Annotated in this window: 110 protein-coding genes and 1 tRNA gene (2 of these 111 only partly in view); 67 read left to right on the top strand and 44 right to left on the bottom strand. The window is 68.9% G+C overall.

What is annotated here, in order from left to right:
- Both EIZ45_RS05155 and EIZ45_RS05150 read right to left on the bottom strand, forming a co-directional pair.
- Positions 1–861: the 5' portion of a metallophosphoesterase gene (locus EIZ45_RS05155; RefSeq protein WP_051728629.1), read on the bottom strand. Its footprint begins 120 nt before the window's first position; 861 of the gene's 981 nt are visible here — the first part of the coding sequence; its start codon is at positions 859–861; its stop codon lies off the left edge, out of view.
- Positions 862–1,088: 227 nt separating this feature from the next.
- Positions 1,089–3,239, bottom strand: coding sequence for a transglycosylase domain-containing protein (locus tag EIZ45_RS05150; protein WP_134662050.1), 2,151 nt, complete (start codon positions 3,237–3,239; stop codon positions 1,089–1,091).
- A gap of 336 nt (positions 3,240–3,575) precedes the next feature.
- On the opposite strand from EIZ45_RS05150, the gene EIZ45_RS05145 reads away from it, so the two are divergent.
- Positions 3,576–3,869 carry a WhiB family transcriptional regulator gene (locus EIZ45_RS05145; RefSeq protein ID WP_020664154.1) on the top strand — a complete coding sequence of 98 codons (294 nt, stop codon included), beginning with the start codon at positions 3,576–3,578 and terminating at the stop codon, positions 3,867–3,869.
- A 37-nt stretch (positions 3,870–3,906) separates the two neighbouring features.
- On the opposite strand, the gene EIZ45_RS05140 is transcribed toward EIZ45_RS05145, so the two are convergent.
- From EIZ45_RS05140 to EIZ45_RS05130, 3 genes are read right to left on the bottom strand one after another with little or no spacing between them, the layout of a single operon-like run.
- Positions 3,907–5,025, bottom strand: a complete 1,119-nt coding sequence (locus EIZ45_RS05140; RefSeq protein ID WP_037808406.1) for an ArsA family ATPase — start codon at positions 5,023–5,025, stop codon at positions 3,907–3,909.
- Positions 5,025–6,029, bottom strand: coding sequence for an ArsA-related P-loop ATPase (locus EIZ45_RS05135; RefSeq protein WP_037808405.1), 1,005 nt, complete (start codon positions 6,027–6,029; stop codon positions 5,025–5,027). The genes EIZ45_RS05140 and EIZ45_RS05135 overlap by 1 nt, the downstream gene beginning before the upstream one ends.
- 22 nt (positions 6,030–6,051) lie before the next feature.
- A complete protein-coding gene (locus EIZ45_RS05130; RefSeq protein ID WP_134662049.1) occupies positions 6,052–6,300 on the bottom strand; it encodes a hypothetical protein in 249 nt (82 codons plus the stop codon).
- A gap of 140 nt (positions 6,301–6,440) precedes the next feature.
- Here EIZ45_RS05130 and EIZ45_RS05125 point away from each other — a divergent pair, with 140 nt between their 5' ends.
- From EIZ45_RS05125 to EIZ45_RS05095, 7 genes are all read left to right on the top strand, one after another.
- Entirely contained in the window at positions 6,441–6,602 is a 162-nt protein-coding gene (locus tag EIZ45_RS05125; RefSeq protein WP_020664158.1) for a DUF4177 domain-containing protein, read from the top strand.
- Positions 6,603–6,612: 10 nt separating this feature from the next.
- The gene (locus EIZ45_RS05120) at positions 6,613–7,068 is read left to right on the top strand and encodes a RidA family protein (RefSeq protein WP_037808400.1); all 456 of its coding nucleotides are present in this window, start codon (positions 6,613–6,615) and stop codon (positions 7,066–7,068) included.
- Positions 7,068–7,697: a hypothetical protein gene (locus tag EIZ45_RS05115; RefSeq protein ID WP_037808399.1), complete on the top strand. Its 630-nt coding sequence runs from the start codon at positions 7,068–7,070 to the stop codon at positions 7,695–7,697. The genes EIZ45_RS05120 and EIZ45_RS05115 overlap by 1 nt, the downstream gene beginning before the upstream one ends.
- A 38-nt stretch (positions 7,698–7,735) precedes the next feature.
- Positions 7,736–8,923: a hypothetical protein gene (locus tag EIZ45_RS05110; protein WP_037808398.1), complete on the top strand. Its 1,188-nt coding sequence runs from the start codon at positions 7,736–7,738 to the stop codon at positions 8,921–8,923.
- Between the two features lie 221 nt (positions 8,924–9,144).
- Positions 9,145–9,969, top strand: coding sequence for an NUDIX domain-containing protein (locus tag EIZ45_RS05105; RefSeq protein WP_134662048.1), 825 nt, complete (start codon positions 9,145–9,147; stop codon positions 9,967–9,969).
- Positions 9,970–10,746, top strand: coding sequence for an MBL fold metallo-hydrolase (locus EIZ45_RS05100; RefSeq protein WP_134662047.1), 777 nt, complete (start codon positions 9,970–9,972; stop codon positions 10,744–10,746).
- On the top strand, positions 10,743–10,997 hold the full coding sequence (locus EIZ45_RS05095; RefSeq protein WP_043827085.1) for a glutaredoxin domain-containing protein: 255 nt from the start codon (positions 10,743–10,745) through the stop codon (positions 10,995–10,997). Before EIZ45_RS05100 ends, EIZ45_RS05095 begins: the two co-directional genes overlap by 4 nt.
- Positions 10,998–11,172: 175 nt before the next feature.
- Here EIZ45_RS05095 and dnaN read toward each other — a convergent pair whose 3' ends face one another.
- Both dnaN and EIZ45_RS05085 read right to left on the bottom strand, forming a co-directional pair.
- Entirely contained in the window at positions 11,173–12,246 is a 1,074-nt protein-coding gene (gene dnaN, locus EIZ45_RS05090) for a DNA polymerase III subunit beta (protein WP_043827086.1), read from the bottom strand.
- Positions 12,247–12,349: 103 nt separating this feature from the next.
- Positions 12,350–13,609 (bottom strand): MFS transporter, encoded by a 1,260-nt coding sequence (locus tag EIZ45_RS05085; RefSeq protein WP_134662046.1) that lies wholly within the window; start codon positions 13,607–13,609, stop codon positions 12,350–12,352.
- Positions 13,610–13,701: 92 nt separating this feature from the next.
- On the opposite strand from EIZ45_RS05085, the gene EIZ45_RS05080 reads away from it, so the two are divergent.
- Complete coding sequence (locus tag EIZ45_RS05080) at positions 13,702–14,859, top strand: glycosyltransferase (protein WP_134662045.1); 1,158 nt, start codon at positions 13,702–13,704, stop codon at positions 14,857–14,859.
- A gap of 421 nt (positions 14,860–15,280) precedes the next feature.
- Here EIZ45_RS05080 and EIZ45_RS05075 read toward each other — a convergent pair whose 3' ends face one another.
- Both EIZ45_RS05075 and EIZ45_RS05070 read right to left on the bottom strand, forming a co-directional pair.
- Positions 15,281–15,955 carry a Crp/Fnr family transcriptional regulator gene (locus tag EIZ45_RS05075; RefSeq protein WP_009084463.1) on the bottom strand — a complete coding sequence of 225 codons (675 nt, stop codon included), beginning with the start codon at positions 15,953–15,955 and terminating at the stop codon, positions 15,281–15,283.
- A gap of 159 nt (positions 15,956–16,114) precedes the next feature.
- Positions 16,115–16,366: a hypothetical protein gene (locus EIZ45_RS05070; protein WP_037369289.1), complete on the bottom strand. Its 252-nt coding sequence runs from the start codon at positions 16,364–16,366 to the stop codon at positions 16,115–16,117.
- 237 nt (positions 16,367–16,603) lie between these two features.
- On the opposite strand from EIZ45_RS05070, the gene nth reads away from it, so the two are divergent.
- The 4 genes from nth to EIZ45_RS05050 are packed head-to-tail and all read left to right on the top strand — an operon-like array spanning position 16,604 to position 19,791.
- Positions 16,604–17,287, top strand: a complete 684-nt coding sequence (gene nth / locus EIZ45_RS05065; RefSeq protein WP_134662173.1) for an endonuclease III — start codon at positions 16,604–16,606, stop codon at positions 17,285–17,287.
- Entirely contained in the window at positions 17,284–17,886 is a 603-nt protein-coding gene (locus tag EIZ45_RS05060) for a TlpA disulfide reductase family protein (RefSeq protein WP_037808386.1), read from the top strand. The genes nth and EIZ45_RS05060 overlap by 4 nt, the downstream gene beginning before the upstream one ends.
- Positions 17,883–18,599 carry a CoA pyrophosphatase gene (locus EIZ45_RS05055; RefSeq protein ID WP_037808385.1) on the top strand — a complete coding sequence of 239 codons (717 nt, stop codon included), beginning with the start codon at positions 17,883–17,885 and terminating at the stop codon, positions 18,597–18,599. The genes EIZ45_RS05060 and EIZ45_RS05055 overlap by 4 nt, the downstream gene beginning before the upstream one ends.
- A 7-nt stretch (positions 18,600–18,606) precedes the next feature.
- Positions 18,607–19,791 (top strand): MarP family serine protease, encoded by a 1,185-nt coding sequence (locus EIZ45_RS05050; protein ID WP_037808384.1) that lies wholly within the window; start codon positions 18,607–18,609, stop codon positions 19,789–19,791.
- 380 nt (positions 19,792–20,171) lie between these two features.
- Here the strand turns inward: EIZ45_RS05050 and EIZ45_RS05045 are convergent, their stop codons facing one another.
- From EIZ45_RS05045 to nhaA, 3 genes are read right to left on the bottom strand one after another with little or no spacing between them, the layout of a single operon-like run.
- Positions 20,172–21,095, bottom strand: a complete 924-nt coding sequence (locus tag EIZ45_RS05045) for an alpha/beta fold hydrolase (protein ID WP_134662172.1) — start codon at positions 21,093–21,095, stop codon at positions 20,172–20,174.
- Positions 21,096–21,115: 20 nt separating this feature from the next.
- On the bottom strand, positions 21,116–21,613 hold the full coding sequence (locus EIZ45_RS05040; RefSeq protein WP_134662044.1) for a phage holin family protein: 498 nt from the start codon (positions 21,611–21,613) through the stop codon (positions 21,116–21,118).
- 59 nt (positions 21,614–21,672) lie between these two features.
- Entirely contained in the window at positions 21,673–22,857 is a 1,185-nt protein-coding gene (nhaA, locus tag EIZ45_RS05035; protein ID WP_134662043.1) for a Na+/H+ antiporter NhaA, read from the bottom strand.
- Positions 22,858–23,145: 288 nt separating this feature from the next.
- Here nhaA and EIZ45_RS05030 point away from each other — a divergent pair, with 288 nt between their 5' ends.
- Positions 23,146–24,603, top strand: a complete 1,458-nt coding sequence (locus tag EIZ45_RS05030; protein WP_043827093.1) for a peptide MFS transporter — start codon at positions 23,146–23,148, stop codon at positions 24,601–24,603.
- Here EIZ45_RS05030 and EIZ45_RS05025 read toward each other — a convergent pair.
- Entirely contained in the window at positions 24,600–25,322 is a 723-nt protein-coding gene (locus tag EIZ45_RS05025) for a VIT family protein (protein WP_037808379.1), read from the bottom strand. The genes EIZ45_RS05030 and EIZ45_RS05025 overlap by 4 nt on opposite strands.
- A 121-nt stretch (positions 25,323–25,443) precedes the next feature.
- Between EIZ45_RS05025 and EIZ45_RS05020 the strand changes: the two genes are divergently transcribed.
- Positions 25,444–25,782, top strand: coding sequence for a cupin domain-containing protein (locus tag EIZ45_RS05020; protein ID WP_134662042.1), 339 nt, complete (start codon positions 25,444–25,446; stop codon positions 25,780–25,782).
- A 63-nt stretch (positions 25,783–25,845) separates the two neighbouring features.
- On the opposite strand, the gene EIZ45_RS05015 is transcribed toward EIZ45_RS05020, so the two are convergent.
- The 3 genes from EIZ45_RS05015 to EIZ45_RS05005 all read right to left on the bottom strand — a co-directional run bounded on the left by EIZ45_RS05015 (position 25,846) and on the right by EIZ45_RS05005 (position 29,175).
- Positions 25,846–26,361, bottom strand: coding sequence for a DUF6319 family protein (locus EIZ45_RS05015; protein ID WP_043827095.1), 516 nt, complete (start codon positions 26,359–26,361; stop codon positions 25,846–25,848).
- Between the two features lie 137 nt (positions 26,362–26,498).
- Complete coding sequence (gene acs / locus EIZ45_RS05010) at positions 26,499–28,478, bottom strand: acetate--CoA ligase (protein ID WP_037808375.1); 1,980 nt, start codon at positions 28,476–28,478, stop codon at positions 26,499–26,501.
- A gap of 118 nt (positions 28,479–28,596) precedes the next feature.
- Positions 28,597–29,175, bottom strand: a complete 579-nt coding sequence (locus EIZ45_RS05005; protein ID WP_037808374.1) for a GNAT family N-acetyltransferase — start codon at positions 29,173–29,175, stop codon at positions 28,597–28,599.
- Between the two features lie 113 nt (positions 29,176–29,288).
- Between EIZ45_RS05005 and EIZ45_RS05000 the strand changes: the two genes are divergently transcribed.
- The 6 genes from EIZ45_RS05000 to EIZ45_RS04975 all read left to right on the top strand — a co-directional run bounded on the left by EIZ45_RS05000 (position 29,289) and on the right by EIZ45_RS04975 (position 34,764).
- On the top strand, positions 29,289–29,786 hold the full coding sequence (locus tag EIZ45_RS05000; protein ID WP_037808373.1) for a phosphoribosyltransferase: 498 nt from the start codon (positions 29,289–29,291) through the stop codon (positions 29,784–29,786).
- Positions 29,783–30,505 (top strand): oxidoreductase, encoded by a 723-nt coding sequence (locus EIZ45_RS04995; protein ID WP_134662041.1) that lies wholly within the window; start codon positions 29,783–29,785, stop codon positions 30,503–30,505. Before EIZ45_RS05000 ends, EIZ45_RS04995 begins: the two co-directional genes overlap by 4 nt.
- A gap of 29 nt (positions 30,506–30,534) precedes the next feature.
- Positions 30,535–30,762 (top strand): hypothetical protein, encoded by a 228-nt coding sequence (locus EIZ45_RS04990; RefSeq protein WP_134662040.1) that lies wholly within the window; start codon positions 30,535–30,537, stop codon positions 30,760–30,762.
- A 93-nt stretch (positions 30,763–30,855) separates the two neighbouring features.
- On the top strand, positions 30,856–31,605 hold the full coding sequence (locus EIZ45_RS04985) for a 3-hydroxybutyrate dehydrogenase (RefSeq protein WP_134662039.1): 750 nt from the start codon (positions 30,856–30,858) through the stop codon (positions 31,603–31,605).
- Positions 31,606–31,639: 34 nt separating this feature from the next.
- A complete protein-coding gene (locus tag EIZ45_RS04980; RefSeq protein WP_134662038.1) occupies positions 31,640–32,947 on the top strand; it encodes an MFS transporter in 1,308 nt (435 codons plus the stop codon).
- Entirely contained in the window at positions 32,944–34,764 is a 1,821-nt protein-coding gene (locus tag EIZ45_RS04975) for a GAF domain-containing protein (protein ID WP_134662037.1), read from the top strand. Before EIZ45_RS04980 ends, EIZ45_RS04975 begins: the two co-directional genes overlap by 4 nt.
- Here EIZ45_RS04975 and EIZ45_RS04970 read toward each other — a convergent pair.
- The gene (locus EIZ45_RS04970; protein WP_134662036.1) at positions 34,749–35,318 is read right to left on the bottom strand and encodes a TetR/AcrR family transcriptional regulator; all 570 of its coding nucleotides are present in this window, start codon (positions 35,316–35,318) and stop codon (positions 34,749–34,751) included. The two genes, EIZ45_RS04975 and EIZ45_RS04970, sit on opposite strands and share 16 nt — an antisense overlap.
- An 88-nt stretch (positions 35,319–35,406) precedes the next feature.
- Between EIZ45_RS04970 and EIZ45_RS04965 the strand changes: the two genes are divergently transcribed.
- On the top strand, positions 35,407–36,282 hold the full coding sequence (locus tag EIZ45_RS04965) for an aldo/keto reductase (RefSeq protein WP_205669815.1): 876 nt from the start codon (positions 35,407–35,409) through the stop codon (positions 36,280–36,282).
- 2 nt (positions 36,283–36,284) lie between these two features.
- Here the strand turns inward: EIZ45_RS04965 and EIZ45_RS04960 are convergent, their stop codons facing one another.
- Positions 36,285–37,163: a sigma-70 family RNA polymerase sigma factor gene (locus tag EIZ45_RS04960; RefSeq protein ID WP_134662034.1), complete on the bottom strand. Its 879-nt coding sequence runs from the start codon at positions 37,161–37,163 to the stop codon at positions 36,285–36,287.
- Between the two features lie 83 nt (positions 37,164–37,246).
- Between EIZ45_RS04960 and EIZ45_RS04955 the strand changes: the two genes are divergently transcribed.
- Positions 37,247–37,687, top strand: coding sequence for a carboxymuconolactone decarboxylase family protein (locus tag EIZ45_RS04955; protein WP_238603934.1), 441 nt, complete (start codon positions 37,247–37,249; stop codon positions 37,685–37,687).
- A 69-nt stretch (positions 37,688–37,756) separates the two neighbouring features.
- Here the strand turns inward: EIZ45_RS04955 and EIZ45_RS04950 are convergent, their stop codons facing one another.
- The 8 genes from EIZ45_RS04950 to EIZ45_RS04915 all read right to left on the bottom strand — a co-directional run bounded on the left by EIZ45_RS04950 (position 37,757) and on the right by EIZ45_RS04915 (position 48,079).
- Positions 37,757–38,335: a hypothetical protein gene (locus EIZ45_RS04950; RefSeq protein WP_134662033.1), complete on the bottom strand. Its 579-nt coding sequence runs from the start codon at positions 38,333–38,335 to the stop codon at positions 37,757–37,759.
- Positions 38,336–38,351: 16 nt separating this feature from the next.
- A complete protein-coding gene (locus EIZ45_RS04945) occupies positions 38,352–39,428 on the bottom strand; it encodes a HoxN/HupN/NixA family nickel/cobalt transporter (RefSeq protein WP_134662032.1) in 1,077 nt (358 codons plus the stop codon).
- Between the two features lie 91 nt (positions 39,429–39,519).
- A complete protein-coding gene (locus EIZ45_RS04940; RefSeq protein ID WP_106961109.1) occupies positions 39,520–40,449 on the bottom strand; it encodes an N-acetylmuramic acid 6-phosphate etherase in 930 nt (309 codons plus the stop codon).
- A 16-nt stretch (positions 40,450–40,465) separates the two neighbouring features.
- On the bottom strand, positions 40,466–41,467 hold the full coding sequence (locus tag EIZ45_RS04935; protein ID WP_037808359.1) for a MurR/RpiR family transcriptional regulator: 1,002 nt from the start codon (positions 41,465–41,467) through the stop codon (positions 40,466–40,468).
- Between the two features lie 211 nt (positions 41,468–41,678).
- Positions 41,679–43,433, bottom strand: a complete 1,755-nt coding sequence (locus EIZ45_RS04930; RefSeq protein WP_134662031.1) for a serine hydrolase domain-containing protein — start codon at positions 43,431–43,433, stop codon at positions 41,679–41,681.
- Positions 43,434–43,444: 11 nt separating this feature from the next.
- Entirely contained in the window at positions 43,445–44,725 is a 1,281-nt protein-coding gene (locus EIZ45_RS04925) for an exo-beta-N-acetylmuramidase NamZ domain-containing protein (protein WP_134662030.1), read from the bottom strand.
- Positions 44,722–46,524, bottom strand: coding sequence for a glycoside hydrolase family 3 protein (locus tag EIZ45_RS04920; protein ID WP_167756356.1), 1,803 nt, complete (start codon positions 46,522–46,524; stop codon positions 44,722–44,724). The genes EIZ45_RS04925 and EIZ45_RS04920 overlap by 4 nt, the downstream gene beginning before the upstream one ends.
- 733 nt (positions 46,525–47,257) lie before the next feature.
- Entirely contained in the window at positions 47,258–48,079 is an 822-nt protein-coding gene (locus tag EIZ45_RS04915; protein WP_134662029.1) for an HAD family phosphatase, read from the bottom strand.
- 692 nt (positions 48,080–48,771) lie between these two features.
- Here EIZ45_RS04915 and ssd point away from each other — a divergent pair.
- From ssd to EIZ45_RS04875, 8 genes are all read left to right on the top strand, one after another.
- On the top strand, positions 48,772–49,830 hold the full coding sequence (ssd, locus tag EIZ45_RS04910) for a septum site-determining protein Ssd (protein WP_134662028.1): 1,059 nt from the start codon (positions 48,772–48,774) through the stop codon (positions 49,828–49,830).
- Positions 49,831–50,982, top strand: coding sequence for a TadA family conjugal transfer-associated ATPase (locus tag EIZ45_RS04905; protein ID WP_043827109.1), 1,152 nt, complete (start codon positions 49,831–49,833; stop codon positions 50,980–50,982).
- 31 nt (positions 50,983–51,013) lie between these two features.
- On the top strand, positions 51,014–51,766 hold the full coding sequence (locus EIZ45_RS04900) for a type II secretion system F family protein (RefSeq protein WP_134662027.1): 753 nt from the start codon (positions 51,014–51,016) through the stop codon (positions 51,764–51,766).
- Positions 51,763–52,458, top strand: a complete 696-nt coding sequence (locus tag EIZ45_RS04895) for a type II secretion system F family protein (protein ID WP_134662026.1) — start codon at positions 51,763–51,765, stop codon at positions 52,456–52,458. The genes EIZ45_RS04900 and EIZ45_RS04895 overlap by 4 nt, the downstream gene beginning before the upstream one ends.
- Positions 52,459–52,488: 30 nt before the next feature.
- Positions 52,489–52,653 carry a DUF4244 domain-containing protein gene (locus tag EIZ45_RS04890; protein WP_078561018.1) on the top strand — a complete coding sequence of 55 codons (165 nt, stop codon included), beginning with the start codon at positions 52,489–52,491 and terminating at the stop codon, positions 52,651–52,653.
- The gene (locus tag EIZ45_RS04885; RefSeq protein WP_134662025.1) at positions 52,653–52,991 is read left to right on the top strand and encodes a TadE family type IV pilus minor pilin; all 339 of its coding nucleotides are present in this window, start codon (positions 52,653–52,655) and stop codon (positions 52,989–52,991) included. The genes EIZ45_RS04890 and EIZ45_RS04885 overlap by 1 nt, the downstream gene beginning before the upstream one ends.
- Positions 52,988–53,350 (top strand): Rv3654c family TadE-like protein, encoded by a 363-nt coding sequence (locus EIZ45_RS04880; protein ID WP_134662024.1) that lies wholly within the window; start codon positions 52,988–52,990, stop codon positions 53,348–53,350. Before EIZ45_RS04885 ends, EIZ45_RS04880 begins: the two co-directional genes overlap by 4 nt.
- Positions 53,351–54,395: 1,045 nt before the next feature.
- Positions 54,396–55,016: a bifunctional DNA primase/polymerase gene (locus tag EIZ45_RS04875; protein ID WP_037808345.1), complete on the top strand. Its 621-nt coding sequence runs from the start codon at positions 54,396–54,398 to the stop codon at positions 55,014–55,016.
- A 48-nt stretch (positions 55,017–55,064) separates the two neighbouring features.
- Here the strand turns inward: EIZ45_RS04875 and EIZ45_RS04870 are convergent, their stop codons facing one another.
- Positions 55,065–58,004 (bottom strand): DEAD/DEAH box helicase, encoded by a 2,940-nt coding sequence (locus tag EIZ45_RS04870; RefSeq protein WP_167756345.1) that lies wholly within the window; start codon positions 58,002–58,004, stop codon positions 55,065–55,067.
- Positions 58,005–58,280: 276 nt separating this feature from the next.
- Between EIZ45_RS04870 and EIZ45_RS04865 the strand changes: the two genes are divergently transcribed.
- Both EIZ45_RS04865 and EIZ45_RS04860 read left to right on the top strand, forming a co-directional pair.
- Positions 58,281–60,566: a sodium-translocating pyrophosphatase gene (locus EIZ45_RS04865; protein ID WP_037808341.1), complete on the top strand. Its 2,286-nt coding sequence runs from the start codon at positions 58,281–58,283 to the stop codon at positions 60,564–60,566.
- Between the two features lie 137 nt (positions 60,567–60,703).
- A complete protein-coding gene (locus EIZ45_RS04860) occupies positions 60,704–61,291 on the top strand; it encodes a hypothetical protein (RefSeq protein ID WP_037808339.1) in 588 nt (195 codons plus the stop codon).
- Here EIZ45_RS04860 and EIZ45_RS04855 read toward each other — a convergent pair.
- On the bottom strand, positions 61,258–62,037 hold the full coding sequence (locus EIZ45_RS04855; protein ID WP_240690556.1) for a nucleotidyltransferase domain-containing protein: 780 nt from the start codon (positions 62,035–62,037) through the stop codon (positions 61,258–61,260). The two genes, EIZ45_RS04860 and EIZ45_RS04855, sit on opposite strands and share 34 nt — an antisense overlap.
- A gap of 93 nt (positions 62,038–62,130) precedes the next feature.
- Here EIZ45_RS04855 and EIZ45_RS04850 point away from each other — a divergent pair, with 93 nt between their 5' ends.
- Complete coding sequence (locus EIZ45_RS04850; protein WP_134662022.1) at positions 62,131–62,832, top strand: hypothetical protein; 702 nt, start codon at positions 62,131–62,133, stop codon at positions 62,830–62,832.
- A gap of 65 nt (positions 62,833–62,897) precedes the next feature.
- Here EIZ45_RS04850 and EIZ45_RS04845 read toward each other — a convergent pair whose 3' ends face one another.
- Entirely contained in the window at positions 62,898–63,713 is an 816-nt protein-coding gene (locus tag EIZ45_RS04845; protein ID WP_037808335.1) for a serine protease, read from the bottom strand.
- 306 nt (positions 63,714–64,019) lie between these two features.
- Between EIZ45_RS04845 and topA the strand changes: the two genes are divergently transcribed.
- From topA to EIZ45_RS04815, 6 genes are all read left to right on the top strand, one after another.
- Positions 64,020–66,896, top strand: coding sequence for a type I DNA topoisomerase (gene topA / locus EIZ45_RS04840; protein WP_205669814.1), 2,877 nt, complete (start codon positions 64,020–64,022; stop codon positions 66,894–66,896).
- A gap of 61 nt (positions 66,897–66,957) precedes the next feature.
- Positions 66,958–68,106 carry an MFS transporter gene (locus EIZ45_RS04835; RefSeq protein WP_167756344.1) on the top strand — a complete coding sequence of 383 codons (1,149 nt, stop codon included), beginning with the start codon at positions 66,958–66,960 and terminating at the stop codon, positions 68,104–68,106.
- A 63-nt stretch (positions 68,107–68,169) separates the two neighbouring features.
- Positions 68,170–69,024 carry an ESX secretion-associated protein EspG gene (locus tag EIZ45_RS04830; RefSeq protein ID WP_043827118.1) on the top strand — a complete coding sequence of 285 codons (855 nt, stop codon included), beginning with the start codon at positions 68,170–68,172 and terminating at the stop codon, positions 69,022–69,024.
- Between the two features lie 494 nt (positions 69,025–69,518).
- Positions 69,519–70,109, top strand: a complete 591-nt coding sequence (locus tag EIZ45_RS04825) for a hypothetical protein (protein ID WP_235146556.1) — start codon at positions 69,519–69,521, stop codon at positions 70,107–70,109.
- Positions 70,110–70,257: 148 nt separating this feature from the next.
- Entirely contained in the window at positions 70,258–72,396 is a 2,139-nt protein-coding gene (locus EIZ45_RS04820) for a dTMP kinase (protein WP_134662019.1), read from the top strand.
- The gene (locus EIZ45_RS04815; RefSeq protein ID WP_043827121.1) at positions 72,393–73,592 is read left to right on the top strand and encodes a DNA polymerase III subunit delta'; all 1,200 of its coding nucleotides are present in this window, start codon (positions 72,393–72,395) and stop codon (positions 73,590–73,592) included. The genes EIZ45_RS04820 and EIZ45_RS04815 overlap by 4 nt, the downstream gene beginning before the upstream one ends.
- Positions 73,593–73,660: 68 nt before the next feature.
- Here the strand turns inward: EIZ45_RS04815 and EIZ45_RS04810 are convergent, their stop codons facing one another.
- Positions 73,661–75,349 carry a hypothetical protein gene (locus tag EIZ45_RS04810; protein ID WP_051728625.1) on the bottom strand — a complete coding sequence of 563 codons (1,689 nt, stop codon included), beginning with the start codon at positions 75,347–75,349 and terminating at the stop codon, positions 73,661–73,663.
- A 127-nt stretch (positions 75,350–75,476) separates the two neighbouring features.
- On the opposite strand from EIZ45_RS04810, the gene EIZ45_RS04805 reads away from it, so the two are divergent.
- Together EIZ45_RS04805 and EIZ45_RS04800 are read left to right on the top strand one after the other, a co-directional pair.
- A tRNA-Thr gene (locus tag EIZ45_RS04805) sits at positions 75,477–75,553 on the top strand.
- 92 nt (positions 75,554–75,645) lie between these two features.
- Positions 75,646–77,217, top strand: coding sequence for a tyrosine-type recombinase/integrase (locus tag EIZ45_RS04800; RefSeq protein WP_240690555.1), 1,572 nt, complete (start codon positions 75,646–75,648; stop codon positions 77,215–77,217).
- Between the two features lie 541 nt (positions 77,218–77,758).
- On the opposite strand, the gene EIZ45_RS46425 is transcribed toward EIZ45_RS04800, so the two are convergent.
- Positions 77,759–78,451: an NUDIX domain-containing protein gene (locus EIZ45_RS46425; RefSeq protein WP_205669813.1), complete on the bottom strand. Its 693-nt coding sequence runs from the start codon at positions 78,449–78,451 to the stop codon at positions 77,759–77,761.
- Between the two features lie 539 nt (positions 78,452–78,990).
- Here EIZ45_RS46425 and EIZ45_RS04790 point away from each other — a divergent pair.
- Positions 78,991–79,839: a helix-turn-helix transcriptional regulator gene (locus EIZ45_RS04790; protein WP_205669812.1), complete on the top strand. Its 849-nt coding sequence runs from the start codon at positions 78,991–78,993 to the stop codon at positions 79,837–79,839.
- Positions 79,840–79,842: 3 nt separating this feature from the next.
- On the top strand, positions 79,843–80,073 hold the full coding sequence (locus tag EIZ45_RS04785) for a hypothetical protein (protein WP_134662018.1): 231 nt from the start codon (positions 79,843–79,845) through the stop codon (positions 80,071–80,073).
- A 135-nt stretch (positions 80,074–80,208) separates the two neighbouring features.
- Here the strand turns inward: EIZ45_RS04785 and EIZ45_RS04780 are convergent, their stop codons facing one another.
- The 4 genes from EIZ45_RS04780 to EIZ45_RS04765 form a co-directional block, all read right to left on the bottom strand.
- Positions 80,209–82,323 carry an FtsK/SpoIIIE domain-containing protein gene (locus tag EIZ45_RS04780; RefSeq protein WP_240690554.1) on the bottom strand — a complete coding sequence of 705 codons (2,115 nt, stop codon included), beginning with the start codon at positions 82,321–82,323 and terminating at the stop codon, positions 80,209–80,211.
- 203 nt (positions 82,324–82,526) lie between these two features.
- A complete protein-coding gene (locus tag EIZ45_RS04775; protein WP_134662017.1) occupies positions 82,527–82,859 on the bottom strand; it encodes a hypothetical protein in 333 nt (110 codons plus the stop codon).
- Positions 82,856–83,200 (bottom strand): WhiB family transcriptional regulator, encoded by a 345-nt coding sequence (locus EIZ45_RS04770; RefSeq protein WP_134662016.1) that lies wholly within the window; start codon positions 83,198–83,200, stop codon positions 82,856–82,858. The genes EIZ45_RS04775 and EIZ45_RS04770 overlap by 4 nt, the downstream gene beginning before the upstream one ends.
- Positions 83,197–83,472, bottom strand: coding sequence for a helix-turn-helix domain-containing protein (locus tag EIZ45_RS04765; protein ID WP_134662015.1), 276 nt, complete (start codon positions 83,470–83,472; stop codon positions 83,197–83,199). Before EIZ45_RS04765 ends, EIZ45_RS04770 begins: the two co-directional genes overlap by 4 nt.
- Positions 83,473–83,637: 165 nt before the next feature.
- Here EIZ45_RS04765 and EIZ45_RS04760 point away from each other — a divergent pair, with 165 nt between their 5' ends.
- From EIZ45_RS04760 to EIZ45_RS04750, 3 genes are all read left to right on the top strand, one after another.
- Positions 83,638–84,066 (top strand): transcriptional regulator, encoded by a 429-nt coding sequence (locus EIZ45_RS04760; protein WP_167756343.1) that lies wholly within the window; start codon positions 83,638–83,640, stop codon positions 84,064–84,066.
- 194 nt (positions 84,067–84,260) lie between these two features.
- Positions 84,261–84,869 carry an NUDIX hydrolase gene (locus EIZ45_RS04755; protein ID WP_205669811.1) on the top strand — a complete coding sequence of 203 codons (609 nt, stop codon included), beginning with the start codon at positions 84,261–84,263 and terminating at the stop codon, positions 84,867–84,869.
- Positions 84,866–85,282 (top strand): NUDIX hydrolase, encoded by a 417-nt coding sequence (locus tag EIZ45_RS04750; protein ID WP_134662013.1) that lies wholly within the window; start codon positions 84,866–84,868, stop codon positions 85,280–85,282. Before EIZ45_RS04755 ends, EIZ45_RS04750 begins: the two co-directional genes overlap by 4 nt.
- Positions 85,283–85,347: 65 nt before the next feature.
- On the opposite strand, the gene EIZ45_RS04745 is transcribed toward EIZ45_RS04750, so the two are convergent.
- Both EIZ45_RS04745 and EIZ45_RS04740 read right to left on the bottom strand, forming a co-directional pair.
- Positions 85,348–85,668 (bottom strand): hypothetical protein, encoded by a 321-nt coding sequence (locus EIZ45_RS04745; protein WP_134662012.1) that lies wholly within the window; start codon positions 85,666–85,668, stop codon positions 85,348–85,350.
- 16 nt (positions 85,669–85,684) lie between these two features.
- Positions 85,685–86,194, bottom strand: coding sequence for a nucleoside-diphosphate kinase (locus tag EIZ45_RS04740; RefSeq protein WP_134662011.1), 510 nt, complete (start codon positions 86,192–86,194; stop codon positions 85,685–85,687).
- Between the two features lie 137 nt (positions 86,195–86,331).
- Between EIZ45_RS04740 and EIZ45_RS04735 the strand changes: the two genes are divergently transcribed.
- Positions 86,332–86,946 (top strand): hypothetical protein, encoded by a 615-nt coding sequence (locus EIZ45_RS04735; RefSeq protein WP_134662010.1) that lies wholly within the window; start codon positions 86,332–86,334, stop codon positions 86,944–86,946.
- A gap of 349 nt (positions 86,947–87,295) precedes the next feature.
- Here the strand turns inward: EIZ45_RS04735 and EIZ45_RS04725 are convergent, their stop codons facing one another.
- The gene (locus EIZ45_RS04725; RefSeq protein WP_134662009.1) at positions 87,296–88,159 is read right to left on the bottom strand and encodes a hypothetical protein; all 864 of its coding nucleotides are present in this window, start codon (positions 88,157–88,159) and stop codon (positions 87,296–87,298) included.
- A 37-nt stretch (positions 88,160–88,196) separates the two neighbouring features.
- Positions 88,197–88,781, bottom strand: coding sequence for a TetR/AcrR family transcriptional regulator (locus EIZ45_RS04720; protein WP_167756342.1), 585 nt, complete (start codon positions 88,779–88,781; stop codon positions 88,197–88,199).
- 87 nt (positions 88,782–88,868) lie between these two features.
- Between EIZ45_RS04720 and EIZ45_RS04715 the strand changes: the two genes are divergently transcribed.
- Positions 88,869–89,570, top strand: a complete 702-nt coding sequence (locus EIZ45_RS04715; protein ID WP_134662007.1) for an SDR family oxidoreductase — start codon at positions 88,869–88,871, stop codon at positions 89,568–89,570.
- Here the strand turns inward: EIZ45_RS04715 and EIZ45_RS04710 are convergent.
- Positions 89,567–90,025 carry an SRPBCC domain-containing protein gene (locus EIZ45_RS04710; protein ID WP_134662006.1) on the bottom strand — a complete coding sequence of 153 codons (459 nt, stop codon included), beginning with the start codon at positions 90,023–90,025 and terminating at the stop codon, positions 89,567–89,569. The genes EIZ45_RS04715 and EIZ45_RS04710 overlap by 4 nt on opposite strands.
- Before the next feature lie 110 nt (positions 90,026–90,135).
- Here EIZ45_RS04710 and EIZ45_RS04705 point away from each other — a divergent pair, with 110 nt between their 5' ends.
- From EIZ45_RS04705 to EIZ45_RS04695, 3 genes are all read left to right on the top strand, one after another.
- Positions 90,136–90,567, top strand: a complete 432-nt coding sequence (locus tag EIZ45_RS04705) for an SRPBCC domain-containing protein (RefSeq protein WP_134662005.1) — start codon at positions 90,136–90,138, stop codon at positions 90,565–90,567.
- The gene (locus EIZ45_RS04700; protein ID WP_134662004.1) at positions 90,557–90,892 is read left to right on the top strand and encodes a helix-turn-helix transcriptional regulator; all 336 of its coding nucleotides are present in this window, start codon (positions 90,557–90,559) and stop codon (positions 90,890–90,892) included. The genes EIZ45_RS04705 and EIZ45_RS04700 overlap by 11 nt, the downstream gene beginning before the upstream one ends.
- 103 nt (positions 90,893–90,995) lie before the next feature.
- Positions 90,996–91,442 (top strand): hypothetical protein, encoded by a 447-nt coding sequence (locus EIZ45_RS04695; protein ID WP_037808308.1) that lies wholly within the window; start codon positions 90,996–90,998, stop codon positions 91,440–91,442.
- A 47-nt stretch (positions 91,443–91,489) separates the two neighbouring features.
- Here EIZ45_RS04695 and EIZ45_RS04690 read toward each other — a convergent pair whose 3' ends face one another.
- A complete protein-coding gene (locus EIZ45_RS04690; RefSeq protein ID WP_037808306.1) occupies positions 91,490–91,948 on the bottom strand; it encodes a GreA/GreB family elongation factor in 459 nt (152 codons plus the stop codon).
- Positions 91,949–92,070: 122 nt separating this feature from the next.
- On the opposite strand from EIZ45_RS04690, the gene EIZ45_RS04685 reads away from it, so the two are divergent.
- The 3 genes from EIZ45_RS04685 (at position 92,071) to glyA (ending at position 94,632) form a co-directional block, all read left to right on the top strand.
- On the top strand, positions 92,071–92,658 hold the full coding sequence (locus EIZ45_RS04685) for a TetR/AcrR family transcriptional regulator (protein WP_037808304.1): 588 nt from the start codon (positions 92,071–92,073) through the stop codon (positions 92,656–92,658).
- Positions 92,659–92,677: 19 nt separating this feature from the next.
- Positions 92,678–93,196: a gamma carbonic anhydrase family protein gene (locus EIZ45_RS04680; RefSeq protein ID WP_043827126.1), complete on the top strand. Its 519-nt coding sequence runs from the start codon at positions 92,678–92,680 to the stop codon at positions 93,194–93,196.
- A 167-nt stretch (positions 93,197–93,363) separates the two neighbouring features.
- Positions 93,364–94,632, top strand: coding sequence for a serine hydroxymethyltransferase (gene glyA / locus EIZ45_RS04675; protein ID WP_134662003.1), 1,269 nt, complete (start codon positions 93,364–93,366; stop codon positions 94,630–94,632).
- A 40-nt stretch (positions 94,633–94,672) separates the two neighbouring features.
- On the opposite strand, the gene EIZ45_RS04670 is transcribed toward glyA, so the two are convergent.
- Both EIZ45_RS04670 and EIZ45_RS04665 read right to left on the bottom strand, forming a co-directional pair.
- Positions 94,673–95,809: an RNA polymerase sigma factor gene (locus EIZ45_RS04670; RefSeq protein WP_134662002.1), complete on the bottom strand. Its 1,137-nt coding sequence runs from the start codon at positions 95,807–95,809 to the stop codon at positions 94,673–94,675.
- Complete coding sequence (locus EIZ45_RS04665; protein ID WP_134662001.1) at positions 95,806–96,213, bottom strand: YciI family protein; 408 nt, start codon at positions 96,211–96,213, stop codon at positions 95,806–95,808. The genes EIZ45_RS04670 and EIZ45_RS04665 overlap by 4 nt, the downstream gene beginning before the upstream one ends.
- Before the next feature lie 205 nt (positions 96,214–96,418).
- On the opposite strand from EIZ45_RS04665, the gene EIZ45_RS04660 reads away from it, so the two are divergent.
- Positions 96,419–98,068 carry an MDR family MFS transporter gene (locus tag EIZ45_RS04660; protein WP_037808290.1) on the top strand — a complete coding sequence of 550 codons (1,650 nt, stop codon included), beginning with the start codon at positions 96,419–96,421 and terminating at the stop codon, positions 98,066–98,068.
- A 57-nt stretch (positions 98,069–98,125) separates the two neighbouring features.
- Here the strand turns inward: EIZ45_RS04660 and EIZ45_RS04655 are convergent, their stop codons facing one another.
- Positions 98,126–98,644 (bottom strand): inorganic diphosphatase, encoded by a 519-nt coding sequence (locus EIZ45_RS04655; protein WP_037369183.1) that lies wholly within the window; start codon positions 98,642–98,644, stop codon positions 98,126–98,128.
- A 172-nt stretch (positions 98,645–98,816) separates the two neighbouring features.
- Here EIZ45_RS04655 and dacB point away from each other — a divergent pair, with 172 nt between their 5' ends.
- The 11 genes from dacB to folE all read left to right on the top strand — a co-directional run.
- Positions 98,817–101,996 carry a D-alanyl-D-alanine carboxypeptidase/D-alanyl-D-alanine-endopeptidase gene (gene dacB, locus EIZ45_RS46420; RefSeq protein ID WP_240692026.1) on the top strand — a complete coding sequence of 1,060 codons (3,180 nt, stop codon included), beginning with the start codon at positions 98,817–98,819 and terminating at the stop codon, positions 101,994–101,996.
- A gap of 109 nt (positions 101,997–102,105) precedes the next feature.
- On the top strand, positions 102,106–103,122 hold the full coding sequence (locus EIZ45_RS04645) for a zinc-dependent metalloprotease (protein WP_037808288.1): 1,017 nt from the start codon (positions 102,106–102,108) through the stop codon (positions 103,120–103,122).
- Positions 103,119–104,090 (top strand): tRNA lysidine(34) synthetase TilS, encoded by a 972-nt coding sequence (gene tilS, locus EIZ45_RS04640; protein WP_134662000.1) that lies wholly within the window; start codon positions 103,119–103,121, stop codon positions 104,088–104,090. Before EIZ45_RS04645 ends, tilS begins: the two co-directional genes overlap by 4 nt.
- A gap of 3 nt (positions 104,091–104,093) precedes the next feature.
- Entirely contained in the window at positions 104,094–104,648 is a 555-nt protein-coding gene (gene hpt / locus EIZ45_RS04635; protein WP_037369179.1) for a hypoxanthine phosphoribosyltransferase, read from the top strand.
- Positions 104,649–104,809: 161 nt separating this feature from the next.
- A complete protein-coding gene (locus EIZ45_RS04630; RefSeq protein WP_043827134.1) occupies positions 104,810–105,178 on the top strand; it encodes a hypothetical protein in 369 nt (122 codons plus the stop codon).
- 140 nt (positions 105,179–105,318) lie between these two features.
- Entirely contained in the window at positions 105,319–106,629 is a 1,311-nt protein-coding gene (locus tag EIZ45_RS04625; RefSeq protein WP_134662163.1) for a hypothetical protein, read from the top strand.
- Between the two features lie 79 nt (positions 106,630–106,708).
- On the top strand, positions 106,709–107,512 hold the full coding sequence (locus EIZ45_RS04620; protein WP_043827135.1) for an ESX secretion-associated protein EspG: 804 nt from the start codon (positions 106,709–106,711) through the stop codon (positions 107,510–107,512).
- A 68-nt stretch (positions 107,513–107,580) separates the two neighbouring features.
- Complete coding sequence (locus EIZ45_RS45965; RefSeq protein WP_167756341.1) at positions 107,581–108,534, top strand: hypothetical protein; 954 nt, start codon at positions 107,581–107,583, stop codon at positions 108,532–108,534.
- Positions 108,535–108,555: 21 nt separating this feature from the next.
- Positions 108,556–109,377 (top strand): ESX secretion-associated protein EspG, encoded by an 822-nt coding sequence (locus tag EIZ45_RS04610; protein ID WP_134661998.1) that lies wholly within the window; start codon positions 108,556–108,558, stop codon positions 109,375–109,377.
- A 206-nt stretch (positions 109,378–109,583) separates the two neighbouring features.
- Positions 109,584–111,995 (top strand): ATP-dependent zinc metalloprotease FtsH, encoded by a 2,412-nt coding sequence (gene ftsH / locus EIZ45_RS04605; protein WP_037808281.1) that lies wholly within the window; start codon positions 109,584–109,586, stop codon positions 111,993–111,995.
- Positions 111,967–112,465 carry the 5' portion of a GTP cyclohydrolase I FolE gene (gene folE / locus EIZ45_RS04600; protein ID WP_037808279.1) on the top strand. 116 nt of this gene lie beyond the right edge of the window, so the window shows 499 of its 615 coding nt (coding positions 1–499); the start codon lies at positions 111,967–111,969; the stop codon falls past the right edge of the window. Before ftsH ends, folE begins: the two co-directional genes overlap by 29 nt.

The raw sequence follows: 112,465 nt of genomic DNA, 5'->3' as shown, positions 1-112,465 counted from the left end.
GTAGGGGGAGGTACCGAGTCCGGCGGAGACGTGCAGCCACATCCGGGCGCCCCAGCGGGAGGCGCCGCGGGCGCGGCTGCGGTCGAGTTCGCAGTTGGTGATGATCGCGCCGTAGCCGGGGATGCGGAGTTGCCCGCCGTGGGTGTGGCCGGCGAGGACGAGGTCGTAGCCGTCGGTGGCGAAGGTGTCGAGGACGCGCGGCTCCGGGGAGTGCGTGACGCCGATGCGGACGGCCGCGGTGGTGTCGGCGGGTCCGGCGATGTCGGAGTACCGGTCGCGGTGGAGGTGCGGGTCGTCGACGCCGGCGGCGAAGACGGCGCGGCCGCCGACGTCGACCGTACGGCGGACGTGCGTGAGGTCGACCCAGCCGTGTTCGACGAAGGCGGCGCGGAGGTCGCGCCAGGGCAGCTGGGTGCCGTGAATGCGCTTCTTTTTGCCGCGCGGCATGAGGTAGCGCGCGGGGTTCTTGGGCTTGGGCGCGTAGTAGTCGTTGCTGCCGAAGACGAACAGCCCCGGCCGGTCCAGCAGCGGGCCGAGCGCGCGGAGCACGGAGGGGACCGCGGTGCGGTGGGAGAGGTTGTCACCGGTGTTGACGACGAGGTCCGGTTCGAGCTCGTCGAGCGCGGCGACCCAGCGTTGCTTGGCCTGGTGACCGGGGAGCATGTGCAGGTCGGAGACGTGCAGGATGGTGAACGGCGGCGTACCGGGCGCGAGCACGGGCAACTCGGCGGTCCGCAGGGTGTAGCGACGGCGTTCGATGCCGACGGCGTAACCGAGAGTGGCGGCCCCGAGGGCGATGGTCCCTACGGCAAACCGCTTCGCGGTGCCCCCGGGCGGACTGGCGTTACCGAGCGTGCTCACATGTTCGAGGATACGTGTTCGGCCATCCGGAGGGGTGGCCCCGGCTCCGTCGTTGAGCTTGACCTCCCGTTTCACCTGGCGCCGCCGTCCGGGATGAGTTCGTCGACGGGAACGGCAACCGGGCGTCGTGGGCTCGAGATGGACTGGACCAGTCGGGCGACGACGGTTAAGCCCGGACAAGCGAAACGGGGCGGGAGATCGCGTCTCCCGCCCCGTTTTCACCGGATTCAGTTGGTATACGCCGGATCCTCCGGCGGCAACGGCACGACCGGCTGGCCCTCCATGATGTTCTTCATCGCGCCGAACCACGTCTGCGCGGGCGTCTTGCCACCGAACATGTTGCCCGTGCCGCAAGTGCTCACGTTGCCGACGCCGTTGTAGCAAAGGCCGCCGCTGCCGCCTTCCGGACGGAACACCATCGCCGCACCGGCCATCTGCGGCGTGCCCGCCACGAAGGTCGCCGAGCCGTTGTTCTGGGTCGTCCCCGTCTTGCCGACCAGCGGCCGGTTCCAGCCGACGCCCTCGGCCGCCTTGGCGGACGTGCCACCGGGTTGGTCGTCCTTGCTCATCCCGACCGCCATGGTGTTCGCGAGGCCTTCGGGCACGACCTGCTCGCACGGAGCTTCCTTGATCGGCACCGGCTTGCCGTCGCGGTCGGTCACCGCCGCCAGCGGGGTCGGCGGGCACCATTTGCCGCCGCTCAGGATGGTCGCGGCGACGTTCGCCAGTTCCAGGCCGCTCGTGGGGCTGAAGCCGAGCGTGAACGCACCCGTGCCCGGATAGTTCGGCTTGGGGCCGTAAGCCTGGGCCTGGCTCTGGTTCTTGCCCGAGTCGTTCGACTTCGGGTCGACCTTTCCACCGCCGGGGTTGCTCGCCATCGTCTCGCGCATGCCCAGCTTGACCGCCATGTCGATGCCCGGTCCGGTGCTGCCGATCTTGTCCTCCAGCGCCACGAACGCGGTGTTCGGCGAGGTCGCCAGCGCGTTCTGCAGCGAGGTCGACTCGCCGTAGTTGCCGGCGTTGCCCACGCAGTACCAGCGCGAGTTCAGCGGCGGACCGGTCGCCGGGCAGTGGTTGCCGCCACCGGTGAAGACGTGCGAGACGTAGCTGTTGCCGACCGGGATGTTGCTGTAGATCCCCGCGATGTGCTGGTTCAGCACGGCCGCGGTGGTGAAGATCTTGTAGCTCGACCCCGCGCCGCCGGTGTTGAACACGCCGGACGGGAGCGCGTAGGTGGTCTGCCCTTGATCCGCGTCGATCCCGTAGTCCCGGTTCGCCGCGAGCGCCACCACTTCGTGCCGGTCCTTGCCGGGCCGGATCAGCGAAAGCGTGTTCGCGACGTTCTTCTGGGTTTTGCTCACCTGGGTTTCGGCCGAGACCTTCGCCTCGTGATTGGCCTTCTCGTCCAGCGTGGTCTTGATCGTGTACCCGCCGGTGTACAGCTGGTCCTCGGTCATCCCGGACTTGAGCAGGTAGTCCTGGACGTACTGGCAGAAGAACCCGTTCTCCGGACCGGCTCCGGTGCAGTTCGACGCGGGCTTCTGCGGGGTGTCCGGCACGATGCCGAGCGGTTCCGCCTTGAACTTGTCCGCGTCCGCCTTCGCCAGTTTCTGGTTGCTGACCATCCGGTCCAGCACCAGGTTGCGCCGCTTGGTCGCCTTGTCCGGGTGGTTCCACGGGTCGAGGACGATCGGGTTGTTCACGATGCCCGCGAGCAGCGCGGCCTGCGGGACGGTCAGGTTCTCCGGCGTGGTGTTGAAGTAGGCGTGCGCTGCCGCTCCGATGCCGTAGATCTGCCGGGAGAACTCGACGATGTTGAGGTAACCCGCGAGGATCTGGTCCTTCGAGAGCTTGGTCTCGAGGTTGATCGCGATCCGGGCTTCCTTGAGCTTGCGCGAGAGCGACTGTTCCTGCGCCTTCGCCTGCCCGTTCTTGTCGCCGCGGTAGACGACGTTGATCAGGTAGTTCTTGACGTACTGCTGCGTGATCGTCGAGGCGCCCTGCGTGTCCCCGCCCGCGGTGTTGGAGACGGCGGCGCGCAGCGTCCGTCCCCAGTTCACCCCGTGGTGCTCGTAGAACGCCTTGTCCTCGGCCGACAGCAGCGCCCACTTCAGCGCCGGGTTGATCTGGTCCGGGCGGACCGGGATCCGGTACTGCTTGTACAGCGTCGCGATCGGCTTGCCGCCGGAGTCGGTGATAGTCGTCACCAGCGGCGGCGGGATGTCGGCGAGGTCGGACGACGTCTTGTCGACCGTTTCGCTCGCCTGGTTGGACACGACCCCCGCGGCGCCCACCACCGGGAACATGATCCCGGCGACCAGCACCCCTGCCAGCAGGCACAGGCCGAGGAGCTTGAAAAGACCATCCGTTTTGCGCACGAAAGCCAGGGTACTGAAGCCCCGTGTCGCCTTCGTGACCTCACGCCCGCGCGCCCCGCGAGCGATCATTAACGGGCCCCCGTGTCGTGACCTTTGGTAACGGAATGCATGCTAGGTCTCGACGGAGGGAACCGAGGGACCCTACAGTCCGTCAACGTCTCACGTAGATGCCGACAGACGGAGCAGCCCGGGTGGGAGCCTGGCTGGTCCGGACGGCGGCAGCGGCACCGGGGAGGTGCCGTCACCGACGTGCGGCGCAGTGGGAAACGCTCGCGGGGGTGGGAGCGGGAGCTTCGCCTTCGCTGGTGCCATACACCAGATGAGGGAGCTGGGGGTATGCAAACCAATCAGGTTGGCTGGCGGGTCGATGCCTCGTGCCGGGACGCTGATCCCGACGGGTTGTTCGTGCGAGGCGCCGAACAGAACAGGGCGAAAGCCGTGTGCATGGGGTGCCCGGTCCGCACCGAATGCCTCGCCGAGGCACTCGACGGCCGGATCAATTTCGGGGTCTGGGGCGGGATGACGGAACGGGAGCGGCGCGCCCTGCTGCGCCGTCGTCCGGACGTGACCAGCTGGACCGACCTGCTCGAAGCGGCCAAGCGGGACGCGCTGGCCGCCGCGGCGGGCTGAACCTGCTCGTGAGCGGCTGTGTTTCGCGCACAGCCGCTCACGACGTCAGCTTTGCTCCGATGTCGCGCAGGCCCTCGAGGTCGTGCACGTCACCGGCGAGCGCGGGCACCCGGGTCAGCGGCACTTCCGGATGCGCGCGGGTGAAGCGCGCCAGCAGCCGGTTCTCGCGTTCGGCCAGCGCGACGCGGTCGGCGTGCAGCCGCAGCACGGCCTCGGCGAGCGGTGCGTTCTGCACCGACTCCGCGGCGGTCAGCGCTTCGGTCGCGGACAGCGGCGCGAGCACCGGATGCGTGCGGTTGGCGACCAACCCGGCTAGCGGCATCGATTCGCCGGCGAGCCGCTCCACGAAGTAGGACGCCTCGCGCAGCGCGTCCGGCTCCGGCGCGGCCACCACGAGGAACGACGTGCCCGAGGACCGCAGCAGTTCGGCGGTCTTGCGCGCGCGTTCGCGGAATCCGCCGAACATGCTGTCGAAGGCCTGCATGAACGCCGACGCGTCGGCGAGCAGCTGGCCGCCGATGATCGTCGACACGGCCTTCGCGAACATCGAGAACCCGGCGCTGACGACCTTGCGCAGACCCCAGCCGCCCGCCTTCGCCGGACCGGTGAGCAGCCGGATCATCCGGCCGTCGAGCGCGGTGGACAGGCGGGTCGGCGCGTCGAGGAAGTCGAGCGCGGACCGGCTCGGCGGCGTGTCGACGATGATCAGATCCCATTCGTCGGTCGCCGCCAGCTGGCCGAGCTTCTCCATCGCCATGTACTCCTGCGTGCCGGAGAACGACGTGGAAATGGTCTGGTAGAAGGGGTTCTGCAGCAGCTGCTCGGCCCGCTCGGGCCCGGCGTGCACGCGCACCATGTCGTCGAACGTGCGGCGCATGTCGAGCATCATCGCCCACAGTTCGCCCTTGGGCTCGAAGCCCTCGACGCGCACCTGCTTCGGGTGATTGCCCAGTTCGCGCAGCCCGAGCGCCTGCGCGAGCCTGCGTGCCGGGTCGATCGTGAGCACCACGGTCTGCCTGCCGCGTTCGGCGGCCCGCAGCGCGAGCGCCGCCGCGGTGGTGGTCTTGCCGACGCCGCCGGAACCGCAGCACACGATCACGCGGCTGTCCGGGTCGTCGAGGAGGGCGTCCACGTCGAGCGTCGGGTCGGCGGGCATCAGCGCACCCCCTGTTCCTGCAGCGTTTCGGCGAGTTCGTAGAGCGCGGCGACGTCGACGCCGTCGGTGAGGTCCGGCAGCTCCAGCGTCGGCAGATCGGCCTCGGCGAGCTGTTCGCGGGCCCGTTGCTCGGCGGCGACCCGGACGGCGTGCTCCACGGTTTCCTCCACGAGCGCGTCGAGCGTCGCCTCCGGCAGGTTCAGCCCGGCCGAGGCGAGGCCGGAGCGCACCCGGTCGGCGTCCACCCGGCCGTCGGCGGCCGCGGTCACCGAACGCGCGGGCAGCCGCGGCGGACGGACCCGGTTCACGAGCACGGCGCCCGGCCGCAGATCGGCCCCGTCGAGCTCGGCCACCGCTTCGACGGTCTCGCGCACCGGCATCTCCTCCAGCAGCGTGGTGAGGTGCACGGCGGTCTCGCCGGAATGCAGCAGCCGGACGACGCCGTCGGCCTGGCCGCGGATCGGGCCGGTCTTGGCGAGGTCGGTGAGGGCCTTGGTGACGTCGAGGAACTTCACCACGCGCCCGGTCGGCGGCGCGTCGACCACGACCGCGTCGTAGGTGTGGCGCCCGTCGGATTCGGTGCGCCCGACGCATTCCTTGATCTTCCCGGTGAGCAGGACGTCGCGAAGGCCCGGCGCGAGCGTGGTGGCGAACTCGATCGCCCCCATCCGGCGCAGCGTCCGCCCGGCGAAACCGAGGTTGTAGAACATCTCGAAGTACTCGAGCAGCGCCGCTTCGACGTCGATGTGCAGCGCGCGCAGTTCGCCGCCGCCCGGGACCGACGCGATCCGCTGTTCCGCGTACGGCAGCGGTTCGGTGTCGAAAAGCTGTGCGATGCCTTGCCGTCCCTCGACCTCGATCAAGAGCACCCGGCGGCCATTGCGGGCGAGTGCGAGACCCAGCGCCGCGGCGAGCGTGGTCTTGCCGGTTCCGCCCTTGCCGGTGACGAAGTGCAGCCGGGCCCTGGCGAGCTCGTCGGTCCAGCCGGCGGAGGGTGTGGTCACATCCTCAACACTAAACCGGTGCTCAGCTGGCCAGCATCATGACGCTGACCGCAGCGGCGACCGCCGCGACGACGATCCAGGTCACCACGCCGGGCAGCACGGTCAGCGTGAGCACTGCCACCACGATCAGCCCGGTGAGGGTGACCGCCCCGGCGATCGCCACCTGGCCCGAATCGTTCACCCGGTCCCGCGTTTTGGCCATCACGGCCAGCGCGAGCGGCACCCCGGCCACGGCGAGCAGCACGGTCGCGACGATCCGCCAGGTCTCCACGCGCCCACGCTAGCGAGCGACGTTCGGATGTGAACTGACCCACACTCACCCGGCCTACCAGGCGCTCCCCTGGACGGGTGACGGGCTTTCGGCGGCGGCGGTCCGGAGGGGCCTTGCCCGCTTGGTTACGCTCCCGAGTCATGAGTGCGACCAAATGGGAGTACGCCACCGTCCCGCTGCTGATCCACGCTACGAAGCAGATCCTCGACCAGTGGGGCGAGGACGGCTGGGAGCTGGTGACCGTGCTGCCCAACCCGAGCGGCGAACAGCACGTCGCGTACCTGAAGCGGCCGAAGAGCTGAGGGGGCGGCGTTGACCTGGAGCGACCGGCTCGCCGAGCTCGGCATCGAACTGCCCGGAGTCGCCGCACCGCTGGCCGCGTATGTGCCGGCCGTGCGCTCCGGCTCGCACGTCTACACCTCCGGCCAGCTGCCCTTCGTCGACGGCGCGCTCGCCGCGACCGGGAAGGTCGGCGGCGAGGTCAGCCCGGAGGAAGCCAAGGGCCACGCCCGCACGGCGACGCTGAACGCGCTCGCCGCGGTGCACGCCCTCGTCGGCATCGACTCTGTTGTCCGGATTGTCAAGGTGGTCGGTTTCGTCGCCTCCGCGGAAGGCTTCACCGGCCAGCCCGCGGTCGTGAACGGCGCGTCCGAACTGCTCGGCGAGATCTTCGGCGACGCCGGGGTGCACGCTCGTTCGGCCGTCGGCGTCGCGGAGCTTCCGATCGCGTCGCCGGTGGAAGTCGAACTGATCGTGGAGGTGAAGTGATGGATCCTGACATCGAACAGTCCCTGCACGAACTGCTGCTGCGGCTCGCCGGCCGCACGCCGGACCAGCTGTTGTGGCGGTTCCGCGACTGGCTCGGCGAAGGCGCGATGGGGACGCTCGCGCGGACCCTGCCGAGGTCTTTGCTCAAGCACAGGATCGATTTGGACCAGGCGGAGTACCGCCTGCTCGTGGCCGGTCTGATCCCGCACGGCGCCGACTGGCACCAGGTGAGTTCCACCCTGGGGGTAGACGACGTCACCGAGACCAGGTACACATTCACGCAGAGTGCGCCCGAATGGGTGAACTCCGTCGACTCTGTGTCCGTCTTGCTCCACGCGACGTTGCGTGGACGCGCGGATGTGGGGGAAGTACGGCAGAGCTGGCGGCGCCTCGGCGCTTCCGGCGAGGGCGGGGCGAAGCGAGTCCTGCTGGTGACGGCGACCGCGGGTCAGCCCCGGCTCACCGGTGAACTGCAGCGGGTGCTGCGGGTCATGGGGGACGAGGAACCGAGTGTCGAGGTCATCCCGCCGCGCTTCGACCTTCCCGGGTACCACCGGGCCGCGCTCGCCGAGTCCGAGCTGGTCTGCGTAGGCGCCGCGGGCGCCGGTCATCGACTTGTCGCCGCTTAACGCTCGTTGCCGCCAGGCGAGCTGGGAGGAGCAGAGCCATGGTGGAGGTTCACGACGGCCCGATGGACGGGTTCTCGGTGCCCCTGCGCCTGCATAACTTGTTGCTGGCCCTGGCGGGCCGCATCGACGACAGCGCGCTCACCGAAGCGCGGGAACTGATCGCCCGTGCCCACATCGACGAGGCGGTGGAACTCACCACCGGCACGTTGATCGCGGGCCGGATCGCGGTGAGCGAGGCCGAACAGCGCGAGCTGGCGCTGGTGCTCGAGATGAGCCGGTCGGACGCGACGCTCGCGAACGACCTGCTGGTCACCGACCACGAGCCGATGCACACGCACCGGTTCACGGGCGACAACCAGCCGGAGTTCGGTCTCGCCGAGGCGCTCGACCGGACCTTGCAGGTGCTGCCCGACGTGCGTTCCGTGCACGCGGTGTGGCGCAACACGCCGGCGGGCAGCGTGCCGGGCGCGCTGCCGCAGCGGGTCGTGCTGGTCGAACTCGGCCCCGAGGGCAACCCGCCCGCGGTCGCGTTCCGGGTCGACACCGCGCTGCGCCGGGCTGGCATCCGCTCGGTCGTGGAGGTGAGCGGTCCGGGGATCCCGCAGTCGGATTACCACCAGGCCGCGGGTGCCGTCGCGAGCCCGGTGTGGGTCACCGGCAGCACGCATTCGGCCCCGGACTACCGGCCGGAACCGACGCCGCAGCGCAGCGCCCCGGCGCCCGCTTCGGCTCCGGTCCCCGAACCGGTCTCGGAAGCGCCGAGCCGGCACGGGCACCGTCAGCCCGAACCGGAACCGGTAGCCGCCGCCGAGCCGGTGGTGCCGGTCGCGCCGGTGGTGCCGATCGTGCAGGCCGTGCCCGCACAGCCGGTTTCGATGCCGGAGCCGGCGGCCGAGCCCGCCGCGTCTTCGGAGCGGCCGAGGACGGCCGGGTCGGAGACGCGTGCCGAGCGCACGTCGGACCTGACTCCGTCCGAGGTGGCGCAGCTGCGGCGCGCGCTGGCCGAGGACCCGGAGAAGGGCCGCGAGATCGCCGCGGGCAAGCCGAGCATGCACGAGGTGGTCGAGCTGCCCGCGCTGGATCTGGACGATCCGAGCCTGTCCGAACGCGACCGCGCGCTGCTGCGCGAGCTGCACGAGGAACTGGCTGAGCGCGAGCGTGCCGAGGCTGCCCGATTGCGGCTCAACGGCGCGTCCCGTTCCGGCGGGGACCAGCACTGGTCCTGAGCCCCTTGTTGTTCCGTGAAGGGCTCCTTGAGGGAAGCAGATTCCCGCAAGGAGCCCTTCACGGCTTTCGGCCGACCGGACGCGCGCGACGGCGGTTCTGGGCTGGCTCGGGTTGCGGTTCGGGAAGTCCGCCCTGAGCGACTCCGAGTCCGTGCGGGTTCCTGCCGCGAGGTGACACAAGTAATCCGCGACGCGTACGGATTGCGAGGTATGTTGCCCGGGTGGAACGGCCGCGTGAATTCGTTTTCGACATCCCCGCCCGTCCCGGCATCGCGATCCGGGACAACGCGGATGGCCCGCCGGCGACCCCGAAGGACGCCGCCACGGTGATCCTGCTGCGGGACGTTTCGGACGGCGTGGAGGTCTTCCTCCAGCACCGCGTCATGGGCATGGCGTTCGCCGGCGGGATGACGGTGTTCCCTGGCGGCGGGGTCGATCCGCGCGACGCCGACGCCTCCGTGGCGTGGGCCGGGCCGCCGCCGTCGTGGTGGGCCGAGCAGTTCACCTGCGACGAAAGCCTCGCCCGCGCTCTCGTTTGTGCCGCGGTTCGGGAGACGTTCGAGGAGTCCGGCGTGCTGCTGGCCGGGACCGAGGACGCGGTCGTCGCCGACGTCACGCCGTACCACGAAGCGCGGAAAGCGTTGGAATCACGGGAAATCTCGCTCGCCGGTTTCCTCGCCGACGCCGGTCTCACGTTGCGCGCGGACCTGCTGCACCCGTACGCGCACTGGGTCACGCCGCCGCAAGAACAGCGTAGATACGACACCCGCTTCTTCGTCGCGAAGCTGCCTGAAGGCCAGCGCGCGGACGGCGCGACCTCGGAAGCCGCTGCCGCCGGCTGGCAACCGCCCGCCGAGGCAGTCGCGGACGCGCGCGAAGGCCGTCGCGCGTTGATGCCGCCGACGTGGCTGACGCTCGTCGAACTCGCCGAGTTCTCGCAGGCCGATGCGGTGCTCGCCGAGCCGCGCGAGATCGTGAAGACTGTGCCGACCCTGGTCCGGGACGGCGAGAACATCCGCGTTGTCCTCGATACTTCGGAGTCCTGAGTGACCGCTCCCGCTTATGGCGTGCTGCGCCGTGTTTCCGAAACCGCGTCGGTGCTGCTGGAAAACAATCCTTCGACGATGACCCTGGAGGGCACCAACACGTGGGTGCTGCGCGGTGGCGACGCCGCGGCCGCCGTGGTCGTCGACCCCGGCTACCACGATCTGGAGCACCTGGAGAAGCTTGCCGCCGTCGGTCCGGTCGAGCTGATCCTGCTGACCCACCATCACCCGGATCACGCCGAAGGAGCCCCCTGGTTCGCTTCGAAAACCGGCGCGCCGGTGCGTTCCTTCGACGCTTCCCTCTGCATCGGCGCACCCGCGTTCGCCGACGGCGACTCCTTCTCGGCGGGCGGCCTTGACTTCACCGTCCTGCACACCCCCGGCCACACCGACGATTCGGTGTCGCTGCTGGTCGGAGGCCAGATCCTGACCGGAGACACGATCCTCGGCCGAGGCACGACGGTCCTGCACGACCTCGGCGATTACCTCCGCTCGCTGCGCAAACTGATCGCACTCCCGGCCGGCACCCCAGGCCTGCCCGGCCACGGCCCGGAGCTGCCGGATCTGCCCGCCACCGCGCGGGAGTATTTGGAGCACCGGGAACAGCGCCTGGATCAGGTGCGTTCCGCCTTGCGAACGCTCGGCGAAGACGCAACGCCGCGGCAAGTGGTCGAGGTGGTCTACGCAGACGTCGACCGCGCGCTGTGGGCACCAGCCGAGGCGAGCGTGCGCGCACAACTGGAGTATCTACGGGCGTCTTCGGAGGACGGACAATGAGCAACGTCGAGGTCGAGTTCTACTGGCGCCCAGGCTGCGGCTTCTGCTCAGCGCTGCGCCGCCCCCTGCTGGAAAGCGGTTTGCCGGTAAGGGAAATCAACATCTGGGAAGAACCGGGCGCGGCTGAACGAGTGCGCGAGGTAGCGAACGGCAACGAGACGGTGCCCACGGTGATCGTAGGGTCGACCGCGCTGGTGAACCCGACTTTCGACGAGGTCAAGGCCGCGGTGGCCGCCGAGACGGCTGCCTGAGGGCGGTTCCCGGACGTTCCACGGGCTCGCTTCTCCGGGCTTGTTCGTCCGGGCCGTGCTGCGGGCGCACCGCACCGGCTCCCGGTGGATCCGCGGGGCACGAGGTCTGCGGGTAGCTCGTTGCCGCTTGCTGCCGTTCCGGCCGCAGCCAGAACCGCCGCGACCGAGAACGCGGTTATCGACGCAGCATCGGCATCAAGTAGTACCTCAAGCTCACCTCCCGTCCCTCTGTATCCGCCGGAGTCAGGACGCACGCTCGCAGCCCAGGCTGGATGGCCAGGCGTATTCGTTCTCCGGAGAACGGGGCGAGTGCGTCCAGGAGGTACCGGGCTTGGAAGGACGGCGACGTTCGGCCGCCGCAAACGTTTGCCTTCAGGAGTTCCTCTGCCTCGCCGGTGTCTTGCCGTGCGCTGGACAGGCGGAGGTGGGCGTCGCCGACTTCCAGGGTCAGGACTCGGCGGTCCTCGGAGTAGACGCCGACTCGGCGGATGGCTGCGGCCAGTTCGTCGGCGCCTACCTCGACTTCCGTGTCGACCGCGTCGGACGGGATCGAGTCTGCGGACAGGAAGCCCGCGTCAAGCACCGCCGTCGTGACAGTGCCGCCTGGCCAGCTCAGCGCGAAGTGACCGTGGTCGGCGTGCAGGCCCATCGCGCCGGTGCTGTGGCGGGCGGCTTCGGTCAGCAAAGCGGCTGGGACGAGGACGTCGATGGGCTCGCGAACCTCCCGCAGCGGCAAGCGGGCCACGGCCATTCGGTAGCGGTCGCACGCCGTTAGGCATAGTTCGCCGTCCATCGACTGCACGCGTACGCCGGTGAATACCGGGAGCGGATCGTCCTTCGCGGCGGTGCCGGCGACGGTGCGCAGAGCTTCGCCGAGGGCTGTTCCGTCTACTTTGGACAGTAAGGGCGGCGGTGCTGGTTCGGGGAGCAGGTCGCGGTCCAGCAGGGGCAGGGCGAAGCGGGCCTGGTCCGTTCGGATCGCGAGCCGGGTTCCTTCGACGGCCAGCCGAACCTGGTCGACGTCCAGCATCCGGACCGTTTCGGCGAACGGCGCGGCTGGCACTACGACCTCGCCGTCCACATGCGTGGTCGCCGGGCAGGACAGCTGGACGGCCAGGTCGCGGTCGTTGCCGGACACGACTAACCCGTCTGCGCTCGCTCGCAAGCGCAAGCGGGCTTGCCTCGACAGGAGCCGGGCCGCTGCGGTGACGGCCGCTGCCAGCGGCCGTACGAAGGAGGTGAGATCCATGCCACGCAAAGTAGCGGCGACCACCGACAATAACCGCGACCAAGGCCGTTGAGCTGCGGAAACGCGCTACTGTCGAGAGAACACGGACAGTGCTGAAAGACGGCTAGTGCGCTGCCCCGACCAGCTCTCCATCCGCCACCGAAGGCGAAGCAGCCCGCACAGTCCCGCGCAGCAGCCACACCACCACGGCCAGTGCGACACCCGCCACGCCAGCCGCTAGGAAAGCCGCAGCCGTCCCGGAATGTTCGACCAGGTAGCCGCTCACTGACTGGCCTGCCGCTAGTCCCAGCGTCACCGCCGTGAGGACCCAGCCGAATGCCTCTGCCGCGGTGCCGCGCGGGGCGACGACCTCGATGGCCGCGGAGTGGGTCGTCGACTGGGGAGTGATCATCGCGCCGGCCAGCAGCATCAGCAGAGCCAGGGCCCACAGGCTCGACGGAAGCGCAAGCAGGGCAACGAAAGCACCGAAGCCGCCCAGCAGGATCGGCAGGCGCAGGCCCAGGCGGCGCGGCCACGGGTGCAGGCTGTAGGCCACGCCGAACGCCACCGAACTCAACGACCACGCGGACAGCAGCAAACCGCTGAGCGAGGGGTGCCCGGATTCCGTCGCGGCGGCGGGCACGGCGACCTCCACGAACCCGATCACCATGCCGAAACCGAGCGCGGCCAGCGCGAGCGTCCGCATTCCGGGGCTGGCCAGCGCGCCGAGCAGCGGCGTCTTCGCCTTCGGGGCCGGACCCCACGCGCGCACGGTCGGGTTCAGCGCGAACAGCACCGCGCCGGTGACCATGGTGATCGCGCCGACGACCATGCCGGTGCCCGCCCACGGCGCGGTGATCAGCAGGCCCGCGATGCCGGGGCCGAGGATGAAGAAGACCTCCATGCTGATCGCCTCATAGGACAGCGCGGCGTTGCGCGCCGGTCCCTCCGGCAGGATTTTTGTCCACAGCGCCCGCGACGCCGAGCCGACCATCGGCTCCGAAAGCCCGGTCGCGGCGGCCAGCGGGATCAGCACGAACGTCGGCAGGTGCGCCTCGATCGCGATCGCGAGCGACGCCATCGACAGCGCGAACACCGCGGCGACGACCAGCAGCGGACGGCTCGGCCCGAACCGGTCGATCAGCCTGCCCTGCACCACCGCGCCCACCGAGACCCCGGCGAGCGAGCTCGCGGAGACCAGCCCGGCGGCGGCGAACGAACCGGTTTCGCGCTGCACGTACAGCAGCGCGGAAATGCCGATCATCGCGATCGGGAGCCGGGCGAGGATCGACGCGATCACCGGGCCGCGCGAGCCAGGGGCGGTCAGCGCGGCGCGGTAGTCGGCGAGCGTGGTGCGGCCTTCGGAGCGGGCAGACTGGGACACGCGTACTAGTATGGCGAAATTGGTACGGAGGTACCAGTAATTTCCCGGTCATCTTGGTCACGCCCGATCGGGTAAGTCAGTACGCTCGCGCGATGCGGCTGATGTTCTCCTCCGGAGCTGGGTACAGCCATCTCGCGCCGATGCTTCCGCTCGCCAAGGCGGCCCGCGCCGCTGGGGACGAGGTCGCGTTCGTGACCGGTCCGGAAGCCGTTCAGTACTTGGAAAACACCGGCCTGCAGGCGGTGTCGGTGGGGCAGCCGAGCGACCCCGCCGCCGCGGCTTCGATGTGGCAGCGGGCTCGCGAGGAGATGGCCGGGATGACCGCCGACGAGCGGCTGTCCCACCTGGTCGCCGAATACATGGTCGGGCTCGGCGCGGCTGCGCGGCTCGACGCCATGGTCGAGTTCGTCCGCGACTGGCGGCCGGATCTCGTCATCGCCAACCTCGCCGAACGCGCGGCTGTGATGGCTGCGTGCCTGTCCGGCGTGCCGTACGCGATGCACGCGATCGGGCCGCCGAAGTCCGCCGCGACGATGGAGCGGGCCTGGGAAGTCGCGAACGGTCTGGTCCGCGAACGCGGGCTCGACCAGCTGCCGCCGCGCGACGCCGTGCCGTACCTGGACTTCTGGCCGACGGGATTGATCCCGCCTGACGTCGCCTGGGAGTACCCGACGCGCTGGCCGCTCCAGCCCGCTGGCGTGACGCCGACGCCCGGTCCGCGCCCGGCAGTCCTCGACGGGCTGCCCTACGACCGGACCGTCTACGTCACCCTCGGCACCACCCACAACGCGCGACCCGGCGTACTGGAGGGAATGGTGGCCGCGCTGCGCGACGAGCCGGTGAACGTCGTGGCGACGATCGGCCGGGACGGCGACGTCGGCCGGTTCGGACAGCAGCCGGACCACGTGCGGATCGAGCAGTTCGTGCCGCAGACGCAGCTCCTGCCCGCTGTCGACGCGGTGGTCTGCCACGGCGGCTCGGCGACCGTCCTAGGCGCGCTCGCGCACGGCGTGCCGCTGGTGGTCCTGCCGTTGGCGACTGATCATTTCGAGGTCGCCGCGCAGATCCAGGCCGCGGAAGCCGGAATCGCGGTCGACTCCGGCGACGGAATCCTCGATGCGGTCCAGACGGTGCTCGCGGGTCCGGCCTACCGGGCGTCCGCGGCGGCGCTGGCCGCCCAGATCGCTGAGCAGCCCGCTCCGGCGGCGGTGGCAGCCCGGTTGCGTGACCTAAAGGTCTCGATCCGATAACACCAGCTGGATTCTTCGTGAACTCGTGCAACGAAGACGCGGTCTTGGCGTCCTTGAGGGTGAATGGCCTTGAATTCGTGAGTTTTGGCCGTGATGGTTGAACGACAGCCCATTACGGGCTGGACAGCACTGCAGCACCCAGCTCCCTCCGGCATATGGGTCGGGGCCTGGTCCGGAGGGCGGGGAGCGCGGGTCGTCGGGGGATGATCCGTGCGCAGGCGAGGAGCCGGTGCGCCACGTCGGGGGTGGCGCCCGGCTCCTTGTCATTTTCCCGGCCGGACCGGCCGAAGCCGGCGGCGACACGGGACCGGAGCGGAATGCCGCTCTTGTGGGGGATAGTCCGGTACGCACGCACGAAGGCCACCCCCAGTAGGAGGTGGCCTTCGAAAAACCCGTGCGGATTAACCCACTCGGGGGAAGATCAGCGGGCGCGGCGAGCGAGCCGCTCCGGGTCGAGGATCAGCACGCTCTTGCCCTCGAGCCGCAGCCAGCCGCGGTGCGCGAAGTCGGCGAGCGCCTTGTTGACGGTCTCGCGGGACGCGCCGACGTACTGGGCGATCTCTTCCTGCGTCAGGTCGTGCGTGACCCGCAGCAGGCCCGCCTCCTGGCTGCCGAAGCGCTGCGCCAGCTGCAGCAGCGCACGGGCCACGCGGCCGGGGACGTCGGTGAAGATCAGCTCCGCGACCATGTTGTTCGTGCGGCGCAGGCGGCGCGCGACGACGCGCAGCAGCTGCTCGGCGATCTCCGGGCGGGTGGCGATCCACTGCCGCAGCGCCGGGCGGTCCATGGTGACCGCGCGGACCTCGGTGACCGTCGTGGCGCCGGACGTGCGCGGGCCGGGGTCGAAGATGGACAGTTCGCCGAACATGTCGGACGGACCGGCGATCCACAGCAGGTTCTCGCGGCCGTCCGGGGACTTGCGGCCGATCTTCACCTTGCCGGACTGGATGATGTACAGCCGGTCGCCCGGCTCGCCCTCGTTGAAGATGACATGGCCGCGGGGGAACTCCACGGATTCCAAGGTCTGGGCCAGCGCCTCCGCCGCTGCCGGCTCCACACCCTGGAAAATGCCCGCACGGGCCAGGGTTTCGTCCACCTCGGGTGCCTCCTCGTCGAGAAACGATCACTTCCTTCGCAGGTCGAAGGCAGTGTCGCCGATCACTTTCGCGTCAGTCTAGGGCGTGTCGGGCAGATCGCTCGTCAGCTCGCCGCGCCCGGCGCGGCTGCCTGGAACGATCACGTCCGACTGAGCAGCCTAACTCCGCACCTTGCGCGCGCGTAGCCTGGCTGCCCGTCCGCCGAGCCTGCGGAGCCGGAACAGCTCGAGCGCGCGGCCGATCCCGTGCCCGTACAGGGCCCTGACCTCGTTGGGCTGGGCCTGCTCCAGGAACTCCTCGACCTCGTTCTCCTGAACCGCGACGTGCTTGAGCCTGCTCTCGACCCGCTCCATGAACAACGCGAAGAACATGATCACCAGCGGGACCAAGATCACGAACCACACGGTCATGCCACAGCTCCGCTGTTTTCGGTGACGCACTCGGTCATGGATCTCCAGATCCTCGCTCAGGGCGGACGCGCGGCCCGCAGAGGTGGTGCTCTGGCGGTTCGGCCGTCCACCGGCGGATGCTCCCGACCGGCTCGTCCGACTCGCCCGTAGGCTATCGGGGTGCCCCCTGTTGTCCCGAACGGGCCCCGCGCGGACCGCGAAGAAAGCCGGCTCGCTCTCGTGAGACGCGCCCGGCGGATGAAACGTTGCCTCGACGAGGTTTATCCGGACGCGAAGGCCGAGCTGGACTTCACGAATCCGCTGGAACTGCTGGTCGCGGTCGTGTTGTCGGCGCAGACCACGGACGTGCGGGTGAACCTGGTCACGCCCGCGTTGTTCGCGAAGTACCGCACCGCGGCCGATTACGCCGGGGCCGAGCGTTCCGAACTCGAGGAATACCTGCGCACGACCGGGTTTTTCCGGGCGAAGGCGAATTCGCTGATGGGTCTCGGCGCGGCGCTCGTGGAGCGCTACGACGGCGAGGTGCCGAAGAAACTGGACGAGCTCGTCACGCTGCCCGGCGTCGGCCGCAAGACCGCGAATGTCGTGCTCGGCAACGCTTTCGACGTGCCGGGAATCACAGTGGACACTCACTTCGGCCGCCTCGTGCGGCGTTGGGGCTGGACCGCTGAAGAGGATCCGGTCAAGGTCGAACACGCGGTCGGCGAGCTGATCCCGCGGAAAGAGTGGACGATGCTGTCCCACCGCGTGATTTTCCACGGCCGCCGCGTGTGCCACGCACGGAAACCGGCCTGCGGCGCGTGCCCGCTGCGCAAGGACTGCCCGTCGTTCGGCACCGGGCCCACCGAGTTCGAGGTGGCCGCGAAACTGGTCAAGGGCCCGGAGAGGGACCACATTCTCGAGCTGGCGGCGCGCGGGTGACTGCAGTCACCAAATGGGCGCTCGGGGTCGCGGTGCTGGCGGTGGCCGCGTTGGTCGCCGTCCTGACGCTGCGCGGCGGCGATTCGACGGCCGCGCCGCCCGCGTCCGGCGACCTCACCGCGGCGCGCGCGGCGGCGAAGCTCCAGGCTTGTCCGCCCGCCGCGGCGAAGGCGGTCGGCCAGCTGTCCGGGATCGAGGCGGACTGCCTCGGCGACGGGTCCAGGGTGGACGTCGGCAAGGTCCTCGGCGGCGGTCCGGTGCTGGTCAACGTGTGGGCGTCGTGGTGCCAGCCGTGCCGCACCGAACTGCCGGTGCTGCAGCGGTACGCCGCCGAGCCGGGTGCGGTGCGCGTGGTCGGCGTGCAGGTCGCGAGCCCGGCTTCGGACGGGCTCGGCCTGTTCCAGCGACTCGGCGTGCACCTGCCGTCGCTCTACGACGGCGACGGCCAGACCGGTCCCATCCGCACCGCGCTCAAGGTGCCCTCGTCGCTGCCCGCGTCGTACCTGGTCACCGCGGACGGCCAGGTCCGGTTCATCGCGAACCCGCGGGTGTTCGACAACACTGACCAGGTGCGCGCTGCTGTGAAGGACTACTCATGACCACCGGACCGCTCGTCGAACCCGAAGCCGTGCCGGAATGGCTGCGGCCGCTGGTGAAGGTGTCCGGCGAGGTCGACAGCCGCACGTTCACCCGGTTCAGCCCGCCGGAAGACCTGCTCACCCGCGCCGCCGCGGTGCTCATTCTCTTCGGCGAACGGCCCGGCGGAGACGGTCCGGACGTCCTGTTGCAGCGGCGGGCGGACACGCTCGGCTCGCACGCCGGGCAGGTTTCGTTCCCCGGCGGCGGCGCGGAGGACGGCGACGACGGCCCGGTCGGCACGGCGCTGCGCGAGGCCGAGGAGGAGACCGGCGTCGACCCGTCGGGGATCCTGCCGGTCGCGGTGCTGCCAGAGCTGTTCGTGCCGGTGTCGAGGTTCGCGGTGACGCCGGTGCTGGCGCATTGGCACACCCCGTCGCCGGTGCGCGCGGTCGATCCGGCCGAGACGGCGGCGGTCGCGCGGGTGTCGCTGGCCGACCTCGCCGACCCGGCCAACCGGTTCACCGTGCGCCGCGGCGACGCGTCGTGGCGAGGTCCGGCGTTCACCGTCGACGGCCTGTTCGTCTGGGGTTTCACCGCCGGTCTGCTGTCCGTGCTGCTCTCGCTCGGCGGCTGGGAACGGGAGTGGGACACCGGCGATGTGCGCGAGCTTGACGTAGCGTGGGCCGAACATCAGGGCCGGTCGGCGGCCCGGGACGGTTCTATCGAGGAGTGACGGCGCGGTGAACTGGGTCGATGTCGTCGTCCTGCTGCTCGCGGTCATGGCCGCGGTTTCCGGTGCGTTCCAGGGCGTGATCGTCGCGCTGCCCGCGCTCGTGGGCGTCGCGCTGGGCGCGGTGGCCGGGGTGAAGCTGGCGCCGTTCGTGATCAGCCTTTTCGACAGTCCGGTCGCCAAGGTGGCTTTCGCGTTCGCGGTGGTCGTGTTCCTGATCGTGCTCGGCGAGACGCTCGGCGTGTGGGTCGGGCGGAAGCTGCGGCAGAAGATCAATCCGGACAAGCTTTCCGGCATCGACAAGACGCTCGGTGCGATCTTGCAGGCGGCCGCGGTGTTCGTGGTCGCTTGGCTGGTCGCTAATCCGTTGACTACGGTGTCGGCGATTCCCGGGTTGGCTAAGTCGATCAACTCGTCGGTCGTGCTGGGTGAGGTCAACGACCTGATGCCTGCTGAGGCGCAGGGGCTTCCCAGTGATCTGCGGAAGTTGCTTGACGCGTCTGGGTTTCCGTCTGCGTTGTCGCCGTTTGAGAAGGCGCCTTCGGCGGATACGCCGCCGCCGGATACTTCGCTCAATGTGTCCGCTGTGGCTAAGCGGGTGCATCCCAGTGTGGTGAAGATTCGGGGGAACGCGCCTTCTTGTTCTCGGGCGCTTGAGGGCAGTGGGTTTGTGGTTGCGCCGCAGCGGGTTATGACCAATGCGCATGTGGTGGCGGGGACTGACGAGGTCGGGATTGAGTCGACTTCGGGGGATTATCGGGCTCGGGTTGTTTACTTCAATCCGGAGGTTGATATTGCGGTGTTGGCGGTGCCTGGGTTGAAGGCGCCGGTGTTGCCGTTTGCGCCGCAGACTGCTCGGGCTGGGGATAATGCTGTGGTGTTGGGGTATCCGTTGGATGGGCCCTATACGGCTACTCCGGCTCGGGTTCGGGGGCGGATTAACTTGCGTGGGCCGGATATTTATGACTCTCGTACTGTGCAGCGGGATGTGTTTACGGTTCGGGGGACGGTGCGGAGTGGGAACTCTGGCGGGCCGATGATTACGCCTGATGGGGACGTTATTGGCGTGGTTTTCGGGGCTGCGGTGGAGGATCCGGATACCGGGTTTACGTTGACCGCGGATCAGGTTCGCAGTGAGGTTGATGCTGCTTCGTCGCAGACTGCTCGGGTGGGGACTGGGGCTTGCGCTAGTTGACACTGCCTCGGCTCGTCGCCTGGCGGCGACATTGCCTTGAGGGGTTGCGTGGGGCACCCCGAAGCTTGATTGTGCTGACGGTCGGTGGGTGCTTGTCAAGGCGGGAAAGATGCCTTGACAAGCACCCACCGACCGCAGATGAGCTTCGTATCGGGGTGCGGGGGAGGTGTGGGTGCCTCGCTCGTTGGGTGCACCGGTTGCGGCTGGACCGCTCGTAGCGGGTGCGCTGGCTGCGGTTTGCGGGTGGGGCATCGCTGGAGGCAGCGGGGTGGTCCGTGAAGGGCTCCTTGAGGGAATCCAAGTCCGTGAAGGGGCCCCTCACGGACCGTCGTGGGCCGTGAGGGGAACCCTGAGGGAATCTGGTTACGTGAGGGTTCCCTTCACGTACCTTGGATGAAGTCCACAACGGACTTTGTTACTCGGTCTGGGTCTTCTAGCTGGGGGAAGTGGCCGATGCCTGGCCAGAGTTTTGGTTCGCTGTGGGGGCCTGCCCAGTGGACTGACGCCAGTGCGGTTTCCGGGAGGATGCAGGTGTCGTCCGCGCCGTGCAACTGCAGTACGGGGGCGGTGATGCGGGCGTTGACTGCGTCGGTGAAGCGTCGGCCTTCGCCTCGGAACTGGGCGCGGAAGGCCCAGCGGTAGTACTCCAGTGCGGAGTGGGCGACGCCTGGGACCAGCATGGCTTGGCGGAACGGCGGCATCGTCTCGGCGAAGTCCGAAGAGGACCGCCAGGTCTCGCCGGACCACTTGGCGAACAATTCTTCCACTGCCGCCGCGTTGTCGCGGACCAGCCATTTTTCCGGGGCCATCGGGACCTGGAAGCGAAAAAGGTGGCCTGCCGCGCGGATCTGGCTGCTGGCGCGCTTCACCGCGGACTTGAACGCGAGCGGGTGTGCGGCGCCGATCGCGGTCACGGACGACACGAGGCGCGGGTGCAGGGCGGCGACTGTCCAGGCGAGCATGCCGCCCCAGGCGTGGCCGACCAGGTGTGCCCGGCGGGCGCCCAGGGTCTTGATCAGGCCGCCTACGTCGCCTGCCAGGGTCCACGCGTCATAGCCGCGCGGGGGTTTGTCCGAGTCGCCGTAGCCGCGCAGATCTACCGCTACCGCGCGGAAACCGGCGTCGGCCAGTGCGGGCAGCTGGTGTCGCCAGGTCCACCAGAAACCCGCGAACCCGTGCAGGAGCAGCACTAACGGGCCCTCGCCGCATTCGGCTACGTGCAGGCGGATGCCGTTGGCCGAGACGTCGCGATGCGTCCACGGCCCGTCGACCCGCACGCTCGACGGGTCCGGCGTCAGCTCCACCACCGGCGCGCGGGCTGGCGTCAGCCCTGCGTCGAGGGCAGGTCGTCGTCTTCGACCGGCTTGCGCTTGAACGCATCGGCCGTCTCCTTGACGCTGCTGATCGTGCGTTCCGGCGCGCGCAGCTTCTTCACCTTGCGCCAGCCGAGGAACGCGGTCGCGCCCACGGTGACCAGCATCAGGCCGAACACCGTCGCGAACGCGGGCCAGCGGATGCCCCACCAGTCCGACAGACCCTCGGCGATCAGCAGGAACAGGAAGAAGGTGCTGTACAGAAAGACGGTGAGGGCGATCAGGAAGAAGACCGTCCCCTTGAGCGCCTTCTTCGCTTCCTGCGCCAGCTCGGCTTTCGCCAGCTCGATTTCGGCGCGGACCAGCGTCGACAGGTGCTGGGTGGCGTCGCCGACGAGCTTGCCGATGGACTGCTCGCTCGCCGCGGCTTCCTCGTCGCTGGACAGGGGCAGGTACGGCACGGCCCCCACGCCGTCGGGGCTGGTGCGCTCGTGTTTGGGGCTGCTCACTGGGTCATCGTGCCACGTGACCGTATTCGAGGCGCGACGGACCGGCGGGAGTGTCGGGATCAACCCGCCTTCGCGTGTACCCGGCTGCGCCGCAGGAGCAGCACGGCCGCCGCCAGCGAGGCGATCGCCGAGGCGATCAAGACCGCCGCTTTGGCCACTTCAGCCGCTTCGGCGGGCAGGGCGAGTTCGGCGATCAGCAGGCTGACGGTGAACCCGACGCCGCCGAGAACGGACAGCGCGGCCACGTCTCGCCAGCTCATCCCGCTGGGCTTTTCCGCGACGTGCAGCTTCACCGCCAGCAGGCTCGCCCCGAAGATGCCGACGAACTTCCCGACGACCAGTCCGATGAGGACAGCCAGCGGCAACGCGGTGGTGAAAACCGTCGACAGCGCGTCGCCGTTCACCGAAATCCCCGCGGCGAACAAGGCGAACACCGGCACCGCGACCGCCGCTGACCACGGCTGCAAGCGGTGCTCGAGCCGGACCGCGGGTGCTTCCTCCTCGCCCTCGTCCTCGCGGACGCGAGTGAGCAGCCCGAGCGCGACGCCGGCGATCGTCGCGTGGATGCCCGCCGAATGCACCGCGACCCAGGTGATCAGCGCGATCGGCACGTACAGCCACGGCGTCCGGACGCGCTTGTGCTGCAGGAAGGCGTAAAGCCCGAGCGCGACCACCGCGACCGCCGCCGCGATCAGGTTGAAACTGCTGGTGAAGAGGATCGCGATGACGAGGATCGCGCCGAGGTCGTCCACCACGGCAAGGGAAAGCAGGAAGACCCGCGCGCTGCTCGGCAGGTTCGAGGCGGTCAGCGCGAGCACGCCGAGCGCGAACGCGATGTCCGTGGCCACCGGGATCGCCCACGCCCGGTCGACGCCGGGCGTGCCCCAGGCGATGGAGAGTGCGAGCACCGCGGGCACGACCATCCCGCCGACCGCGGCGATCACCGGAAGCACCGCCTGCCGCCACCGGGACAGCTCGCCGACCACCAGTTCTCGTTTGAGCTCAAGTCCCGCGACGAAGAAGAACAGCGCGAGCAGGCCGTCCTTCGCCCAGTCGCCGAGGGTGAGGTTGAGGTGCAGGAATTCCGGGCCGAGCCGGAAGTCGCGCAATGCCTCGTAAGCGGGCGCGAGCGGCGAGTTGGCCCAGACCAGGGCGACCGCGGTGGCGGCGAGCAGGATCAGCCCGCCAGTGGTTTCCGTGCGCAGGAAACGGGCGAATTCGGCGACGGCGCGGGCTGGGGTCACGAAAAACTCCTTGGGGGGACGGCGGCTCTCCCGCCGACCAGACTTCCCGGCACACCGATGTTCAGTTTACCGTCCGCAGTCGCCGATTACCGCCCGTTGTGACGAACGGCAAACCCAGGACTGCCCGATGACGCTCGCATCTGGCCGAGTCGCACGCAAACGCAGGTCCGCCCATCGCCGCGGCCAAGTTGTCTAGTCCATACTGACGCCGGTTTTTCGTTCACCTGTTCGCCTTCTAGCATGCGAGGAGAGAACGACAACGATGTTGAATACAGGGACGAGGCAGTAGTGAGCACCCCTATCGACGCCCAGGCCGACACCAGATTTTTCGGGCACCCGAGGGGGTTGGCGAACCTCTTCGGCGTGGAGATGTGGGAGCGCTTCTCCTTCTACGGGATGCAGGGCATCCTCGCCATCTACCTCTACTACCAGGCAGACAAGGGCGGCCTCGGGATCGACCAGAGCGCCGCGCTCGGCATCGTCGGCGCGTACGGCGGCACGGTCTACCTCGCCACGGTCGTCGGCGCGTGGATCGCCGACCGGCTGCTCGGCTCCGAACGCACGCTGTTCTACAGCGCCATCGTGGTGATGATCGGGCACATCGCGCTGGCCGTGCTGCCCGGCCTGACCGGCGTCGGCGTCGGTCTCGCGTGCGTCGCGCTCGGGTCCGGCGGGCTCAAGGGCAACGCGACCTCGGTGGTCGGCACGCTGTACGCCGAAGGCGACGAGCGGCGCGACGCCGGATTCACGATCTTCTACATGGGTGTCAACATCGGCGGGTTCATCGGCCCGCTGCTGACCGGGCTCGCCCAGCAGAACGGCGGCTTCCACCTCGGCTTCGGGCTCGCCGCGATCGGCATGGCGCTCGGGCTGATCCAGTACACGATCGGGCGGAAGAACCTCGGCGCGAAGGCGTCCGAGGTGCCGAACCCGCTGCCGTCCTCGCAGCGCGTGCTCGTGATCGGCGTGGCCGTGGTGATCGTCGCCGCGGTCGTCGCGCTGATCATGTCCGGCGTGGTCACCCCGGACAACCTCGCCGACGTCGTGGTCTACGTGGTCGTCGCGATCTCGGTGGTCTACTTCGTCGCGATCCTGTCCAGCAAGAAGATCACCTCGGACGAGCGCAGCCGGGTGCTGTCGTTCATCCCGATGTACATCGCGAGCGCCGCGTTCTTCTCGCTGTACCAGCAGCAGTCGACGGTCGTCTCGGTCTACAGCGACCAGCGGCTCGACCGCGACCTGTTCGGCTGGACGATGCCGGTGTCCTGGGTCAACTCGATCAACCCGGTGTTCATCATCGTGTTCGCCCCGATCATCGCGGCGGTCTGGACGAAGCTCGGCCCGAAGCAGCCGTCGACGCCGATGAAGTTCGTGCTCGGCACGGTGCTCATGGGCGTGGCGTTCCTGCTGTTCCTGCCGATGGCGCACACCGGGCAGAACGGCAGCCCGCTGCTCGCGCTGGCCGGCATCCTGCTGGTGTTCACGATCGCCGAGCTGATGCTGTCGCCGGTCGGGCTTTCGCTGTCGACGAAGCTCGCGCCGGAGGCGTTCCGGACGCAGATGGTGGCGCTGAACTTCCTGTCGGTTTCGCTGGGCACGGCGATGTCGGGCAAGCTCGCGCAGTCCTACGACCCGCACGACGAGGTGCCGTACTTCAGCATCATCGGCGGCGTCGCGATCGTGGTCGGCGTGGTGTTGCTCGCGCTGATCCCCTTCATCCGCAAGTTGATGCGCGGGGTTCACTAACCCACGGTGGTGCCGAAAAGCACTCCGACGAAGTAAGTGACGAGCATGGTGAGGGCGCCGACGCCGACGTTTCGGACGATCGCGCGCCCCGCCTGCGCGTTGCCGAGCCTCGCGCTCACGAACCCGGTGAGCGTGAGGCCGACGACCACCGCCAGCGCGCACGCCCAGACGCGGACGCTGACCGACGTCCAGGCGATCGCCAGCAACGGCAGCAGCGCGCCGACGGAGAACGCCAGCAGCGACGCCCACGCCGCCTGCCACGGGCTGGTGAGGTTGTCCGGGTCGATGCCGAGTTCGGCCTCCGCGTGCGCCTGCAGCGGATCCTTGTCGGTCAGCTCGCGCGCGACCTGCTTCGCCAGCTCCGGCGAGAGGCCCTTGTCCTCGTAGATCTGCGCGAGTTCGCGTTCCTCGGCCTCCGGCATCGTTTTCAGTTCGTGCTTCTCGAGCCGCAGCAGCGCGCGTTCGGTGTCGCGCTGGGTGCTCACGCTCACGTATTCCCCGCCCGCCATGGAAAACGCGCCCGCGACGAGCCCGGCAATTCCGGCGGTGAGGATCGTGGTGCTGTCGGTGGTGGCTCCCGCGACGCCGACGACGATGCCCGCGACGGACACGATCCCGTCGTTCGCGCCGAGAACCCCGGCACGCAGCCAGTTCAGCTTGCCGCCGAGGTCCTCGTGCGGTTCGTGCGCGTGCACCGCGTCGCCCATCGTTTCGGTCACGGCTTCAGTGAATCACGGAAATTGTTTCCGCGCGACATTTTCCCGGATTGCAGGAATTCGGTTAAGAAAGGCAATCCTCAATGAATTGTGCCTTGCCTGACCGGGCGAATAGGCTGCCGGGATGGAGCGGGAGTGGCGGACGTTGTCGGTGGTGGAGGGCGTGGCGTTGCGCGGCGGCACCGGGCTGATCCGGGAACGGGCGCGCGCGGAACACGGTCTGGCGTACGAAATCCGCTATCCGGCGGGCGTCGCGTCGGCCGAGCACAGCCACGACCACGACAGCATCGTGCACGTGCTGGAAGGGCGGCTGCGCGGCACGGTCGACGGCGTGTGGTCCGAACTCGGGCCGGGAGACGTCGTGGTGCATCCGCGCGGCGTGCGCCACCACGTCGAAGCGCTGACCGACAGCCGGTGGATCGAGTTCAAAGCCCCGCTGCCGGGGCGGCCGCCGGTGGGCTGAAACGACGAACGCCCGGGTCCGGAGCCACGAGTGGACACCGGACCCGGGCGAACCGGGTCTGACTCAGTTGTCGAGCTCGGCCAGCGCCGCCTTCGCGGCTTCCAGCTCGGCCTCGAGCTGCGCGACCTTCGCGGCCTGCGCCTCGCGGGCGGCGTTGATGACCTCGTCGATCGGGCCGGACAGGTCGTCGTGCAGTTCCTTCGCCGCGCGCGAAACCGCCGCGGCCGGAACGGCAAGGCCCTTCGCGACCCACTTGGCGCCGTTCTTCAGCTCGGCTTGCCACTCGCCGTCCGCCGTGCCGGTGACGGTGAGCGTGAGCTCCACGGTGCGGGTCTTCTTCGCCGTCGACGCCGCGGCCTTCGGGCGGCCGCGCTTCGGCTTCGGCGATTCGACCGCCGGGGTCTCCTCAGCCTGCGAAGACTCCGGCTTCGGGGCGTCCGCCGGGGCGCTCGAAGCTTCGGGAGCGGCGGTGGGCTCGGCGACTTCCGGGGCCTCCGGGGTGCCGGCGGCCTGCGGCGATGACTCCGCCGCCGGCCCGGCCGCAGTGTCCTCGTCGTGCGTCAAGGCTTCCACGGACATTCGTGTCGTCTCCTTGCCCGGATCTGGGTTGGGTACGCGGGCATCTTAGAACATGCGTTCGATGCCCGCACTTTCAGGGGATCAATGCAGGAAGGGACCCTCCCAGCCGGGAGGGTCCCTTCCTGACGGTGAAGAACTTACTCCTCCTTGCCGGAGTTCAGCCCGGAGGAGATGAGGTCCATGACCGACGAGTCGGCGAGCGTGGTGACGTCGCCGATCTGGCGGTTCTCCGCGACGTCGCGCAGCAGCCGGCGCATGATCTTGCCGGAGCGGGTCTTCGGCAGCTCGGCCACGACCATGATCTGCCGCGGCTTCGCGATCGGCCCGATCTCCTTCGCGACGTGGTTGCGCAGCTCCTGCACCGCGTCATCCCCGCCGTCGACCGCGTTGCCGCGCAGGATCACGAACGCGACGATGCCCTGTCCGGTGGTCGGGTCGGTCGCGCCGACGACGGCGGCCTCGGCGACCGTCGGGTGCGACACGAGCGCGGACTCGACCTCGGTGGTGGAGATCCGGTGCCCGGACACGTTCATGACGTCGTCCACACGGCCGAGCAGCCAGATGTCGCCGTCCTCGTCGTACTTCGCGCCGTCGCCCGCGAAGTAGTAGCCCTGCTCGGAGAAACGGGACCAGTAGGTGTCGCGGAAGCGCTCGTCGTCGCCCCATACGCCGCGCAGCATCGACGGCCACGGCTTGTCCAGCACCAGGTATCCGCCGCCGCCGTGCGGGACCTCGGTGCCGGTGTCGTCCACGACCTTCGCCGAGATGCCCGGCAGCGCGCGCTGCGCGGAACCCGGCTTGGCGGCAGTGACGCCGGGCAGCGGCGAGATCATGATCGCGCCGGTTTCGGTCTGCCACCACGTGTCGACGACCGGCGTCTTGTTCGCGCCGATCTTGTCGCGGTACCAGATCCAGGCCTCGGGGTTGATCGGCTCGCCCACGCTGCCGAGGACCCGCAGCGAGGACAGGTCGTACTTCGCCGGGATGTCCTCGCCCCACTTCATGAAGGTGCGGATCAGCGTCGGCGCGGTGTAGTAGATCGAGACCTTGTACTTCTGGATGATTTCCCAGTGCCTGCCCTCGTGCGGGGTGTTCGGCGTGCCTTCGTAGACGACCTGGGTCACGCGGTTCGCCAGCGGCCCGTACACGATGTAGGAGTGTCCGGTGATCCAGCCGATGTCGGCGGTGCACCAATAGACGTCTTCGCCCGGCTTGTGGTCGAACACGACATTGTGGGTGTACGCGGTCTGGGTCAGGTAGCCGCCCGAAGTGTGCAGAATGCCCTTCGGCTTACCGGTGGTGCCCGAGGTGTAGAGGATGAACAGCGGGTGCTCGGAATCGAAGGCTTCTGGCTTGTGCTCGGTGGACTGCCCGTCGACCAGTTCGTGCCACCACAGGTCGCGGCCCTCGGTCCACGGCGTCTCGCCCTCGAGGTCGCTGCCGGTGCGCCGCACGACGATGACCTTCTGCACGGTTTCCGCGCCCTGCAAGGCTTCGTCGACGTTTGCCTTCATCGGCGCGGCCTTGCCGCGGCGGTACTGGCCGTCCGACGTGATCACGATCTTCGCCGCCGCGTCGTCCACCCGCGCGCGCAGCGCCGTCGGCGAGAAACCGCCGAACACCACGCTGTGCAGGGCTCCGATGCGCGCGCACGCCAGCATCGCGAAAATCGCCTCGGGCACCATCTGCAGCTGGATCGCCACGACGTCCCCGGCGACGACGCCCAGCGACGACAGCGCGTTCGCGGCCTTCGAGACCTCGTCCTTCAGCTGCGCGTAGGTGATGTCGCGCGTGTCGCCCGGTTCGCCGACCCAGTGGATCGCGACCTGGTCCCCGTGGCCGGACTCGACGTGCCGGTCCACGCAGTTGTACGCGACGTTCAGTTTCCCTCCCACGAACCACTTCGCGAACGGAGCATTGGTCCAGTCCAATACCTGGGACCACTTCGTGTCCCACGACAGCCGCTCCGCCTGCCCGGCCCAGAACTGCTCCCGGTCAGCGTCCGCCGTCGCATACATATCGGCCTTCGCGTTCGCCTGACCAGCGAACTCGTCGCTGGGAGGAAACGTGCGGCTCTCCGTGAGCAGGTTGTCCAACGCTGGGGACTGCTCGGTCATGGTGCAAAGCCTCCTGTAGTGCGAACCCGCGGCTCAGGGAACGCTAGCGACGTTAGTCCGCCTACGACAAGGTTGCAGCCACGTTGCGCGCACAGCGCCAAGCGGAGTGCGGCGAGGCTCAGCCGAGGCGGGCGAGCAGCCGGGCACGGGCGCCCGGCCACTCGGCGTCCGTCATCGAGTAGAGCACCGTGTCGCGGGTCGTGCCGTCCGGACGGATCCGGTGCGCCCGCAGCACCCCTTCGCGCAGCGCGCCGAGCCGTTCGATGGCGCGTTGCGACCGGAGGTTGCGGTTGTCGGTTTCCCACGCGACGCGCTGGGCGCCCCAGTCCTCGAAGGCGTTGCGCAGCAGGAGGAATTTGGACTCGGTGTTGAGCGCGGTGCGCTGGAAATCCGCGCCGATCCAGGTGTGCCCGATCGAGAGGATCCGGTGCTTCGCTACTACCTGGTAATAAGAAGTGGTTCCGGCGACGCGGCCGGACGCGACGTCGATCTGCGCCCACGGGCGGCGGTCCGGGTCGGCGAGCGCGTCCTTCACCATCGTCTCGGCTTCGCCGAGGTCGGCGGGCTGGCGGAGGCTCAGCCAGGCCCAGATGCCCGGGTCGGCTCCGGCTTCGAGCAGGCCGGCGGCGTGCTCGAGGCCGAGGGGTTCGAGCCGTACGTGGCGGCCGGACAGAATGGGGTGCTCGCTCCAGGTCACAGGCTCACGCTACGACGGCGAGTGGCTGTGTCGAAGTACCATTTCCCAGTCATTTCAGCAGTCCACTTTACGGCCGCTTATGCTCGGCGGACCACCCGAGAAAGAGAGCGCGCATGGCCGAGGAGCGAGAAAACCTCACCTGGGAGTTGTTCGGTTCGGCGAGCCGGGAGCTGGCGGAGGCGGTGGCCGAGGACGGGTTCGCGCCCGACCTCATCCTGTCCATCGCGCGCGGCGGGCTGTTCGTCGCCGGCGCGCTCGGGTACGCGCTCGACGTGAAGAACCTGCACGTGATGAACGTCGAGTTCTACACCGGCGTCGACCAGCGGCTGGACCTTCCGGTCATGCTGCCGCCGGTGCCCAACGTGGTGGATCTCACACACAAGAAGGTGCTGGTCACCGACGACGTCGCGGACACCGGCGCGACGCTCAAGCTGGTCCGCGACTTCTGCGCCGACCACGTCGCGGACGTGCGGTGCGCGGTGGTGTACGAGAAGCCCGCCTCGACGGTGAAGTGCGAATACGTCTGGAAGCGGACTGACCGGTGGATCAACTTCCCCTGGTCGGTGCTGCCACCGGTGGTGGAGCGCGCGGGGCAGGTGCTCGACGCATGAGTGATCCCCTGAAGCCGTTGCTGGAGCTCGACGGCGTCGCCGCGGCAGCCAAGGCCGCGCAGGACGCCGTCTTCGCCGTGCACCGGCTGCCCGCGAACCTGCGGGGCGGCGCGGAGACCGCGGCGGAGGCTTCGGTTCGGGCGGCTCGGGCTTCGGCGGGGATCGACGGGGCCAATCCCGAACTGCCGGAAGACGGTTCGGTGACCGACCCGTTGCTCGCCGGGGCGCTGCGGGTCGCGGAGAAGCTGGAGTCGTTGCTGCCGACGTGGCGGCGGGCTCCGTTGCAGACGGTGGCCCGGCTGCATTTGCTGGCCGCGTCGGACGTGGTGTCCGATCCGGATCAGCTCGGCCGTCCGCAGCGTGGCGGCGAGCGGCTGGAGATGCTGGCTCAGCTCGTCACCGGCGCGACCTCGGTGCCCGGGCCGGTGCTCACCGCGGTGGTGCACGGCGAGTTGCTGGCGCTGTCGCCGTTCGATTCGGCGGACGGGGTGGTCGCCCGGGCGGCGGCTCGCCTGTCGATGGTGGCCACCGGGCTTGACCCGAAGGCGTTGACGGTCCCGGAAGTCGCCTATTTCCGGCGGGTGCCGCGGTATGTCGAGCTGGCGCAAGGGTTCGCTGGCGGGACGGCCGACGGCGTGCGCGAGTGGCTGCTCTTCTGCTGCGAGGCATTCGAAATCGGGGCGAGCGAGGCGCGGAGCATCTCGTCGGCCGCTGGCTGACCCGGGCCGAGCTGTGTGATGCTGAAGGCATGATCAAGCCTGGAGGACGCGACCTCTGCCGTCGGCGACACGCCGAAACCGGCGCGGAATGCTGCCTGCCGGATACCCATTACCCGCGGCCGCATTGCGACGTCTCGGGAACCAGTTGGCACGACGGCCTTTGCCCGGACTGCCATGGCGGTGGTGCCGTGTTCGACGCGGTGTGTCCCACCTGCAACGGCCACGGGTTCGAGCTGATCGTGATGGACGAAGATTAAGTTTCCAGCGTGGGCTGACCACATAGAGAATCAGCGTTCTGTGGTGGATTGACCCATGGTCGCCCAGGTCGGAGCGACTTACTGTTTCCGGCCATGACCAGTGACAGTTCCCTCGCCGGGCGCACCGCGCTGGTGACCGGCGGCGGCAGCGGCATCGGGCTGGCCTGTGTGCGGGCATTCGGCGCGGCAGGGGCCAAGGTGCACGTCGTGGACGTCGCCGGGGCGGAGGCGGCTGCCGCTGAGGTCGGCGGGCAGGCGCACGCGGTGGACCTGACCGACCCGGCGGCGCTGGCGAGGTTGCCAGCGGACGTCGATGTGCTCGTCAACAACGCGGGCGTGCAGCACGTCGCCCCGTTGCCGGAATTCCCGCCGGAGCGGTTCGCCTTCATCCAGTCGTTGATGGTGAGCGCGCCGTTTCTGTTGATCCGCCAGTGCCTGCCCGCGATGTACGCGCGCGGCTGGGGCCGGATCGTCAACATGTCCAGCGTGCACGGCGTCCGGGCGAGTCCGTACAAAGCTGCTTACGTCACGGCGAAACACGCGCTCGAGGGACTGTCCAAAGTGGCTGCTCTCGAAGGTGCCGAGCACGGCGTGACTAGCAACTGCGTGAATCCCGGCTACGTTCGTACGCCGCTCGTCACCGGTCAGATCGAAGCGCAGGCGGCCGAGCACGGGGTGCCGCCGGAAGAAGTGCTGGAACAGGTTTTGCTGCGCCGGGCCGCGATCAAGCGATTGATCGAACCCGAGGACGTCGCCGATCTCGTGGTGTGGCTGTGCGGCGAGTCCGCCGGGCACGTCACCGGCGCGTCGCTTCCCGTTGACGGCGGCTGGACCGCTGGCTGAATCCCCCTTTCCCCACAACGGAGTGGAGTCCATTATGGACAAAAAGCTGCTGCGCGTCGTCGGAGCCGGGCTGATCGGAACCACCATCGAGTGGTACGACTTCTTCCTCTACACCTCGGCCGCCGCGCTGGTCTTCAACAAGCTGTTCTTCCCGACCGCCGACCCGCTCACCGGCACGCTGCTGGCCTTGCTCACCTACGCGGTGGGCTTCCTCGCGCGGCCGATCGGCGGGCTCGTGTTCGGGCACTTTGGCGACCGGATCGGACGCAAGAAACTGCTGGTCGTGAGCCTCCTGATGATGGGCGGCTCGACGTTCGCGATGGGGTTGCTGCCCACCTACAGCGCGGTCGGCGTGCTCGCGCCGGTCCTGCTCACGCTGCTGCGGCTGATCCAGGGCTTCGCCCTCGGCGGCGAGTGGGGCGGCGCGGTGCTGCTGGTGTCCGAGCACGGCGACGACCGGCGGCGCGGGTTCTGGGCGTCGTGGCCGCAGACCGGCGTTCCGGCCGGGAACCTGCTGGCCACGGCGGTGCTCACGATCCTGGCGTCGGCACAGTCGGACGCGACCTTCCAGGCTTGGGGCTGGCGGATCCCGTTCCTGCTGTCCGGCGTGCTGGTGGTGCTCGGCCTGTGGATCCGGCTGGCGGTTTCGGAATCGCCGGTGTTCATCGCGGCGAAGGCTGCTGCGGACGAGCGTGAGCAGGCACCGATTGTCGACGTCTTCCGCGGGCACTTCCGCGCGCTGGCCGTGACATTCGGCGCGCGCATCGCGGAAAACGTGTCCTACTACGTGATCACCGCGTTCATTCTCGTGTACGTGACCACCGGGCTCGGCCTGCCGAAGGCGACCGGGCTGACCGCGGTGCTCGTCGCGTCGGCGGTGCACTTCGTGACGATTCCCTTGTGGGGCTTGCTGTCCGACAAGATCGGCCGGAAGCCGGTGTACCTGTTCGGCGTGGTCGGAATGGCCGCTTGGTCGTTCGGTTTCTTCTGGCTGCTCGACCTGCGCACGACTGGTTCGGTGATCGGCGCGGCGGTGATCGGGCTCGTCGTGCACGGTGCGATGTACGGGCCGCAGGCGGCGTTTTTCGCGGAACAATTCCCGACGCGCGTGCGCTACACCGGGCTTTCGGTCGGCGGCCAGCTGTCGTCCATCGCGGCCGGTGCGGTCGCCCCGTTGATCGCGGTGGCGCTCTTCGAGGCGTACCACTCGACGGTGCCGGTTTCGGTTTACGTGGTCGCGATGTGCCTGTTGTCGCTGGTCGCGCTGCTCGCCGCCCGGGAGACGCGCGGCGCGTCGCTGCACGAGACGGCGGCCGAACGGCAGGCTTCAATGACAGCATGACGGGTGTGGACCCCACTGCCGAGGCGTATCGCCGGCTGCTCGAACTGCTCGCCGCCGGAGCGAGCAGCGAGCAGCTGGCGCACGTCGCTGCCCGGGGCTTGTCCGCGGAACAGTCCGCCGCGATCGGTTCGGCGACCGAGCTGGCGTTGCGGATCCGCGAGACGCTCAGCGAGCACCGGCGGCGGGAAGCCGAGCTGACCGCGTTGTTCGACACCGCCAGCGACCTCGCCCGGTTGCGCGATCCGGACGCGGTGCTGCGGTCGATCGTCCGGCGCGCGCGGACGTTGCTGGGCGTGGACGTTTCGTACCTCAGCCTCAACGACGAGGCGAACGGCGAGACGTACATCCGGGTCACGGACGGGTCGGTTTCCGCGCTGTTCCAGCAGATTGTCCTGGGGATGGGCGAGGGGCTCGGCGGGCTCGTAGCGCAAACCGCGCGTCCCTACGCGACCGCGGACTACTTCGAGGACGAGCGCTTCCGGCACACAAACCCGATCGACGCGGGTGTCCGCGAAGAGGGGTTGAAGGCGATCCTCGGCGTGCCACTGGCGATCGGTGGCAAGGTGTTGGGCGTGCTGTACGCGTCCGACCGATCGTCGCGGGCGTTCTCGACGGCGGAAGTCGCGCTGCTGTCGTCGCTGGCCGCGCACGCCGCGATCGCGTTGGACACCGCGCATCTGCTGGAAGAAACGCGCTCCGCGGCCGCGGAACTGAACGCGGCCAACGCGACGATGCGCCGCGCCGATGACGCGCACGACCGGTTGATGGACCTGGTGCTCGGCGGCGCGGATTTGCCTGCGGTGGCAGCGGAAGTGGCCGGAGTGTTGCGCGGCTCGATCGCTGTGCACGACGAGGAAGGCGGGCTGCTGGCCGGTACCAAGGTGGCTTTTGACGCTGCCGCGGTTGCTTCATCGCACGCCAATGGCCGCGCTGTGTCCACAAAGGACGTCTGGGTCTGCGCAGTGCGGGCAGGCCGCGAACTGCTCGGCAGCCTGACGCTCTCCGGACGGCCCGAGCTAGCTGGGGACGACCGTCGGCTCTTTGAACGGGCTGCGGTTGTCACGGCCTTGCTGTTGCTGCTGCGTCGTTCCGTCGCGCAAGCCGAGGATCAAGTGCGCGGCGAATTGCTGACCGACCTGCTCACCGCGCCGACCCGCAACCCGGGCTCATTGGTCGCTCGCGCACGCCGGTTGGGGGTCGATTTGTCCGCACCGCACGCGGTTTTGGTCGCACATGCGTCCGGTATTTCTCGACGCGGGCTCGCCGCGGCATGCGCACGGTACGGCGATCTAGTCGGTGTTCACGCGGAGCAAGTTGTCGCACTCGCGCCGGATCAGCCTGCGGCGGCACGGATCGCGGCCGAGTTGAAGTCCGTTGTGGACTGTCCGGTGACCGTCGGCGCGGCTGGCCCGGCGAGTGGCCCGGAAGCGTTGGCGCAGGCGTACACTGAAGCTGTTCGATGCGTTAATACTCTGCTTGCTCTCGGCCGCGAAGGCGACGGCGCGGCGATGGCCGACCTCGGGTTCCTCGGCGTCCTGCTTGGCAGACATTCCGACCTGTCCGGCTACGTCCGCGCGACACTCGGCCCGGTCCTCGACTACGACGCCCGCCGCGGCACCGACCTCATTGGCACGCTGCGTGCGTACTACGCGGCGGGCGGGAATTTGGCGCGGGCAAAGGAAACCCTGCACGTCCACGTCAACACGGTCGCGCAGCGGATGGAACGCCTCGCGGTGCTGCTGGGCGAGGACTGGCGCGAGCCCGAACGCTCGCTGGAGATCCAGCTCGCGCTGCGCGTGCATCAACTCGGCGGCTGACGGACCCCGGCGAGGATCAGATCGAGCATCCGGTCCAGTTGCTCCGGCCCGTCCGGCAGCGTCCGCATGCTGCACGCACCGACCACCGTCACGACCACGTCCTGCGCCCGGACGTCCGTCCGAAGCGTGCCATCGGCCGCGCCCGCATCCATGATCAGCTGGACGGCCTCGGTCAGCTCGGCGCGGACTTGCGTCATGTCGACCGTGCCCGCCTCGATGATCGCGCGCAGCGCGTCGGCCATGTCGTACTTCGTACTCGCGTACTCGGCGAAGCGGTCCATCCACCGGCGCAGCGCGCGAAGCGGCTTCTCGCTCTCAAGCAGCTTCGGCGCGCTCGCGACGACCTGAGCCAACTCGTCCCGGTACAGCGCTTCGACCAATGCTTCGCGGGTAGGGAAGTGACGGTAGAGCGTCCCGATGCCGACACCCGCTTCGCGCGCGACGCGCTCCAACGTCACTGGCTCGTCGCTTTCGCCGAACGCTTTGCGGGCAGCAGCGAGCAGGCGGAGCCGGTTGCGTTCGGCGTCCGCGCGCGGTTTCTTGGCGCTCGACAAAGCGGAGGGTCCTCCGGTTCTGCTACGGTGGAAATACGGAGGCGCCTCCGCATCATCTTCCACTATGCCACGGCAGGAGTCTTTCCTCATGACGGCAACCACTGCTCCAGGCGGCACCGCGAAGCTCGCCGGCCGCGAGGTCGCGCGGATCGGCTACGGCGTGATGCAACTCGGCCGCCCCGGAACCGACCGCGCTGACCAGGTGAAACTGCTGCGCGAGGCGGCCAACGCGGGCGTGAACCACCTCGACACCGCCCAGTTCTACAGCGACGGCCGCTGCAACGACCTGATCCGCGAAGCCTTCTCGCCCTATCCGGACGACCTGGTCGTGGTGACCAAGGTCGGCGCCGAGGAATCAGCGCAAGGGCTCCGGCTCGCGCAACAGCCCGAGCAGCTGCGGGCGCAGGTCGAGGCCAACCTCGCCGCGCTCGGCGTCGAACAGCTCGACGTGGTCAACCTGCGCCGCGCGGACGCCGGACCCGGCCTGATCGCGGAAGGCGACCAGCTCGTCGACATCGACGACCAGCTCGCCGAGCTGATTTCCCTGCGCGACGCGGGAAAGATCGGCTCGCTCGGGCTCAGCAACGTGTCCGCCGACCAGCTCCGGCACGCGCTCGGAGCCGAGATCGTCTGTGTGCAGAACTCCTACAACGTGCTCTACCGCGCCACGGAACTCGTGCTGGAGCTGTGCCGGGAACACGAAATCGCGTGGGTGCCGTACTTCCCGCTGGGCTCCGCGTTCGAGCTGGGCCAGGACGTGCGCGGCAATCCGGTGGTGACCGGCGTCGCGGCCGAACTCGGCTGCACCCCGGCGCAGGTCGCGCTGGCCTGGCTGTTGCAGCGCTACGCGGGCACGCTCCTGATCGCGGGCACGGCGAGCTCCGCGCATCTCGCCGAAAACCTCGCGGCCGGCCAGGTGCAGCTGCCCGCCGAAGCGGTAGCTGCCCTGGACCGGCTCGGCTGACCTCAGAAGTTCAGCGCCGCGATCCGCTCGACGTCGGCGAGGATGTTGATCTCCGTGATCAATCCGTCGGCCACGGTGAACGACAGCACCGAAACCGCCTTCCCGTCGCGCCGGGCGACGAAGCCAGGACCGCCGTTGACGGTCGCGTACTGCGACACCAGACCGTCCGGGCGGAACTGCGACGCGCTGCCCGCGACCTCGGCCGCGCCGCGCACGACCTTCGAGCCGAGTCCGCCGGTGTCGACGCGCAGCAGAGCGTCCGGGTGCAGCAGGGCGACGAGCCCCTCGAGGTTGCCGCCGCGCGCAGCGGTGAGCCAGGCGTCCGCGATCTTGCGCTGCTGTGCTCGATCCGCCGGACCGGCCGGGGTCACCCCTTGCACGCGGCGGCGCGCCCGGCTCGCCAGCTGCCGTACCGCGGCGGTGTTCTTGTCGAGCATCGTCGCGATCTCGTCGAACGGCACGGCGAACATGTCGTGCAGGACGAACGCGAGCCGTTCCGCCGGGTCGAGCGCCTCCAGCACCACCAGCAGGGCGAGCCCCACCGAGTCCGCGAGGACCTCCTGTTCCGCCGGGTCGACGCCGTCCCCGGTCTCCACGACCGGGTCCGGCACCCGGATGTCCAGCGGGTCCTCGCGCCTGCTCGCGCGCGAGCGCAGCATGTTGAGGCACTGCCGCGACACGATCGTCGTCAGCCAGCTGCCGGTGTTGCGGACGTCCTCTCCCGACGACCGCGTCACCCGCAGCCAGGTCTCCTGGATGGCGTCGTCGGCCTCGGCGAACGAACCGAGCATCCGGTACGCCACCGCCCGCAACCTGGGCCGATGCTCCTCGAACTGAGCCGCCCAAAAATTCTCGTCCTGTTTTTCGTCCCGCACTGTCACATCTTCTCCTTGGGCCGGGTCATACCAGCAAGACCCGCCGAACGAGGCGGGCGTGACAGGAGGAGATCACCATGCAGGCTCGGATGACCCACCCGATCCAGGTTCAGCCGGACGCCATGAAGGCGCTGATGGCGCTGAGCAAGGCCACGAACGACAGCACGGTGCCCGCGACCACGCACCACCTGATCCACCTGCGGGTGAGCCAGATCAACGGCTGCAGCATGTGCGTCGACATGCACTCGCGGGAGATGAAGGAAGCGGGCGAGAAGGACGAGCGGATCTGGGGCGTCGGCGCGTGGCGCGAATCGCCGTACTTCACCGACGCCGAGCGCGCCGCGCTGGACCTGGCCGAGCACGTGACCCGGCTCGCCGACCGGTCGGACCCGGTGCCGGACGAGGTCTGGGACGCCGCCGCGGACATCTACGACGAGAAGGAGCTCTCATCGCTGCTGCTGTCCATCGCCGGCATCAACGTGTGGAACCGGCTCAACGCCGCGATCCGCCAGCCGGTCGGCTCGTTCTGAGGCGCGCTGGGGGTACTGGGGGTGGTGCCGGGGCGGCGGCAGGGGGATCCGCCGCCGCTCCCGGCAGCTTCACACGCTCGCGGGCAGCTGGTCCCGGATCGCCGCGACGGCGGCTCGTGGATCGTCGGCCCAGAGGTCGAGCCGAGTGATCTCGACGGTGCCCTTGCGGCCGAGGTCGACCAGCCGCGGTTCGCACAGGGTGACCGAGATGTTGGTCGCCTGGCTGATTCCCACGGCCAGTACCCCGTCTTCGGGCACGCTGACCCCGCCGCGTTCCTTGAGCGACCGGTTCGCCTGCCGGACCGAATCGATGCTGGCCAACGGGATCCGATGGTCGAAGAAGGACAGGTACCGCACGCGGAGCCCGTCGCGGCTGACTGCGTGCGGGTACTTGTAGAGCGTCGCGACGAGTGCCAAGAACGCGAGCGCGCCTAGGATTTCCAGCACCAGCAACACGATCCGCACCGGAACCGACTTCACCACGACCTCGACCAGCACGATGTCGACCGGGTTGACCGCCAGCATCACCCAGAACAGCGGACGGATGCCGCGGCTGTAGTGGATCGCGACGCCGTCCGGCGGCACGTCGGTCTGGCGGCGGAACACGAGCGCCAGCGCTCTGGCCAGTATCGGCAGTTGTCCCTTCACGATGCCCCCTGCGGTGTCAGTCGGCGGCACCCAGCCGCGCGGCCCACTTCTCCTCTATTCTCCCGAATTTCCAGATCGCGAACGCGGCCGACCAGGTGATCACGAACAGCCCGACGATCGCGAAGCCCACGTAGTCGAGGTCCACCGAGGCGATCGCGGCGAGCGGACCGGACGTGATGCCGAGCTTCTCGGCGAGCAGCGTCACCAGTTCGATGGTCCCGATGCCGAGCGCGACCGCCACGGAAAGCGCGGTGACCGTGAGGTTGTAATAAATCTTCCGGATCGGCCGGGAAAACGCCCAGCCGTATGCGTAGTTCATCAGCACGCCGTCGGCGGCGTCGAACAAGCTCATTCCGGCGGCGAACAGGATCGGCAGCACGAGAATTGCGTACCAGGGCAAGGAGAACGCGGCCGCACCCGCGGCGAGCACGAGCAATCCGATTTCCGTCGCGGTGTCGAAACCGAGTCCGAAAAGGACTCCCACCGGATAGATGTGCCACGGCTTCCGCACCGCTTTGGTGGCTCCGCGCAACAGCCGGTTCATCAGGCCGCGGTTGTCGAGATGACGTTCCAGCTCCGCCTCGTCCAGTTCGCCGCGGCGCATCCGGGCGAACACGCGCGCGATCCCGACGAGCACGACCAGGTTCATGATCGCGATCAGGTACAGGAAAACCCCGGACACCGACGTGCCGATCAGGCCGGTCGTCTCGTGCAGCGCGGAACCGTCGTCCTGCAGTTGCCCGGCGATCGCGCGGACGCCCGTCGACAGCAGCAGGCACAGCGCGAAGACGATCGTCGAATGCCCGAGGGAGAACCAGAACCCGACCGACAGCGGACGCTGCCCGTCGGCCATCAGCTTGCGCGTGGTGTTGTCGATGGCGGCGATGTGGTCGGCGTCGAACGCGTGCCGCATGCCGAGCGTGAACGCGGTGACCCCGAGGCCGATGCCGAACGTGCCGCCCGCACCGAGCGCGTAATGCTCAGGCGCGACCACCAGCACGAGCAACCCCCAGCCGACGAGGTTGAGCAGCAGGATCACGGCCGCCATGCCGCCGATCGACCACCGGTCGCCGCGAGTGAGCCGTTGCGTCATCGCCGTCCTCTCGCTCGCCGGAAAACCGTGAAGGGCCCCTTGCGGGAATCAGATTCTCGCAAGGGGCCCTTCACGGACAATCGGGTAGAGCTCAGCCGGCGCGCAGGTGCAGCGAGTCGAGCGCCTTGCGGACGTGCCCGCCCGCCGCGGACAGCGCCTCGGCGGAACGCGTGACGTCGCAGCCGGACAGCAGGTGCACGAGCGCGACCTTGAGGTCGCCGCCCGCTTCGGTGAGCGCGTCCGAGCAGTCGGCCATCGTCATGCCGGTGGCTTCCTGCAGGATCCGGATGGTGCGGCCGCGCAGCTTCGCGTTCGTCGCGCGCATGCTCACCATCAGGTTCGAGTACGTCTTGCCCAGCTTGATCATCGTCGCGCTGGAGAACGCGGTGAGGATCAGCTTCTGCGCCGTGCCCGCCTTCATCCGGGTCGAGCCCGCGATGGCCTCGGGACCGGTGGCGACGGCGATCAGGACGTCCACGCCCGCCGGTTGCGCGGCGCGCGGGTTCGCCGAGACGAGCCCGGTGTGCGCGCCGATCCGGCTGGCTTCGGCGAGCGCGCCGAGCACGTACGGCGTGCGCCCGGAGGCCGCGAGACCGAGCACGAAATCGCCCGGCCGCACCGACCCGGCGATTTCCGCCGCTCCGGCGTCCGCGTCGTCCTCAGCGTTCTCGACGGCCTGCCGCAGCGCCTTCTCACCGCCCGCGTGGTGGGCGATGAACCAGTCGCCGGGCACGTTGAACGTCGGCACGAGCTCAGCCGCGTCCAGCGTCGCGAGGCGGCCCGAGGTGCCCGCGCCGACGTAATGCACGCGCCCCCCGCCGCGCAGCGCCTCGACGGCGTAGTCGACCGCGCGGGCCAGCTGCGGCAGCACCGCGGCCACCGCGTCCGGCACCCGGCGGTCCTCGGCGTTGATCGCGCCGAGGATCCCCATGGTGGACATCAGATCGATGTCCACCGTGCGCGGGTTTCGTTGTTCGGTGGGCGAATCGACGTGCACCGTCTGGCAAGGGACGGACATCAGATCCTCGCTTCTTGGTTCATTTGCCGGTTTCCCGCGGACGACGACGACCGTCGGGTCTGACCCCGAGCCGGTGCGAGCCGACCGCGTCCCTCGTGGCGTCCAAGGCGCTGACCGACGCCTCCATGTGCCGCTGCGCGACGCCGATGAAGAGGCAGTCGATGACGGTCAGCTGGGCGATCCGGCTGGCGGTGGCCCCGGACCGGAAGGTGGTTTCGCGGGCCGCCGTGGTGAGCACGTGGTCGGCGACCTCGGTGATCGGCGAGCGCGGGAAGTTCGTGACCGCGACGGTCACCGCGCCGTGCTCGCGCGCGACCCGCAGCGCCTCGACGGTGTCCGTGGTCGCGCCGGTGTGCGAGATGCCGACCGCGACGTCGCCCGGCTTCAGCACGGCGGCCGAGGTCAGCATGATGTGCGTGTCCGACCAGGAGAAGCTGACGCGGCCGATCCGGTGCAGCTTCTGCTGCAGGTCAGCGGCGACGAAAGCGCTTGCGCCCACGCCGTACACGTCGACCCGGCCGGCTTCGGCGACGAGGTCGATCACGCTCTGCAGCGCGGCGACGTCGAGCTGGTCGGCGGTCTCTTCGACGGCGCGCGCGTCGGCGAAGCTGACCTTGCCGATGACGGACGCCAGGTCGTCGCCGGGGCCGATCTCGCCGCCGAGGTTGCGCGAGGTGCGCGCCTCGGTGCGGGCGGTGTCCGCGGCGAGCGCGATGCGCAGCTGCGGGTAGCCGCCGACGCCGACGGCCTTGCAGAAGCGCGTCACGGTGGTCTCGGAGGTGTTCGCGGCGAGCGCGACCTCGGTGATGCTGCGGCGCGCGACGGCGGCCGGGTCTTCCAGGACAACCTTCGCGACCCGCTGCTCGGCCCGGGCGAGTCCGGGCAGCAGCGAGCGAATGCGGACCAGGGGGCTCGCATCCGCGTCGCGCGCCGTCGCCTGACCTGCGAGGTGCTCGGAGGGTGCGCTGCTGATTACGGATCCCGCATCATCCGCCGTCGGAAAGTTACTAACCGTTGGCATTTGCGACAAGGCTACCCACATCCTTCGGCAGAACCACAACCCGTCCGTGTCTGCGGACTTCGGTTTGCGATTAATCGTTGTCAAGAAAGTCGCCAACCGAGTCCACGGTGTTAACGACCTCAAGCTAACGACTTGGCAACTAAGTGTGTCTAGCGAAGGAGTCTTGTTCCACTGAGTGGGGACACGAAGGTGGCAATGCGCGGCGGGGTGCCTACCGAGCGCTCAAATTCCAGCCCGAAGAGGCCAGCTCCGCGGGGTTTCGCTCACCATCGAGAACGACGTGGCCGCGTTGGGTGACTTTCACACTATCGAGGGAAACTCCCCGCCCCGTGTAATTCGGATCGGTGCTGTAACGCCACCGGAGCGAGGTAGCCGCGGCGGCGGGCACCTCCGCGGACACCCGCCACCAGGAGCGGTGCCCGTGTCCGCCGAGCGCGGACGTCTCGTCGCCGGGTGCGCCCGGGCCACGGGCCTGGAGCGGAACAGGTTGCCAATTAACCCCGTCGGTGCTCGATTCGAGCCGCAGCGGGTCGCTCGGGCCCTCTGTGTCGACGAAAGCGGCGAAGGACACGCGCAGTGGTGCACCTGCTGGAAGCGGTTGGGTACTGAGCGTAGCGACGCCGTTGTTTCCCAGGCTCGCGTACCAGGCATCGGGACCCTGGACCGGCCGCACGGCCATCGCCTTCGCGAGCGAGGTCGCCCAGACCTGGCGGGCGGTGTTGATGGAACCCCAGGTGCGCGTGGGGTGCACGCGATTGGTGAGCAGCAACGCGAACGACCGCGACTCGGGATCGATGACCAGCGTGGTGCCGGTGAAGCCGGTGTGGCCCGCGCTGATCGGCGACGCCAGCGCGCCCATGTACCAGGGCTGGTCCAGTTCGAAGCCGAGCCCGTGCTCGTCGCCGGGGAAGCGCTGGTTGTAGTTCGTCAGCATCTTCGTGACGGTGTCCGGCCGCAGGATCCGGTGCCCGCGGTAGCTGCCGCCGTTGAGGATGGCCTGGGAGAGCACGGCCATGTCGTTCGCCGTGGAGAAGACGCCGGCGTGCCCGGCGACGCCGCCGAGCGACCAGGCGTTCTCGTCGTGCACCTGTCCGCGCACGAGCCCGCGCGGCGGCGTCGTCTCGTACTCGGTCGCGGCGATGCGGTCGAGCTTCGACGCGGGCGGGTTGTAGCCGGTGTCAACCATGCCGAGCGGCGCGGTGATGCGGTCGTGCACCACCTGGTCCAGCGGCTTGCCGGACAGCTTCTCGATCAGCAGGCCCAGCGTGAGCATGTTGAGGTCGGAGTACAGGTACGTGCTGCCCGGCGCGTTCTTGAGCGGGCTGTCGAGGATGGCCTTGCGCCGCGACGGGATGTCGGGATAGCCCTGCCAGAGCGACGGTGACGGGTCGGCGTCGAAGCCCGAGGTGTGGGTGAGCAGCTGCAGCACGGTGACGTCCTGCTTGCCGTTGACGCCGAACTCCGGCAGATAGCGCACGACCGGCGCGTTGACGTCCAGCTTGCCCTGCTCGGTCAGCTGCAGCGCGGCGATCGAGGTGAAGAGCTTCGAGATCGACGCCATGTCGAAAATGGTGTCGCACCGCATCGGGACCTGCTGGTCCGGCGGCAGTTCGGTGCCCTTCGCGTCGGCGTACCGGAGCGCGCCGCCGACGGCGTAACGGTCCACGACCACGCCGTCGTGCGCGAGCAGCCCGACCGCGCCGGAGAAGTGCGGATGCCCGCTGGCGTCCGGCTGCGTCCAGCTCTTCAGGAACTGTTCGGCGTCGCGGATCGGCCGCGGATCGAGGTTGACCTCGCCCGGGCTGCCGTCGCGCAGCGTCGTGCTCGCCGGGGCGAACCCGTGCTGCGGACGGTCGAAACGCCCGGCGAAGCCGCCGTGTCGGTTGTCGATCGTGGCTGCTCCCGCGGTCGTCGTGGCCGCGACCAGTACGGCCAACGTCGCGACGAGCACTTTCCTAGCACGCATGACCGCTCTCCTCAGCGATAGATCAGGTGGGGGCGGCGTCTGCGGGCGAAGTCGGCGAGTTCGGCGCGCCACGCGCCGGTGATCTCGTCTACCCCGGCGCCGGCGTCGACCATGGTGCGCAGCCGCGCGGATCCGGACAGCTTGTCGATCATGTGGTCCGGCCGCCAGCCGAATTTGTCGGGCGCGACGCGCTTGGCCGTCACGAACATCGAGACGGTGGTGCTGATGGCATCGAAGGCCCGCGGGTCGGTGACGGTGACCTGTACGCCGCCGCAGGGCTCGTTCACGAATTTGCCGAAGGTGGGCACGAAGTAGATCTCGCGGAACGCCGCGCCCGGCAGGTGGAGCTTCTCGAGCTCTTCGCGCCAACGCCAGTCGAGGCCCGGCGCGCCGATGATCTCGAACGGCCTTGTGGTGCCGCGTCCTTCGGAGAACACGGTGCCCTCGAACATGCCCGTGCCCGGGTACACGAGCGCTGTGTCCGGCGTCGGCATGTTCGGGCTCGGCAGGACCCAACGGAGACCGGTGTCGGCGAAGAAGCTGTCGCGTCGCCAGCCGCGTACCTGGACGACTTCGAGCTTCGCCAGCTTCACGCCTTCGCCGGGCAGGAACTCGGCGGCGAAGAACCGCGCGAGTTCGCCGACCGTCATCCCGTGTTGCTGCGCGATCGGCTTCAGCCCGACGCCGGACGAGAACTTCGGGTCGAGCACTGGGCCGGACAGTCGTCCGCCGATGGGGTTCGGCCGGTCTAGGACGACGAAGGCCGCGTTGACCTTCGCTGCGGCGACCATCGCCGTGTACAGCGACCAAATGTAGGTGTAGAAGCGCGCGCCGACGTCAGCGATGTCGAAGACGACAGTGTCCAGTCCGGCCTTCTGAAACAGCGAAGCGAGCTTCGTCGCGTTCGCGCCGTACGCGTCGTACACGGGGATGCCGGTGCGCGGGTCGGTGTAATCGCCTTCGGAGCCACCGGCTTGCGCGCTGCCGCGAAAGCCGTGCTCCGGCCCGAAGGCCGCGACGGGACGTACGCCCGCCGCGACCATCGAGTCGACGATGTGGTCACCGTTGGCGAGCACGCCTGTCGGGTTGGACAGCACGCCGAGCTTGCGTCCGGCGAGCGGACGCCAGCCCTGCGCGGCGATCTGTTCGGCACCGGTGAGCACCCGGCGTTCCAACTCGGCTTGCGCTGCTTCGGGTGTCGCTTGGGCTGCCTGTGCCGCTGTCGAACTGCTCGCCAGCACTGGCACGGCGAGCGCCGGAACGGCCAGGAAATTCCTGCGGTTGAGAGTCACCAGGTCAGCCCGTGTCCGAAGGGGTATTTGACGGTGTGCACGTCCGCCCCGGCCGGGACGTCGACCGGCAGCTTCCCGCTGGGCTTCGTCTCGCCGAGCACGACCTTCGCCAGCGCTTCGAGCGACGGCGTGATGTACCCGTAGGTAGCGAGCCAGGTCGGCACCGGGTTCGCGTAACCGGCGTCGTACGGAATCTGCGCGGCGACCGCGACCACCAGCTTGCCAGTGTCCATGAGTGCTTGAAGAAGCTTGCCCTGCAAGGGGAAACCGCCGAGGTTGTTCGTGAGCACCACGACGACGTCGTTCTGCTTCGCGGCCGCCGCGGCCTCGGCGATCTGCGCGTCGGTCGGGGTTTGCCCGGTGGCCAGCGCGGTCGCCTTGGTGCCGTGTGCGGTGAAGCGGTCGGCAAGCGTTTGCGTCGTGGTCGCGCCCCAGCCGGTGACCAGCACGCTCGACGGCTTCTGCTTGAGCGGCAGCACCCCGGCGTCATTGGCGATCGCGGTGATCGACCGGTCGGCGATGCCCTGCGCGGTAGCCAGGTGCTCCGGTGTGCCGACCTTCTTCATGACCTGCGACGGGTTATCGAACGGCGAGTACAGGATTCCGCGCTTCAGCTTCAGCTTCAGCACCCGCAGCACGCTCTGGTCGATCCGCTGCATCGGCAGGTCGCCGGACTTCACCGCGGCGATCACCGCGTTGATCGCGACGTCCAGGTGCACCGGCATGAGCAGCTGGTCCACGCCCGCCTTCAAGGCGAGAACCGGGATTTCGGCGTCGCTGTGCAGCTCCCGCACGCCCTGCATCTCGAGCGAGTCGGTGATCACGACGCCGTTGTAGCCGAGTTCGCCGCGCAGCTTGCCGGTGATGATCGGCTTCGACAGCGTCGCGGGCTCACCGGACGGGTCGAGGCTCGGGAACTGGATGTGCGCGCTCATGATCGAGTCGATGCCGGCGGCGATCGCGGCCTTGAACGGCGGCACGTCGATCTTGCGCCAGTCCGCCTCGGAGCGGTCGATCTTCGGCAGCCCGGTGTGACTGTCGGTGGCCGCGTCGCCGTGGCCGGGGAAGTGCTTCGCGGTGGACGAGACGGTCTGGCTCGCCGGCCCGGAGTCCTGGTAGCCCTTGACCTCCGCGGTCACGAAACTGCTGGCCAGGTCGGGCCGTCCGGAGAACGACCGGACGCCGATGACCGGGTTGGCCGGGTTGGAGTTGACGTCCGCGTCCGGCGCGTAGTCCTGGTTGATGCCGACCGCGCGCAACTCGTGGCCGAGGATCGTGGCGGCCTTGGTCGCGCTGCCGGTGTCCCGGCCGGCGGCGATGGCCATCGAGTTGGGGAACTCGGTGGCCGGCGCGCCCATCCGCGTGACCGTGCCGCCCTCCTGGTCGGTGCCGATCTGCAGCGGGATGTGCGCGCCGCTGGAGATCGCCGCGCGCTGCAGGCCGTTGGACAGCTTCGCGACCTGCGTCGGGTCGTCGAAGTTGTCGCGGCTGGAGTTGTTGAAGTAGATGACGCCGCCGAGGTGGTACTTCTGCACGGCTTGGGCGGCGGTGTCGACGCCGAAGTCGGCCTGGTTCTTCGGGTTGACCTCGTCCGCGGACTTGCCGTTCACCCACGTGACGAACAGCTGCCCCACTTTTTCTTCCAGGCTCATGCCGCGCAGCGCCCGTGCGGCCGCGGCGTCGAGCTGCGCGGCCGCCTGCTGGGGTGTCTGCTGCGGCTGTTTCGGCGCCGCGAACGCCGAGGAACTCAACCCCCCGACGGCGAGCACCCCCGCAAGGGGAACGGCGAACACCTGCATCCTCCGCGTGCGCGCGAGTCGGTTCGTCACGAATTGCCTCCCAGTGTCGCGTGCCGCCGCGGGTGCGGACGCGAGTCGTGAAGCGTCCACCGGGCAGCACCGGTATCGGGAAGCTACTCACCGCGATACGGGGTTGTCCATCGGCCGAGCGCAGGAACGAGAGGGTTCACCTGGGAGGACGTCAGGCCGCGCGCGGATTTCTTCGAGCCGGGCTCGGTCCGCTGCGCAAGGGGTGCCGACATACTGTGCCGATGGTTACTAATCCGACCACAGCCACGGCCGAATGACTTCGCTGCAGCGGTTACGTGCCGCTGCGGGGTCGGCCTACTTTTGGTCGGATTAGTAACACTGGCGGCGCCCGTCAGCCGAGGCCAACGGGCGCCGCCAGTCAGCGCGAACATCTCGGGCGACCAAGCGTGCAACTCTGGTCGTACCTTCATGGACTCGGCGTCCGGCGTCCCGGTACGCAGTCCCTAGACGACGAGCCTCCCGCGGCGTGCTGCGCGTGGGTACCCGGAGTCCGCGCACGGAGGTTGCCCGGGGTGACAGAGGCTTCTCTTCTACCTCTGTCCTGGCCGAATCAACGTCCGCACCTACTTTCTACGCCGTGAGCGCGGTCACTTCAAGTGCGCGTACGGGTGCACCGGTACAGAGGCTCGATCCGGTGACAACACCACCCACAGCAACGGACCTAGCTGCGGAAACCGGCGTTTTGGTACCGCCACGCGGGTGCTCAGTTGTCGGCGCCTCGCGACCGGCGGCGCCGGCTCAGGCTGTACCAGGTCGCGCCCGCCGCCACGGCCCCCACGCCGAGCGCCACCATGCCCGCGGACTTCGCCGGGATCCGCGTCCGCAGCGACATCGGCCGCTCGAACGCGAGGACCGGCCAGCCGTGCTCGTCCGCGGTCCGGCGCAGCAGCTTGTCCGGGTTCACCGCGTGCGGGTGACCCACCACCTCCAGCAGGGGGATGTCGGTGCTGGAGTCGGTGTAGGCGAAGCAGTCCGCGAGGTCGTAGCCGTATGTGGCGGCCTGCTGCTTCGCGGCGACGGCTTTGTTCTCGCCGTAGCAATAGAAATCGACCTCGCCGGAGTAGCGGCCGTCGACGATCTCCATGCGAGTGGCGACGCAGCGGGTCGCGCCGAGCATCTCCGCGACCGGGGCGGCGACCTCCTCGCCGGTCGCGGACAGCACGATCACGTCGTGCCCGTCGTCGAGGTGCTGTGCGATGAGGTCGGTCGCCTCCACGTAAACGAGCGGATCGACTACGTCGTGCAAGGTTTCGCGCACGATCGCGGAAACCTGCGCGACATCCCAGCCCGCGCACAACGCGGAAACCTCGGCGCGCATCCGCTCGGTCTTGTCCGCGTCCGCGCCGGCGAGCGAGAAAACCAGTTGCGCGTAAGCACTTCGCAGCGCCGCGCGGCGGTTGATCAGTCCTTCGCGGAGCAACGGCTTGCTGAACGCGAGCGCGCTGGACGACGCGATGATCGTCTTGTCGAGGTCGAAGAAGGCGGCTACGCGCCGGGGTGCTTCTTCGCTGCGGGGTTCGGCCACGTGATCAGGATAGGCGTACCGCGCCGTGTTGTTGGCAGCACACCGGTCGTGGCGACGGCCGGAAAATCGATGACATCGGCTCGCTTACGGCCTCGGGTGCCGTTATCGAATCGTATGTGTCACTCACACAGCCAACTCATAGCTAACGGAGTTACAGTGAACGGACCCGGTCTTGAACCGGGCTGGTTCAGTCCGACCCCCCGGGGCTGAACCCCCTGGCGGCCCTCGTCCCTCCCCCCTGGCGAGGGCCGCCTTCTATTCTCCCCCGTTTTCCCGTCGGCGAACAATTTTCACTTCTGCCCCGATATCGTTGTCCGGACCATGTTTGCGGCCCTGACCTGGGCTGTCTCGGTCGTTCGCCGCGCGCCTTACGGGCAAGATCAATTAACCGCGCGCTTACCTTTCCGGTGTTTTCTCCGGCCGCGGCGCCCCTTACTCGTGCCGGTACGGCAAATTTACTTCTTTGCTCTCGATTTTCCGGAGGTTCTCCGCGGCAATCGTTTTCTCGGCCGAATGCGCGGAGCCGTGCATTGTCCGGTGCGTGCGGACACTCCGCGGTGCTGGATCGATTTCGCACCCCGAGTTGTCCACAACCCCCGGGTTATCCACATGACGGAAAAACGGGCGTTGCCGTGTCGGCGGGCGGGGAGCGACGGTGGAAGTCCGGCCCGCGAAACCCAGGGGAGGGGCACATGGCCACCGCACAACCGCTCGTCGTCTCCGGCGAAGGCACCGTGTTCGAAGAGATCCGCCGCGTCGCCGCGGTAGTCGGCTGCGAGTTCGATCACGCGCCAGATCTGGCCGCCGCACGCGGACGATGGACGCGAGCTCCGCTCGTGGTGCTGGACGAGGACATTTCGGTTGACAGCCGGCCCATGCCAGCACGCGACAGCGTCGTGCTTGTCTGCAAAGGCGCACCCGGTCTCGACACCTGGCGACGCGCAGCCGCCCTCGGCGCCCGCCGAGTCTTCAGCCTGCCTGACGACGAAGCGGGCTTGACCGGTGCGTTCGCCGACGTCACCGACGCACCAGCCGAATCCCCAGGCCCAGTAATCGCTTTCGTCGGCGGCCGAGGCGGTTCCGGCACTTCTGTGCTGGCCGCAGCGGTCGCCGTCGAAGCCGCCCGTACCGACTCCGCGCTCTTGGTCGACTGCGATCCGTTAGGCGGCGGATTGGATCTCCCACTGGGTCTGGAACACACGAAAGGCCTGCGCTGGCCCGAAGTTCGGCTGTCCGGTCGAGTGTCTGTCCCGTCCCTGATCGCCTCACTGCCCAGCCGCGGCGAGCTCCCCGTGTTGTCCTGCGGCCGTTCCGGCGAGGGTCCGAGCCCTCGCGCTTTGTCCGCGGTAGTCGCCGCGGGCAGCCGGGCCGGCCGAACCGTCGTCTGCGATTTACCCCGCCATTTCGACGAGGGCACGCTCGCCGTCGCCTCAGCCGCCGATCTCGTCGTGCTAGTCGTTCCCGTCGAGTTCCGTGCCTGTATGGCAGCGAAACAAGTTCTGACCCGCCTCCGTCCGCACACCGAGCGTTTCGCAGTCGTCGCAAGTGGACACCGCATCGACGGCGTCCCGGCTTCGCAAACCGCGGGAATGCTCGGCCCGCCTTTGATCGCTGACGTGGCCCCAGAACGCCGAGTAGCCGCCACCTTGGAATCCGGCGAGTTCGACCTACCCCCGAAGGGCGCGTTGGCCACCGCGGCTCGTGCCGTGCTGGCGAACGTGCGTCCCCTTACCACCGCACAGGCCGCGTAAATGACCACCGACCTAGTAGAACGAGTCCGCCATCGCCTGGCCGGCGAAAGCCGCGGCACCGACCCGATCGCCCTAGCCGAAGCCGTCCGTGCAGAAGCCGGCGGCGCCCTGAGCCACGACGCAGTACTGGCCGCCGTCCGCCAAGCCCGAGACGAGTTCGTAGGCGCGGGCCCGCTAGCCCCGTTGCTGGAGGACGACACGGTCACCGACGTGCTGGTCACCGCCCCCGACCAGGTCTGGACGGACGGCCCCGCAGGCCTCGCCCGCACGACCATCCGCTTCCTCAACGAGGACGCCGTCCGCCGCCTAGCGCAGCGCCTGGCTCTAGCCGCAGGCCGCCGCCTGGACGACGCCCAGCCGTACGTCGACGGCTGGCTCCCCGCCCGCCAAGGCCGAATCCGCGTCCACGCCGTCCTGCCGCCCATCGCGGCGAACGGCACCTGCCTGTCCCTGCGCGTCCTACGCCCGGTGACCCACGACCTAGCCGCGCTCGAAGCGCACGGCTCCATCGACCCAACCGCCCGGAAGATCCTCGCAGCAATCCTCAACCACCGCCTAGCCTTCCTCGTCACCGGTGGCACCGGTGCCGGAAAGACGACGCTCCTGAGCGCCTTGCTGAGCGCGGTCGCTCCAACGGAACGAATCGTCTGCGTAGAAGACGCTGGCGAACTACGCCCGACCCATCCACAGTTCGTAAGCCTCGTCGCCAGACCCGCGAACGTAGAAGGCGCCGGTGCGGTCGAACTCCCAGAGTTGGTCCGCCAAGCCCTGCGCATGCGCCCAGACCGCCTGATCGTCGGCGAGGTTCGCGGAGCAGAAGTGTGCTCCCTGCTGAACGCCATGAACACCGGCCACGACGGCGGTGCCTGCACCTTGCACGCGAACTCCCCCGCAGAAGCCCCGGCACGTCTGGAGGCTCTGGCCGCCTTAGGCGGTCTGCCGAGAGACGCGCTGCACAGCCAACTAGCCGCAGCAGTCCGCGTCATCCTCCACATGCGCCGAACACCCACCGGCCGCCGCCTGGCGGAAGTCGCAGTACTCCAGCGCTACCACGGAGAAGTAAAAACCCACCCCGTCTGGCGCGACGGCCACTGGACGAACCGCCGCTCCCTCTTCACCGCTCTGACCACTCCCGAATCCGTTCGCGACTAGCTCATTCGCTCCAGCATCGAGGTGACCCCCGTTGATCTCCGCATGGCCGTTCCTCTGCGCAGGCACCGGAATCCTGTGCTGGCCAACCACCCCCAACCGCCTTCTCCCGACGCCCCGCCGCCACCTCCGCTTTCCCGTCCCACCCCGGCAGGCACTCTGGCTGGCCCCCGCCGTCGTCGCCCTGCCGCTGGGCGGAATCGGCGCCGCGATAGCCACCGCCCTGCTCACCCTCGCCGTCCGCCAGGAATGGCACAGCAGAAGGGAAACCACCGAAACCCTGACCCGCGCCGAACGCACCGCGACAGTCCTCCGCACGATGGTCTCCGAACTCCGCGCCGGCGCCCACCCGGTAACCGCCGCCGAGGCAGCTGCGGACGCGGTCCCGGAACTAGCCGGAGAACTCCACAACCTCGCCACCGCGGCCCGCCTAGACGGAGCCTTGGAATCGCCCGCACTTCCCGCCGTCGCCCAATCCTGGAACCTCGCCCGCCGCCACGGCCTGCCCATCGCCGACGCCCTGGAGGCCGCCCGTCGAGACGTCGACGCCGAAGTCGCCTTCGCCCGCCGCCTGCGCGCAAAGATGGCGGGTCCACGCATGAGCGCGATAGTCCTGACCGTGCTACCCGTCGGCTGCCTGGCAATGGGCCAGCTCATCGGGGCCAACCCGCTCGCCGTCCTCACGGAAACCCTTATCGGACAAGCGTTCCTGGTCGCAGGCGCAGCCCTGCTATGGGCAGGCACCGCCTGGTCCAGAGCCCTCACCAACCGCAGGTCCGCGCCATGACCGCCCTGAGTCTCGCCCTCGCCGCCACCGCGCTGCTGCTCTGGCCAGCCACCGCGCAGCCACGACACCTAGCCCGGCCCGACCGTCCACGCCGCACCCTGCGACCAGAAGTCTGGCACCCAGCCGCCGCAATCGTCTGCGGTGTGTCCGCAGCCGTCCTCACCGGAATCCCGGTAGGACTAGCCACCGGTGCAGGCTCGTGGTGGCTCCTGCGCCGATCCCGCCACCCCAAAAACCCAGACGACGTCTCGGAACGGCTTCGTTCCGCGTCAGTCCTGGACATGCTCGCCGCCTGCCTGCGCGCCGGAATGCCGGTCCCGACCGCCCTCGAAGCCGTAGCACCCGGCGCACCACCGGCCACCGAAACCGCCCTGCACGCAACAGCAAACCTGCTAGCCCTGGGCGCAGACCCGACCCCAGCCTGGGCCCCGCTCCGAGCCCGAACGGGCTTCGCCGAGCTGGCAGTCGCAGCCACCCGAACCGCGCGGTCCGGGGCAGCCCTCGCCTCGACCGCGGACGACCTGGCCCGCCGCATCCGCGACGGACTGGGCGTCGAGGCCGAAGAACGCGCCGAACGCGCCGGAGTCGCCCTGGCCCTGCCGGTCGGGTTGTGCTTCCTGCCCGCGTTCTTCGCCCTCGGCGTGCTGCCGGTAGTGCTCGGCCTTGCCGGGCGAATCGGTGGCCTGCTGTGAACCCGTCCACGACAGAAAGGGAATCCGACCATGTGGTTCTTGCCCGGAGACGAGGGCACCACCACCGCCGAATACGCCATCGGCACGGTAGCCGCGGCCGCGTTCGCCGTGGCGCTCTACGTGCTGCTCAGCGGAGACTCCGTCTCCGCGACGTTGGCCGGCCTGGTGCACAAAGCCCTGACGGTGGCCACCTGATGGCCAGCCGTCGCCGGGACGGCGGATTCGTCACGGTAGAAGCCGCCCTGTCCTTGGGGGCGCTTACCGCCGTGCTGGCGATCCTGCTAGCGGGCACCAGCGCGATCGCCGGACACCTCCGATGCCTGGACGCCGCCCGCGAAGCCGCCCGCCTGACCGCGGCCGGACAACCAGGAGCCGCCGACGCAGTGGTCCAAACCATTGCCCCGCACGGCGCACACCTCACCATCCACCGCACCGGCGACGGCCTCACCGCCGAAGTAACCACCGACGCCCTGTCCGCTCTCCACCTGAGCGCAACCGCCTACGCCATCATCGAACCGACCTCAGCCTCATGACCCAAAAACAACCAGCGGACGCAGGCGTAGCCACGATCTGGACGGCCCTGGCCGCCGCCACCCTGATCGCCGTGACAGTCCTGGTGTGGTGGCTAGCCGCAGCCATCACCGCCCGCCACCGCACCGAAGCCGCCGCCGACCTCGGCGCACTAGCCGCAGCAGCCCACGCCGCCGCCGGACCGACCGTCGCCTGCGCCCGAGCCAAGGAGGTAGCCGACCACGAACGCGCAGTACTGACCAGCTGCCGCTGGCACAACCGCGACGCCTTCATCGAAGTCCGCTCCACGACCACCCCCATCCCCGGCCTACCACCCCCCACCGCAAAATCCCGCGCCGGTCCGGTCGACCTGCCTCCCTGACCGGGGGTCCCACCGGCCCCGACAGCCGTGTCGGCAGCGATCTCCGGCCCGGTCGGCAGCCATGCTCCGCAACGGCCCTACGCGTGTGAACATCGGCGCTGGCCCGGCGGCCGTGTCGGCAGCGATCACCGGCCCGGTCGGCAGCCATGCTCCGCAACGGCCCTACGTGTGCGGACACCGGCGCTGGCCCGGCAGCCGCGTTCAGCGGGAGCCACGTGCGGGTTGGTCGAGTAACCGTGCCCGCTGCTTGCGCGGCGCCAGTGCTGGCCCGGTGGCGGAGCTGACAGGCAGCGACGCTTGCGCGCCACCGGTGCTGGCCCGGTCGCGGTGCTGGGAGGCAGCGACGCGCGGCCCGGTCCAGCGTTCGTGCTCCGCGACGGGCCTCTGACTGGTCGCGCTCGCCGGAGCTGCTGCGCGACCACCCGCGCTGTCCCCGATTGCTCGGGCCGAGGACTGCCTCAGCGATCACCCCGGCCCAGTTCGCCCACAGCAGTCCAACGCGTGGTTTGCCACCGAGGCCGACCTCGCCCGACCCAACCGAAGGGAGTTGCAACCTGCCACCCGCCTCCGCTCACCCCGCCAACCCGGTCACCGCGCACCGTCCTCCGCGGCGCGCCGGAACCGCTCGTCGGCGACGAGCCGGGCCGGTGACCAGTCGCCGGAACCCCCGGTTCGTCCGGACCTTTCCGGCATCGGCGACGAGTGGCGAAGAACACGAGCAGCGGTCGCTGGCGCACGCCGAACGGTCAAACCCGCAGGTCAGCGGGCGGTCCAAGGGTATGCCTCAGTACGCGTGCGAAAAGGCGGAAAAGTGTCGAATCCCGTGGTGGGCCCGTTCTCGCGGGCCGGACGGCGGGGTCAGCGGCCGGTGATCGGCACCTTGTTATCGGCCGGACAGTGGGCTACTGGGCGTTCATCGCTCGGTAACGGCCGGTTGTCGCGCGGAGTCTTCCCCGCAATGTGCAACTTGCCGTTTAGTGAGACATGCGCCACCACGGCCCCGACCCGGACGGCGCGAAAACCGGACCTCGAAGGCAGGAAAGCAATGTTGGACGCGAATTGGCCGGACAGCTGGCGGAACGCCTTCCGCATCGAATTGCGTGCGGAGGCGATCGGCCTCGCTTGGCGCGGCTGGCCGGTGCTTCCGGGGGCGACCCCGGAGCCGATCACCGCGGAGGGGGACGACCTGACCTGGCGCCGGCCGGTGCCGGTGCGCGACGACTGGCGTGAGCTGGTCGGTTCGCACGCCCACGAGGTCGCCAGCTGGTTCAGCGACCGCACGCACAGCCTGCTCGTGGCGACCGGTACCGTGCTCGACGCGGTCGAGGTGGACCAGGAACTGGGCAAGCGCGCCGCCCGGCTGCTGCGTTCCATCGGGCACCCGGCCCCGATCGTCGCGATGCCGAACGGCCGGTGGCTGTTCCTCACCCAGCCCTCCGAGCACCTGCCCGCCGAAATCGCCGAGCAGATTTCCGTGCAGTGGCACGGCAAGGACAGCTACATCCCGCTGCCGCCGTCGCCGTTCCAGCACGGCGTCGTGCACTGGCGAGTGAAGCCCGAGGTGTGCGGCTGGCAGTTGCCGCCCGCCGCCGAGGTGCAGGACGTGCTGGTCCGCGCCCTCGCCGACGAGCACGCCTCGATGCTGGTCGAGAGCACCGCCGCCTGATTTCCGGTTCCACCCCGGCAGGCAGCACGCGACAACCGAAGAAAGTTTTCACGCTCCACCGTGGCCGCACTGTTCCCCGTGCTGACGCAACGCCCCGAGCACGGCTCCCAGTACGGCCACCGCCCCTGCCTTGTCCAGCGGATCGTTGCCGTTCCCGCACTTCGGCGACTGGACGCAGGACGGGCAGCCCGTCGGGCACTCGCAGGAGACGATCGCCTCCCGCGTAGCGGCCAGCCACGGGACAATCGCGGCATAACCGCGGTCGGCAAACCCCGCACCCCCGGGATGCCCATCGTGCACGAACACCGTCGCCTCCCCGGTGTCCTCGTGCCACGCGGTAGACACCCCGCCGATGTCCCAGCGGTCGCACGTAGCGAACAGCGGTAGCAGGCCGATCGCCGCGTGCTCGGCGGCATGCAGGGCACCGGGGACGCGCGCCGGAATCAACCCGGCGCCCCCCGGTGCTCTGCCAGCACCCCCGGTCCCCGCCGGTCCCACCGCACCACCGATCTCGTCCCCGGCACCGGGCCCCCGCCCATCCGCCGGATCGCCCGAAACTTCGCCGGTTACCCCGACAACCGACGAGGCGCCCCCGGTCCCCACCGGTTTTCCAGCCGCACGACGGTCCGCTGCCCCCGCAGCGGTACTGCCGATTCCCCCGGCGGCTGGCGACGCATTCCCGGTCCCCGCCGGTTCCCCGCCCGCTTGACTGGATGCGGACCCCGCAGCGGCTTCGTCGATTGCTCCGTCGGTTGGCGGCACGCTCTCGGTCCCCGCCGATTCTCCGGCAGCGCGACTGGACGGAGCCGTCCCGTCGGTTCCCTCGGCGGCTGGCGATGCGATCCCCGTCCCTGCCGGTTCTCCCGCCGACACCGCATCCGTGCCGCCGGAATTCCCGCCAGTCGGTGACGTGCCCTCGGCCCCTGTCGGTCCACGAACCCCCTGGCTCGCTACCGATCCCGCAATGGTCGCGCCCTTCTCCACAGTGGTTGGCGATGTGCTTCCCGCCCCGCGGCCCGTCAACCCAGCAGCGGTTTCGCCGCCACCCCCACCCGGAGACTCCAGCAGCTCACCAGAAACCGTGTACCAAACCGCTCTCGTGTGCAGGCTCTGTTCTGGCAGGTCGAGCGGCGTGTGGTCCAGCACCTCACCTGACGGCCGCCTTCGCAAATACCCCACCACCTGCGACGTCACCGCGACCTCGCCCAGGCACACCGTCACTCCGCCGTGGCGGCATTGTTCTTCGGTCGACAGCACCGAGATGTCCACGATCTCGCGCGGCGAAGTCGTCCAGTCCGGGTCCTCCGCGTGCACCAGCGCCAAGCCCGTCTCCAGGTCCAGCTCATCGACGACATACGACGATCCCTGATGCAGATACACCGCCCCGGGATGGACGGAGTAGCAAGCCGACCCCGGATCGACGGTGCCCAGCATTCGGCCGGAGTCCGCTTCCACCACTGCGATCTGGTCGCCGCCTGAGCCGCGGATGCCGACCTCCCCGTGCGGGCGGTCGCGCGAAGTCCAGTACCAGCCGCTGGAACGGCGGCGCAGCAGCTTCTCCTCCGCCAGATCCGCCAGCACCGCGCGGGCCGCCTCGCCGCCGAAGGTTTCCAGTTCCGGTTCGGTGAGCGGCAGCTCCGCGACGGCGCACGCGAGTTGCGGGCCCAATACGTAAGGGTTCGTCGGGTCCAGGACCGCGGTTTCCACCGGGCGTTCCAGCAACGCGGCCGGGTGGTGCACCAGGTAGGTGTCGAGCGGATCGTCTCGGGCGACGAACACCACGAGCGCTTCGTCGCCCGAACGTCCGGCGCGGCCGGATTGCTGCCAGAACGAAGCGAGAGTGCCGGGGTAACCAGCCAGAACCACGGCGTCCAGGCCGGCGATGTCGACGCCCAGCTCCAAGGCGTTCGTGGTCGCGACACCCAGCAGCCGACCCGAAAGCAGGGCTTGCTCCAGGGCGCGCCGCTCTTCCGGAAGATAGCCGGATCGGTACGCGGCAACGGTATCCGCCAACCGAGGGTCCACTTCGGACAGAAGACGGCGTGCTCCCAGCGCGGTCAGCTCAGCACCGCGGCGGGAGCGGACGAACGCCAGCGACCGAGCGCCTTCGACGACCAGTTCGGTGAGAATCCGCGCGGTCTCGACGCCAGCCGGACGGCGGACGGGTGCGCCGTTCTCTCCGGTCAGTTCGTCGAGCAGCGGCGGCTCCCACAACGCGACCGTCCGCGCCCCACGCGGCGACGCGTCGTCGGTGACCGCGGCGCACTCCACGCCGGTGAGCCGGGTGGCGAAGGAGGCTGGCGAAGCAGTGGTCGCCGAAGCCAGCACGAAGACCGGGGAAGCGCCGTAGTGCTCCGCCACCCGGCGCAGGCGGCGCAGCAACAGCGCGACGTGCGAGCCGAAGACGCCGCGATAACTGTGGCATTCGTCGACCACGACGTACCGCAACCGGCGGAAGAACTGCGTCCATCGGGAGTGCGCCGAAAGGATGCCGCGGTGCAGCATGTCGGGGTTGCTGAACACCCAGTTCGCGTGTGCGCGGACCCAGTCGCGCTCTGTCATCGGGGTGTCCCCGTCGAACGCCGCCGCGCGGACGCCCGCGACGTCCAAAGAGGACACCGCGCGCAGCTGATCAGCGCCGAGGGCCTTCGTCGGCGAGAGGTACAGCGCCGTCGCCCGCGCGTCCGTGGCCAATGCGCTGAGCACCGGCAGCTGATACGCCAGCGACTTCCCCGACGCGGTTCCAGTCGACACCACGACGTGCGTGCCAGCGTGCGCCAGCGACGCGGCCTCGGCCTGGTGCCGCCACGGTTTTTCGACTCCGGCCGCGCGGAACGCGGCCACCGCCGACGGCTCCGCCCACTCCGGCCACGGCTCGTGCCGGGCCGCGCGTTCCGGCAGCCGGGACACGTGCGTCACCGGATTCTCGTGCGCCGGGATCCCTGCCGTGACCCGGTCCAGCAGCCTCCGTCCTCGCTCTCCCACCACGTGCCGAAGCTTCGCACAGGGCACCGACAAAACCGGGCCGAGATCGATCCAGTGACCAATCACACAAGGTTACCGAACGTGCTGTCGCCGGGACGCATTGCGGACGCGCAGATCACTACCAATACACTCCCTCGATCCACACCCACTGTGGCGAGCGTCATGTGAGACGTGCATTGCTTGCACGGCTAGCGTGTCCTTCGGCACAGATCCACGCCAGCGCAGGCGCGCCGGGTACGACGGGCCCGCGCTGGCCAAACGGCGTTCCCAGGAGGACGAATGTCCCGGCAGTTCCTCGCGGAGGGCGGTATCACGCTCTCCGGGGGTGGCTACACCATCGTCGGTGTGGTCGCCGTGGTCGCCCTTGTCGCACTGGCCATCGGTTACGTACTGCTCAAGGAGGTGCTGGCCGCGGGCCAGGGCACCGCCAAGATGCAGGACATCGCCAAGGCAGTGCAGGAAGGTGCGGCCGCATACCTGAAGCGGCAGCGCAACACCCTCGCCATCTTCGGCGTGATCGTGTTCCTGCTCCTGTTCGCGCTTCCCGCGGACGACTGGAGCGAACGGATCGGCCGGTCGATCTTCTTCCTCGTCGGGGCGGCGTTCTCGTTCACCATCGGCTACCTCGGCATGTGGCTGGCCACGCAGGCGAACCTGCGCGTGGCCGCCGCGTCGCGCGAGGAGGGCGGGCGCGAGAAGGCGATGCGCGTGGCGTTCCGCACCGGCGGCGTGGTCGGCATGATCACCGTCGGGCTCGGCCTCTTCGGTGCGGCCGTCGTGGTGCTCGTCTACACCGGCCAGGCACCGAAGGTGTTGGAGGGCTTCGGTTTCGGCGCGGCGCTGATCGCCATGTTCATGCGGGTCGGCGGCGGCATCTTCACCAAGGCCGCCGACGTCGGCGCCGACCTGGTCGGCAAGGTCGAGCAGGGTATCCCCGAGGACGACCCGCGCAACGCCGCGACGATCGCCGACAACGTGGGCGACAACGTCGGCGACTGCGCGGGCATGGCCGCGGACCTCTTCGAGTCCTACGCGGTGATGCTCGTCGCCGCGCTGATCCTCGGCAGCTCCGCGTTCGGCGCGTCCGGCCTGATCTTCCCGCTGATCGTGCCGGCCATCGGCGTGATCACCGCGGTGATCGGCGTCTACATCACGAAGGCGCGCGCGGGCGAGGGCGGCCTGGTCACGATCAACCGCTCGTTCTACATCTCCGCGGTCATTTCCGCGGTGCTGTCGGCGATCGCCGCGTTCGTGTACCTGCCGAACAGCTTCGCCGAATTCGGCGAGGGCTACGCGCACAACACCGGCAACCCCGCGGTGATCGCGACGGTCTCGGTGATCATCGGCATCGTGCTCGCCGCGCTGATCCTGCGCATCACCGGCTACTACACCGGCACCGAGCACAAGCCGGTGCAGGACGTCGGCAAGACGTCGGAAACCGGTGCGGCGACGGTGATCCTGTCCGGCATCTCGGTCGGGTTCGAGTCCGCCGTGTACACCGCGCTGGTGATCGGCGCGGCCGTGTTCGGCGCTTACCTGCTCGGCGGCGGCGTCGCGCTGTTCGCGGTGGCGCTGGCCGGCACCGGCCTGCTGACCACCGTCGGCGTCATCGTCGCGATGGACACCTTCGGCCCGGTCTCGGACAACGCGCAGGGCATCGCCGAGATGTCCGGCGACGTCGACGAGAAGGCCGCGCAGATCCTCACTGAACTGGACGCGGTCGGCAACACCACCAAGGCCATCACCAAGGGCATCGCGATCGCCACCGCGGTGCTGGCGGCGACTGCGCTGTTCGGGTCCTATTCGGACGCGATCGCGAAGACCGTGGCCGAACGCGGCGAGGGCGCGGTCACCGCGGTGTCCTCGTTCGTCAACCAGGTGGTCAGCCCGAACACGCTGGTCGGCGTGATCGTCGGCGCGGCGGTCGTGTTCCTCTTCTCCGGTCTCGCGGTCAACGCGGTTTCGCGTGCCGCCGGCGCGGTGGTGTACGAGGTGCGCCGCCAGTTCCGCGACATCCCCGGGATCATGGAGGGCACCACGCGGCCCGAGTACGGCCGGGTCGTCGACATCGTCACCCGCGATTCGCTGCGGGAACTGGCGACGCCGGGTCTGCTGGCCGTCTTCGCACCGATCGCGGTCGGTTTCGGTCTCGGCACCGGTGCGCTCGCCGGGTACCTGGCAGGCGCGATCGCGACCGGCACGCTGATGGCGATCTTCCTCGCCAACTCCGGTGGCGCCTGGGACAACGCCAAGAAGCTCGTCGAGGACGGCAACCACGGCGGCAAGGGTTCCGACGCGCACGAGGCGACGATCATCGGCGACACCGTCGGCGACCCGTTCAAGGACACCGCCGGTCCCGCGATCAACCCGCTGATCAAGGTCATGAACCTGGTCTCGGTGCTGATCGCGCCCGCGGTGGTCACGCTGACGCTCGGCGGCGGCGCGGACACCACGTGGCGGATCGTGATCGCGGTCGTCGCGGTGGCGGTGATCGTCGCGGCGATCGTCGTGTCCAAGCGGCGCGGCAGCGTCATGTCGGAGACTCCGGCGGAGGCGAAAGCCTGACGCGTTGCTCCATTCGGGCCCGGTACGCCTCGTGCGTGCCGGGCCCGTTCGCGTCCGCTCCCCGGGGCGAGTTGCGGACTACTGGCGGGTCGGTACCGTGCGGAGGACACGGATCTCGACGGACAGGAGTGGTGCGGGTGCGGCCGCGGTGGACCGGTTTAGCCGCGCTGGCAACAGGAATCGGGATAGGGCTCACGGGCTGCGGGCAACCGCCGCCGCCGACCGAGCAGGTCGTGTCCGGCGGGCACTCGGAAACCGCGGGCCAGTCCGATCCGGCCGCGAAATGGGCCGACGGATACTGCGGGGCGGTCACGCACCTGGTTCGTGCGCTGGCGAATCTGCCTTCGATCGATCCGAGTTCGTCAGCGCAGGCCACTCGCACGTCGAGCGATCTTCTGGCATCGGTCGCCCGCGGCATCGACCAGACCGTGTCCGGGTTGCACCGGGTCGGTCCCGCGCCGCTGCCCGGCGGCGAACCAGCGCGCACGGCTTTGCTCGGCCAGTTCGCTTCGGTGCGGCAGCAGGCGAACGAGGTGCGCGGCAAACTCGACGCGGCCGACAATCCGGCAGCGGTGAAAGCGGCGCTGGACGACGCCAAATCGGCTATCGACCAGATTTCCCGGCTCGACGTCCTCAAGGGCTTGGACGCGACGCCAGCCCTGTCCGCGGCGGGCAAGCGCGCGGCGGGTTGTCAGCAGCTGGTCGTCCCGCCCGCGCCACGCTGATCAGGATCGAGCGCCCGACGAAGCGCGGCGGCACGCTCCGCGTCATGGTGCGCGACGGCGGACAGGTAGTGCTGAAGCAGCGCCTGCCGAGACCGTTCGAGCTCGGCCAGGCTGACCGACGCCGCCCGGCCGTCTCGCAGCGTCGCCAGCACCGGTTCGGGCAGCCGGTCGACTTCGCGTCCGTGCCAAGGATTCAAGCCGTGCCGCAGGCATTCCAGCGCGATGATCTGGTCGCGAAGGTCGTCGAGCATCAGGACGGCTTGCCACGTCCGTCCGCGGGCGATGGCCGAGCGGGCGTGCACCGCGTACAGCCAGGCCATGCCGATCACCTGCTCGCTGCCCGGTTCCGCGGCGCGGGTCGGCTCGTTGGCCTGGCCGAAAACGAGCTGGAAACCGTCCTCGGTGGCCCGGAACAGCTCGTGGGGCCAGAACGACAAGTCGACCTGGAGCGAGGAGTCGAGGAGAAAGACCCGGTAGCGAACTCCTTCGCGCGAGGTCACGTCGAGGGTGTCGGCGACGCCGAACATCTCGTCGAGCGAATGAGTCCAGCGTGCGACGACTGCGGGTTCGTCCGCGTTCTCCGCGAGCTGAAGGACGAGGTCGATGTCCGACCAGCGGTCCTCGGTCCCGCGAGCGGCCGATCCGACCAGCGCGGCACCTGCGATGTCCGTGTCGTGGCGGGCCGCAGCGATCAGCTCGGCACGCACCCGGACGCGTTCGGCGACTTCGAACAACGGAACCCCCAATGCCGGTATTACTATACCGGCAACACTGCGTGCCCGGGAAAAACCTCGGCGTGACGCTCGCCTTCAATCGAACTTGTGTTCTATCATCGCGGCGTGGATCGGACGATCTCGCTGTTCTCGGCGGAGGCAACCGGCCCGGGCCTGCCAGACCTGGCCGGGCTGTTGTGCTGCCAAGGGCAGATCACCGGGTTCGGCCGCACGGCGGCGCGGCTGTCGGTGCTGGTAGAGGAGTCGTGGCGGGCTCGGGTGCTGGCGCGCGAATGCCGGAGCCGGGGTGCGGACGCGCAGGTCGCGGTGGCCGACTGCGGCAGTCCGCAGGTGCGCACGTCGTTCCGGGTCGATCTGCTCGGGCTCGCCGAACAGTGGCTGCGGCCGGGACACACCGGTCCGGCGGAGGACGATTCGGGCAAGGCGGTGCCCGGCGGCTTCCGGCTGAGCGGCGCGATGCTGCGGATGTGGGCGCTCGCGGCAGGTCGACCCGAACCTGGCGGCTACCTGCTGGGCGTCGATCCGCTGGCCCCGGGAATGCACGAGGAGCTGCTGGCCGTGCTCGAGCCGCTGGGCGTCCAGGCACGGTTGCTCGGACCGAAGGCGGAGCAGCCCGCGGTGCGCGTCAGCGGGCGGCGGAGGCTGGCCGGTCTGCTGGAGCTGATCGGCGAACCTCCGGCGGGAGCGGAGGCGGCGTGGCCGGAGCTGCCGCCGGCCGGGGAACGCCGCGAACGGACGGCGGGGGAGCCGCGCCGAGGCGCTCCGGCGGAGAGTCCTTCACAGTATTTACTGGAGGCTGTGGGGTAGCGCCGCGCAGAAAAAGGTCCCCCATCGCTCAGCGGAGCGACGAGGGACCTTTCCGAGGACTTGTCTTACGGTTTCGGCAGGGTGCAGCCCTGCTGGTTGAGGTCGATCTCGTTGGCCGGGGTCAGGCAGGCCGGGATTCCGTAGGTCTCCTGGCCGTACTTGTAGTTCGGCCGCACGGTCACGTTGCCCGCTTCGTCGACCTCGCACGGGTTGTTCAGCGTGCAGCGCTGGCCGTCGTCGTTGGACGTGTTGTTCACGCCGATGACCTTGCCGGTGTTGCGGTCGACGACCGGCGATCCGGACGTGCCGCCGATAGTGGCGCAGCCCGGCACGTACCGGATCGAGTCCTTCCAGACCCAGTTGTTCTCGTGCAGCTCGTGCACGAAACCGTCGATCGAGCAGGAGTAGATCTGCTTCCAGTACCCGGACACCACGTCGATCGGCGTGCCCGCCTGCGGATGGGTGTTGACCAGTTCGAGCGGCGGCACGCTGTACTTCTGCTCGATGTCGGCGTAGGTGTCGCTCAACTGGTAGAGCGAGATGTCAGTGTCGGTCATCGTCGCGTAGACGACCTTGGTCGCGGTCACGGTGCCCACCGAGCTCTGGCCGTCCGGCGACAGCAGGTCGAACGAGCGGTTCGAAGGCTGCCCGACGATCACCTGCCCCGGATCGGGCATGCCGTCTTCGAGACAGTGCCCGTTCGAGAGCACCATCGCGGGCGCGTCCATTGGCGTGGCGGCCGGTTTCACGACCGAACCAGAGCAGTTGGACAGCGCCACGGCACCGGTGAACGTGGTGGTCGCCGCGCTCGCTTCGGGGGCGGTGACCAGCGCGAACGTCGCCGTGATAGCGATCGCGGTGCCAACCAGTCGGCGGATCATGGTGGGTTCCTTTCGGCTGGGGGGAGGAATAAGTGAACCGTCGACGTCCTTGGACCCGCCACCGTCTAACGGAGGGTATCGGTGGTATGACCGGTTACCCTGCACGGCACGTGTCCGATATCACGTGCTAGGTGTGGAAAGGAAACATCGCCGAGGTCAGCGGCGATCCGACGGGCAAGGGCCCGGCGGCTCGTCAGGGCACCTCGGCGCTGCGCGGACACTGGGGACGTGCACACTGACAGGTCGAGACGCGGGCGCAGTACCCCTCTGGTGCAGGGGTGAGAGCGCCGCTGCGGCGGCGCGGAGATGAGTGGAGAGCAGGGCAGCGTGGCAGGAACACGGACCAAGAAGAGCGGCGCCGGGGGCAACGGTGCCGATCGACGGCGGCTGGTGATCGTCGAGTCGCCTACCAAGGCCCGCAAGATCGCCCCTTATCTCGGCGGCAACTACGTCGTCGAGTCCTCCGTCGGGCACATCCGGGACCTGCCCCGCGGCGCCGCTGACGTCCCCGCGCAGTACAAGGGCGAATCGTGGGCCCGGCTCGGCGTCGACATCGACAACGACTTCAAGCCGCTCTACATCGTGACCCCGGACAAGAAGTCCAAGGTCACCGAGCTGAAGGGGCTGCTGAAGGACGTCGACGAGCTCTACCTCGCGACGGACCCCGACCGCGAGGGCGAGGCCATCGCCTGGCACCTGCTGGAGACCTTGAAGCCCAAGGTCCCGGTGCGCCGGATGGTCTTCCACGAGGTCACCGAGCAGGCCATCCAGGCCGCCGCCGCGGCCACCCGCGAGCTGGACGCCGACCTGGTCGACGCGCAGGAAACCCGCCGCATCCTCGACCGGCTTTACGGCTACGAGGTCTCGCCGGTGCTGTGGAAGAAGGTCATGCCGAAGCTCTCGGCGGGCCGCGTGCAGTCCGTGGCGACGCGGATCGTCGTGGAGCGCGAGCGCGAGCGGATGCGCTTCACCTCGGCGTCGTACTGGGACATCTCGGCGACCATGGACGCCGGCGAAGACGCTTCGCCGCGTACGTTCCCCTCGCGGCTCATCGCGGTCGACGGTGCGCGCCTCGCGACGGGCCGGGACTTCGACTCCAACGGTCAGCTCAAGGGCAACACCGCGGACATCCGCGTGCTCGGCGAGTCCGACGCCCGGGCGCTGGCCCAGGGGCTGCAGAACCGCGACTTCAAGGTCGCGAGCGTCGAAGAGAAGCCGTACACGCGGAAGCCGTACGCGCCGTTCATGACGTCGACGCTGCAGCAGGAGGCGGGCCGCAAGCTGCGCTTCACCTCCGAGCGCACGATGCGGGTCGCGCAGAAGCTGTACGAGAACGGTTACATCACTTATATGCGTACCGACTCCACGACGCTGTCGGAGTCGGCGATCACGGCAGCGCGAAGCCAGGCAACGCAGCTGTACGGCAAGGAGTACGTCTCGCCGTCGCCGCGCCAGTACACGCGCAAGGTGAAGAACGCGCAGGAAGCGCACGAGGCGATCCGTCCGTCGGGCGAGGTCTTCCGTACGCCGGGCCAGGTCGCGAAAGAGCTGGACACCGACGAGTTCCGGCTCTACGAGATGATCTGGCAGCGCACGATCGCGTCGCAGATGGCGGACGCGAAGGGCACCACGATGTCGGTGCGCATCATCGGCACCGCCACGACCGGCGAGGAGTGCACCTTCGCCGCTTCGGGCCGCACGATCACCTTCGCCGGCTTCCTGAAGGCGTACGTCGAGGCAGTCGACTCCGAAGCGGGCGGCGAGGCCGACGACAAGCAGAGCCGGCTTCCGGTGCTGGTCAAGGACCAGGGCCTGACCGCGCCCGAGCTGTCCGCGGACGGCCACTCCACGTCGCCGCCCGCGCGCTACTCCGAGCCGAGCCTGGTCAGCAAGCTGGAAGAGCTGGGCATCGGCCGCCCGTCGACGTACGCGTCGATCATCAAGACCATCCAAGACCGCGGCTACGTCTGGAAGAAGGGTTCCGCCCTCGTTCCGTCGTGGGTCGCGTTCGCGGTGATCGGCTTGCTGGAGCGGCACTTCGAACGGCTGGTGGACTACAACTTCACCGCCGGTCTCGAGGACGAGCTGGACCGCATCGCCAGCGGCGACGAGCACCGCGTCGAATGGCTGTCGAAGTTCTACTTCGGCGGCGACTTCGGCGTCGAGGGTTCGGTCGGCCGGCTCGGCGGGCTGAAGAAGCTGGTCGACGGCAGCGTCGAGGGCATCGACGCGCGCGAGATCAACTCGATCCCGATGTTCAGCGACGCCGAAGGGCACCAGGTCGTGGTGCGCGTCGGCCGCTACGGGCCGTACCTGGAGCGCGAGGTCAACGGCGAGTCGCAGCGCGCGAACCTGCCCGAAGACCTGCCGCCGGACGAGCTGACGGCGGAGATCGCGGAGAAGCTCTTCGCGACGCCGCAGGAAGGTCGCGTGCTGGGCACCGACCCGGTCAGCGGGCACGAGATCGTGGCGAAGGAAGGCCGCTTCGGCCCGTACGTCACGGAGCTGCTGCCTGAGCCGGAGCTGTCTGAGGACGCAACGGCGGCGCAGAAGAAGGCCGCGAAGGCGAAGCTGCCGAAGCCGCGTACGGGCTCGCTGTTCAAGTCGATGTCGATCGAGACGATCACGCTCGACGACGCGCTGAAGCTGCTTTCGCTGCCGCGCGTCGTGGGCAAGGACCCGGAGTCGGGCGACGAGATCACCGCGCAGAACGGGCGCTACGGGCCGTACCTGAAGAAGGGCACGGACTCGCGGTCGATCCAGACCGAGGACCAGCTGTTCTCGATCACGCTGGAAGAGGCGCTGAAGATCTATTCGGAGCCGAAGCAGCGCGGCCGGTCGGCCACCGCGCGTCCGCCGCTGAAGGAACTCGGCGACGACCCGGTGTCGGGCAAGCCGATGGTGGTCAAGGACGGCCGCTTCGGCCCGTACGTGACCGACGGCGAGTACAACGCGACGCTGCGGAAGTCCGACAGCATCGAGGAACTCACCGCGGAGCGCGCCGCTGAGCTGTTGGCGGAGAAGCGCGCGAAGGGCCCGGCTCCGAAGAAGCGGACGACGCGCAAGGCACCGGCGAAGTCCACCGCGACGAAGTCGACCACGACCAAGTCGGCGGCGGCGAAGTCGACTACTGCGAAGAAGGCGCCGGCGAAGCGGAGCAGCACCGCGACGAAGTCGAAGTAACGAGGATCTGAAGGGCCACCTGGAAAACTCCGGGTGGCCCTTTCTCGTGTCAGGGGGATGGATGGGGGAGACACAGCGCGCGCGTGCCGCGGTTTCCGTGGTTTTCGCGGTGTGCGGTGCGGCATTCGCTTCGTGGGCGGCTCGAATTCCTGCGGTACAAGGAAAACTCGGCCTCAGCGCAGGAGAGCTCGGGATCGGCCTTTTCGGGCTCGCCGCCGGTTCGGTCGTCGCCTTGCTGGCCGCGGGACCGTTGATCACGAAGATTGGCAGCCGGCGCGGGGTTCTTTTCGGGGCCACGGTCTTGTGCGGCGGCTTGCCCCTCGTCGCCTTCGCGCCGGACGCGCCGTTGTTCGTAGCCGCCCTCGTGGTGCTCGGAGTGGGCAACAGCCTGCTGGATGTCTCGATGAACGCGCACGCCGCGCGCGTCGAAGAGGTTTACGGACGGCCAATTTTCGCTGGGTTCCACGCGTTCTGGAACATCGGCGGACTGGCGGGCTCGGGGCTCGCGGCGCTGATGGAGGTCTGGCGAGTGCCGGTCGAAGCGCATTTCACCGGTGCTGGCGTCGTGCTGCTCGTGCTCGGGATCTTCGCCGCTTCGCAGTTCTTGCCGGGTGCCGATCGCGGACAGGGCGAGGCGGCGTTTGCCTTGCCCAGCAAGGCATTGATCCCGTTGGGCGTGATCGCGTTCTGCGGGTTCGTCGCGGAAGGCACGGTGAACGACTGGAGTGCGGTCTACCTCCGGGAGGTCACCACGGCGAGCGCGGCTGTCGCGTCGCTGGGCTACTTCGCGTTCTCGATCACCATGATCGCGGTGCGCACGGTGGCCGACCGGGTCGTGGAGCGCGTTGGTGCGGTGTTGTTCATGCGGGTCGCTACAGCGGTGACGGTCGCCGGGTTCCTGCTGGTGGTCGCGGTTCCGGTGCCGGTGGTCGCGGTGATCGGGTTCGCCGTGGTCGGGCTCGGCGTGTCCGGGATGGTGCCGCTCGCGTGGAGCGCGGCCGGACGCAAGCAGCCGGAAGCGCCGGGCCGGGCGATCGCGGCCGTCGCGGCGTGCGGGTACCTCGGGTTCCTCGCCGGTCCGGTGCTGGTCAGCGGCCTGAGCGGCGGGATCGGCCTGCACTGGACGCTCGCCGTGATCGGCGCTCTCGTGGTGACGGTCGGTTTCCTCGCGCCCACGATGCGTGTCGGCGAGCCGGTGTCGCGGCGCTGACCGACCGCTCGGCGCACGGATGGGTTGACTCGAACAAAAGTTCGAGAAATTGTCGGTACCAGGGTGTTCAATGACGGGGTGAGCAGTTCAGCACCCGTCGTCTTCGACGTCATCGACGAGGTCATCGGACCGCTGCGGGCCGAGATGCCGCAGCGGCCTTCGGTGATGGAGTTCTACGACCCGCATTTCGAGGTGCCGCCCGTGCTGGCCGAGGAGGAGCCCGCCGGAGCGGCTTCGGGACTGAGCCTCGCCGAGGAGGTCCGGCAGTCGTTCGGGCCGATGCTCGGCGCCGGCCTGGCCGAGGAGGTGGAGCAGTACACGCGCTTCGTCGCCGGGATGGCCGCGCTCGGCCTCGCCGCCGACGGGGAGGTGACCGCCGAGGCGGTCGAGTTGTACCGAGTGCTGCGCGGCGGGTTCATCCGGGGAGTGGTCACCGGGGTGTTCCCGGCGAGCGAGGAGCCGTGGGAGGTGCGGTTCTTCGGAGACGAGGACTTCACCACGGTGATGAGCAAACTGGGCCGCCGGGCGCGGCTGCGGTCCGGGATGCTCAGCGCACTGCCGGGATGGGTGTTCGACGGCCTGCCCGATCGCCCGCCCGGTCCCGGCCCCGCCGTGCGCATCGAAACGGACGACAGCGGCCTGATCCCACGGGCGGCGTGGGGAGACCTGGACGTCATCCGGCAAGCCGTGGCCCGGCCCCGGCAGGGAACGGTGCTGGTGGACCTGGCGGTGCGGGACGCGGTGCTGGCGGAGTATCCGCACGGCGCGTTCGGATTGGTGGACAACGATCAAGGGAGGTACCAGTTCCGAGCCGCCCCGCGAGGCGGCGGCAGAGGCGGATGGGTGGTGACGTGGTCTCCGGCTACCCGGGGGACTGCCGAGGCTTGGATCGTGGAGGCGGTGCGCAGCCATGCTTGACCGGATGTGAGGGGGCTGGGCTGGTCTTCGGCGGCCGAGTCCGGGGAGGGTCCGGCTGAGTCCGATGCGGTCCGGCTCGGCTCGGCTCGGTCGGTCGTGTTCGGGAGGGCCCGGGCGCGGGTCTGCTCGGCTGGGCTCGGCTGGGCGTGGGCGGTCCGGTCGTGCTCGGGCGGCACTGTCGACTTGGCTACCAGGTCGGCGGGGCCAACCGGTTCGGCGGCGGACCTCGCGCCCCTGCCTGCCCACCGGCCATTCAGCCCCTTCAGCCAGCCAGCGACACCCCCTAAAATCAACCCCGCTCCACCACCGCCGGAAGCCACAGTTTCCGCCGCCAAAACCCCTCCCCGAACCGGTCCGTAGGCGGTCACTGGTCCGGGTGGCGCGCCTTCCCCCGGGCGCGGGCAGTAGTGGTTCTGCGGCCATTGGGTGGATGCGGCGACCGGTACTCTCGCCGACACTGGACTCGGCGGACATTCCGTAGTGAGGTGGTCACCATGAGCACGAGCGACGGGACTCCGTTTTTTCCCGCCTCCGGGCCTGACCGGGACGGGACGCTGGCCGGTGACGTCGGCGAGGTCGGGGGCGAGCGGTTCTCCGATCCGTTGTCCGGGTTCGAGATGGCGTCCAACCGCGCGCCCCGGCCGCTGCCGACCGCCAAGCCGGTTCAGCATGACCCCGAAGAGGTCAAGCGGATGGTCGAGGCCGCGCTGAAAGAGGAAGCCAAGAAAAAGGAAGTCGTCAAGACGCCGAATCCGATCCCGCCTTCCGACCGGCCGGATCTGGTTCCGCTCGGGTTGCTGCCCCGGCAGCGGACCTGGCCGACCAAGGCTCCTCAGCTGCTCAAGAAGGTGCCCCGGCCTCGGCCGAAGCGGGTTACCGAGATCGCTGACGACGACATCGAGGAAGAGCTCGCCGAACGGCAGAGCCGGCGCGGGATGCCCTCGATCAGCATGCCCAGCTTCGGGCGTCCGTCCAGCAGCACGGCGGGCGTGGTGCTCGCTGTGGTGTTGCTCATCGTGTTCGGAATCGTGGCGATCGAGCTCATCGCTAGCCTGGTGAGCAGTGTGAAGGGGCTGTTCGGCTGACACCCGCTGACCTCGGATATCACGGGGCGTGCCCTCCTCCCGTGCGCGGCGGGACTACCCTGGCTGCTACACGGTCGGGGGATCCGCCGGGGTCGCCTGACTCCGCCGTGACAAGTGGGGTGGGCGTATCAGCGAGGGCGTACGGTCGGTGCCTGGCACCGGCCCGGGCGGATCGGGCGGGACGTCCACGATCCATCGGGCCCGCCGGGTGCTGGCGATCAAACCGTTCCGTCGGCTGTGGGGCGTCACGTATCTGTGCAGTGTCGCCGACTGGCTGAACCTGCTGAACCTCACCAGCCTGAGCACCAAACTCCTCGACAACTACTCCGCGCAGAACTACGCGTTCGTCGGCGTCATCGTCACCGCGCTGCTGCCCGGCCTGCTCTTCGCGCCGGTCGGCGGACTGCTCGCGGACCGGTTCGACCGGCGCAAGATCATGGTCGTCTGCGACCTGCTGCGCTGCGGGTTCCTGCTCTCGATCGCCGTCGTCGGGGCGCCGTGGTGGCTGTTCGTGGCGAACTTCCTGGTCGGCTGCTGTTCGATCATGTGGATCCCGTCCAAGGACGCGGCGGTGCCGAACCTGCTGCGCCGCCCCGAGCAGGTCGAGACCGCCAACCAGCTCGGCATGGTGATGACCTACGGCCTCGCCGTCATCACCGCCGCCGGGGCGAACGCGCTGATCCAGGGCGCGAACTCCACGTTCCACCTGTTCCAGGGCCCCGGCGTCGACCTGTACATCGCCAAGGTCGTCGTCGTCATCACCGGCCTGCTGTACCTGATCAGCGGCATTCTCGTCGCCACCCGCATCCCCGAGCTGTCCCTGCGCGACGTCCACTCGCTGCCGCAGCAGAAGGTCAAACGGGCCGACGAGGAGAAGTTCGGCTTCGGCGCGATGATGCGCGACGGGCTGAAGTTCGTCCGCAGCACGCCGATCGTCCGCGGCCTGCTGATCGGTGCCTTCGGCGCGTTCGCGGCCGGTGGCGCGGTCATCGGCGCGGCCAAGCCGTACTCGTCGTCGCTGCTCGGCGGCGACGCGGCGTTCAACCTGCTGATGCTGGCCGTCTTCATCGGCCTGGCTCTCGGCATGGCGCTGGCCCCGAAGCTCGCGCACCGGCTCCCGCACGACCGGCTGTTCGGCATCTCGATCGTCCTCGCCGGGCTCGCGCTCGGCGTCGTCGCGTTGTCGCCGCACCTGGCGATCTCGGTCGGCGCGGTCGCCTTCGTCGGCATCTGCGCCGGCACCGCCTTCCTCACCGGTGTCACGATCATCGGCTCCCGCGTCGAGGACGCGATCCGCGGCCGGATCAACGCGATCTACCAGGCGATGCTCAAGATCGTGCTGTTCGGCGCGACGGTGGTCACGCCGGTGCTGATCGGCCTGGTCCGGCAGCGCAACGTCAACCTGTTCGGCACGCCGATCATCGTCGACGGCACCCGTCCGGTCATCCTCGGCGGCGGCCTGCTCGCGGTGCTGCTCGGGATCATCGCCTACCGGCAGATGGACGAGCGGCGCACCGAGAAGATCTTCAGCGACCTGCGCAACGCGCTGCGCCGCAACCCGCGCCGGGTCAACGGCTTCCTGATCGCCATCGAGGGCACCACCGCAGTCAACACCGCCGAGCAGGCCGCTCGCCTCGCGCGCTGGCTCGGCACCGGCACCCGGCCGGTCGTCCTTACCGCCGACCCGGCCCTCGGCGAACAGCGCTTCCGCACCCTCGTCTCAGACGCTGCCCTCACCGGGGTGCGGGCGCAGGCGCTCGTCGCCGCGGCCGTGCGCGCCGAACTGGTGGAACGCCAGATCCAGCCCGCGCTCGACGCCGGGTCCGTCGTCGTCATGGAACGCTTCGTCGACTCCCCGCTCGCGTCGCTGTCCGCGGCGGGCGAGCTGGACCGTGGCGAGCTGGAAGGACTGGTCGACTGGGCCACCGGACGGCTCCGCCCGGACCTCACCGTGCTCCTCGACTCCGAGCACCCGGACGACCCCCAGCCGCCGCTGAAGGACCAGCTGTGGGTGCAGAAGCTGCTCGCCGAGATGGCTGCCGCCGACCCGGACCGGTACGTGGTGGTCGACGCCGAGGGCTCCGACGGCGACGTCGCGGGTCGCGTCCGCGGTGCCGTCCAGTCTGTCTTCGTCGGCTCGCTCGCCGGGCTCGCCCCCGCGGAACCGCCAGAGGAGCCCGAGGACGCGGCTGTCGCGGACGTCGCCGAGGCGGCGGCCGCCGAAGCGGAAGCGACGCAGAACGGTGCGGACGCACTGCCCGTAGTGTCCAAAGTGGAGGATCGGTGACGACCCCGATCGGCGTCTGGACTGAGCTTGTCGGCCAGGAGCCTGCCGTGGAAACGCTGTCCACCGCGGCGGCCGCGGCGGCCAAGATCGTGGCCGGGGAACCCGTCGCGCCAGCGGCGATGACGCACGCCTGGCTGCTGACCGGACCGCCCGGCTCCGGCCGTTCGGTCGCCGCGCGCACGTTCGCCGCGGCCCTGCAGTGCAGCACCGGAACCGGTTGCGGCGCTTGCCCCGGCTGCCGGACGACGATGGCCGGCACCCACGCGGACGTGCGGCTCGTCGTCCCGGAAGGACTGTCCATTTCGGTCGCCGAGATGCGCGCGCTCGTGCAGGCGGCGGCGCGACGGCCGACGACCGGCGAGTGGCAGGTCGTGATCATCGAGGACGCCGACCGGCTCACCGAGGGCGCTTCGAACGCGCTGCTCAAGGCCGTGGAAGAACCGCCCGCCCGCACCGTTTTCCTGCTGTGCGCGCCCTCGGATCACCCGGAGGACGTCTCGGTCACCATCCGTTCGCGGTGCCGGTTGGTCCCGCTGCGCACCCCGCCCGCCGAGGCGATCGCGCAGGTGCTGATCTCCCGGGACGGCGTCGAGCCCGAGCGCGCCAACTGGGCCGCGGCGGTGTGCAACGGCCACGTCGGCCGTGCGCGCCGCCTCGCCACTGATGAAGCCGCTCGCCAGCGGCGCGCCACCGTGCTGCGGATTCCGCTCGGACTGCGCCGTCCGGACGACGTTTTCACCAGCGCCGACCAGCTGATCAGCGCGGCGGAAGCGGACGCGGGCGAGGAAAGCAAGGGCCGCGACGAGCAGGAACGCTCCGAACTGCGCACCGCGATGGGCGGCGACGGCACCGGAAAGGGCGTCGCCGGAGCGAAGCGTGCCGCCGAGGCCGCGGTGAAGCAGCTGGAGAAGCGCCAGAAGTCCCGCGCGACGCGAACCCAGCGCGACACGCTCGACATTGCTCTGGTGGATCTGGCCGGGTTTTACCGCGACGTGCTCGTGACGACTTCGCGTTCCGGTGCGACGCTGACACATCCCGACCACGCCGAGCAGATCAACTCGGCCGCGGCGGCTTGGTCGCTGGAATCGACGATGCGCCGCCTGGAAGCCGTCCTGGAATGCCGCGAGGCGATCGGGCTGAACGTGAAGCCGCGGATCGCGGTCGAAGCCATGGTCACCACGCTTCGCCAAGGCTGACCCAGACCCGTTAACGAAAACGGCCCCCTCGCCAGCAGCGAGGGGGCCGTTCTCATTTGCCTAGCGCGTCAGTCGCGCGGATGCGGCGACGGCTTGAACGGCGTGTCCGGACCGCCGGTCGGCCGCTTCAGGACCAGCGCGGGACGCCGCCGGTTCGGGAACGCCGCCACCATCACGACGCCGAGCAGCAGCATCGCCGTACCCGTCCAGAACAGCGGCACCGTGTCGTACGCGCCGTTCGTGTAGGCCAGGTGCTTCACCGGGCCGGCCGGTGCGGCACCGCCCTGCGGCGGGGCGGGCGGAGTCGTCGTCGAACCGCACACGACGCCGCCGGTCGGGGCGTACGCGCGGGCGATCTGCTCGCCGAGCGACAGCTGCGCCAGCGACGACGGCAGGTTGTCGCCTGCCTGCGTCGGCAGCAGCTCCTTGAGCTTCTGCGTCGGCAGCACCTGGAGGTCGAGCAGCCGCGCGGCCGCGCCGATCTGGTAGCCCTTGAACGGCGTGGTCGCCTCGGACTGCTTCTGGTCCAGGTTCGCGATGCTCAGCCGCAGCACGCCGAGGTCGAGCACCTTCCCGGTGGTGTCGCCGAGCTGCTGCAGGCCCTTCGTCGCGGTGGCGACGAGGCCGCCGACCACCGGCACGTTGTCCAGCGCGCCGAACTGCTGGCTCAGCGGTGCGAGCGGCAGGCCGATCGGGATGTCCTTGGTCGGGTGCGCCGCGTCGAGCGTGTACAGCGTCTTGCCGCCGGCGGCGATGGTGATCACCGGAGCCTGGTAGTCGACCTTGGACGTCTTCGCGTCGCCGGTGGAGGTGACGGTGAGCGTCGGCTGGCTGGCCACCTTGAGGTTCAGCTCGAGCGGGGTGCCCTTGAGAATGTTGATGTCCGCCGCCTGCAGCGTGGACCTCGACTGCACCGCCTTGTTCTTCGAACCGGGGATGTCGACGAGCTTGACCTGCGACCGCGACGACAGCGTGTTCGGCAGGCTCAGCAGCGAACCGGTGCCCGTCGCGGGAGTCTGGCCGCTGCCGGGCAGCAGGCCGCCGAGGCTCTGCAGCCCGCTCTTCGGGTCGAAGCCCTGCGCGAGCTGGGTGCCGTCCGGCAGCTTCAGTCCGCCGCTGCCGAGCAGCGGGACCTGCGGCAGCGTCGGGATGACGTTCAGCAGCGACAGGCTCGCGACGGACGTGCTGGCGTCGGCGATCGTGTCCACGCACGGGCCGAGCGATTCACTCCAGCGGGCGTGCGCGGTGCCGTTCAGCAGCCCGACGTTGAGCAGCGGGTTCGGCGGCGCGTTCAGGCCCCCGCTGATCTCCTTCGGGTTGTCCGGAAGCGCGGTCTGCACGAGGCTGCCCGGCGTCTGCGGAGCCTGGCCCCCGACGGCCAGCCCGAACGGAGACGACTGCGCGATCGACTTCTCGTAGGCCAGGTAGGCCTCCGAGTTCGCCGACGCGCTGGACAGGCCCATGCCGGCCTCGAGCGCGGACTGCTTCGGCAGCGTCTGGCCGAAGCCCGGAAGGATCGTGCTCGTGGTGACCGAGTTCGGCAGCAGCCGCAGGACGCCGAGCGCGGTGCCCGCGTCGCCCACCGCGTGCCCGAGCGGCTGCGGCCCGATGGGCGCCGACGCGGGCGGCTGCGAGGGGTTGTTCGGCTGCGGAATCGGCGTCGTGGGAATCTCCTGCGCACCGGCCGGCGCGGCCAGGAGCAGCAGCAACGCGGCAGTTGCGGGTACCGCCAGCGCACGGGGCAGTCTTCGCTGCATGTGCCGGGTCCTCCAGTGGATCGCCGGGTCGGGGGGTGAGACCGAAGTCATAGGAGCCTAACGACGCGGCCCCCGCAAGGTGACGCACCACGCCTCCGCTACACTGATGACCGTCGCACAGCGGCATGCCGCCTTAGCTCAGTCGGCCAGAGCGATTCACTCGTAATGAATAGGTCGGGGGTTCGATTCCCCCAGGCGGCTCCATCACCTGACCAGGGACTTTCCGGAATCCGGAGGGTCCCTGGTTGCTTTCTGTGTAGCCATCCGTGTAGCCGACCCGGGTTTACGCTGGCTACATGACCAGCGCAAACGGCCCCCGGAAGCGCACTCGCGGCGAGATCGTCAAGCTCCCGAGTGGGTCACTCAGAGTGAAAGTCTACGCGGGCATCGACCCGGTGACCAAGAAGCGGTACTACCTGGACGAGGTTGTTTCCGCTGGTCCACGTGCGGCGGCCGAAGCGGAAAAGCTCCGGACGAAGTTTCTCAACCAGGTCGACGAAAAGCGCAGCTCGCGGACTCGGGCGACGGTGAGCCAGTTGCTAGACCGGTACTTCGAGCTGGTCAAGATCGAAGAAACCACCCGAACGGGGTACGAGTCTTTGGTCCGAATCCACATCCGCCCGTTGCTGGGAGAGTCCGCGTTGGGGCATCTCGACGGTGAAATCCTCGACTCGTTCTACAAGCAGCTAAGGACATGCCGCGCTCACTGCCGGGGACGCGGCTTTGTCGAGCACCGCACCGAACGGCCGCATCAGTGTGATGGTCGGTGCGGGCCGCACAAGTGCAAGCCGTTGGCCGACAGTTCGATCCGCAAGATTCAGGCGATTCTGTCCGGCGCTGGTAAGCGCGCGGTTCGCTGGGGATGGATCGGCGTGAACCCGTTCGATCTCGCCGAACCGCTTCCGGTGCCGCGGCCGGACCCGAAGCCCCCGACAGTCGAGCAGGCCGCTCGTATCGCCACGGAGGCGTGGCGAGATCTCGACTGGGGAATGCTCGTGTGGCTCGCGTTCATCACGGGCGCACGCCGAGGCGAGTTGTGTGCTCTCGCGTGGGATCGGCTGAACTTCTCGACTCGGGTCTTGACCATTCGGAGCAGCATCGCCCAGTCGGGCCGCAAGACATGGGAGAAGCCCACGAAGACGCACCAGCAGCGCCGAATTACTCTCGATGAGCGCACGGTGGCGCTGCTGCGGTCGTACCGCGAGCACTGCGCGGAACGTGCGGGGCTGAGGACGTTGAAGGCGGACGCCCGGATCTTCTCGCTGATGCCGGATGGCAGTACATGGCTCAAGCCCGACTCGGTGAGTCAGCGGTATGCGCGCATGTGCGCTCGTCTCGGCTGGGACATGAACATTCACCAGCTCAGGCACTACTCGGCAACGGAGTTGATCGCGGCGGGCACGGACGTTCGGACAGTCGCCGGACGCCTAGGCCATGGCGGTGGCGGTTCGACCACCTTGAAGGTCTACAGCGCATGGGTTGCAGAGTCCGATGAACGCGCGTCCGGAACCCTTGCCGGGCGACTGCCGGACCTGCCCGTTGCGCTCATCGCGGAAGGCAAGCTCGCTCCTGTCGCGCCGGTTGCGGCACCTGAGGACGAGAGTCCGTACAAGCGCATCGCGAAGGATCTTCAGGGAGCGATTGTGTCCGGCGTGCTCACGCCCGGTCAGCAGCTTCCTACGGTCGCCGATCTGGCGAAGCGGTACAAGGTGTCATTCGGGACGGCTCAGCGCGCCATAGCGCAACTCAGGACCGCTGGGTTGGTGAGCGTGAGCCGAGGCAAGCGCGCGGTCGTCGTCGATCCAGCCGCCATCGCCGACGCTGAGCCTGCAAAGGTCCTCGGTCTCCGTCGGACTCGCATCAAGTAGTGCGCCCCCCTCGCCCGTACGCGAGGGGGGCAGTAAACCGACTAGCGATGTCCGCCCGTAAACAGAATCGCGGGTCAAGACCCCCGAGGTGTGGCCCTGGGGGACGTGACAAGACCGTAGTAGAAAGCTTGTCCGAAGGCCAGAACACACCCCAGGGCGTGTTGATCCCCGCTCAAGCCTCAGATCTAGGGCAGCATCTTCTTTCGCCGGGCCGTACCCCGGCTGAAATGTCCGTCCGTAAACAAATCTGGAGTTGATCAGCTTGACGATCTGTAGTGGCGTTCTCGCGCGCCCGAATTCTTGGCAACGGCCGGTGATCTTCGTCGTTGTCATCATCCTGGCGGGACTGTTGACCTGGCTGGGGATGCCAGTTGCTGGGGTCGTAGCCGTCATCGGGGCAGCGTCGATGGCGGCTCAGCGTGTCACGGCTGGCTCAGTTCAGCGCCCGTCGTTCCGTTAGCAGGGGCTGGCTGGTCTGTGGCTCCAGTGTTGTCACCTGCCACAGGCCAGCCGCCGACTCGGCGGAGACCGAAGAACTGAGTTAGGACGACGCAGGCGCTTGCAGGTCTAGAGCCTGCAGCACCGGGCCGTAGATCCGCTCGACCGGTACGAACCGGGTCAGGTCTGCTGCGCGGACCCAGGTCACGTCGGAGTTTTCTGCGACGTCGGCGTTACGTGCTTCCCCGGTCACATAGTCGCAAAGCACGTACTCGCACAAGACTCCTGTTACGGGGTGCGGCCGGGTGCCGAGCATGCGGACAAAGACGCAGCGTACTTCCGTTTCGGCGAGGGTTTCCCGGACTGCCGCGACCGCTGGATCAGTGCCCGGCTTGACGATCCCGGCCGGGAACTGCCACGTGTTCGCGTCGTCTCGGCGGCAGACGAGCAAGACGTCCATGCCGCGCAAAACCACCGCAATAGCGACGCGAAGGGGTTGCAGTGCACTGCTCGTTCTCTCCGGCGGTGCCAACAGATCATCGATACTCGCACTGAAGATGAGTTCGAGCAGCCTCGCTGTGGCAGGGCGAACCTGGCCGAGAGGTTTGCCGTCCGGGCGTACGCCAGCAATCAGGCGTTGCAAATGCCGCACGCTCAACGTGCCTGACTCATTGTGCTTGCGGGCGAAGTCTTCGGCGAAACGCGCGAACTCTTCTAGAGTTTGGCGTTGCTCGCGTATGCGCGCTTCGAGGACCGTGCGCGGCGGCGGGCTACCGTCCCAATCTGTGGATCGCAATGCTTCCTCCTGCCCCGCTGGCCTGGGTCACCCCTAGGTCGCGCGCGAGTCGCCTTCCGGTCGTGGTCCTGACTCCTGTTGCCACGTGAGACTCATTTCATTCTGTCACAAGGCTTGATTTAGCTCCTTGGGCTAGTCGCGGGAGGTGGCAGACCGGGATGTGATCGACCTGGGCGGGAGCAGTGTCGCGATGACTGAACAACACCTGACGGTGGTGACCTCCGCTGAGGAACCGGTGGACCACTTGGTGTCTGACGCCGAAATGACACACGGGCTGTCGTCGACAGGCTGGTTCACCGGTCTATGTGGAGACAGCTTCCCCGCGGCGGCCATGTGTTCGGAGCCGGGTCTGGCTTGCTCGCGCTGCGCGCGCATCCTGGCCGCGGCCCGACTGCCATCGACCGACGCCCGGTACGCCCGCTCAAAGACGCAGCGCTTTCATGGCAATGAGGCCAGGAGTCTTCGCCGAATCTTGCGGGCCGTGTGTCGCAGCAGCGCGCGACGATTCCGCCGGAAGTGACCTCATGCGAGGTACGGACATGTTGACGCCGCGCGCACGCACTCTAGGAGCCGCCTTGCGAGACGCTCGACTCGCGGCCCGCTTCGGAGTGCGGGAACTGGCACGGCGCATCGGCGTCCATCCGGCACTGCTGTCGAGCTGGGAACTGGGATACCGAGTGCCCGGTCCTGAAGAGGTTGCCGGGGTGCTTGGCGCGCTGGGAGTGACGGGTGAGGAGAAGGAATGGATCACCCGTCTTGCGCGTGGCATTGCCGGTCCGGGCTGGTTCACTCCAGGTTCGCAGGCAAGCCCGACGCACTCCGCGGCGTTGAAGGCTCACGAACGTGCGGCGCTGTCTATGAGCGTGTGGGCACCCATCGTGTTCCCGGATTTGTTGCAAACTCCCGGCTATGCCCGCTTCGCGCGCGGTACTGAATCGCAAGACGTTATGGCGTTGGAAGCGCTGATGCGGCGAAGGGATGTGCTCTTCGGTGCCCAGGCTGTCTCGGCGGACTTCTTCATCGGAGAGGACGCGGTGTACAACCACTTCGGCGACGACGTGATGGCGCAGCAACTGCGGTTCATCGTGGACTTGGCGGTCAGGTCTCGAACGATCACAGTTCGCCTCCTGCCACGCCTGCCGAGGCGCAGCGTCGTGCTCCCCTGGGCCTTCACCACGTATCGGATGGAGGACTCACCGCCGGTCGTCTACTGCCCGCACCACTGCATGGGTGTCTTCCTCGTTGGTGAGCATGCGACACCGTACGAAGCGATCACAGCCACACTGGCGGAGCAGGCCATGCCGCCTAGCGAAACGATCGGCTGGCTCTCTGCTGAGGCCGATCGGCTTGCACGGTCAAGTGGGAGCCAATCCCTGCCGACGACTTGAAGAGTGACGAACCTGTCGGATGACCAGTCAGCATCAGTGCCAGACCGGCTCATTCGGACTGGCGCGCTGCTGACAGAAATTGGTACGTGGATGCGCGACGGCGAAGTACCGACGCTTGAAGTTCGTGAGTGCGCCCGGCAACTCTTCGCGCTCGCGGACCTGCTCCTGCTCGTGGCCGACGCCGCCGACACAACGTCACAAGCTAAACAGGACGACACGGAGGCAGGGGCCTGAGCGGGGATCTGGTGACGGGTGAGACGGTTGCCGCCGGACCCGTCTCACCTGTCACAGCCTGTCTATTGCCTGGTCAAAGGGTATGTGTGCCTGTCACGCTTGCTGAGACGGCGTGACAGGCACACGTGACGGGTGCTAAGGGTCGTCGGCATTCTGCCCGCCGCTCGTTATCGCGTCCGCGGCTGCTCGGATGTCCGCCGTGAGGTAGCCGCGAACCTGTCGTGTCTTACCGTCCGCACCCGGCACACGAACCCGCTCCGGACGGCACCCAAGCTCGCCCATTTGCCGACCGAACGCAGTGGGCTCGACTCCCAGCGCTTCGACAAGCTCGGCCGTGGGGACGAACGCGCGGTCTCCGTTGGCCAAGTCGTCGCTGAGGTAGTCCACCACGGACGCGAGCGGCTCGGGCAGTTCGACCGACGCGACCGGGTTCGCCGCCGCAGTGTCGCCGCCAGCGCCGATGGCACGAGCGACTGATGCGTGATCAAGCAGCGGCAGGTTGTCCTCTCCGGCCGCGTGCCCAGTCAGGGTGCCGGTAGCTTCGCGGAGTGTGCGGCCTTGCTCGCAGATGGCCTGCCAGTCCTCGTTAGGCATGTAGTAGGTGCGCACGGTCACCGCGAGAACGTCGGCCCCTGCTTGGGTTTCGCCGTCCGGGCGCAGGATGCCTACGCCCTTGTGCGAAGGCAGCAGACGACTGGAGTCGTAGCCTCGGGTGTTCATCTGTTCGCCCAACACGATGTTGCTGTCTCTCCAGTCCATAACCCGCAATGCGAACCGGGATCCGAGAACGGCCCGCAGTCCGGACGGGATCGTTTTCGAGTCGGGCCGTTGTGTGGCCAGTACGAGCACGATCCCGGCGGCTGGCCCTTTCTTTGCCAACCAAGTCAGCAGTTCGCCGATGTACTCGCCCGCGGTGAGCTTCTTTCCTTGCACCACAACGGGTGTGCGGTCCTCCAGTGGAACTTGGACTTCATCGACGAAGATCGCCGTAATCGGCATGTCCAACGTGGTGTCGCGGGACATCTCCGGCGTGATCTTCGACTCGGGGCAGGTCAGGTCATCGAGATCACGCATTCGCCGGTAGCGGCCTTGAACCTCGGCGACCAGCTCGGCCAGCCAGTCCACCAGGGTCAGGACGTGTTCGGGTTCGTCGCCGGACATGAACCGGTGCGCGACCTGGCTGGCGGCGTCCCAGTCCTTACCTGCCTTGAAGTCCGCGACGTATAGCCGGACCCACGCATCCAAGATGAGTCCGGCGGCGGCGAGCCGCGCGGCGAACGTCTTGCCTTGTCGGGGGATCGCCCCGACGAGCAGTGACGTCCACACCAACGGCAGGTCGATCCGGCGGTCCCGAGCATCCCGGCCGAACGGCACTGGTCGCCACGCATCCCACTGGGACACTCCGAGCAGCGGCGTCCGAAGGGGAGGCGAGCTGTACGGGTCCTCGTCGGCGACCCACATGGACACTCGCCCGGCGTGACCTCCGTTGCCGCGCACGCGCTCGACGATGAGCTGCACCTCATCCACGGCGAGCGCGGACGCGAGAGCTTCCCGGTTCTTCACGACGTCGGCAGCCTTGCGGGTCGCAGGCAGATCGACGGTGATGGCCCAGCCGTCACCGACCCGCGTGGCCCGTTCGACCAGGCGCAAGGACTCGTCCTTGCCAATGAGCTTGGCGTCCCGGAACGCATCGACCAGGACTTGCGGGTCCATCGTCCACGTCAGGGTCCGAGGTCCGGCCAGGGCGGGTTTCCGGCCCGGACTGCCATCCTTCCGGCGTCCGAGGATCGCTAGCGCGACTGCCGCGCCGGCACCCGCGATCCACAACGGATCGGACCCGTACACCAGCTCGACGACCGTGCCGGCGAATGCAAGGGCCGCGGCGAGCGCGCCGGTCACCTTCCATCGGAACAAGGTCAGTTCACGGATCTCAACGAACTTGTCGGCGAGCTTCTCCGACTCTTCGGCCGCCGTGCGGTAGTCGCGAACCGTGACCCACCCTCGCCACCAGCGGACGCCGAGGACAAGCCCGCGGATGACTGCGCCCACGCACCGCGATGGTGATTTCAGGACAGCCACGGCCGTGTCCTTCGCAGCCTGAACAGCGTGTGGCTTGCTCTTGAGCCACTGCGGTACGCGCGGCGAGTGCTGCCACCACCGCGCGAACCTGCGCCGGATCGTCCGGCGACGCGGTTGGGGCAACGTGTCGTCAATCAGTTCGCCATCCAGTACCGGCCCGACGTGCTCCATGCCTCGTGAACCCATTCGGGCAGGCGAAGCGTCGGCTGCGGTCCGGCGCTGGCAGGACCATCCGGACGTGGTCGCCGAGTCGGCAGTGCCTCGCGCGAGCCGCTCAGTCTGGGGCGGCGGTGCATATCGTGCGTTCCGTGGGGTGGCGGGTGGCCGCCCAGCGGCGGCCACCCCTTCCACTCCGTTCTGATCAATCGGCGCGTTCATCGCCGACCACCGCCCCGGCGGCTCGTCGTATCTAGCGACGTGACCGTCAGCGCTCGCGTCAGTACGTGCGCTGCGATCAGGTCCGGCACTGCGAGCACGACGGCCAGCAACGTCGGATTGCCGGGGTGCGTGATCACCAGCCACTGAACGCCGACGAACGCCGCACCCATCAGCAGAACCCGTCCGACGAGCGAGACCACACGGGCCGAAGCGCGGGCCGCGTCGGCGGCGCGGCGTGCCTTACGCGCACCGAGTCGCCAGACCACGGACCAGACGATCAGCACGCCAATTCCCGCGAGGATCTGTGTTGATGTCAGGTTGAGCGTCATCGCTGCTCACCGCCATCAGACTCACTGCGATGGGCGAGCCATGCCCGGTGCACTTCGCGCCGGTCGGTGTCGGCGAGCGCGCCCCACACTCCAACCGTGTCGGCACCCGCCGCACGTAGTTCGAGTTCGAGGCACTCGTCGACCACTGGGCATCCGGCACACATCCGGGCTGCCAATTCCCGGTCCGGCGAGTCCTCGCCGGACAGCTCCGGAATCTCGGACCGGTCGAACGCCCAGAAGCACAGTCCGTCCCGGGTGACGACCTCGGCCAGCGTGTCGTCCGGCACGTCGGCGTATCGGTCCAGTTGAGCGGCAATCTCCTCATAGTCATCTCGGTTCACCACGGCGCACCCCCGCCCAACCGCGCGGCCTCTTGCGCCGTACGGCGTTTGGCAATCAGGTCGGCGATGTCGACGCAACCCCCGGACGCGGTTACCTCAGCGATCAGTTCGGCGAGGGCGGCAGCGGGGACGACATAGCGAGTGCGGATGCGTACAGCGGGGAAGGAGTCGTCTCGGATGGCGCGATACAGCGTCACCGGATTTACGCGGAGAACGCGTGCTGCTTCCCCGACGGTATAGAACGTCGGAACGGCGTTCTGGTTGGTATCCATCGGTAGATCCTTTGAATCGAAGTCTTATTTAAATCCTCAATTAGGGATAATTTCATCCCGACAAGGCAAGAAGGTGCCTTAACGCGCCCAAGTGGGCGCGGAGTGTCAGCCGCGGAATCGTCCTCCGCGCTACTCTCGCCTTTGAGGCGGAGCGCGGAGGAATACGTGTCGGAAGACTGGGCGGCAGTCGCGAGAGCTATCAATCAGCGCATGGCTGACCTTGGCCTCAGCCAGCGCGAACTCATCGCGAGATCGCAAGTCTCCAAGGCGACGGTCCGGGAAATCCAGCACAACCGCGCGCAGCGACGCCGCAGTGAACGCACGCTTGAAGCGCTGTCGCTTGCTCTGGAGCTGCACGCGGGTCATCTGGCTGCGGTGCTGGCAGGGCGCCGTCCGCCGGAGCCGGGCGAGCCGGCGCCGCGAGGGGACGACGATATTCCGGGCCGACTTGCTGTCATTGAGCACCAGTTGCGGGAGATAACCGACCGGCTTCGCGAAATGAACGGCGTGACCGAGCGGCTGGACGAAATCCAGAAGAGTGTTTCGACTGTGGTCGATCACGTTTCGGTGGTTCGCGAGCAGCGTCGTCGTTAGGGGGTTCGGGTGGCTTTCGTTCATGCCTCACAGTCAACGCCGAATTCTTCACCCAAACGATGCATGACTAGTGCAGGTTCGATGCAACGCCAGTGCATCGGCAGTGCACTTATTGCATTTGAAGGGTTTCGGCCGTGGAATTCGTGAGCGCTTGGACGGGGCGAACGGCCTGCTCGCTGCAAGCGGCCCTGCGCATGAGCAACGAAGCGTTTGCGAGGCATCTGGGCGTCGCGGTCAGGACTGTTGCCTCCTGGCATGCGAAACCAGACGTCAAGCCGCGGCAGGAGATGCAAGATCTTCTGGACACGGCGTTTGACCGCGCGTCCAGTTCGGCAAAAGCTCGCTTTAAGCGACTCATCGATCCTGAAGTCGATGAGGCGGCTCGGTCGGATGCGAGCGGTGAGCAGGCGCAGGCGCTTCGCGTTGCGATAGCCGTTGTCGTGGACGGTTCTCAGGTGCTCATGGTCTGTCGGCGTGGCGAGGACGGCGGCGGCATCTCGTGGCAGTTTCCAGCAGGCATGGTCAAGCCTGGTGTTGCACCCGAGGCGGTCGCGATCAGGGAAACCTTGGCCGAAACCGGCGTCCACTGTGCGATCGTGCGCAAGCTGGGCAGCCGCCTGCATCCGATCACGCACGTTCAGGCGGAGTACCTGCTCTGCGAGTACCTGACCGGCGAGGCGCGGAACATGGATGTTCTGGAGAATGTTAACGTGGCTTGGGTAGAGAAAGCCGAACTGACGCGTTTTATCCCAGCGGATAGAATTTTTCCGCCGATTTTGGAAGCCTTGGAGGTATCGGAATGACCGAGGACTCGGCCGCAGTTGAGAAGAAGTCAATCTCCGCGGCCATCATTGTCCGCGACGGCCGTGTGCTTCTCGTTCGGCGACGCGTCAAGGAAGGCAGCTTGTCGTGGCAGTTCCCCGCTGGCGAGGTCGAAGAGGGCGAGAGCGCCAGCGACGCGGCGGTGCGAGAGACGCGCGAGGAGACCGGTCTGGAGGTCACTGCGTCTTCCGTTCTCGGCGAGCGGGTTCACCCGAACACTGGCCGGACGATGATCTACGTCGCGTGCGAGTCCGGCGGTGGCGAGGCCAGCGTGGTCGATGACGAGGAACTTGCCGAGGTCGCGTGGTCGAGCCGCGCGGAGTTGACTGACTATGTCCCGTACCCGTTCTACGGTCCGGTTCAGGACCACCTAGACAAGACGTTGTCCGACTAGGGCGTTGCACAGAGTGGCCCGCCCTACCAGGACCAGCCCGGTTGGCGGGCCGCTTGCCGCGCGGACTAGTACAGGACGTCGCCGAGGCGGTCACGAACTACGCCGGAGTGCAGCAGCCCCGGAATCGGGATGCCGCCGATGCTCTCGCGCGTGCTCGCAACGTCTGAGGGAGAGCCCGACGGCAGGTTGTCCAGCAAATCGATGGCCCGCCTTGCCCACTCGCCAGCGGTATCGAAGTGGCGAGTCCCGTTGACGTCCTCGTTCCGATATCGAAACGCGAGTGCGTAGGCAGTCTCGGCGGCTGCGCGTTTGTTCGTGGGGCGCTCAGCCTCGAACGCTGTCTCCAACTCTGCCAGCGTGGCCTGGCTCTCTACCTCGCGCGCCATCGGTGCGCCCCGTCCGTCAGTAGGCGAGCTTTTCGACCAGAGTCTCGTAGTTGAAATGTTCGGACGCGTCGAACCAAAGCTCGACCTCGTACTTGGCCTCTTCCGAGTTGCCGGACGCATGCACCAGGTTCATCACGGCCTTGCCACTGACTTCGGACGATGCTTTGGTCTGGTGCGCGTAGTCGCCCCGCACCGTGCCTGGCGCGGCGTCGCTCGGGAAGGTGCCACCGATGATTTTCCGGACCTTTGCGACCGCATCGACGCCTTCGAGCGCGAGCGCGATGACCGGGCCGGACTGCATGAACTCAGCCGTGCTGTTGTAAACCACCGAACCGGCGCGCTCTTCGAGGTCGAAGTAGTGCTTCCGCGTGAACTCGGCGTCCATGTGCTTCATCTTGACGCCGACGACCTTGAGCGCGGCGTCCTCGAAGCGCGCGAGGATGCGGCCCGCCAGTCCGCGGACAAGGGCGTCGGGCTTGAGCAGGACCAGGGACCGCTCAACGCCGAGGTCCGACGAGTCAGCCATGGGGCGTTCCTTCCGTCGTGGTTGTGCGCGGATCGTACCGATCCGCATGCTCACAGTCACTAATTGCTGACAGTTTCTCTGCATCCGGTTGCCGCACGTTCTTTATGGTTCGGCTTGGCTCGGGCACGATGGAGCGGGTGACGACCTTGACCGACACCAGCGCGCGGACGGGCACGGAATTGCTGTACCTGCGTGTGAACCTTGGCAATCGTCCGAGTCTTGAGGCTTTCAACGACAACCTGAGCGCGTTGTTGACGCTTGGCCGATTTGCCGGTCAGTTGGTGCCTCCATACTCGGCGGGGGAGCGCCTGACTGCGGCCAGGGCGGATCGCCTGACTGTGGTGCGGACGTCTCTAGCGAGTCCCTGGGTGACCGTGCTGTCGGAGTTGGCGCGGAATTCAGCTCCGATCGGCTACGGAACGGCAACTCTTATCGCGCTGCATCGTCTGCTGAATCTAGTGATGAGGTGGCAGAAACACCGTCAGGATGTTGCTGAGCGGGAAGTGCATATAGAACAGTTGCGGTTGCTTCTGGATGAGGAGCGTCGGCGTTTTCGCGATGTTTCTAGTGAAGTGCGGAGGGCGAGGAAGAACCCGCAACCGGCCCACCGCGCCGACGCGGGGGCCGCCCCGGAAAACGAACCTTCGTCGGACGTCAACGCTGCGACGTTGGCTGCCGTGGCGGCGCGCAGGCTGGGAGAAATTCAGGCTGCGGAATTGATACAACCGGATGATCAGCGTGCTATCGGCTGAGAGGATGCCTGCCTAGTAGCCGATGGTCACTCCCTCAGGACTGGTTACGCTGTGTGGTGTAGTGCGGGTGTAAGCGGTGCGTCGTCGCCGAAGAAATCATGGGTATGGCGTGTAGCCATCCGTGTTGCGAACTGGGGTCAAATGAAGTCTCCCTGGCGCGTGTAGCTACTGCTCCGAAACCTGGAGCCCCAGGTAGAAGCCGTGGTGATGAAGGTCACAGACACTCGTAATGAATAGGTCGGGGGTTCGATTCCCCCAGGCGGCTCCACGAATCAGGCCCCGTCCGAGACACCTCGGACGGGGCCTGATTCGTTCGGCAGGCAATCCCGAGATTCACCCGTTAGGGGAGTTAGCTCCGTTCGGCGAGCAGCTCCAGCCCGCCGGACCCGAGCCGCAGGACGGACGGGACCAGTTCCGTCGTCTCGTACGGCGAAGCGAGCACCTGCTTCCGGACGGTGTCCGCCATGTCGGAGCCCTCCCTGGCGACGTACATCTCGTCCGGGCACGGCAGGCCGACGATCAGGTTTCCGGTCCCGAGGTGCGGCGACAGCTGGGCATGCAGATCGGGCAGCGCGAGCGCGGACGCCGCCAGCTGGTTCTCCCTGGCCAGCGAGACCAGCACGTCCTCGCCCGAACTGCGGACCTCGAACTTCAGCCCGCGGACCAGGGCGCCGAACCCGACGTCGAACAGTTTCTCGAGCGGCGCGCCCATCTGCTCCTGCTCGTGCCGGGTGATGTGCTGCATCCCGATCTTGCCCTCCGGGGTCCGCGACACCACCGCCAGCGCGACCGACACCTTGCCGGGCACGAGCGGGCGGTGCGGCAGTGCCTCGAGCAGTTCGGCGCGCGGCGAGGACGCGCTCCAGAGGATCGGCAGGATCTCCTCGGCGCTTTTCCGCTGCTCGGTTTCGGCCATTACGGCGCGGGCTTCGGCGAAGGCGCGGTCCCATTCACCGGGACCCGGCCGGGAGAAACTGTAGGTGCACTCGGCCTTCCGGAAATTCTTGGCCATGAATCTCTGATCGGCCGCGGAGGGCTGCCATTCGCTGTACACGGCCAAAACCGCGGACCCGCGCACCTTGTGCTGCTGCCGGATGCTCGCCCACGCCTGTTCGACCGCGTCCTCGGCCTGGGTGGGCGCGCTGGCCAGCACCGGTTCGGGGAGGCCTTTGATCCGGAAGACGACGAGGTTCTGGGAAACGTCATCGTTCATGAGATTCCCCTGAAGGAAAAAGATCTTCGCATGGATCCTAGCTACCACAATCGGCGCGCAGTCCGGCGAGGCTGAACGAGAGCATGCGCCGCCACGCGTCCGGGGTTGCCTCAACGGTCTCGCGCACGATCAGCGCGTTCGTGAAGATCAGCAGCATCAGATCGTCGGACGTGACATCCGCCCGCAGCGTCCCGGACTGTTGCGCGCGTTCGAGCAGCCGGACCGACTTCGCGAGTTCGGCCGTGCAGCGCGCGGTCAGTTCAGGCGCGTCCTGGAGTTGCCTGCTGATCGCGTCGCGGAACGCGGGGTCGTCGGCTTGCTGTTCGCACAGCACGGTCACGTAGGTGACGAACGATTCCCACGGGTCGTCGATCGCCTCCGCCCGGCGCATCGCCTCGTTCATCCGCTCGGCGGCCAGTTCCGGCATCACCGCGTCGATCAGCGCTTCCCGTCCGCCGAAGCGGTTGTACAGAGTCCCGGCGCTGACGCCCGCCCGCTGCGCGATCTCCTCCAGCGGAACCGCCAGGCCCTTCTCCCGGAAGGCTTCCGCCGCCGCGGCGAGAAGCCGTTCCTGGTTGCGGCGGGCGTCTCGGCGCAGCGTGGGCTTCCCCTCCGTTTTCACCAGGTCATCGTAGGTGCGGGCGAGAAAGTTGACAACGGTCTCAACTTGGCGCCAAAGTTGAGACCGTCATCAACTTATGGAGGTTCCGTGTCGAAAACCCTGGTCCTGCTCGGTGCTGGCACCGGCCTTGGTCCCGCGATCGCCCGGCGCTTCGGCGGCGAGGGCTTCCGGATCGCCCTCGTCGCGCGCAACCGCGAACGGCTCGCGGCCTTGGTTGATCAACTGGCCGCGGAGGGCATCGAAGCCGCGGCGTTCCCGGCGGATCTGGCGCGTCCGGCGGAGATTCCCGCGTTGGTCGACGAAATCCGCGGCCGCTTCGAGCGGATCGACGTGGTGGCGTACTCGCCGTTGGACCTGAACGGTTTCACTCCCGCCGCCGAGTTGACCCCGGCAGTCATGCAGCAGCTTCTCGAGCTGTATTTCTTGACCCCGATCGCTCTGGTCCAGGCGGTTTTGGGGGAACTGCGCGACCGCGGCGAAGGCAGCATCCTGATCAGCCAGAGCGTCTCGGCGACGCACCCCGCGCCTGTCCTGAGCGGCATCGGCCCGGCAATGGCGGCGACCCGCAACTACATCCAGAGCCTGTCGGCGGAAATCTCGCCGCACGGCGTGCACGCGGCGACGCTCCAGATCGGAGCCATGATCAGGGGGAGCGCCGTCCATTCCGCACTGCTGTCCGGTGCCCTCGAACCCAATACCGCGTTTCCGGAGATCGACCCGGCCGACATCGCGGAGACACTGTGGGAGATGCACGCCAAGCGTGACGCCTCCGACCTTCAGCTTCCCTAGCTGCGTTGCGGGGCAGCGGATTCCGGGATCGGCTCGCCGACGCCAGTCGTCAGCAGCGCGTGCAGGCTCGTGTTGACGCAGCTCGTCCAGCCACGCGAGCACTCGCGGTAGCAAGCCTGGTCCGGAGTGAGGCCGTGGTGCGTGAAGCGCAGCGTGGTCCCGTTCGGGCCTGGCGTGATGTCGAAGCTCATCCGGGTGTCGGTCCACTCGTCGGGCTGGTCGGTGAAGGCGACGTACGCGTCCTCGACGTGCCAGGCGACGCGGCGGCCGGGCGCGAGTTCCGTGACGCGGATCCGGGTCGACGGGATTCCCTTGTCCACAAAGGAAAACGCGTCGCCGACGGCGGTCGCGGTGCCGGTGATCGTTTTGCTGAACCAGGCTCGGACGTCGGTGACCGCGGCGAAGACCTCTTCGGGGGTGCGGTCGACGGTCAGCTCGGTGGTGAACGAGTTCATGGGTCTTCCTTTCGCCAAGTAATGCAACTGAACGGTTGCAACACTATGGCAACCATCCGGTTGCGTCAACGGGGTGTGGTTGCCTAGGCTCGGTCCGGAAGGAGCACGACATGGGGTTTCCCGACCGCATCGAGCGGACGGTCGAGCTGGCGCAGCCGCCCGCGACGGTGTGGACGGCGCTGACCACCGCGGACGGCCTGAGCGCCTGGTTCGGCGACGAGGCTGAGATCGACCTGCGTCCGGGCGGGCTCGGACGGGTCGCGTGGATCGGCGACCGCACTGCCGAGATCCGGGTCGAGCGCGTCGAGGAGCCCGCGGTGTTCGGTTTCACCTGGCAGGTCGACGGGATGCCGGAGGACGACCCGCGGCGCACGTACGTCGAGTTCACGCTGCGGGCGGACGGCGGCGGGACCCGGCTCACCGTCGTCGAATCCGGGTTCGCGCAATTCCCGGACGGCCAGCACCCGGCGACCTACCGTTCGCACGTCGAAGGCTGGGCGCGCGAACTGGACGAGCTGGCGGCCAGTCTCGATGGCAGCTGACTCCGAAGCGGTCGCCGAGCAGGTATTCGCCGTGCTCGCCGATCCGACCCGGCGCGCGATCCTCGCCGAACTGGCCGCACGCGGTCCGGCGACCGCGACGGACCTGGCGGCGCGGCTTCCGATCACGCGGCAGGCAATCGCCAAGCACCTCGGCCTGCTGTCCGACGCCGGGCTGGTCGCCGCAGAACCCGGTGAGCGCCGCCGCGTGCGGTACCGGCTCGATTCCGCGCCGATGCGGGTCGCGCAGCAGTTCCTCGCCGCGCTCGCGCGGGACTGGGACGGTCCGCTCGCCGCGCTACGGGCTCATCTCGACGGCGAAGAATGACCCGCGATTTCACTCATGTGAGGGACGGAGTCGGCCGACTGGCCAGCGGCAAAGGACCGGAAGAACGAGGGCGGGGCGCGCCGGTCTCGGTTGACTGGAAGCCATGAACAGCGTGCGGAACAAGGCGGTACTGGCCGCGACCGGGATCGCGGCTCTGGCCACGGTCGCGTCGTGCGGGCTCGGCGCCTCGGTCGAGGAGAAGTCGAACGGCCACGTGAAGGCGGTTTCCTACGACACCGGAAAGCAGGGCAAGGCCAACGCGGACGCCCGGCTGCCGTCGTGGGTGCCCGACGACGCGAAGTCGGTCACCGAACTGATCCGCACCACCGGTTCGGAACGGATTCTGCGCTACCAACCAGGTCCCTCCGGCCTGCCCGCGCTGTGCAAGCCGGGAAAGGCGGAGGCGAAAGCGCCGACGCTTACCGCGGACTGGTGGCCGGCGGGCGAGCACAAGCGGATGGACACGGACTGCGGCGGCTGGCACGTCGCGGTCGAGACCGACGGCGTGTTCGCCTATCAGGTCGAAACGGTGGCCAACGCCGACAAATAACAGCGGCCGCCCCGGAAACCGGGGCGGCCACTGTCTGTCCTCTGTGGTCAGTTGGCGGGCGGGGTCAGCTTCAGCACCGTCGCGGTGGCTTGCCCGCGCGGGGTGCGGTAGCTGATTTCCTCGCCTGCCTTCGCGTTGGCCAGCGCGAGGCCGAGCGGGCTGTCCGAGGTGATCGCGTCCGCGTCCTCGCCGGGAAGGGTCACCACGGTGAACTCTTCCTCGTCACCGTCGGAAAAACGCAGCGAAACCCGCGTGCCGTCGGGAAGCAGCGAGCTGTCGTACGCGCCGTGCTCCAGCTTCGCGGTGACGTCGGCGATCTGCCGGTCCAGACGCGCCGCTGCCTCGGCGCGGTCGATCACGTCCGCCTGGTCGGCGGCGTCCCCCGTGCGTTCCTGCTCGCCGGGCTGCGGCGATAGCGCCTCGCGTTGCGCGCGCAGATCCGCGATTTCCTTCTCCAGCTGACGGCGCGCCGCCTCGCTGAGCCCCTTGTCCCCTGAGATCACCATGCCGGGCATTGTCCGCTGCGCGGACCGGGGTGGCCAATCCGGTTTTTCACCCGCCGGAAGACGTTGGGACGACTGGCCTAGGATTCAGGGCTGCCGTCCTGACAAACGTAACGAGGATCACCGTGAGCGCCGTACCCGGTCGCAGCACCCAGCTGTCGCCCAACCAGTTGCAGAAACAGGAACTGATCGTCGAAGCCGCTCGCAAGGTCCTCGCCCGCGAAGGGCTCGCCGGCTGCACGGTACGCGCGATCGCCGAGGCCGGGCCGCTCACCAAGAGCGCGATCCACTACTACTTCGCCGACATCGACGTGCTCATCGACCGGGCGATGGCCGCGCACATCAACACTTTCGCCGCGGGGCTGCGCAAGGTCGCGGACAAGCACTCCGACCCGCGCAAACGGCTTTTCGCGGTGACCGAGGCCTACCTCGCCGAATTCGCCGACCGTCCGCGCGGCGCGTTCCTCTGGTTCGAGTACTGGATCGCGGCGGGCCGCGCGCAGCATCCGCAGGCGATCGACGCGATGCTCACCTCGATCACCGAACTGTTCGCCGAACTCCTCGCCCCGCTCGACGTCGACGATCCGCGCGCCCGTGCCCGCGCGCTGCTGAGCTATCTGCTCGGCGCGGTGGTGCAGCAACGCGTCCGGCCGCGGTCGTCCGCGAGCCTCCGCGGCGACATCGAGGCGCTCTGCTTCGCCGGATACCGCTGACGCCGCTTAGGCTCCCGGCATGCCTTTGTTCTCCTTGGACGGCGTCAGCCCGCAGGTCCACCCGGACGCCTGGATCGCCCCCACCGCCACCCTGATCGGCAACGTGACCGTCGAGAAGGACGCTTCGGTCTGGTACGGCGCGGTGATCCGCGCGGACTTCGGCCCGATCGTCATCCGCGAGGGCGCGAACATCCAGGACAACTCGGTGATCCACTCCGGACCCGAGATGACCGAGGTCGGCCGCAACGTCACCGTCGGGCACCAGTGCCTCGTGCACGACTGCACGGTCGGCGAACAGGCGTTGATCGGCAACGGTTCCACCGTGCTCGACCGCGCGGTGATCGGAGCGCGCGCGTTCGTCGCGGCGGGGTCGACGGTCACGCCCGGCACCGAGGTCCCGGCGGAGACGATCGCGATGGGCAGCCCGGCGAAGAAGTTCGTGGAGCTCACCGATTCCGCGCGGCTGTGGGTCGACCACAACGCGGCGGTCTACCAGGAACTCGCCCGGCGTCATCGCGGCGGACTCGAGCAGGTCTGAGCCGTTTCCCGTCCGTTCCCGCGGACCGGACGGGGCTGGCGCGGTGCACTAAACTTCGTCCCGCAGCAGCGACTGGCGCCATTCAAGAGGTGGAGCACCACCGGGGAGCGACGACGAGGCCGGCACCGCGCGCCTGGGTGAGGGCCACTGCAGAGCCGGAGTACGCCATGACACACCAGCCCGCCTTGTCCGCACTGTCCTCGGCGGATCCGCGGATCGCCGGGCTCGTCGAGGACGAGGCGAAACGCCAGCACGACAAGATCCGCCTGATCGCGTCCGAGAACTACGTTTCCCAGGCGGTGCTCGAAGCCACCGGAAGCGTGCTCACCAACAAGTACTCCGAGGGCTACGCCGGCAAGCGCTACTACGAGGGCCAGCAGTTCATCGACCAGGTCGAGCAGGTGGCGATCGAGCGCGCGAAGGCCGTCTTCGGCGTCGACCACGCGAACGTCCAGCCGTACTCCGGGTCCCCGGCCAACCTCGCGGTGTACCTGGCGTTCGCGAAGCCGGGCGACACCGTGCTCGGCATGGCGCTGCCCGACGGCGGCCACCTCACGCACGGCTGGAGCGTGTCCGCGACCGGCAAGTGGTTCACGCCGGTCCGTTACGGCGTCCGGAAGGAAACCGGCCGCGTCGACCTCGACCAGGTCCGCGACCTCGCCCGCCAGCACCGGCCGAAGCTGATCTTCGCGGGCGGCACGGCCATTCCGCGCACCATCGACTTCCCGGCGTTCGCGGAGATCGCCCGCGAGGTCGACGCCGTGCTGGTGGCCGACATCGCGCACATCGCGGGCCTGATCGCGGGCGGCGCGCACCCGTCGCCGGTCGGCCACGCGCAGGTCATCACCACGACCACGCACAAGACGCTGCGCGGTCCGCGCGGCGCGATGATCCTCTCCGACGCCGAGCACGCCAAGGCCGTCGACAAGGCGGTGTTCCCCGGTCTGCAGGGCGGTCCGCACAACCACACGACGGCCGCCATCGCGGTCGCGCTGGGGGAGGCGCAGCAGCCGTCGTTCTCCGAGTACGCGCACACGATCGTCGCGAACGCCAAGGCGCTGGCCGAAGCGCTGGTCGAGCGCGGGTACGACCTCGTCTCCGGCGGCACGGACAACCACCTGCTCCTGATCGACCTGACCAACAAGGCGGTGCCCGGCAAGCCCGCCGCGCAGGCGCTGGACCGCGCGGGCATCGAGCTGAACTACAACACCGTGCCGTTCGACCCACGCAAGCCGTTCGACCCGTCCGGCATCCGGCTGGGCACGTCGGCGATCACGACGCGCGGGCTCAAGCCGGAGCACCAGGTGCAGGTCGCGGACTGGATCGACCGGACCGTGACCGCCGCGGCCGCGCAGCAGGACGGCGCGCTGGACGCCATCGCCGCCGAGATCCGCGAGTTCCTGCAGCCGTTCCCGATCCCGGGCTACGCCGAGTGACGTCGTGAGTGGCGATCACGGTTAGAACCGTGATCGCCGCTCACGAGTTGTTGAGCCGTGCCGCCTGCCTGATCAAGTGAGCGCGCTCGGCCATGTTGGGTGCTTTCTCCGCCGCTTCGCTGTAGAGCCGCGCGGCGGTCGCCAGGTCCCCGTCCCGTTCGTGCAGGTAAGCCGCCACCGCGCGATACCGCGGCAGCTTGTCGTCCAACTCTGCCAGCGCTTTCAACCCGGCTCGCGGCCCGTCCGCCTCGCCGACCGCGACCGCCCGGTTGAGCCGGACGATCGGGCTGTCGGTCAGCGCCAGCAGCTCGTCGTACCACTCGACGATCTGCACCCAGTCGGTTTCCTCCGCGGCGAGAGCGTCGGCGTGCAGCGCGGCGATCGCGGCTTGGGCCTGGTACTCGCCGAGCTGGTCGCGGGCCAGCGCCGCCTGGAGGATGTCGACGCCCTCGGCGATCAGCCGGGTGTCCCAGGTCCCGCGGTCCTGTTCGGCGAGCGGCACGAGGCTGCCGTCCGGTTTCGTCCGCGCGGCCCGGCGGGCGTGGTGCAGCAGCATCAATGCGAGCAGACCGGCCACTTCCGGATGGTCGAATCCCGCCGCGAGCTGCCGGGTCAGCCGGATGGCTTCGGCGGCGAGGTCGAGCTCGCCGGAGTAACCCTCGTTGAACACCAGGTACAGCACCCGCAGCACGGTCGCGACGTCGCCGGGCGCGTCGAACCGCACGCTTGAGACGGTCTTCTTCGCCCGGCTGATCCGTTGCGCCATCGTCGCTTCCGGCACCAGATACGCCTGCGCGATCTGCTTCGTGGTCAACCCGCCGACCGCGCGCAGCGTGAGCGCGACGGCCGACGACGGCGTCAAAGACGGATGCGCGCACAGGAAGTAGAGCTGGAGCGAATCGTCCACCGCGGACGCCGGACCGGGCCGCGGCTCGGAATCCATCGCCACTTCCCGGCCCCGGCGCGAGGACTCCGACCGCGTGGCGTCGAGGAACCGGCGCCACGCGGCGGAGATGAGCCACGCCTTCGGGTCGCGCGGCGGATCGTCCCGCCACGCGTCCAGCGCGCGGATCAGCGCTTCCTGCACGGCATCCTCGGCCGACGCGAAATCCGCTCCGCGCCGGACGAGGATGCCGATCACCGCGGGCACGAGTTCCCGCAGCAGCTCCTCGTTCACTCGGTCACCGAAGGCGTGACGCCGTAGAACGGGCGCAGTTCGAGCCATTCGTGGATCGGCTTGCCGCCCGCTCCGGGAGCCGCGGAGAGCTCTCCGGCCAGTTCGATCGCACGGTCGTAGCTGTCGACGTCGATGATCATCCAGCCCGCGATGACGTCCTTGGTCTCGGCGAACGGGCCGTCGGTGACCGGCGGGCGGCCCTCGCCGTCGAAGCGGACCCACGTGCCTTCCGGCGACAGCGCCTGCTCGCTGACGAACTCGCCGGTCTCCACGAGCCGGTCGGCGAAGTCGCGCATGTACTGGATGTGGGCGGTGACCTCCTCGGGCGTCCACTGGTCCATCGGGATGTTGTTCACCGAAGCCGGCGCGCCGCGGTAGTGCTTGAGCAGCAGGTACTTGGCCATCGTGGTTCTCCTCCGTGCTGGTGGCGGCTCCTTGCCGGCCACGTTCGCGCCAGGGACGGAGCCGTCCGCCCGTTCTCGACATCGCCCGGCGAGAGATTAGCGTCACACGATATTTGGTTGATGAATGCAAGCTTTTCGGGAACAGTTGTGGCGAGCAAGTAGTTGAGAGATACAAGCAACTAGTACGGCACTGAGGGAGACCACCATGAGCGACACCGCCACTGCGGAAGGGGGCGCCACCACGAACGGACGGCTTTCACACCGGCAGATCCTCACGGTTCTGTCCGGACTGATGCTCGGCATGTTCCTGGCGGCCCTCGACCAGACCATCGTGTCCTCGGCGATGAAGACCATCGCCGACGAACTGCACGGACAGAGCCTCCAGGCCTGGGCCACCACCGCCTACCTGATCACCGCGACGCTTTCCACGCCGCTGTACGGCAAGCTGTCCGACCTCTTCGGCCGCAAGCCGATGTACCTGACCGCGATCTCGCTCTTCCTCGCCGGTTCGCTGGCGAGCGCGATGGCCGGATCGATGTACGAACTGGCCGCGTTCCGCGCGTTCCAGGGTCTCGGCGCCGGCGGCCTGATGTCGCTCGCGCTGGCGATCATCACCGACATCACCTCGCCGCGGGAACGCAGCCGCTACCAGGGCTACTTCATGGCCGTGTTCGGCGTCTCGAGCGTCGCCGGCCCGGTCGTCGGCGGGTTCTTCGCCGGGCTCGACTCGTTCGCCGGCCTCACCGGCTGGCGCTGGGTGTTCATGGTGAACGTCCCGATCGCGCTCGCCGCGCTGGTCGTGGTGACCAAGGTGCTGAACCTCCCGCACACCCGGGTCGACCAGAAGGTCGACTTCCTCGGAGCGGGCGCGCTGACGGTCGGCCTCGTGCCGCTGCTGCTCGTCGCCGAGCAGGGTCGCGAATGGGGCTGGGGTTCGCCCGCGTCGCTGGCGATGTACCTGGTCGGCGCGCTCGGCGTGGTCCTGTTCATCCTCCAGGAACGCCGGATGGGCGACGCCGCCCTGCTGCCGCTGCGGCTGTTCCGCAGCGGGGTGTTCCGGGTGTCGACGATGGTCACCGTGATCCAGGGCATCGGGATGTTCGGCGCGATGATGTCGCTGCCGCTGTACCTGCAGATCGTCAAGGGCGCGACGCCGACCCAGGCCGGGCTGCAGATGCTGCCGCTCACCCTCGGGATCATGGTCGCGAGCCTCGGCAGCGGCCGGATCATCACCCGGACCGGCCGGTACAAGGGCTTCGCGGTCGCCGGACTCGGCCTGATGGCCGCGGCGGTGTTCTCGTTCTCGATGATCGGGGTGGACACCGCGCTCGGCGTGGTCATGGCCATCGCGTTCGTGCTCGGACTCGGCCTCGGCTCGACCATGCAGACGCTGACCCTGGCCGCCACGAACGACGTCACGCCGCGCGACATCGGCGTCGCGACCTCGTCGGTGACCTTCTTCCGGCAGATCGGCGGCACGGCGGGCACCGCGGTGTTCCTGTCGATCCTGTTCAGCACGGTCGGCGACCGGATCGCGGCGGCGGTCCGCTCGGCGATGGCCTCCCCGGCCTACACCGCGGCGCTGGCGCAGCACCCGGAGTTCGCCCGGCAGCTGGCCGGCGGCGGGCTCGACGTGAACGACACCTCGTTCCTGTCGACCCTCGACCCGGTGCTCGCCCGGCCGATCCTGGAAGGGTTCTCCAGCTCGATGAGCACGGTGTTCCTGATCGGCGGCGCGGTGCTGACCGTCGGGTTCGCGCTGGTCTGGCTGCTGCGGGAGAAGCCGCTCTCGGACAAGTCGGCCATGGAGCAGCGCGCCGAGCAGGAAGCGGGCGAACTGGCCCTCGCGGGCTGAGCGAGCAGTAAAAAGGGGCCGTCCACCAGGAAGGTGGACGGCCCCTTTTCAGTTGCCTCAGTGGTGCTCTTCGCCGTTGATCTCTTCCTTGGCGAGGCGGTCCTTCTCGCGCTCGTACGAACGGGCGATCTCCGACTCGGCGTCGGCGCGGCTCACCCAGGACGAGCCCTCGACGCTCTTGCCCGGCTCGAGGTCCTTGTAGACCTCGAAGAAGTGCTGGATCTCGAGCTTGTGGAACTCGTTCAGGTGGTGGATGTCCCGCAGGTGCTCGAGACGCGGGTCGTTCGTCGGGACGGCGAGGACCTTGTCGTCCGGGCCCTTCTCGTCGGTCATCCGGAACATGCCGATCGCGCGGCAGCGGATCAGGCAGCCGGGGAACGTGGGCTCCTGGACGAGCACGAGCACGTCGAGCGGGTCGCCGTCCTGGCCGAGCGTGTCGTCGATGAACCCGTAGTCGGCCGGGTACTGGGTCGCGGTGAACAGGGTCCGGTCGAGCTTGATCCGACCGGTCTTGTGGTCGACCTCGTACTTGTTGCGCTCCCCCTTGGGGATTTCGATCGTGACGTCGAATTCCACGGCCGTCCTCGCTGCTTCTCGAATCTCGGTGTCCCACGCGCTCGTGGGCGGCAACCTAATGACCTCGTTGACGTCACTAGTGTGGACTACGCCCCGTCGGCCGGTCGCGCCGATGTAGGCCAGACGGCATGTGACCTTGGCCCCTCCGGGGGCGGGTGAGAAGGAGTGGTGGGTGCCGGAAAACGACCAGCCGAGGTGGCCCACGGGCGACGAGGACACCTCGTCCCAGGCGGACCGGGCGACCTCCCGCCTCCCCCTGCCCAAGCGCGACGCGGGAGCCACCGCGCAGCTTTCCGTGCCGAACGTCACACCGGGCGACGGGCCGGGATCGTGGTTCCGGCCCAAAGTCGAACCGGAGGAAGTCCCCGGGCTCAACGCGCCCTCGGACGCTCCCGTCACGCCGCCGGAACCGCCCCGGTCGAACCTCGCGGACCGGATGAGCGGTGCGTCGATGCCCGCCCGGCCCGAGGAGCCGAAACCGCAGGCGCCGTGGGTCCCGGTGGAGGGGCCGACCCGGTTCACGGCCGGGGTGCCGAGGCCGGGCGACAACGCGGGCCGTCCGGACGCCGAGGCGACGGTGCAGGCGTCGCAGCAGCAGCCGAGGCCGTCCGAGGAGGGGGCCGCGGAGCAGACGGTCCGGGCGCAGCCGAATGTTTCGCCTGGTCAGGGCGGGCAGCAGCAGTCGTCGCCCGCGTGGCAGGCCGCGCGGAAGCCGGGGAACTCGCTGTTCGAGCCCGTCGGGTCCGGCGCGGGGTCTTCGGACGAGGGGCAGGGGTGGAACCCGTTCCAGTCCGGCCAGCCCGCCGAGGCTGCCGAGTCCGCCGGGAAGCCCGGCCAGTTCGCCGCGTTCCGGGACGAAACGCCGGGAACGGGCGAGAACAGCCAGGGCTGGGCGGCGTTCCGGCCGGTCGTCGCGCGGGACGAGCAAGGGCAGGAGCCGCCCAAGGAGGGCTGGACCGCCTTCCGCGACGACTCCGGTCCCGCCGCGGGCCAGGACCAGTCGGGCCGGGGCGGAGAAGGAGCACCTGAGTTCCGGGGCGCGCGTTCCGATGGGCAGGCTCAATCCGGCCGCGCCGGGGAGGAACCGCAGGAGAACCGGACGGGCTTCCGAGGCGAACCGGCTCCCGGCTCCGCCGCCGCGCGGCTCAACCCGGGTCAGGCCGGTCGTCAGGGGAACGATTCGCAGGAGAACTGGGGCCGTTCCGGCGCGGGGCAGGGCCGTCCCGGGGACGAGTCGCGGGAGAACTGGGGGCGTTCCAGCGCCGCTCAGTCCGGTCGTCCGGGGGATGAGTCGCAGGAGAATTGGGGGCGTTCCAGCGCCGCTCAGTCCGGTCGTCCGGGGGATGAGTCGCAGGAGAATTGGGGGCGTTCCAGCGCCGCTCAGTCCGGTCGTCCGGGGGATGAGTCGCAGGAGAATTGGGGGCGTTCCAGCGCCGCTCAGTCCGGTCGTCCGGGGGATGAGTCGCAGGAGAATTGGGGGCGTTCCAGCGCCGCTCAGTCCGGTCGTCAGGGGAACGATTCGCAGGAGAACTGGGGGCGTTCCAGCGCCGCTCAACCCGGCCGTCCAGCAGACGAATCGCAGGCGAGCCGGAACGAATCCGAAGCCGAGTCGTGGTCGCAGCAGATCGAAATCCCGGTCCGTCCTGCCCTGCCCGAACCGGCGCCCGGCACCGTCCCACCGGCGGGCGGTGGCCAGGTGCGGCCGATGCGCATCGACCCGACCGGGGGCCAGTTTCCGGCGGAGGCGACCGTCGGCATCCCGCGTCCGCCCGAAGGTTTCCCCGGCGAAGCGCAGCAGGGGCCGTCCGAAGCGACCGTCGGCATTCCTCGTCCTGCGGAAGGTTTCGCTGAACGCCCAGGTCCGGAGCAGATTCCGCCGCGCGCTGCCGAGCAGCCTCCGGAACCGCCGTCCGGTGCCGGGCCGATTCCGCCGCAGGGTGACGCGCCTCGGCCGGAGGGCAAGAAGCCTCGTCGGAAGGCACTGATCCTGGCGCTCGTCGTGCTGCTTCTGCTCGCCGCCGCGGGTGGGGCGTCGGCTGTGCCCGCCGTGTCCAACCGGCTCGGGTTGCCGTGGGCGCCGAACGCGCCGAAGGGCAGTGCGCCCGACCCCGCCAATGCCAGCCTCGCGCTGCACGGCCCGGACACGTCCGGTCAGGGGCCGTCCGCGAACGGCGTCGCCGCGAAGCTCTCCGGTCCCGCCGGGGCGGCCGCGTTGTCGCAGCTCAGCGGCAGTGTGATCGACCCGGCGAACGGCACCGTGCTGTGGGATCACGCGTCGAACACCCCGCTGACCCCGGCGTCGACCACGAAGATCCTCACCGTCGCCGCGGCGCTGCTCGCGATGGAGCCGACGAAGCGGATCTCCACCAAGATCGTCCAGGGCGCGCAGCCGGGCACGGTCGTCATCGTCGGCGGCGGCGACCCGTCGCTGACCGCGCTGCCGGTCGGCACCGATTCGCCGCTCTACCCGGGCGCGGCGCACGTCGACGACCTCGTCAACCAGGTCAAGAAGGCCGGCGGCGACGTCAAGAAGGTCCAGCTCGACGCGAGCGCCTTCAGCGGTCCGAACACCGCGCCGGGCTGGGAGCCGGGCGACGCGCCGTCGCTGTACGGCGCCCCGATCGTCCCGGCCATGACCGACGGCGGCCGCGGGAACCCGAAGGTCGACGAGACGATGCGCTCGGGCAACCCGGGGACTGCGCTCACCCAGCTCGTCGCGGACAAGCTCGGCGCGAGCCCAGCCGGTCCGGCCAAGGCTCCGGAAGGGGCGAAGGTGCTCGGCGAAGTCCAGTCGGCACCGCTGCCGGACCTCGCGTACGCGCTGCTGCAGATCTCCGACAACGTGCTCGCCGACTCGCTCGGCCGCCAGGTCGCGATGGCCACCGGCGGGGAAGCGTCGTTCGCCGGCGCCTCGGCCGCGGTGAAGAAGGTGTTGGCAGACCACGGGTTCGACGTCAACGGCCTGCAGCTGTTCGACACGAGCGGACTGTCCAATCAGAACAAGGTGCCGGCCAGGCTGCTGGCACAGGTGCTCGCCGCGGCGGCCGGTCCGGACGGCAAGGACCCGAACACGCCGAAGCTGCGTCCGCTGCTGGCCGGCCTTCCGGTCGCGGGCAGTCCGGAGGGCACCCTGCACGGCCGCTACCACTCGGGCGAAACCCAAGGGGGCAAGGGCTGGGTGCGGGCCAAGACCGGCACGCTCACCGGCGTCAACACCCTCGCGGGGTATGTGCTCGACAGCGACAACCGCGTGCTCGCCTTCGCGTTCATGTCCAACGGCTCGGAGAAGAATTCCGGGCAGGCGGCGCTCGACGTGCTGGCGACGGCCTTGCGGGGCTGCGGCTGCAAGTAGCCCGCACTGAGCCGACTCGCTGAACCGGTTCGGCCGAGCTGCCCACAAACGCGTACCGGAAGGTAGCGTCGGAGGCGTGAGCCAGGAAACCGAGACCCGACGGCGGCCCATGGTCGACTGGGACCGGGCAGCCGCCACCGGCGCGCTGCTCGTGCGCGGCGGCCCGCAGGTCGCGCGCGGCGAAGCGGACCGCGCGGTGGTCGACCTGCGGGAGCTGACCGCCGAGGCGGAGGGGCACGTCCGCGAGCTGACCGGCCTCGGCCGGGACCTGCCGCTGCTGCCCGGCACCGTGGTCGACCGGCCGGGCTGGGTCCGGTCCGCGGCGTCCGGTCTCGGCGAGCTCACCGGGCGCGCGCTGCCCGCGGCACAGGGCGGTCCGCTCGGCCCGATCCTGGCGTCCGGCGCCGGCGTGCAGACCGGGTTGCTGCTCGCGTTCCTGGCGTCCCGCGTGCTGGGTCAGTACGACCCGTTCGGCGGCCCGGAGAACAAGGGCGAGCTGCTGCTCGTCGCGCCGAACGTGGTGGCCGCCGAACGCGCGCTGAAGGTTCCCGCACACGATTTCCGGCTGTGGGTCTGCCTGCACGAATGCACGCACCGCCTGCAGTTCACCGCGGTGCCGTGGCTGCGCGACTACTTCGCCGACGAGGTCGAACGGCTGGTGTCCGGGCTCGCGGAGAGCTCCACCGAGGGGCTGGCCGAACTGGTCGGCAGGCTGCCCGACGCGCTGCGCAACCGCGGCAAGGGCGGCGGCATCGCGGAGCTGCTGCAGTCGCCGAAGGAGCGCTCGGTTTTCGACCGGCTGCTGGCGTTGTCGACGCTGCTGGAGGGCCACGCCGACTACGTGATGGACGCGGTCGGCCCGCAGGTCGTGCCGAGCGTCGAGCAGATCCGGGAGCGGTTCACCGCGCGGCGGCAAGGCGGCGGGCTTTTCGACCGGCTGCTGCGCGCGGTGCTCGGCCTCGACGCGAAGATCCGCCAGTACGAGGAAGGCGCGAAGTTCACGCGGCACGTGGTCGACGCGGTCGGGATGGACGGGTTCAACAAGGTTTGGCGCTCGCCGAACACGTTGCCGACCCGCGCCGAGATCGCCGACCCCGCGGCCTGGGTGCGGCGCCTGCACGGGTGAGCGCGCTCGCCGCGGTCCGGACAGCGGTCCGCGATTTCCTTGCGACAGTCGCTGTTCCCGGCGAAGTGTGCGTCGCGGTGTCAGGCGGCGCGGACTCCCTAGCGCTCGCTGAAGCGACGGCGTACGTCCTTCGGCATCGAGACGTCCGTACGCGGGCGCTCGTCGTCGACCATGGCCTTCAGGCCGACTCAGCGGTTGTTGCCGCCGAAGCGGCGACGGTCGTCAAGGGCCTTGGCATCGACGTCGTCGAAGTGCATGCCGTACACGTCGTGGGCAAAGGCGGTCCTGAAGCAGCCGCGCGCGCCGCGAGGTACCACGCGTTGCGCGAAGCGTTGCCAAACGGCGAAGGGCTCGTACTGCTCGGCCACACCCAGGACGACCAAGCCGAGACGGTGTTGCTCGGTCTTGGCCGCGGCTCCGGGCCACGGTCGCTGGCGGGCATGCGTCCGCACGATCCGCCGTGGGGCCGTCCGCTACTCGGCATCACGCGCGCGCAAACTGTCGCGGCGTGTACAGAACTCGGTCTAGCGCCGTGGCAAGACCCGCACAACGCCGATCCCCGCTTCACTCGCGTACGGCTGCGTACGGAAGCACTGCCGCTCCTGGAAGACGTGCTGTCGGGTGGAGTCGCTCCAGCTTTAGCCCGTACGGCCGCACAGCTGCGCGAGGACACCGAGGCGTTGGACACACTCGCCGCGCGCGTTCACGAGCTCGCGGCCCGCGAAGACGACCTCGACGTAGCCGTGCTGGCGGCCGAGCCCGCTGCGCTGCGCAGACGGGTTCTCCGCAGGTGGCTGCTGGACTCCGGGGTCCGCGAACTGACCGACGCGCACCTGCGTTCGGTCGACGCGCTCGTGGCCCGCTGGCGGGGTCAGGGCGGGGTGTGGCTGCCGGGCAACTTGGAGGCTCGACGGCGGCGTGGCAGGCTCTCGCTTGCCGGACCCGAACCCACCACCCGAGGGGAATGACCCGTGTACGAGGGCGAGATCGCCTCCGTGCTCATCACCGAGCAGCAGATCAAAGACAAGATCGCGGAGCTGGCGGCGAAAATCGCCGCGGACCACCCGGAAAACGGCCAGGGCGACCTCCTCCTGGTCGGCGTCCTCAAGGGCGCCGTCATGTTCATGACCGACTTCGCGCGGGCGCTTCCGGTGCCGACGCAGCTGGAGTTCATGGCCGTGTCGTCCTACGGGTCTTCGACCTCGTCGTCGGGGGTGGTGCGGATCTTGAAGGACCTCGACCGCGACATCGCCGGGCGCGACGTGCTCATCGTCGAGGACATCGTCGACTCCGGGCTCACCCTGTCCTGGCTGCTGAAGAACCTGGCGAGCCGGAACCCGGCCTCGCTCGAGGTCGTCTCGCTGCTGCGCAAGCCGGAAGCCGTGAAGGTCGAGGTGCCGGTCAAGTACATCGGCTTCGACATCCCCAACGAGTTCGTCGTGGGCTACGGCCTCGACTACGCCGAGCGCTACCGCGACCTGCCCTACATCGGCACGCTCGATCCGCACGTCTACACGTCCGGTTAGTCCGGTTCGCGATAATCCTTCCGGCCGCGGAACCCGGAAGCCCGAAATCGCGTCATAGGGCTCGACCAGGTGCGTTAACCTATGCGAAGACCTATTGCCATGCGGACGAGTGACACCAGCCGACGGGCTGGTCCTCGCGCGGGGGAACGGAGAGAGGGCAGATGGGCAACAACAGCTCGGCGGATGCCGCGGCGTTCAAGAACGCCGCTGTCAACGGCCAGGTCGGGATCGACCCGGATGCCGCGCAGACCGTGCTGAAGAAGATCCGGACCGGGCGCGACGCGGTCGAAGCTCTCCTGCACAGCGCGGGCACGCTCGCGCAGCCGCCGAAGCTCGGCGCGAACCCGGTCGGCAAGGCGATGGCGACCAAGTTCGTGCAGCGCGCCGACGGCGGCGGCGACTCCTACTCGTCCGCGCTGCAGAACCTGCTCAGCCAGTACCAGGCCGCGGAGGAAGGCATCGTCGCGGCGATGGCGCGCTACCACGAGATCGACCAGTCCGCCGCCGACCCGTTCCGCAACAAGGCCTGACGTCCTAGGGGGATCACGCAGTCATGGCACCGAACACCACCACCTCGGCCCCGGACGGCTCCGTCCCGGACGGGTCGGGCTACACCACCTCCGGCTACGGCACCTCGTCCTCGGTCCCGGCGCCCGGCTCCGCCGTCGCGATGGGCTCGAACGCGGCGACCAACGACATCGTCGCCTCCGCGCGCAGCAGCTCCGGCGGCTTCGAGATGGGCGGCGACCGCGCCATCGGCAACCCGCCGAACTGGCAGGCGCAGGAAAGCCACCAGCTCTACCTCGGCGCGACCACGGACAACGACCCGGGCACCGCCGAGGCCACCGGGCAGCACTGGGCCAAGCACGGCACCGAGCTGAAGCAGGCGTCCGACGACCTGTACAACGCGATCACCGAACTGGGCAACGTCTGGGTCGGCCACGGTGCCGCCGGCGCGCAGGGCGCGCTCGTGGCGATCGCCAACTCGGGTACGCAGGCTTCCGACGCCGCGCACACGATGTCGGACCGGCTCGCCCGCCAGGCCGCAGCGGCCGCCGAGGTCAAGAAGATGCCGGCCCCGCGCGACTACGACCCGAAGCAGGCCATGACGGCCGCGCTCGCGGGCGGCCCGGCCGCGCTGGCCGCGGACCAGAAGGCGCAGGCGGACGCCGCGAACGACGTCAAGGCGCAGCAGGTCGCGTTCTTCAACGCCTACACCCAGGCGATGAGCGAGGTCGACAGCTCCACCCCGAGCTTCGGCCCTGACTCGCTCGGCATGAAGCCGACCGCGTCGCACTTCAACGGCAACTCGTTCAACAACGTCAACAACATCGGCCACACCGACGGTCCCGGCGCGCTCGGCTCCCCGGCCAGCTTCGGCACGGTGGGCGCGCACGGCGCGGCAGGCGGCGCGGCGGTCGCCGGACACGGCGCCCCGGCGCACGTCTCGGCCGACTCGGGCAAGTACGGCACCTCCGGTTTCGAGGGCGGCGCGCTCGCCGGCGGTACCGGGGTGGGCGTTGGCGCCGCTTCCGGCGTCGGTGCGGCTCCGGCCGCCGCCGCGCCCGCACCCGCGTCCACGGGCGGCAGCGGCCTCGGTTCCGCGCTCGGCCTCGGCGCGATCGGCGCGGGAGCCGGTCTCGCCGGCGGCAAGCTGGGCGAGGGCAACCGCAGCGGTTCGCGCAAGGAGGAGGAAGGCAAGACCTCCGCGGCGTCCGAGCACCAGAGCGGCCAGAGCGCCGCGTCGGCGGCTCCGCAGCAGCAGGGCGTCGTCCCGGCGGGCGGCACCATCGGCCAGTCGCAGGGCGGCATGAGCCCGATGGGCGGCATGGGCGGAGCGGGCGCGCACGGCGCGGGCGAAGGGGACGAGGAGCACACGCACGCTTCGTTCCTCATCGAACCGGACCCGGACGACGCGTTCGGGGCCAACCAGGCCACCCCGCCGCCGGTCATCGGCGCGTGGTCGGACGACGACAACTGACGCAGTGCTCGCGGGCGCGTGACCGGACCGGTCACGCGCCCGCGAGCGTTCGCAAACACGTGGGGTAGGGGGTTGGTCGATGCCGAACGCGGAGCTGCTCGCGCCGATCGAGGTGGACTTCCTGTGGGAGTCGGCCGGTATGGGCGAGCTGCCGTATCCGCTGCGGATCCGTTCGCACGGCGCGACGATGGACGAGCGCTCGGCGCTGCGCACGCGCACGCTCGGCGCACTGGCTGACCGGGGGCTCGCGGACGACCGCGGCAGGCCCGCTCCGCACGTCGAGGACTACTTCGGCATCCTCGCGTCGCCGGACGTCAGCCTCGACACCGTCCAGTTGCTCGACCCGAACGGCGAGCCGCTGCTCGCGGTCGCGGGCAGCGCGAACGGCGACGGCCTGTTCGCCGTGCAGGACCAGCGCGGACTGCACCTGCACCCGTGCGCGCCGGACGGCCTGGCCACGGCGATCATCTCGCTCCTGCCGGGCGCCCCGCGCGGTACCGAGAAGTCGATCACCGTGCCGCTGGAGCAACTGGTCGGGGCTTCCGGCGTCGACTTCATGCAGCGGCGCGGCAACCAGGTCGACGCCTCCGGCCGCGCGAGCGTGGACGAGGACCGCAAGGCCCTCGCCCGGCTGCACGCCCAGCAGCGCCTGCGCGGCGGCCAGATCGGCGCGAACGCCCGCAACCGCCTCGGCGGCCGCAGCCGGTCGACGGTGCTGAGCTGGTTCGACACCGAAACCGGCCGGTACTTCACACAGGCGAGCCAGGGCCACGACGGCCGCGACTGGATCACCATCGCGCCCGCCGACCCGGCGACCCTGCGGCACCGGCTAGGCGAAATGCTCGCCGGGGTGGCCGACCAGGCCAGCGCGGGCGCGTTCTGACCCGCGTTGACTGAGCTGCGCTGACCAGCCTCGGCTCCCCGCTCGGCTGAAACCGCCCCAATGCGGCATTGGGTGCGCAGGATGCACCGAATGCCACATTGGGTGCGCAGGATGCACCGAATGCCACATTGGGTGCGCAGGATGCACCGAATGCCACATTGGGTGCGCAGGATGCACCGAATGCCACATTGGGTGCGCAGGATGCACCGAATGCCACATTGGGTGCGCAGGATGCACCGAATGCCACATTGGGTGCGCAGGATGCACCGAATGCCACATTGGGTGCGCAGGATGCACCGAATGCCACATTGGGTGCGCAGGATGCACCGAATGCCACATTGGGTGCGCAGGATGCACCGAATGCCACATTGGGTGCGCAGGATGCACCGAATGCCACATTGGGTGCGCAGGATGCACCGAATGCCACATTGGGTGCGCAGGATGCACCGAATGCCACATTGGGTGCGCAGGATGCACCGAATGCCACATTGGGTGCGCAGGATGCACCGAATGCCACATTGGGTGCGCAGGATGCACCGAATGCCACATTGGGTGCGCAGGATGCACCGAATGCCACATTGGGTGCGCAGGATGCACCGAATGCCACATTGGGTGCGCAGGATGCACCGAATGCCACATTGGGTGCGCAGGATGCACCGAATGCCACATTGGGTGCGCAGGATGCACCGAATGCCACATTGGGTGCGCAGGATGCACCGAATGCCACATTGGGTGCGCAGGATGCACCGAATGCCACATTGGGTGCGCAGGATGCACCGAATGCCACATTGGGTGCGCAGGATGCACCGAATGCCACATTGGGTGCGCAGGATGCACCGAATGCCACATTGGGTGCGCAGGATGCACCGAACGCCACATTGGGTGCGCAGGATGCACCGAACGCCACTTTGGGTGCGCGGGGTGCACCGAATGCCACATTGGGGGCGCGGGATGCACCCAAAGTGGCATCGAGGCGCTTGAAGACTGCCGATCCGGCGCTACGCTGGGCCGGAAATCGTTGACCGGAGGGTGAGCAGCACCGGATGCACCAAGAGTTCTTCTCGCCGCTGGCATTCGACTTCCTGTGGGAGTCGATGGAGCTGGGCGAGCTGCCCTACCCGCTGCGCGTGCGCTCGCACGGTGCGACCGAGGACGAGCGCGTGTCGCTGCGGCACCGGGTCGACACCGAGCTGAAGGCGCGCGGCATTCGCGACTCGCGCGGCCGGGTCGAGCCCGACGTCGAGGAGTGGCTGACGCTGCTCGCGCGGGCCCCGCATTCCATCGACGCGCTGCACATCCCGCAGTTCGAGGCGCATCCGGTCGCGTTGCTCGCCGCGGGCGACGAGCGCACCGGCGTGGTCGCGATCCAGGACGCCGACGGCATCTGGCTGCGCGCGATCCCGGCGGACGGGCTGGTGTCCACGATCGTCGAACTGCTGCCCGGCGGTCCGCGCGGCAGTGAGGCGTCGGTCACGCTTCCGCTGGACGAGGCGCTGCACACCCAGCCGATCCGGGTTCCGGTCGCCGCGGGCGGCGGGCAGTCCGAGGAAAAGGGCGGGCGGCGGGCGAAGCGCCAGTCGCTCAGCGAGCGCGCCACGGTCGATCCGCGCGAGACCTACGCGCTCATCGCGGGCCAGCCGCGGCAGCGCGGCGGTCAGCTCGCAGCGAACAGCCGGTCCCAGCTGGGGAGCCGGCAGCGGTCGCGCGTGCTCGGCTGGTTCGACACCGCCACCGGACGGTATTTGAGCTTGTCGAGGGCGGGTTCGGACGGCCGGGAATGGGTCACCGTCGCCCCGGCGGACCCGGCCACGCTGCGGAGCAGGCTGGGTGAAATGGTGGCTTCGGTGGCGGTTGACACCCGGTAGCCGGGTGACGTCTCCTCCCGGAACGGGAACCCTCGCGCAGGATTGGCCGTTGACCTGCGAGAGGCTCGCCAGGCTTCCCCGCCCGCCCGGACGGTACCCTGGTGGGACGGGTGCCTTGCGGCACCCACGGGTTGTCAAGATCGCGATGGCGGGTATCACAGGAGCCGCCCAACCAGGGAGGGTCGAGGCCGCAAGGGCCGAGTCGTATGAACCGGAAGAGCGTGCTCAGGAACCCACTGCTGTGGATCGTCGCGGGGTTGCTGGCGTTGTTCGCCTACAACACGATCTTCGACAGCGATCGTGGCTACACCCAGGCTCCTATCTCCACGGCGATGCAGCAGGTCAAGGCTGGACATGTCAAGGAAGCGAGCCTCGAGGACAAGGAGCAGCAGCTCAAACTGCTGCTCACGCAGCCGATCGACATCGACGGCCAGCAGGCCGACAAGGTCGTCGCGCAGTTCCCCGGCGGTGCGACCGATGACATCTACAAGGATCTCCTCGGCGCGAACGTCGGCAACCAGGCGAACCATCCGATCAAGTTCACCACCAAGGTCACCCAGCAGAGCCTGCTGACCCAGATCCTGATCTTCGCGATCCCGCTGGCGCTGGTGCTCGGCCTGCTGATGTGGATGATGAACAACGCGCAGGGCGGCGGGAACCGCGTCCTGAACTTCGGCAAGTCGAAGGCGAAGCAGCTCAACAAGGACATGCCGAAGACCACCTTCGGCGACGTCGCGGGCGCTGACGAAGCGGTCGAAGAGCTGTACGAGATCAAGGACTTCCTGCAGAACCCGGCGCGCTACCAGGCGCTCGGCGCGAAGATCCCGAAGGGCGTCCTGCTCTACGGGCCGCCCGGCACCGGCAAGACGCTGCTCGCGCGTGCTGTCGCGGGCGAAGCGGGCGTGCCGTTCTACACGATCTCCGGTTCGGACTTCGTCGAGATGTTCGTCGGTGTCGGTGCTTCGCGAGTCCGCGACCTGTTCGAGCAGGCGAAGCAGAACGCGCCGTGCATCATCTTCGTGGACGAGATCGACGCGGTCGGCCGCCAGCGCGGCGCCGGCCTCGGCGGCGGACACGACGAGCGCGAGCAGACGCTGAACCAGCTGCTGGTCGAGATGGACGGCTTCGACGCCCGCGGCGGCATCATCCTGATCGCGGCCACCAACCGGCCGGACATCCTCGACCCGGCGCTGCTGCGCCCCGGCCGGTTCGACCGGCAGATCCCGGTGTCCGCGCCGGACCTGCTCGGCCGCAAGGCGATCCTCGAGGTGCACGCGAAGGGCAAGCCGATCGCGCAGGGCACCGACCTGACCGGGCTGGCCAAGCGCACGGTCGGCATGTCCGGTGCGGACCTCGCCAACGTGCTGAACGAGGCCGCGCTGCTCACCGCCCGCGAGAACGGGCACGTGATCACCGACGTCGCGCTCGAGGAATCGGTCGACCGCGTGGTCGGCGGTCCCGCGCGCAAGAGCCGGATCATTTCCGAGAAGGAAAAGAAGATCACCGCCTACCACGAGGGCGGGCACGCGCTCGCCGCGTGGGCGATGCCGGACATCGAACCGGTGTACAAGCTGACGATCCTGCCGCGCGGCCGTACCGGCGGGCACGCGCTGCTGGTGCCGGAGGACGACAAGCAGCTGATGACCCGGTCGGAGATGATCGGCAGGCTGGTCTTCGCGATGGGCGGCCGCACGGCCGAGGAGCTCGTCTTCCACGAGCCCACCACCGGTGCGTCCTCGGACATCGAGCAGGCGACGAAGATCGCCCGCGCGATGGTCACCGAATACGGCATGAGCGCGCGGCTGGGCGCGGTGAAGTACGGCCAGGAGCAGGGCGACCCGTTCCTCGGCCGGTCCGCGGGACGGCAGGCCGACTACTCGCTCGAGGTGGCGCACGAGATCGACGAGGAGGTGCGCAAGCTCATCGAGACCGCGCACACCGAGGCGTGGCACGTGCTGAACACCTACCGCGACGTGCTCGACAACCTGGTCATGGAGCTGCTGGAGAAGGAAACGCTGCAGCGCAAGGACCTCGAGCGGATCTTCGCGACGGTCGAGAAGCGCCCGCACATCACCGTCTTCAACGAGTTCGGCGAGCGCACGCCGTCGGACAAGCCGCCGATCAAGACCCCGGGCGAGCTGGCGATGGAGCGCGGCGAGCCGTGGCCGCCGCCCGCTCCGGAGAAGGAAAAGCCCGCCCTGCAGCCCGCTCCGACCCCGGTCGGCACGGCTCCTGGCGCCGGCGAGCTGCCCGGCGGTCCGCCGTACCAGGCTCCGGACCCGAACGCGAACCCGTACGCCCCGCCGGCGAACGGCGGTCGTCCGGGCGGGCCGAACGGCGCCGGCCGCTGGGGCCAGCCGTATGGTGGTCAGCAGCAGCCGGGCGGTCCGGCAGGCGGCGGCTACCAGCCCGGTGGCCCGGGCGGTGCGCAGAGCGGACCGCCGAACTACGGGGCGCCTCCGGGCTGGACCCCGGCGACGTCCCCGGGCGGCCAGCAGCCGTGGCGCCCCGCCGAAGACCGTCCGCGTGAGCAGGGCTGGTTCGCCGACGGCGCGAACGGCCAGCAGCCGGACGAGGGGCAGCATCGGCGTGACGTCGACGGATCAGACAAGCAGTAAAGACGGCATCCGCCCGGTCTTCGATCAGGACCGGGCGGAGCGCGCCGTTCGCGAGCTGCTGCTCGCCTGCGGCGAAGACCCGGATCGGGACGGTCTCCAGGACACCCCGGCCCGGGTCGCTCGCGCTTATCAGGAAATGTTCGCCGGCCTCTACACCGATCCGGACGAGGTGCTGGCGCGGACGTTCGACGAATCGCACGAGGAGCTCGTGCTCGTCACGGACATCCCGATGTATTCCAACTGTGAACACCACTTGCTGCCCTTCCACGGCGTGGCCCACGTCGGCTACATCCCGAACGGCGACGGCAAGGTCACCGGGCTGTCGAAGCTCGCCAGGCTGGTCGATCTCTACGCCCGCCGCCCGCAGGTGCAGGAGCGGCTCACCTCGCAGATCGCCGACGCGCTCGTGCGGCGGCTGGAGCCGCGCGGGGTGATCGTGGTCGTCGAGGCCGAGCATTTGTGCATGTCGG

Origin of the sequence: Amycolatopsis sp. CFH S0740, from assembly GCF_004522315.1 — a bacterium.
Taxonomy (GTDB): domain Bacteria; phylum Actinomycetota; class Actinomycetes; order Mycobacteriales; family Pseudonocardiaceae; genus Amycolatopsis; species Amycolatopsis nivea.
Note: the sequence above shows the minus strand (reverse complement) of the source record. Positions and strands in the feature narration are given on the sequence as shown.

What these genes read in the sequence shown, in the direction of transcription:
- EIZ45_RS05145 (WP_020664154.1), top strand. Translation starts at nt 3,576, where the DNA reads ATGCAAACCAATCAGGTTGGCTGGCGGGTCGATGCCTCGTGCCGGGAC.
- EIZ45_RS05140 (WP_037808406.1), bottom strand. Translation starts at nt 5,025, where the DNA reads ATGCCCGCCGACCCGACGCTCGACGTGGACGCCCTCCTCGACGACCCG.
- EIZ45_RS05125 (WP_020664158.1), top strand. Translation starts at nt 6,441, where the DNA reads ATGAGTGCGACCAAATGGGAGTACGCCACCGTCCCGCTGCTGATCCAC.
- EIZ45_RS05115 (WP_037808399.1), top strand. Translation starts at nt 7,068, where the DNA reads ATGGATCCTGACATCGAACAGTCCCTGCACGAACTGCTGCTGCGGCTC.
- EIZ45_RS05110 (WP_037808398.1), top strand. Translation starts at nt 7,736, where the DNA reads ATGGTGGAGGTTCACGACGGCCCGATGGACGGGTTCTCGGTGCCCCTG.
- EIZ45_RS05095 (WP_043827085.1), top strand. Translation starts at nt 10,743, where the DNA reads ATGAGCAACGTCGAGGTCGAGTTCTACTGGCGCCCAGGCTGCGGCTTC.
- dnaN (WP_043827086.1), bottom strand. Translation starts at nt 12,246, where the DNA reads ATGGATCTCACCTCCTTCGTACGGCCGCTGGCAGCGGCCGTCACCGCA.
- EIZ45_RS05080 (WP_134662045.1), top strand. Translation starts at nt 13,702, where the DNA reads ATGCGGCTGATGTTCTCCTCCGGAGCTGGGTACAGCCATCTCGCGCCG.
- EIZ45_RS05070 (WP_037369289.1), bottom strand. Translation starts at nt 16,366, where the DNA reads ATGACCGTGTGGTTCGTGATCTTGGTCCCGCTGGTGATCATGTTCTTC.
- nth (WP_134662173.1), top strand. Translation starts at nt 16,604, where the DNA reads ATGAAACGTTGCCTCGACGAGGTTTATCCGGACGCGAAGGCCGAGCTG.
- EIZ45_RS05055 (WP_037808385.1), top strand. Translation starts at nt 17,883, where the DNA reads ATGACCACCGGACCGCTCGTCGAACCCGAAGCCGTGCCGGAATGGCTG.
- EIZ45_RS05020 (WP_134662042.1), top strand. Translation starts at nt 25,444, where the DNA reads ATGGAGCGGGAGTGGCGGACGTTGTCGGTGGTGGAGGGCGTGGCGTTG.
- EIZ45_RS05015 (WP_043827095.1), bottom strand. Translation starts at nt 26,361, where the DNA reads ATGTCCGTGGAAGCCTTGACGCACGACGAGGACACTGCGGCCGGGCCG.
- acs (WP_037808375.1), bottom strand. Translation starts at nt 28,478, where the DNA reads ATGACCGAGCAGTCCCCAGCGTTGGACAACCTGCTCACGGAGAGCCGC.
- EIZ45_RS05000 (WP_037808373.1), top strand. Translation starts at nt 29,289, where the DNA reads ATGGCCGAGGAGCGAGAAAACCTCACCTGGGAGTTGTTCGGTTCGGCG.
- EIZ45_RS04995 (WP_134662041.1), top strand. Translation starts at nt 29,783, where the DNA reads ATGAGTGATCCCCTGAAGCCGTTGCTGGAGCTCGACGGCGTCGCCGCG.
- EIZ45_RS04990 (WP_134662040.1), top strand. Translation starts at nt 30,535, where the DNA reads ATGATCAAGCCTGGAGGACGCGACCTCTGCCGTCGGCGACACGCCGAA.
- EIZ45_RS04985 (WP_134662039.1), top strand. Translation starts at nt 30,856, where the DNA reads ATGACCAGTGACAGTTCCCTCGCCGGGCGCACCGCGCTGGTGACCGGC.
- EIZ45_RS04980 (WP_134662038.1), top strand. Translation starts at nt 31,640, where the DNA reads ATGGACAAAAAGCTGCTGCGCGTCGTCGGAGCCGGGCTGATCGGAACC.
- EIZ45_RS04975 (WP_134662037.1), top strand. Translation starts at nt 32,944, where the DNA reads ATGACGGGTGTGGACCCCACTGCCGAGGCGTATCGCCGGCTGCTCGAA.
- EIZ45_RS04965 (WP_205669815.1), top strand. Translation starts at nt 35,407, where the DNA reads ATGACGGCAACCACTGCTCCAGGCGGCACCGCGAAGCTCGCCGGCCGC.
- EIZ45_RS04955 (WP_238603934.1), top strand. Translation starts at nt 37,247, where the DNA reads ATGACCCACCCGATCCAGGTTCAGCCGGACGCCATGAAGGCGCTGATG.
- EIZ45_RS04945 (WP_134662032.1), bottom strand. Translation starts at nt 39,428, where the DNA reads ATGACGCAACGGCTCACTCGCGGCGACCGGTGGTCGATCGGCGGCATG.
- EIZ45_RS04935 (WP_037808359.1), bottom strand. Translation starts at nt 41,467, where the DNA reads ATGCCAACGGTTAGTAACTTTCCGACGGCGGATGATGCGGGATCCGTA.
- EIZ45_RS04930 (WP_134662031.1), bottom strand. Translation starts at nt 43,433, where the DNA reads ATGCGTGCTAGGAAAGTGCTCGTCGCGACGTTGGCCGTACTGGTCGCG.
- EIZ45_RS04920 (WP_167756356.1), bottom strand. Translation starts at nt 46,524, where the DNA reads ATGCAGGTGTTCGCCGTTCCCCTTGCGGGGGTGCTCGCCGTCGGGGGG.
- ssd (WP_134662028.1), top strand. Translation starts at nt 48,772, where the DNA reads ATGGCCACCGCACAACCGCTCGTCGTCTCCGGCGAAGGCACCGTGTTC.
- EIZ45_RS04905 (WP_043827109.1), top strand. Translation starts at nt 49,831, where the DNA reads ATGACCACCGACCTAGTAGAACGAGTCCGCCATCGCCTGGCCGGCGAA.
- EIZ45_RS04895 (WP_134662026.1), top strand. Translation starts at nt 51,763, where the DNA reads ATGACCGCCCTGAGTCTCGCCCTCGCCGCCACCGCGCTGCTGCTCTGG.
- EIZ45_RS04890 (WP_078561018.1), top strand. Translation starts at nt 52,489, where the DNA reads ATGTGGTTCTTGCCCGGAGACGAGGGCACCACCACCGCCGAATACGCC.
- EIZ45_RS04885 (WP_134662025.1), top strand. Translation starts at nt 52,653, where the DNA reads ATGGCCAGCCGTCGCCGGGACGGCGGATTCGTCACGGTAGAAGCCGCC.
- EIZ45_RS04880 (WP_134662024.1), top strand. Translation starts at nt 52,988, where the DNA reads ATGACCCAAAAACAACCAGCGGACGCAGGCGTAGCCACGATCTGGACG.
- EIZ45_RS04875 (WP_037808345.1), top strand. Translation starts at nt 54,396, where the DNA reads ATGTTGGACGCGAATTGGCCGGACAGCTGGCGGAACGCCTTCCGCATC.
- EIZ45_RS04865 (WP_037808341.1), top strand. Translation starts at nt 58,281, where the DNA reads ATGTCCCGGCAGTTCCTCGCGGAGGGCGGTATCACGCTCTCCGGGGGT.
- EIZ45_RS04845 (WP_037808335.1), bottom strand. Translation starts at nt 63,713, where the DNA reads ATGATCCGCCGACTGGTTGGCACCGCGATCGCTATCACGGCGACGTTC.
- topA (WP_205669814.1), top strand. Translation starts at nt 64,020, where the DNA reads ATGAGTGGAGAGCAGGGCAGCGTGGCAGGAACACGGACCAAGAAGAGC.
- EIZ45_RS04835 (WP_167756344.1), top strand. Translation starts at nt 66,958, where the DNA reads ATGGGGGAGACACAGCGCGCGCGTGCCGCGGTTTCCGTGGTTTTCGCG.
- EIZ45_RS04825 (WP_235146556.1), top strand. Translation starts at nt 69,519, where the DNA reads ATGAGCACGAGCGACGGGACTCCGTTTTTTCCCGCCTCCGGGCCTGAC.
- EIZ45_RS04810 (WP_051728625.1), bottom strand. Translation starts at nt 75,349, where the DNA reads ATGCAGCGAAGACTGCCCCGTGCGCTGGCGGTACCCGCAACTGCCGCG.
- EIZ45_RS04800 (WP_240690555.1), top strand. Translation starts at nt 75,646, where the DNA reads ATGACCAGCGCAAACGGCCCCCGGAAGCGCACTCGCGGCGAGATCGTC.
- EIZ45_RS04790 (WP_205669812.1), top strand. Translation starts at nt 78,991, where the DNA reads ATGTTGACGCCGCGCGCACGCACTCTAGGAGCCGCCTTGCGAGACGCT.
- EIZ45_RS04780 (WP_240690554.1), bottom strand. Translation starts at nt 82,323, where the DNA reads ATGGAGCACGTCGGGCCGGTACTGGATGGCGAACTGATTGACGACACG.
- EIZ45_RS04775 (WP_134662017.1), bottom strand. Translation starts at nt 82,859, where the DNA reads ATGACGCTCAACCTGACATCAACACAGATCCTCGCGGGAATTGGCGTG.
- EIZ45_RS04765 (WP_134662015.1), bottom strand. Translation starts at nt 83,472, where the DNA reads ATGGATACCAACCAGAACGCCGTTCCGACGTTCTATACCGTCGGGGAA.
- EIZ45_RS04755 (WP_205669811.1), top strand. Translation starts at nt 84,261, where the DNA reads ATGAGCAACGAAGCGTTTGCGAGGCATCTGGGCGTCGCGGTCAGGACT.
- EIZ45_RS04750 (WP_134662013.1), top strand. Translation starts at nt 84,866, where the DNA reads ATGACCGAGGACTCGGCCGCAGTTGAGAAGAAGTCAATCTCCGCGGCC.
- EIZ45_RS04745 (WP_134662012.1), bottom strand. Translation starts at nt 85,668, where the DNA reads ATGGCGCGCGAGGTAGAGAGCCAGGCCACGCTGGCAGAGTTGGAGACA.
- EIZ45_RS04740 (WP_134662011.1), bottom strand. Translation starts at nt 86,194, where the DNA reads ATGGCTGACTCGTCGGACCTCGGCGTTGAGCGGTCCCTGGTCCTGCTC.
- EIZ45_RS04725 (WP_134662009.1), bottom strand. Translation starts at nt 88,159, where the DNA reads ATGAACGATGACGTTTCCCAGAACCTCGTCGTCTTCCGGATCAAAGGC.
- EIZ45_RS04710 (WP_134662006.1), bottom strand. Translation starts at nt 90,025, where the DNA reads ATGAACTCGTTCACCACCGAGCTGACCGTCGACCGCACCCCCGAAGAG.
- EIZ45_RS04705 (WP_134662005.1), top strand. Translation starts at nt 90,136, where the DNA reads ATGGGGTTTCCCGACCGCATCGAGCGGACGGTCGAGCTGGCGCAGCCG.
- EIZ45_RS04700 (WP_134662004.1), top strand. Translation starts at nt 90,557, where the DNA reads ATGGCAGCTGACTCCGAAGCGGTCGCCGAGCAGGTATTCGCCGTGCTC.
- EIZ45_RS04695 (WP_037808308.1), top strand. Translation starts at nt 90,996, where the DNA reads ATGAACAGCGTGCGGAACAAGGCGGTACTGGCCGCGACCGGGATCGCG.
- EIZ45_RS04690 (WP_037808306.1), bottom strand. Translation starts at nt 91,948, where the DNA reads ATGGTGATCTCAGGGGACAAGGGGCTCAGCGAGGCGGCGCGCCGTCAG.
- EIZ45_RS04680 (WP_043827126.1), top strand. Translation starts at nt 92,678, where the DNA reads ATGCCTTTGTTCTCCTTGGACGGCGTCAGCCCGCAGGTCCACCCGGAC.
- glyA (WP_134662003.1), top strand. Translation starts at nt 93,364, where the DNA reads ATGACACACCAGCCCGCCTTGTCCGCACTGTCCTCGGCGGATCCGCGG.
- EIZ45_RS04665 (WP_134662001.1), bottom strand. Translation starts at nt 96,213, where the DNA reads ATGGCCAAGTACCTGCTGCTCAAGCACTACCGCGGCGCGCCGGCTTCG.
- EIZ45_RS04660 (WP_037808290.1), top strand. Translation starts at nt 96,419, where the DNA reads ATGAGCGACACCGCCACTGCGGAAGGGGGCGCCACCACGAACGGACGG.
- EIZ45_RS04645 (WP_037808288.1), top strand. Translation starts at nt 102,106, where the DNA reads ATGGTCGACTGGGACCGGGCAGCCGCCACCGGCGCGCTGCTCGTGCGC.
- EIZ45_RS04630 (WP_043827134.1), top strand. Translation starts at nt 104,810, where the DNA reads ATGGGCAACAACAGCTCGGCGGATGCCGCGGCGTTCAAGAACGCCGCT.
- EIZ45_RS04625 (WP_134662163.1), top strand. Translation starts at nt 105,319, where the DNA reads ATGGGCTCGAACGCGGCGACCAACGACATCGTCGCCTCCGCGCGCAGC.
- EIZ45_RS04620 (WP_043827135.1), top strand. Translation starts at nt 106,709, where the DNA reads ATGCCGAACGCGGAGCTGCTCGCGCCGATCGAGGTGGACTTCCTGTGG.
- EIZ45_RS04610 (WP_134661998.1), top strand. Translation starts at nt 108,556, where the DNA reads ATGCACCAAGAGTTCTTCTCGCCGCTGGCATTCGACTTCCTGTGGGAG.
- ftsH (WP_037808281.1), top strand. Translation starts at nt 109,584, where the DNA reads ATGAACCGGAAGAGCGTGCTCAGGAACCCACTGCTGTGGATCGTCGCG.